General features: G+C 32.9%; 119 protein-coding genes (2 of these 119 cut by a window edge). 48 read left to right on the top strand and 71 right to left on the bottom strand.

All coding sequences use genetic code 11. The annotated features are described in order from the left end of the window. From AC1EUU_RS04410 to AC1EUU_RS04350, 13 genes are all read left to right on the top strand, one after another. Positions 1 to 287 carry the 3' portion of an IPT/TIG domain-containing protein gene (locus AC1EUU_RS04410; RefSeq protein WP_480200165.1) on the top strand. 928 nt of this gene lie to the left of the window's left edge, so the window shows 287 of its 1,215 coding nt (coding positions 929-1,215); its start codon lies beyond the left edge, outside the window; the stop codon is at positions 285 to 287. A gap of 133 nt (positions 288 to 420) precedes the next feature. Continuing rightward, the gene (locus AC1EUU_RS04405) at positions 421 to 1,662 is read left to right on the top strand and encodes an IPT/TIG domain-containing protein (protein ID WP_480200164.1); all 1,242 of its coding nucleotides are present in this window, start codon (positions 421 to 423) and stop codon (positions 1,660 to 1,662) included. Positions 1,663 to 1,707: 45 nt separating this feature from the next. Further along, the gene (locus tag AC1EUU_RS04400) at positions 1,708 to 2,901 is read left to right on the top strand and encodes a metallophosphoesterase (RefSeq protein WP_480200163.1); all 1,194 of its coding nucleotides are present in this window, start codon (positions 1,708 to 1,710) and stop codon (positions 2,899 to 2,901) included. Positions 2,902 to 3,076: 175 nt separating this feature from the next. After that, complete coding sequence (locus AC1EUU_RS04395) at positions 3,077 to 3,904, top strand: helix-turn-helix domain-containing protein (RefSeq protein ID WP_480200162.1); 828 nt, start codon at positions 3,077 to 3,079, stop codon at positions 3,902 to 3,904. A 94-nt stretch (positions 3,905 to 3,998) separates the two neighbouring features. Further along, the gene (locus AC1EUU_RS04390; RefSeq protein WP_480200161.1) at positions 3,999 to 4,538 is read left to right on the top strand and encodes a YbhB/YbcL family Raf kinase inhibitor-like protein; all 540 of its coding nucleotides are present in this window, start codon (positions 3,999 to 4,001) and stop codon (positions 4,536 to 4,538) included. Then, positions 4,528 to 4,929 (top strand): VOC family protein, encoded by a 402-nt coding sequence (locus AC1EUU_RS04385; RefSeq protein ID WP_480200160.1) that lies wholly within the window; start codon positions 4,528 to 4,530, stop codon positions 4,927 to 4,929. The genes AC1EUU_RS04390 and AC1EUU_RS04385 overlap by 11 nt, the downstream gene beginning before the upstream one ends. 682 nt (positions 4,930 to 5,611) lie before the next feature. After that, entirely contained in the window at positions 5,612 to 6,043 is a 432-nt protein-coding gene (locus AC1EUU_RS04380) for a MarR family winged helix-turn-helix transcriptional regulator (RefSeq protein WP_480200159.1), read from the top strand. Positions 6,044 to 6,119: 76 nt separating this feature from the next. Then, positions 6,120 to 6,887, top strand: coding sequence for a hypothetical protein (locus AC1EUU_RS04375; RefSeq protein ID WP_480200158.1), 768 nt, complete (start codon positions 6,120 to 6,122; stop codon positions 6,885 to 6,887). 20 nt (positions 6,888 to 6,907) lie between these two features. Further along, positions 6,908 to 7,426 (top strand): cytochrome b, encoded by a 519-nt coding sequence (locus AC1EUU_RS04370; RefSeq protein ID WP_480200157.1) that lies wholly within the window; start codon positions 6,908 to 6,910, stop codon positions 7,424 to 7,426. Positions 7,427 to 7,436: 10 nt separating this feature from the next. Further along, complete coding sequence (locus AC1EUU_RS04365; protein ID WP_480200156.1) at positions 7,437 to 7,868, top strand: antibiotic biosynthesis monooxygenase family protein; 432 nt, start codon at positions 7,437 to 7,439, stop codon at positions 7,866 to 7,868. Between the two features lie 149 nt (positions 7,869 to 8,017). Continuing rightward, positions 8,018 to 8,806 (top strand): UbiA prenyltransferase family protein, encoded by a 789-nt coding sequence (locus AC1EUU_RS04360; protein WP_480200155.1) that lies wholly within the window; start codon positions 8,018 to 8,020, stop codon positions 8,804 to 8,806. Positions 8,807 to 9,167: 361 nt separating this feature from the next. Then, complete coding sequence (locus AC1EUU_RS04355) at positions 9,168 to 10,088, top strand: helix-turn-helix domain-containing protein (RefSeq protein WP_480200154.1); 921 nt, start codon at positions 9,168 to 9,170, stop codon at positions 10,086 to 10,088. A 125-nt stretch (positions 10,089 to 10,213) separates the two neighbouring features. Continuing rightward, the gene (locus tag AC1EUU_RS04350; RefSeq protein ID WP_480200153.1) at positions 10,214 to 10,654 is read left to right on the top strand and encodes a nuclear transport factor 2 family protein; all 441 of its coding nucleotides are present in this window, start codon (positions 10,214 to 10,216) and stop codon (positions 10,652 to 10,654) included. 108 nt (positions 10,655 to 10,762) lie between these two features. Here AC1EUU_RS04350 and AC1EUU_RS04345 read toward each other — a convergent pair whose 3' ends face one another. Then, entirely contained in the window at positions 10,763 to 11,074 is a 312-nt protein-coding gene (locus AC1EUU_RS04345; RefSeq protein WP_480200152.1) for a winged helix-turn-helix transcriptional regulator, read from the bottom strand. Between the two features lie 114 nt (positions 11,075 to 11,188). On the opposite strand from AC1EUU_RS04345, the gene AC1EUU_RS04340 reads away from it, so the two are divergent. Next, positions 11,189 to 12,133: an MBL fold metallo-hydrolase gene (locus tag AC1EUU_RS04340; RefSeq protein ID WP_480200151.1), complete on the top strand. Its 945-nt coding sequence runs from the start codon at positions 11,189 to 11,191 to the stop codon at positions 12,131 to 12,133. Between the two features lie 314 nt (positions 12,134 to 12,447). Here AC1EUU_RS04340 and AC1EUU_RS04335 read toward each other — a convergent pair whose 3' ends face one another. Genes AC1EUU_RS04335 through AC1EUU_RS04310 form a run of 6 tightly spaced genes read right to left on the bottom strand, consistent with a single transcriptional unit; the run spans position 12,448 to position 19,406 of the window. Continuing rightward, the gene (locus AC1EUU_RS04335) at positions 12,448 to 13,818 is read right to left on the bottom strand and encodes an MptA/MptB family glycosyltransferase (RefSeq protein WP_480200150.1); all 1,371 of its coding nucleotides are present in this window, start codon (positions 13,816 to 13,818) and stop codon (positions 12,448 to 12,450) included. Positions 13,819 to 13,830: 12 nt separating this feature from the next. Next, positions 13,831 to 15,321: a cellulose synthase family protein gene (locus AC1EUU_RS04330; RefSeq protein ID WP_480200149.1), complete on the bottom strand. Its 1,491-nt coding sequence runs from the start codon at positions 15,319 to 15,321 to the stop codon at positions 13,831 to 13,833. Continuing rightward, entirely contained in the window at positions 15,321 to 16,013 is a 693-nt protein-coding gene (locus AC1EUU_RS04325) for a glycosyltransferase family 2 protein (protein ID WP_480200148.1), read from the bottom strand. Before AC1EUU_RS04325 ends, AC1EUU_RS04330 begins: the two co-directional genes overlap by 1 nt. Beyond that, positions 16,013 to 16,492, bottom strand: coding sequence for a toxin-antitoxin system YwqK family antitoxin (locus AC1EUU_RS04320; RefSeq protein WP_480200147.1), 480 nt, complete (start codon positions 16,490 to 16,492; stop codon positions 16,013 to 16,015). The genes AC1EUU_RS04325 and AC1EUU_RS04320 overlap by 1 nt, the downstream gene beginning before the upstream one ends. Next, entirely contained in the window at positions 16,482 to 18,062 is a 1,581-nt protein-coding gene (locus AC1EUU_RS04315; RefSeq protein ID WP_480200146.1) for a 4Fe-4S binding protein, read from the bottom strand. The genes AC1EUU_RS04320 and AC1EUU_RS04315 overlap by 11 nt, the downstream gene beginning before the upstream one ends. Positions 18,063 to 18,065: 3 nt before the next feature. Beyond that, positions 18,066 to 19,406: an NAD(P)/FAD-dependent oxidoreductase gene (locus AC1EUU_RS04310; RefSeq protein ID WP_480200145.1), complete on the bottom strand. Its 1,341-nt coding sequence runs from the start codon at positions 19,404 to 19,406 to the stop codon at positions 18,066 to 18,068. 168 nt (positions 19,407 to 19,574) lie between these two features. Between AC1EUU_RS04310 and AC1EUU_RS04305 the strand changes: the two genes are divergently transcribed. The 4 genes from AC1EUU_RS04305 to AC1EUU_RS04290 all read left to right on the top strand — a co-directional run bounded on the left by AC1EUU_RS04305 (position 19,575) and on the right by AC1EUU_RS04290 (position 23,393). Then, entirely contained in the window at positions 19,575 to 20,288 is a 714-nt protein-coding gene (locus AC1EUU_RS04305) for a DUF547 domain-containing protein (protein WP_480200144.1), read from the top strand. Between the two features lie 25 nt (positions 20,289 to 20,313). After that, positions 20,314 to 21,195 carry a hypothetical protein gene (locus tag AC1EUU_RS04300; RefSeq protein WP_480200143.1) on the top strand — a complete coding sequence of 294 codons (882 nt, stop codon included), beginning with the start codon at positions 20,314 to 20,316 and terminating at the stop codon, positions 21,193 to 21,195. Between the two features lie 201 nt (positions 21,196 to 21,396). After that, positions 21,397 to 22,128, top strand: a complete 732-nt coding sequence (locus AC1EUU_RS04295) for a hypothetical protein (RefSeq protein ID WP_480200142.1) — start codon at positions 21,397 to 21,399, stop codon at positions 22,126 to 22,128. After that, the gene (locus AC1EUU_RS04290) at positions 22,128 to 23,393 is read left to right on the top strand and encodes a BamA/TamA family outer membrane protein (RefSeq protein WP_480200141.1); all 1,266 of its coding nucleotides are present in this window, start codon (positions 22,128 to 22,130) and stop codon (positions 23,391 to 23,393) included. The genes AC1EUU_RS04295 and AC1EUU_RS04290 overlap by 1 nt, the downstream gene beginning before the upstream one ends. Before the next feature lie 138 nt (positions 23,394 to 23,531). Here AC1EUU_RS04290 and arsM read toward each other — a convergent pair whose 3' ends face one another. The 11 genes from arsM to AC1EUU_RS04235 form a co-directional block, all read right to left on the bottom strand. Further along, complete coding sequence (arsM, locus tag AC1EUU_RS04285) at positions 23,532 to 24,500, bottom strand: arsenosugar biosynthesis arsenite methyltransferase ArsM (RefSeq protein ID WP_480200140.1); 969 nt, start codon at positions 24,498 to 24,500, stop codon at positions 23,532 to 23,534. Then, complete coding sequence (locus tag AC1EUU_RS04280) at positions 24,500 to 25,315, bottom strand: purine-nucleoside phosphorylase (protein ID WP_480200139.1); 816 nt, start codon at positions 25,313 to 25,315, stop codon at positions 24,500 to 24,502. The genes arsM and AC1EUU_RS04280 overlap by 1 nt, the downstream gene beginning before the upstream one ends. After that, entirely contained in the window at positions 25,312 to 25,923 is a 612-nt protein-coding gene (locus AC1EUU_RS04275; protein WP_480200138.1) for a TIGR04282 family arsenosugar biosynthesis glycosyltransferase, read from the bottom strand. Before AC1EUU_RS04275 ends, AC1EUU_RS04280 begins: the two co-directional genes overlap by 4 nt. Before the next feature lie 2 nt (positions 25,924 to 25,925). Beyond that, complete coding sequence (arsS, locus tag AC1EUU_RS04270) at positions 25,926 to 26,978, bottom strand: arsenosugar biosynthesis radical SAM (seleno)protein ArsS (protein WP_480200137.1); 1,053 nt, start codon at positions 26,976 to 26,978, stop codon at positions 25,926 to 25,928. 17 nt (positions 26,979 to 26,995) lie between these two features. Further along, positions 26,996 to 27,331 carry an arsenosugar biosynthesis-associated peroxidase-like protein gene (locus AC1EUU_RS04265; RefSeq protein WP_480200136.1) on the bottom strand — a complete coding sequence of 112 codons (336 nt, stop codon included), beginning with the start codon at positions 27,329 to 27,331 and terminating at the stop codon, positions 26,996 to 26,998. 269 nt (positions 27,332 to 27,600) lie between these two features. After that, positions 27,601 to 28,818: a sulfate reduction electron transfer complex DsrMKJOP subunit DsrP gene (dsrP, locus tag AC1EUU_RS04260; RefSeq protein ID WP_480200135.1), complete on the bottom strand. Its 1,218-nt coding sequence runs from the start codon at positions 28,816 to 28,818 to the stop codon at positions 27,601 to 27,603. Positions 28,819 to 28,828: 10 nt separating this feature from the next. Beyond that, positions 28,829 to 29,953, bottom strand: a complete 1,125-nt coding sequence (locus AC1EUU_RS04255) for a 4Fe-4S dicluster domain-containing protein (protein WP_480200134.1) — start codon at positions 29,951 to 29,953, stop codon at positions 28,829 to 28,831. 6 nt (positions 29,954 to 29,959) lie between these two features. After that, positions 29,960 to 30,580, bottom strand: coding sequence for a cytochrome c3 family protein (locus AC1EUU_RS04250; RefSeq protein WP_480200133.1), 621 nt, complete (start codon positions 30,578 to 30,580; stop codon positions 29,960 to 29,962). Next, a complete protein-coding gene (locus AC1EUU_RS04245; protein WP_480200132.1) occupies positions 30,573 to 31,265 on the bottom strand; it encodes a nitrate reductase cytochrome c-type subunit in 693 nt (230 codons plus the stop codon). The genes AC1EUU_RS04250 and AC1EUU_RS04245 overlap by 8 nt, the downstream gene beginning before the upstream one ends. A 2-nt stretch (positions 31,266 to 31,267) precedes the next feature. After that, complete coding sequence (locus AC1EUU_RS04240) at positions 31,268 to 33,595, bottom strand: molybdopterin-dependent oxidoreductase (protein WP_480200131.1); 2,328 nt, start codon at positions 33,593 to 33,595, stop codon at positions 31,268 to 31,270. 3 nt (positions 33,596 to 33,598) lie between these two features. Next, complete coding sequence (locus AC1EUU_RS04235; protein WP_480200130.1) at positions 33,599 to 33,838, bottom strand: hypothetical protein; 240 nt, start codon at positions 33,836 to 33,838, stop codon at positions 33,599 to 33,601. Positions 33,839 to 34,120: 282 nt separating this feature from the next. Between AC1EUU_RS04235 and AC1EUU_RS04230 the strand changes: the two genes are divergently transcribed. Together AC1EUU_RS04230 and AC1EUU_RS04225 are read left to right on the top strand one after the other, a co-directional pair. Beyond that, complete coding sequence (locus AC1EUU_RS04230) at positions 34,121 to 34,459, top strand: winged helix-turn-helix domain-containing protein (protein WP_480200129.1); 339 nt, start codon at positions 34,121 to 34,123, stop codon at positions 34,457 to 34,459. Positions 34,460 to 34,475: 16 nt separating this feature from the next. Further along, the gene (locus AC1EUU_RS04225) at positions 34,476 to 35,087 is read left to right on the top strand and encodes a thioredoxin family protein (protein ID WP_480200128.1); all 612 of its coding nucleotides are present in this window, start codon (positions 34,476 to 34,478) and stop codon (positions 35,085 to 35,087) included. On the opposite strand, the gene AC1EUU_RS04220 is transcribed toward AC1EUU_RS04225, so the two are convergent. From AC1EUU_RS04220 to AC1EUU_RS04210, 3 genes are all read right to left on the bottom strand, one after another. Continuing rightward, positions 35,077 to 36,282 carry a hypothetical protein gene (locus AC1EUU_RS04220; protein ID WP_480200127.1) on the bottom strand — a complete coding sequence of 402 codons (1,206 nt, stop codon included), beginning with the start codon at positions 36,280 to 36,282 and terminating at the stop codon, positions 35,077 to 35,079. The two genes, AC1EUU_RS04225 and AC1EUU_RS04220, sit on opposite strands and share 11 nt — an antisense overlap. A 120-nt stretch (positions 36,283 to 36,402) precedes the next feature. Then, complete coding sequence (ric, locus tag AC1EUU_RS04215; protein ID WP_480200126.1) at positions 36,403 to 37,125, bottom strand: iron-sulfur cluster repair di-iron protein; 723 nt, start codon at positions 37,123 to 37,125, stop codon at positions 36,403 to 36,405. A 5-nt stretch (positions 37,126 to 37,130) separates the two neighbouring features. Beyond that, entirely contained in the window at positions 37,131 to 38,390 is a 1,260-nt protein-coding gene (locus tag AC1EUU_RS04210) for an alginate export family protein (RefSeq protein ID WP_480200125.1), read from the bottom strand. A 104-nt stretch (positions 38,391 to 38,494) separates the two neighbouring features. Here AC1EUU_RS04210 and AC1EUU_RS04205 point away from each other — a divergent pair, with 104 nt between their 5' ends. Continuing rightward, positions 38,495 to 38,878 (top strand): LytR/AlgR family response regulator transcription factor, encoded by a 384-nt coding sequence (locus tag AC1EUU_RS04205; protein ID WP_480200124.1) that lies wholly within the window; start codon positions 38,495 to 38,497, stop codon positions 38,876 to 38,878. Positions 38,879 to 38,907: 29 nt separating this feature from the next. Here AC1EUU_RS04205 and AC1EUU_RS04200 read toward each other — a convergent pair whose 3' ends face one another. From AC1EUU_RS04200 to AC1EUU_RS04185, 4 genes are all read right to left on the bottom strand, one after another. Beyond that, the gene (locus AC1EUU_RS04200) at positions 38,908 to 40,437 is read right to left on the bottom strand and encodes a serine hydrolase domain-containing protein (RefSeq protein WP_480200123.1); all 1,530 of its coding nucleotides are present in this window, start codon (positions 40,435 to 40,437) and stop codon (positions 38,908 to 38,910) included. A 71-nt stretch (positions 40,438 to 40,508) separates the two neighbouring features. Further along, positions 40,509 to 41,366, bottom strand: coding sequence for a helix-turn-helix domain-containing protein (locus AC1EUU_RS04195; protein ID WP_480200122.1), 858 nt, complete (start codon positions 41,364 to 41,366; stop codon positions 40,509 to 40,511). 129 nt (positions 41,367 to 41,495) lie between these two features. Beyond that, the gene (locus tag AC1EUU_RS04190; RefSeq protein WP_480200121.1) at positions 41,496 to 42,257 is read right to left on the bottom strand and encodes a LytR/AlgR family response regulator transcription factor; all 762 of its coding nucleotides are present in this window, start codon (positions 42,255 to 42,257) and stop codon (positions 41,496 to 41,498) included. A gap of 2 nt (positions 42,258 to 42,259) precedes the next feature. Next, positions 42,260 to 43,357 carry a sensor histidine kinase gene (locus AC1EUU_RS04185; RefSeq protein WP_480200120.1) on the bottom strand — a complete coding sequence of 366 codons (1,098 nt, stop codon included), beginning with the start codon at positions 43,355 to 43,357 and terminating at the stop codon, positions 42,260 to 42,262. A gap of 82 nt (positions 43,358 to 43,439) precedes the next feature. On the opposite strand from AC1EUU_RS04185, the gene AC1EUU_RS04180 reads away from it, so the two are divergent. Beyond that, complete coding sequence (locus AC1EUU_RS04180) at positions 43,440 to 43,892, top strand: hypothetical protein (RefSeq protein WP_480200119.1); 453 nt, start codon at positions 43,440 to 43,442, stop codon at positions 43,890 to 43,892. Positions 43,893 to 43,908: 16 nt separating this feature from the next. Here the strand turns inward: AC1EUU_RS04180 and AC1EUU_RS04175 are convergent, their stop codons facing one another. Beyond that, on the bottom strand, positions 43,909 to 45,009 hold the full coding sequence (locus tag AC1EUU_RS04175; protein WP_480200118.1) for a DUF2911 domain-containing protein: 1,101 nt from the start codon (positions 45,007 to 45,009) through the stop codon (positions 43,909 to 43,911). A 222-nt stretch (positions 45,010 to 45,231) separates the two neighbouring features. Here AC1EUU_RS04175 and AC1EUU_RS04170 point away from each other — a divergent pair, with 222 nt between their 5' ends. From AC1EUU_RS04170 to AC1EUU_RS04150, 5 genes are all read left to right on the top strand, one after another. Next, complete coding sequence (locus AC1EUU_RS04170) at positions 45,232 to 45,903, top strand: hypothetical protein (protein WP_480200117.1); 672 nt, start codon at positions 45,232 to 45,234, stop codon at positions 45,901 to 45,903. A gap of 152 nt (positions 45,904 to 46,055) precedes the next feature. Beyond that, on the top strand, positions 46,056 to 47,030 hold the full coding sequence (locus AC1EUU_RS04165) for a DUF4347 domain-containing protein (protein WP_480200116.1): 975 nt from the start codon (positions 46,056 to 46,058) through the stop codon (positions 47,028 to 47,030). A gap of 142 nt (positions 47,031 to 47,172) precedes the next feature. Further along, entirely contained in the window at positions 47,173 to 48,066 is an 894-nt protein-coding gene (locus tag AC1EUU_RS04160; protein ID WP_480200115.1) for a TolB family protein, read from the top strand. A gap of 17 nt (positions 48,067 to 48,083) precedes the next feature. Beyond that, complete coding sequence (locus AC1EUU_RS04155) at positions 48,084 to 48,806, top strand: carbon-nitrogen hydrolase family protein (RefSeq protein WP_480200114.1); 723 nt, start codon at positions 48,084 to 48,086, stop codon at positions 48,804 to 48,806. Between the two features lie 29 nt (positions 48,807 to 48,835). After that, a complete protein-coding gene (locus AC1EUU_RS04150; RefSeq protein ID WP_480200762.1) occupies positions 48,836 to 50,197 on the top strand; it encodes a Gfo/Idh/MocA family protein in 1,362 nt (453 codons plus the stop codon). Between the two features lie 398 nt (positions 50,198 to 50,595). Here AC1EUU_RS04150 and fdhD read toward each other — a convergent pair whose 3' ends face one another. Genes fdhD through AC1EUU_RS04125 form a run of 5 tightly spaced genes read right to left on the bottom strand, consistent with a single transcriptional unit; the run spans position 50,596 to position 58,116 of the window. Continuing rightward, the gene (gene fdhD / locus AC1EUU_RS04145) at positions 50,596 to 51,390 is read right to left on the bottom strand and encodes a formate dehydrogenase accessory sulfurtransferase FdhD (RefSeq protein ID WP_480200113.1); all 795 of its coding nucleotides are present in this window, start codon (positions 51,388 to 51,390) and stop codon (positions 50,596 to 50,598) included. Positions 51,391 to 51,402: 12 nt separating this feature from the next. Then, a complete protein-coding gene (gene fdhF / locus AC1EUU_RS04140; RefSeq protein ID WP_480200112.1) occupies positions 51,403 to 54,168 on the bottom strand; it encodes a formate dehydrogenase subunit alpha in 2,766 nt (921 codons plus the stop codon). An 11-nt stretch (positions 54,169 to 54,179) separates the two neighbouring features. Beyond that, positions 54,180 to 55,799, bottom strand: coding sequence for an NADH-ubiquinone oxidoreductase-F iron-sulfur binding region domain-containing protein (locus AC1EUU_RS04135; protein WP_480200111.1), 1,620 nt, complete (start codon positions 55,797 to 55,799; stop codon positions 54,180 to 54,182). A gap of 59 nt (positions 55,800 to 55,858) precedes the next feature. Further along, a complete protein-coding gene (locus tag AC1EUU_RS04130; protein WP_480200110.1) occupies positions 55,859 to 57,031 on the bottom strand; it encodes a THUMP-like domain-containing protein in 1,173 nt (390 codons plus the stop codon). A 2-nt stretch (positions 57,032 to 57,033) separates the two neighbouring features. Beyond that, positions 57,034 to 58,116 (bottom strand): AI-2E family transporter, encoded by a 1,083-nt coding sequence (locus AC1EUU_RS04125; RefSeq protein WP_480200109.1) that lies wholly within the window; start codon positions 58,114 to 58,116, stop codon positions 57,034 to 57,036. A 55-nt stretch (positions 58,117 to 58,171) separates the two neighbouring features. Here AC1EUU_RS04125 and AC1EUU_RS04120 point away from each other — a divergent pair, with 55 nt between their 5' ends. From AC1EUU_RS04120 to AC1EUU_RS04110, 3 genes are all read left to right on the top strand, one after another. Next, positions 58,172 to 59,287: a hypothetical protein gene (locus tag AC1EUU_RS04120; protein ID WP_480200108.1), complete on the top strand. Its 1,116-nt coding sequence runs from the start codon at positions 58,172 to 58,174 to the stop codon at positions 59,285 to 59,287. A gap of 171 nt (positions 59,288 to 59,458) precedes the next feature. Beyond that, positions 59,459 to 61,078, top strand: coding sequence for an alanine/glycine:cation symporter family protein (locus AC1EUU_RS04115; RefSeq protein WP_480200107.1), 1,620 nt, complete (start codon positions 59,459 to 59,461; stop codon positions 61,076 to 61,078). Between the two features lie 66 nt (positions 61,079 to 61,144). After that, positions 61,145 to 63,184, top strand: coding sequence for a hypothetical protein (locus AC1EUU_RS04110; protein WP_480200106.1), 2,040 nt, complete (start codon positions 61,145 to 61,147; stop codon positions 63,182 to 63,184). Between the two features lie 33 nt (positions 63,185 to 63,217). Here the strand turns inward: AC1EUU_RS04110 and AC1EUU_RS04105 are convergent, their stop codons facing one another. The 6 genes from AC1EUU_RS04105 to AC1EUU_RS04080 form a co-directional block, all read right to left on the bottom strand. After that, positions 63,218 to 63,448 (bottom strand): hypothetical protein, encoded by a 231-nt coding sequence (locus AC1EUU_RS04105; protein ID WP_480200105.1) that lies wholly within the window; start codon positions 63,446 to 63,448, stop codon positions 63,218 to 63,220. A 113-nt stretch (positions 63,449 to 63,561) separates the two neighbouring features. Further along, a complete protein-coding gene (locus AC1EUU_RS04100; RefSeq protein ID WP_480200104.1) occupies positions 63,562 to 64,113 on the bottom strand; it encodes a CIA30 family protein in 552 nt (183 codons plus the stop codon). A 5-nt stretch (positions 64,114 to 64,118) separates the two neighbouring features. Then, complete coding sequence (locus AC1EUU_RS04095) at positions 64,119 to 64,583, bottom strand: TspO/MBR family protein (RefSeq protein WP_480200103.1); 465 nt, start codon at positions 64,581 to 64,583, stop codon at positions 64,119 to 64,121. Further along, positions 64,583 to 64,744: a Lacal_2735 family protein gene (locus tag AC1EUU_RS04090; protein ID WP_480200102.1), complete on the bottom strand. Its 162-nt coding sequence runs from the start codon at positions 64,742 to 64,744 to the stop codon at positions 64,583 to 64,585. The genes AC1EUU_RS04095 and AC1EUU_RS04090 overlap by 1 nt, the downstream gene beginning before the upstream one ends. Before the next feature lie 241 nt (positions 64,745 to 64,985). After that, positions 64,986 to 66,575, bottom strand: coding sequence for a peptide chain release factor 3 (locus AC1EUU_RS04085; RefSeq protein ID WP_480200101.1), 1,590 nt, complete (start codon positions 66,573 to 66,575; stop codon positions 64,986 to 64,988). 74 nt (positions 66,576 to 66,649) lie between these two features. Next, positions 66,650 to 67,354 carry a peptidylprolyl isomerase gene (locus AC1EUU_RS04080; protein WP_480200100.1) on the bottom strand — a complete coding sequence of 235 codons (705 nt, stop codon included), beginning with the start codon at positions 67,352 to 67,354 and terminating at the stop codon, positions 66,650 to 66,652. Positions 67,355 to 67,422: 68 nt separating this feature from the next. On the opposite strand from AC1EUU_RS04080, the gene AC1EUU_RS04075 reads away from it, so the two are divergent. The 7 genes from AC1EUU_RS04075 to AC1EUU_RS04045 all read left to right on the top strand — a co-directional run bounded on the left by AC1EUU_RS04075 (position 67,423) and on the right by AC1EUU_RS04045 (position 71,569). Further along, positions 67,423 to 68,640, top strand: a complete 1,218-nt coding sequence (locus tag AC1EUU_RS04075) for a hypothetical protein (RefSeq protein WP_480200099.1) — start codon at positions 67,423 to 67,425, stop codon at positions 68,638 to 68,640. A gap of 19 nt (positions 68,641 to 68,659) precedes the next feature. Continuing rightward, positions 68,660 to 69,181 carry an isopentenyl-diphosphate Delta-isomerase gene (gene idi / locus AC1EUU_RS04070; protein ID WP_480200098.1) on the top strand — a complete coding sequence of 174 codons (522 nt, stop codon included), beginning with the start codon at positions 68,660 to 68,662 and terminating at the stop codon, positions 69,179 to 69,181. A gap of 2 nt (positions 69,182 to 69,183) precedes the next feature. Further along, positions 69,184 to 69,594 (top strand): 6-pyruvoyl trahydropterin synthase family protein, encoded by a 411-nt coding sequence (locus AC1EUU_RS04065; RefSeq protein ID WP_480200097.1) that lies wholly within the window; start codon positions 69,184 to 69,186, stop codon positions 69,592 to 69,594. 13 nt (positions 69,595 to 69,607) lie between these two features. Further along, positions 69,608 to 70,309, top strand: coding sequence for an HAD family hydrolase (locus tag AC1EUU_RS04060; RefSeq protein ID WP_480200096.1), 702 nt, complete (start codon positions 69,608 to 69,610; stop codon positions 70,307 to 70,309). Beyond that, positions 70,306 to 70,929: a CatA-like O-acetyltransferase gene (locus AC1EUU_RS04055; RefSeq protein WP_480200095.1), complete on the top strand. Its 624-nt coding sequence runs from the start codon at positions 70,306 to 70,308 to the stop codon at positions 70,927 to 70,929. The genes AC1EUU_RS04060 and AC1EUU_RS04055 overlap by 4 nt, the downstream gene beginning before the upstream one ends. A 52-nt stretch (positions 70,930 to 70,981) precedes the next feature. Then, complete coding sequence (locus tag AC1EUU_RS04050; RefSeq protein WP_480200094.1) at positions 70,982 to 71,251, top strand: hypothetical protein; 270 nt, start codon at positions 70,982 to 70,984, stop codon at positions 71,249 to 71,251. A gap of 123 nt (positions 71,252 to 71,374) precedes the next feature. Beyond that, positions 71,375 to 71,569, top strand: coding sequence for a hypothetical protein (locus AC1EUU_RS04045; RefSeq protein ID WP_480200093.1), 195 nt, complete (start codon positions 71,375 to 71,377; stop codon positions 71,567 to 71,569). Positions 71,570 to 71,586: 17 nt separating this feature from the next. Here the strand turns inward: AC1EUU_RS04045 and AC1EUU_RS04040 are convergent, their stop codons facing one another. Then, positions 71,587 to 72,543 carry a LysR substrate-binding domain-containing protein gene (locus AC1EUU_RS04040; RefSeq protein ID WP_480200092.1) on the bottom strand — a complete coding sequence of 319 codons (957 nt, stop codon included), beginning with the start codon at positions 72,541 to 72,543 and terminating at the stop codon, positions 71,587 to 71,589. Between the two features lie 105 nt (positions 72,544 to 72,648). Here AC1EUU_RS04040 and AC1EUU_RS04035 point away from each other — a divergent pair, with 105 nt between their 5' ends. Continuing rightward, positions 72,649 to 73,119 (top strand): Dps family protein, encoded by a 471-nt coding sequence (locus AC1EUU_RS04035; RefSeq protein WP_480200091.1) that lies wholly within the window; start codon positions 72,649 to 72,651, stop codon positions 73,117 to 73,119. Here AC1EUU_RS04035 and AC1EUU_RS04030 read toward each other — a convergent pair. Both AC1EUU_RS04030 and AC1EUU_RS04025 read right to left on the bottom strand, forming a co-directional pair. Continuing rightward, positions 73,116 to 73,928, bottom strand: coding sequence for a lysophospholipid acyltransferase family protein (locus AC1EUU_RS04030; protein WP_480200090.1), 813 nt, complete (start codon positions 73,926 to 73,928; stop codon positions 73,116 to 73,118). The two genes, AC1EUU_RS04035 and AC1EUU_RS04030, sit on opposite strands and share 4 nt — an antisense overlap. Before the next feature lie 47 nt (positions 73,929 to 73,975). Beyond that, entirely contained in the window at positions 73,976 to 74,608 is a 633-nt protein-coding gene (locus AC1EUU_RS04025; RefSeq protein ID WP_480200089.1) for an NUDIX hydrolase, read from the bottom strand. Positions 74,609 to 74,728: 120 nt separating this feature from the next. Between AC1EUU_RS04025 and bshA the strand changes: the two genes are divergently transcribed. Then, on the top strand, positions 74,729 to 75,862 hold the full coding sequence (bshA, locus tag AC1EUU_RS04020) for an N-acetyl-alpha-D-glucosaminyl L-malate synthase BshA (protein WP_480200088.1): 1,134 nt from the start codon (positions 74,729 to 74,731) through the stop codon (positions 75,860 to 75,862). A 29-nt stretch (positions 75,863 to 75,891) separates the two neighbouring features. On the opposite strand, the gene aroB is transcribed toward bshA, so the two are convergent. Next, positions 75,892 to 76,959: a 3-dehydroquinate synthase gene (gene aroB / locus AC1EUU_RS04015; protein ID WP_480200087.1), complete on the bottom strand. Its 1,068-nt coding sequence runs from the start codon at positions 76,957 to 76,959 to the stop codon at positions 75,892 to 75,894. 87 nt (positions 76,960 to 77,046) lie between these two features. Between aroB and AC1EUU_RS04010 the strand changes: the two genes are divergently transcribed. Both AC1EUU_RS04010 and AC1EUU_RS04005 read left to right on the top strand, forming a co-directional pair. Further along, entirely contained in the window at positions 77,047 to 78,210 is a 1,164-nt protein-coding gene (locus AC1EUU_RS04010; protein WP_480200086.1) for a proline dehydrogenase family protein, read from the top strand. Beyond that, positions 78,210 to 78,494 carry an LETM1 domain-containing protein gene (locus AC1EUU_RS04005; RefSeq protein WP_480200085.1) on the top strand — a complete coding sequence of 95 codons (285 nt, stop codon included), beginning with the start codon at positions 78,210 to 78,212 and terminating at the stop codon, positions 78,492 to 78,494. The genes AC1EUU_RS04010 and AC1EUU_RS04005 overlap by 1 nt, the downstream gene beginning before the upstream one ends. Positions 78,495 to 78,496: 2 nt before the next feature. On the opposite strand, the gene AC1EUU_RS04000 is transcribed toward AC1EUU_RS04005, so the two are convergent. The 4 genes from AC1EUU_RS04000 to AC1EUU_RS03985 form a co-directional block, all read right to left on the bottom strand. Further along, on the bottom strand, positions 78,497 to 79,339 hold the full coding sequence (locus AC1EUU_RS04000; protein WP_480200084.1) for an alpha/beta fold hydrolase: 843 nt from the start codon (positions 79,337 to 79,339) through the stop codon (positions 78,497 to 78,499). A 28-nt stretch (positions 79,340 to 79,367) separates the two neighbouring features. Then, a complete protein-coding gene (locus AC1EUU_RS03995; RefSeq protein ID WP_480200083.1) occupies positions 79,368 to 81,014 on the bottom strand; it encodes an AMP-binding protein in 1,647 nt (548 codons plus the stop codon). A gap of 77 nt (positions 81,015 to 81,091) precedes the next feature. Continuing rightward, positions 81,092 to 81,847, bottom strand: a complete 756-nt coding sequence (locus AC1EUU_RS03990; protein WP_480200082.1) for a hypothetical protein — start codon at positions 81,845 to 81,847, stop codon at positions 81,092 to 81,094. Positions 81,848 to 82,171: 324 nt separating this feature from the next. After that, complete coding sequence (locus tag AC1EUU_RS03985; RefSeq protein ID WP_480200081.1) at positions 82,172 to 82,828, bottom strand: TonB-dependent receptor plug domain-containing protein; 657 nt, start codon at positions 82,826 to 82,828, stop codon at positions 82,172 to 82,174. A 149-nt stretch (positions 82,829 to 82,977) separates the two neighbouring features. Here AC1EUU_RS03985 and typA point away from each other — a divergent pair, with 149 nt between their 5' ends. Then, positions 82,978 to 84,747 carry a translational GTPase TypA gene (gene typA, locus AC1EUU_RS03980; protein ID WP_480200080.1) on the top strand — a complete coding sequence of 590 codons (1,770 nt, stop codon included), beginning with the start codon at positions 82,978 to 82,980 and terminating at the stop codon, positions 84,745 to 84,747. A 72-nt stretch (positions 84,748 to 84,819) separates the two neighbouring features. Next, positions 84,820 to 85,767 carry an FKBP-type peptidyl-prolyl cis-trans isomerase gene (locus AC1EUU_RS03975; RefSeq protein ID WP_480200079.1) on the top strand — a complete coding sequence of 316 codons (948 nt, stop codon included), beginning with the start codon at positions 84,820 to 84,822 and terminating at the stop codon, positions 85,765 to 85,767. 85 nt (positions 85,768 to 85,852) lie between these two features. On the opposite strand, the gene AC1EUU_RS03970 is transcribed toward AC1EUU_RS03975, so the two are convergent. The 7 genes from AC1EUU_RS03970 to AC1EUU_RS03940 form a co-directional block, all read right to left on the bottom strand. After that, the gene (locus tag AC1EUU_RS03970) at positions 85,853 to 86,485 is read right to left on the bottom strand and encodes an outer membrane beta-barrel protein (protein WP_480200078.1); all 633 of its coding nucleotides are present in this window, start codon (positions 86,483 to 86,485) and stop codon (positions 85,853 to 85,855) included. 65 nt (positions 86,486 to 86,550) lie between these two features. Continuing rightward, on the bottom strand, positions 86,551 to 87,192 hold the full coding sequence (locus tag AC1EUU_RS03965; protein ID WP_480200077.1) for an outer membrane beta-barrel protein: 642 nt from the start codon (positions 87,190 to 87,192) through the stop codon (positions 86,551 to 86,553). Between the two features lie 58 nt (positions 87,193 to 87,250). Beyond that, positions 87,251 to 88,204, bottom strand: a complete 954-nt coding sequence (locus AC1EUU_RS03960) for a transketolase family protein (protein WP_480200076.1) — start codon at positions 88,202 to 88,204, stop codon at positions 87,251 to 87,253. Between the two features lie 51 nt (positions 88,205 to 88,255). Continuing rightward, positions 88,256 to 88,837, bottom strand: coding sequence for a Maf-like protein (locus AC1EUU_RS03955; RefSeq protein WP_480200075.1), 582 nt, complete (start codon positions 88,835 to 88,837; stop codon positions 88,256 to 88,258). Then, complete coding sequence (locus AC1EUU_RS03950; protein WP_480200074.1) at positions 88,827 to 89,756, bottom strand: geranylgeranylglycerol-phosphate geranylgeranyltransferase; 930 nt, start codon at positions 89,754 to 89,756, stop codon at positions 88,827 to 88,829. The genes AC1EUU_RS03955 and AC1EUU_RS03950 overlap by 11 nt, the downstream gene beginning before the upstream one ends. Next, positions 89,753 to 90,211, bottom strand: coding sequence for an SsrA-binding protein SmpB (gene smpB / locus AC1EUU_RS03945; protein ID WP_480200073.1), 459 nt, complete (start codon positions 90,209 to 90,211; stop codon positions 89,753 to 89,755). Before smpB ends, AC1EUU_RS03950 begins: the two co-directional genes overlap by 4 nt. A 36-nt stretch (positions 90,212 to 90,247) precedes the next feature. Then, entirely contained in the window at positions 90,248 to 90,751 is a 504-nt protein-coding gene (locus AC1EUU_RS03940) for a SixA phosphatase family protein (RefSeq protein WP_480200072.1), read from the bottom strand. An 86-nt stretch (positions 90,752 to 90,837) separates the two neighbouring features. Between AC1EUU_RS03940 and AC1EUU_RS03935 the strand changes: the two genes are divergently transcribed. After that, positions 90,838 to 91,764: an alpha/beta fold hydrolase gene (locus tag AC1EUU_RS03935; protein ID WP_480200071.1), complete on the top strand. Its 927-nt coding sequence runs from the start codon at positions 90,838 to 90,840 to the stop codon at positions 91,762 to 91,764. 2 nt (positions 91,765 to 91,766) lie between these two features. On the opposite strand, the gene AC1EUU_RS03930 is transcribed toward AC1EUU_RS03935, so the two are convergent. The 5 genes from AC1EUU_RS03930 to clpB all read right to left on the bottom strand — a co-directional run bounded on the left by AC1EUU_RS03930 (position 91,767) and on the right by clpB (position 98,154). Further along, positions 91,767 to 92,138 carry a PDZ domain-containing protein gene (locus tag AC1EUU_RS03930; protein ID WP_480200070.1) on the bottom strand — a complete coding sequence of 124 codons (372 nt, stop codon included), beginning with the start codon at positions 92,136 to 92,138 and terminating at the stop codon, positions 91,767 to 91,769. Positions 92,139 to 92,218: 80 nt separating this feature from the next. Continuing rightward, positions 92,219 to 92,602, bottom strand: a complete 384-nt coding sequence (locus AC1EUU_RS03925) for a PDZ domain-containing protein (RefSeq protein ID WP_480200069.1) — start codon at positions 92,600 to 92,602, stop codon at positions 92,219 to 92,221. Positions 92,603 to 92,674: 72 nt separating this feature from the next. Beyond that, the gene (locus AC1EUU_RS03920) at positions 92,675 to 94,756 is read right to left on the bottom strand and encodes a vWA domain-containing protein (RefSeq protein WP_480200068.1); all 2,082 of its coding nucleotides are present in this window, start codon (positions 94,754 to 94,756) and stop codon (positions 92,675 to 92,677) included. A gap of 165 nt (positions 94,757 to 94,921) precedes the next feature. Beyond that, entirely contained in the window at positions 94,922 to 95,332 is a 411-nt protein-coding gene (locus AC1EUU_RS03915) for an Hsp20/alpha crystallin family protein (RefSeq protein ID WP_480200067.1), read from the bottom strand. A 233-nt stretch (positions 95,333 to 95,565) separates the two neighbouring features. Beyond that, complete coding sequence (gene clpB, locus AC1EUU_RS03910) at positions 95,566 to 98,154, bottom strand: ATP-dependent chaperone ClpB (protein WP_480200066.1); 2,589 nt, start codon at positions 98,152 to 98,154, stop codon at positions 95,566 to 95,568. Positions 98,155 to 98,270: 116 nt separating this feature from the next. On the opposite strand from clpB, the gene ytxJ reads away from it, so the two are divergent. Next, positions 98,271 to 98,645 (top strand): bacillithiol system redox-active protein YtxJ, encoded by a 375-nt coding sequence (gene ytxJ, locus AC1EUU_RS03905; protein WP_480200065.1) that lies wholly within the window; start codon positions 98,271 to 98,273, stop codon positions 98,643 to 98,645. A gap of 43 nt (positions 98,646 to 98,688) precedes the next feature. Here ytxJ and AC1EUU_RS03900 read toward each other — a convergent pair whose 3' ends face one another. The 6 genes from AC1EUU_RS03900 to AC1EUU_RS03875 are packed head-to-tail and all read right to left on the bottom strand — an operon-like array spanning position 98,689 to position 104,399. Next, positions 98,689 to 99,090 (bottom strand): DUF805 domain-containing protein, encoded by a 402-nt coding sequence (locus AC1EUU_RS03900; RefSeq protein ID WP_480200064.1) that lies wholly within the window; start codon positions 99,088 to 99,090, stop codon positions 98,689 to 98,691. Between the two features lie 44 nt (positions 99,091 to 99,134). Further along, positions 99,135 to 100,469 carry a DUF58 domain-containing protein gene (locus AC1EUU_RS03895; protein WP_480200063.1) on the bottom strand — a complete coding sequence of 445 codons (1,335 nt, stop codon included), beginning with the start codon at positions 100,467 to 100,469 and terminating at the stop codon, positions 99,135 to 99,137. A 5-nt stretch (positions 100,470 to 100,474) separates the two neighbouring features. Next, complete coding sequence (locus AC1EUU_RS03890) at positions 100,475 to 101,473, bottom strand: AAA family ATPase (RefSeq protein WP_480200062.1); 999 nt, start codon at positions 101,471 to 101,473, stop codon at positions 100,475 to 100,477. Beyond that, positions 101,457 to 102,683: a DUF4350 domain-containing protein gene (locus tag AC1EUU_RS03885; RefSeq protein WP_480200061.1), complete on the bottom strand. Its 1,227-nt coding sequence runs from the start codon at positions 102,681 to 102,683 to the stop codon at positions 101,457 to 101,459. Before AC1EUU_RS03885 ends, AC1EUU_RS03890 begins: the two co-directional genes overlap by 17 nt. After that, on the bottom strand, positions 102,670 to 103,434 hold the full coding sequence (locus tag AC1EUU_RS03880; RefSeq protein WP_480200060.1) for a DUF4129 domain-containing protein: 765 nt from the start codon (positions 103,432 to 103,434) through the stop codon (positions 102,670 to 102,672). The genes AC1EUU_RS03885 and AC1EUU_RS03880 overlap by 14 nt, the downstream gene beginning before the upstream one ends. Further along, the gene (locus AC1EUU_RS03875) at positions 103,434 to 104,399 is read right to left on the bottom strand and encodes a stage II sporulation protein M (RefSeq protein ID WP_480200059.1); all 966 of its coding nucleotides are present in this window, start codon (positions 104,397 to 104,399) and stop codon (positions 103,434 to 103,436) included. The genes AC1EUU_RS03880 and AC1EUU_RS03875 overlap by 1 nt, the downstream gene beginning before the upstream one ends. Before the next feature lie 21 nt (positions 104,400 to 104,420). Between AC1EUU_RS03875 and AC1EUU_RS03870 the strand changes: the two genes are divergently transcribed. Next, positions 104,421 to 105,233, top strand: coding sequence for an RDD family protein (locus AC1EUU_RS03870; RefSeq protein WP_480200058.1), 813 nt, complete (start codon positions 104,421 to 104,423; stop codon positions 105,231 to 105,233). Positions 105,234 to 105,242: 9 nt separating this feature from the next. Here AC1EUU_RS03870 and AC1EUU_RS03865 read toward each other — a convergent pair whose 3' ends face one another. The 3 genes from AC1EUU_RS03865 to fahA form a co-directional block, all read right to left on the bottom strand. Then, a complete protein-coding gene (locus tag AC1EUU_RS03865; protein ID WP_480200057.1) occupies positions 105,243 to 106,427 on the bottom strand; it encodes a hypothetical protein in 1,185 nt (394 codons plus the stop codon). Positions 106,428 to 106,509: 82 nt separating this feature from the next. Beyond that, positions 106,510 to 107,682, bottom strand: a complete 1,173-nt coding sequence (locus AC1EUU_RS03860) for a hypothetical protein (protein WP_480200056.1) — start codon at positions 107,680 to 107,682, stop codon at positions 106,510 to 106,512. Between the two features lie 115 nt (positions 107,683 to 107,797). Beyond that, positions 107,798 to 109,078, bottom strand: a complete 1,281-nt coding sequence (gene fahA / locus AC1EUU_RS03855; RefSeq protein WP_480200055.1) for a fumarylacetoacetase — start codon at positions 109,076 to 109,078, stop codon at positions 107,798 to 107,800. A 113-nt stretch (positions 109,079 to 109,191) separates the two neighbouring features. On the opposite strand from fahA, the gene glyA reads away from it, so the two are divergent. After that, positions 109,192 to 110,478 (top strand): serine hydroxymethyltransferase, encoded by a 1,287-nt coding sequence (gene glyA / locus AC1EUU_RS03850; protein WP_480200054.1) that lies wholly within the window; start codon positions 109,192 to 109,194, stop codon positions 110,476 to 110,478. A 184-nt stretch (positions 110,479 to 110,662) separates the two neighbouring features. Here the strand turns inward: glyA and AC1EUU_RS03845 are convergent, their stop codons facing one another. Then, positions 110,663 to 111,985 (bottom strand): DNA recombination protein RmuC, encoded by a 1,323-nt coding sequence (locus AC1EUU_RS03845; protein ID WP_480200053.1) that lies wholly within the window; start codon positions 111,983 to 111,985, stop codon positions 110,663 to 110,665. Next, a complete protein-coding gene (locus tag AC1EUU_RS03840; protein ID WP_480200052.1) occupies positions 111,985 to 112,527 on the bottom strand; it encodes a DsrE family protein in 543 nt (180 codons plus the stop codon). The genes AC1EUU_RS03845 and AC1EUU_RS03840 overlap by 1 nt, the downstream gene beginning before the upstream one ends. A 90-nt stretch (positions 112,528 to 112,617) precedes the next feature. On the opposite strand from AC1EUU_RS03840, the gene AC1EUU_RS03835 reads away from it, so the two are divergent. After that, positions 112,618 to 113,157: a 1-acyl-sn-glycerol-3-phosphate acyltransferase gene (locus tag AC1EUU_RS03835; protein ID WP_480200051.1), complete on the top strand. Its 540-nt coding sequence runs from the start codon at positions 112,618 to 112,620 to the stop codon at positions 113,155 to 113,157. 9 nt (positions 113,158 to 113,166) lie between these two features. Here the strand turns inward: AC1EUU_RS03835 and AC1EUU_RS03830 are convergent, their stop codons facing one another. The 3 genes in view from AC1EUU_RS03830 to AC1EUU_RS03820 are tightly spaced (at most 52 nt apart) and all read right to left on the bottom strand, a layout consistent with a single transcriptional unit that may run on beyond the window. Beyond that, on the bottom strand, positions 113,167 to 114,054 hold the full coding sequence (locus AC1EUU_RS03830) for an MBL fold metallo-hydrolase (protein WP_480200050.1): 888 nt from the start codon (positions 114,052 to 114,054) through the stop codon (positions 113,167 to 113,169). A gap of 52 nt (positions 114,055 to 114,106) precedes the next feature. Further along, complete coding sequence (locus AC1EUU_RS03825; RefSeq protein ID WP_480200049.1) at positions 114,107 to 114,625, bottom strand: GNAT family N-acetyltransferase; 519 nt, start codon at positions 114,623 to 114,625, stop codon at positions 114,107 to 114,109. A 23-nt stretch (positions 114,626 to 114,648) separates the two neighbouring features. Next, a protein-coding gene (locus AC1EUU_RS03820) for a lactonase family protein (protein WP_480200048.1) crosses the window boundary here: on the bottom strand, positions 114,649 to 115,343 show its 3' portion. The gene runs 430 nt beyond the window's last position; the window shows 695 of its 1,125 coding nt (coding positions 431-1,125); its start codon lies off the right edge, out of view; its stop codon occupies positions 114,649 to 114,651.

Raw genomic sequence — 115,343 nt, 5'->3', positions numbered from 1 at the left:
GTGATTTAAGTGCAAGAACATTAACTACTGCAAGCGAAGTTTGGAGCATAGCTCCTTGGATTAATACAGGTGACAGAGGAGAAGCTCAAAGAACAGTAAACATAGCAAGTATTATTCAAGAAATTGTAAATAGAGCAGATTGGACGTCTGGTAATAGCATAAATATCATTATGAAACATACCGGAGTAAGTATCGGCGTTACCAGTTCTAGTGGAGGAAGAGAAGCAGAAAACTACTCGTCATCTACTCCCGAACACGGCGCTGAACTAACCATCATTTATCAATAAGGGGTAATAGCAATTTTGTTTGATTCGAATATTAATTATTTGATTTAGTAGTGAACGGCGTTGATAAATTTTTATTGACGCTGTTTTAATCTAAGTTCTAAAGTTTGAGTTTTTTAAAATGAATATAGATAATATGAACAAAAGAAATTTAATCGCAAGCCTATTCTTCTCATTAATGATTTTAAGTTGCGCCAGTAGTGAAGTAACTCATAAAAATTCTAATGAGATTCAGAGACCAAAGATTTCATCAATAGCTCCAGCATCTGGATTAACAGGTAGTACGATGACTATTAAAGGAAACAATTTTGGTAATAACACAAAAGATCTTACTGTAGCATTTAATGGTATAAAGGCTGAAAAAATAATAGCAGTTTCCGATATCGAAATTTCTGTGAAAGTACCAGCAGGTGCAATGAGCGGGTCTATTTCTGTAAAGTTAACTTCTCAAGTTGCGAATGGACCTGATTTTACTATTGAAACACCTGTAAACTTTACAATTGCATTTATAGGAGATTCACATATAGGTAAAGATGCTGATGCTGTTTTAAGACTTATCAAAAACGAAGGGGCAAATGCGATTGTTCATCCAGGGGATCTTAATTACTCAGAAGTTCCAGAAGATTTTGACAACAATATTAAGCAATTTTTAGGAGTTGATTTTCCATATTTTTATTCCGTCGGTAACCATGATGATAAAGTATGGAACGGGACTAATGGTTATCAATCACTTTTAGAAGCTAGGTTTAACAATTTAGGAATTCAGTGGCAAGGTAGACTAGGTGTTCAAAGCTCTTTTTCATATCAGGGAATTTTCTTTGTATGCTCAGCTCCTGATGAATTAGGAATCAGCACGACGAATGCCGGTAATGATATTAAAGAACGATTAAACAAAAGTAACGCCATTTGGAATATTGCCTTTTGGCATAAAAATCAACGTTTAATGCAAATTGGAGGAAAAAGCGATGAAGCCGGTTGGAGTGTTTATGAGAATTCTCGAAAGGGAGGAGCTATTATCGCCACAGCACATGAGCATTCGTATTGCAGAACGTATGAAATGAGTAATTTTGAAACTCAAAGTATTTCGAGTAACAAAAAAACTATAGGTTTATATAAAGATAATCCATCTACACCTATGGATGAGGGAAGGTCGTTTGCTTTCGTTTCTGGTCTTGGAGGGAAAAGCATTCGTGATGCAGAAGATGATTTGGATAAAAAACCGTGGTGGGCTAGTACTTATTCTCGTAATAATGGAGCACAACATGGTGCTTTATTTGGAGTATTTAATTATAACGGAGATGCTACACTAGCACATTTTTATTTTAAGGATATCGATGGAATAATAGTAGATGATTTTTTTGTGAAATCTTATAATTGAATGCCGTCGTAGAAAGATTTTTTGAACTTAATATTTATAGCTATCATGACGAATAAGAGCCATTTTATTTTATTATCAACGATGATTTTTGGTATTATGCTCGGATGTGAAAATCATAAAAACACATCAGATCATTCATCAAGAACTTATACGAAAGTATTGGATGAAATAGATGGCCCTTATATTTATGATAGAAATGACAGTTTATCGGTTGTTACCGTTGAAAAAGACATTGACTCCTCTTTTTATATCCTCAATAGATCATTTAAAAAATCAGTCGGACAAAAGTTTGTCTGTTATGTTAACAATTCTGATAAGGACAGTTTTTCATTTACGTTGAAAGATACTTACGAAATACCAAAAGCTATCTATAGTGCTCCTGAAAAGCTATTTGTTACTTCAGATATTGAAGGTAATTTTAATGCTTTTTATAGCATGTTGGTGGGTGGTAAGATCATGGATAAGAACTATAACTGGATTTTTGGAAAGGGACATTTAGTTATAGCTGGAGATATGGTTGATAGAGGAAATAATGCATGGCCCTGCCTTTGGTTACTTTACAGATTAGAACAAGAAGCAGCAAAGGCCGGGGGTAGAGTGCATTATATTCTCGGAAATCATGATATAATGAATATGCATGCAAATTTGAGATATGTGAAACGTAGATATATTGAGTTGGCAAAAATAGTATCAGGTAAAGAAGATGAAAAAGAAGCTTATTTGCATTTGTTGTCAAATACGAATGAAATTGCCAAATGGATCGCATCAAAAAACACCATTGAAAAGATCGGTAATGCAATTTATCTTCACGGAGGTATAAGTGAGGACGTTGTTGATGCTAATTTAACCATTGAAAAGATTAACAATATTGTTCGAAGGAACATTCGAAAGAATCTAACCAACCATCCTGGTGAAAATGAATACGAAAACCTTGTATTTGGAAGATTAGGTCCACTATGGTATAGAGGTCTAGTAAAAGATTATAACTCTCACTATAACAAAATTAATCCAAATAGTTTAGATCAGATTTTAAAATTTTACGATGTAGATCAGATCATTATCGGCCATACCATAATTGACAATGAAATATCAAGTGATTTCGGAGGAAAGGTAATACGTGTAGATATTAAGCATATTGAAGATGAAAAATTCACAGGGAAATCGCAAGGGCTTTTAATAGAAAAAGATAATTACTTTAAGGTAAATGATCGTGGACAAAAGTTCAAATTAAAGTTCTAAAAGTGCACAAAATTTTCTAGAAACTACCACTAAATAGCGAAGCACTTTAACCAAATTTCTATTGCTTTTATGCTTTTTCTTGATATTAAATAAATTAGTATCACAACTTTTATCTAATAATTTAGGATGACTATCTTATATTCGTCAATTTTGTATTTCTATTTGAGAAAATAAAATGAGCACTGTAAAGATTCCAGAAGATTTATTAGATAATCAGATTGAGCAAGATGCTTATATTATTAATTACACTCACCACAAAAAATTAAACAGGCAAAAAATTTCATTTAAATATTATACTATTAGCCTTTTGGTAGAAGGAATGAAGGAAATTCATACTTCATTTAAAAATCAAAAGATCGATCCTGATAATTTTTTGGTAGTAAAAAAAGGTAATTGTCTGATGACCGAAACACTATCAGAAAACACTACCTACCGCAGTAAATTAATTTTATTTTCAAGTGAATTTTTACAGGGTTTTATTCGGAAATATAATATAATACCCAATGCTGGTAAGAAAACAACAGACTTGTTTCGTGTCTTACCTTTTGATAGCTATATTAAATTATTTGTCTCCTCTATTAGCAGCATTGAACTCTCTTACAGAATGCAACGAACCAAAGTGGAAGAACTACTATTGTACTGCCATGAAAAATTTGGAAGCGAGTTATTTTCCTTCTTAAGGGAAGAATCCTCGTATCCTAATCTGCAGTACGTTATTGAAGAGCACATTACGGAAAGCCTTACCATAGAAGAGTTGGCTTTTCTTTGCAACATGAGTATTTCTACATTTAAAAGGGCATTTTACAAAATTTATAAATCCACACCCTCAAAATGGATCAAGCTTAGACGGTTGGAGTTATCAAAAAATGAACTTAAAGATATTGATATAAGAGCGTCAGACATTTATTTGAAATACGGATTTGGAAGTCTGTCGCGCTTTATTAGCGCATTCAAGGAAACCTACGGAATCACACCTAAGCAATTTCAGCAATCTTTAAAATGAACGTTTTCGTATATTTTTTGAACAAAATGAGCTAACTATTATATACATTTCCTTCTGACATTTGTAGCGTAATAACACTAAAAAATGTAAGCAAATGAAACGATTATTAATTTTATCAGCAGTATTAATTCCAAGTCTGTTTTGGGCGCAGACATTTACATTATCGAGCGAAAGCATAGGCGGTCAGGCAACAAATAAAGAAGTTTTTAACGGTTTTGGTTGCACGGGTGATAATGTTTCGCCACAACTTAGCTGGAAGAATGCGCCTAAAGGCACAAAAAGTTTCGCCATTACCATGTTTGATCCAGATGCTCCTACTGGCAGTGGGTGGTGGCATTGGCTTGTTTTTGACATTCCGGCAAATGTAAATCATATCGAAGCGGGAGCAGGAAACACTTCAAAACATGTACTACCAAAAGAAGCAATTCAAAGTCTTACAGATTTTGGAACGGGTGGTTATGGTGGCCCTTGCCCTCCGCAGAATGATGCTGCTCATCAGTATATTATAACTGTGTATGCATTAAAAGCAGATAAATTAGGCTTGGATCAAACTGCTAATCCGGCTTTAGTCGGGTTTTATTTGAATAACAACGCTTTAGCAAAGGCTTCATTGATAATGTACTATGGCAGATAGAAGTATTTCTATTCAAAGGCTAGATCACTTTGTTCTAACTGTAAGAAACATTCCTGAAACCATAGCCTTTTATACGCAGGTTTTGGGTCTTGAAGAAATTACTTTTGGAGATGCGCGTAAAGCGTTAAAATTTGGAAATCAAAAAATCAATCTTCATCAGGTCGGTAATGAATTCAACCCAAAGGCAACTGCTGCTCAATCGGGTAGTGCTGACCTGTGCTTTATTGTTTCGAACCCTATAGAGGAGGTAGAACAAATTTTAAATGATAAGTCTATATCGATTATTAATAGTATCGTAAATAGAACGGGCGCACTTGGTGCCGTTCGTTCTATTTATATACGAGATATTGATGGTAACTTGATTGAATTATCTCGTTATATGAATTGTTGATATATTAAACTAAAACATTTTTTCTTAATCAATCTTATTTCTAGCTACTGATTTTGTGATAGCCATGTGGAATTTCAACACCTTTGAATCCATTTGTCAGTCCATAAAAAATCAAAATAGAAATGATTCATCCAACTGTAGTTCTTAATAGTATAACTGCATGATGGCGGTATTTTTTCTGACAATCAATTACAGCTGCTAGTAATGGTAGTAAGGTGGCACCAAATGCAGAACATTATTTTACTAGTTTGAAATGATTTGATACTGAGTATTAAATAGCAACAAATAGGACTAAATAAAAGGTGCGTGATTCGGTGAGTAGGATAAAGAAGTGCTTGTAATTGTTTGTTTATCAGAAATGTACAAACAAGGTTCTGTTCCCTTTTTCTCCGCTAAAACGGCACAAATGCCCACAAATAAAATGATTTGTGGGCATTTTCATTTTATTTAGTTCCATTTAAACTCAAATGACATCAATAAAAAGGTGACCTATTCGGTGACCTTTTTTCATTTTTTGATAGGTCACCGAATTAGCAATAAGATTTTCAATATTAACGTAGTATATTATATATCTAATTAAAGCCTTGCTCCAAACTGAAAGATTGGATATAGTCCTATAAATAAGGCTTAAGGATAAAGAAAAGTATATATTTGTTATGTGAATTAATAATATGACAATTAAATGAAATCTTTTTTAGATCAATCTGCAGGTTATTTAATCAATATGACGGCACTATTATTAAAAAGAGAGTTGAGTTCTGCGATTAAAAATCATAATATCGATGTAACGCCTGAACAATGGGCTGTACTTAATAGGTTAAATGAAAAATCTGGTTTAACCCAAAAAGAAGTGGCTAAACTAACTTTTAAAGACAATGCGAATATAACAAGGATGGTCGATAAGCTTGAAAAGAAGGGATTGGTAATTAGACAAGCAGATTCCAATGATCGTCGAAGTTGGAAGTTGTCTATTACGAAAGAAGGAACTGAGGTGCGTGATTTAGTTGAACCTTTAGCTGTAAATATTTTAGAAAAGATATCTAAAGGAATTAGTAGAAAAGAGATGAAAATGTATAACGAAATATCCAAAAAAATTATTGTTAACCTAACGTAGTAATTTTTTATTTATATATTTGTTATGGCAAATATTGTTATAGCAAATTTAAATAATTATCTACAAATTCGATAAAATGAAAAAGTCACTGATTATCCTATCTTTTTTACTCATGATACTAGCCTGTAAACAAAATGAATCTAAGGTAGAAGAGAAACAATCAAAACAAGTGGAACAAAATAAATCCGATAAGCAGGATGATTCCAAGATCGGAAGGAATAACTATGTTGTTGTTTGGAAATGGATGACCACAGATGTTCAATTGGTTGAAAGTAACCTGATAAAAATTTCAAATGAAGTAAATAATATATGGAAGGATGATATCATCACAGATGCTTATTATAATTCAAATTCAAAAATTGACAAACTAGCTTACTTTCCTAATATTTCTTTTGTTTTAAAGGCTAAATCTTATCAAGATGCTGAAGAAGAACTGAACAAGTTAACATTGGTAACAGAAGGAATAGCAAATTATTCAATTTACCCAGTTGGAACAAAATGGTTAAGTAGAGACTTGGATAAAATAAATGACAAAGGAATTACTTCTTCGTACATATCTGTTTGGACAACTAAGGATTTAAAAAAGGCATCAGATGATTTAATTAAATCTCAAGCGGATACTATTTTAAAATTATGGAATGAAGGTACAATTGAAAATGTATATTTTGATATTGAAGGAACGCAGAAATCTAATAATGTTACTGATTTTGTATTCTTTATCAATGCAAATACAATGGAAGAAGCTAATAAAATATGTAACGCATTGCCTTTTACTAAAGAAGATATAGCGTCGTTCAAATTGTATTCAGTTGGTGTCTTTTGGTTAGGAGAGAGTTACAAATAAAATATTATGATAAAACAGAGATGAAGAACGATTTAACAAAAAAGTACAGTAAAGGAAATATTATCATTCATTGGTTAACAGCAATCCTAATTTTAGCATTATTTCCTATGGGAAAATACATGGAAGATGTTTCAATTTCAGAAAAGTTAGGTATCATAAAGATTCATGCAGTACTTGGTATCTTTGTTTTTATATTAACCATCATCAGAAGCTATTTGTTTTTCAAGTCTGAACGTCCTGACGACATAAAAACGGGTTCTAAATTCAATGATAAACTTGCTGTATGGATTCACAATGCTTTCTATTTTTTATTAATTGCTATTTCAATAGCAGGATTAGCTACTTTGTTTAGTGGTGGTTATGTTGATGCATTAAAATCTGGTAATTCAGATTCAATACTTCCTAAAGAAAATATTGCGTCATTAAAGGCACATGGTTTGTTAGCAACAATTATGATTTTATTATTGGTTCTACATGTAGTAGGTGTTCTAAAACATTATATACTCACTAAAGAAAATACTCTAAAAAGAATGTCTTAAAAAATAAATTATGAATGTGTCAAAACCGTTAATAGGAATTGTATTGAAAATTTCAAGAATAACTTTAACAATAGCATTATTCGCAAGTGTAATTTCATGTAATAATGCAGAAAAATCTAATAATAAATCCAATATGGAAACTAGTAACTCAGAACATATTATCCTTATAAACCCATTTGAAGTCCCAGAAGGAAAATTAGAAGAATCAATTGTCTATTGGGAAGCCTGTAGAGACTTTCTTAAAAAAGAGCCAGGCTATATTTCTACGAAACTGCACAAATCGATAAAAGATGGAGCAAAATTTCAACTCATAAATGTAGCTGTTTGGGAAAGCCCAAAAGCATTTACAGATGCCAGTAAGAAAATGGCAAAGGAACTAGGAGTTCCTCCCACAGAAGGGCTTAAAGCCAATCCATCACTTTACACATTAATTAGGGAATGAAAAAATCTGAAGGTTATAAATGAGCATGAACGCATGTGGGTCTTAGTGTAACAAGTCTCTGAATTCTCTTTCGCTCATATGATCAATATTTGAATGACCCGATCTCGCATATTTAATTATTCAAGGAGGTGCTAAAATATATTATCCATTTGAATCTTGTTATATCGAGTTCAGCTGGGTTGCTATCAGCCGGAATCGCTAGTACTTTTAATCTTAACAACTATTTGAATTATGGGTTATTCGCCTTTTTCTCTACACTTTGTGTTTATAATGGCCAAAGAGTAATAAAAGCAAAGTTGAAAGCAGAGACGCCTTGGTTAAATTGGGTCGATAACCATAAAATACTGACTATAGTTGTAAGTATTGTTAGTGGATTCCTTGGAGGATATATTTTAACTCAATTGATTAATACTTTAACACCCACAGTTCTTGCATTAGTGAGCGTATCACTAATGATTTCGTATTGTTATGTTGTTAAAATAGGTAAAAGGAGCTTACGTGAATTACCTCATCTTAAAATTCATTTAATTGCCTTAACATGGACTGGAATAATTGTAGCATTTCCAATAGTGAATGAAAATATATTTAAATGGGAAGTTTTCTTGATTTTTATTCCAATGCATTATCTGTATTTTATTGCAGTAGCGATTCCTTTTGACATTAGAGACATTAGATATGATTTACCATCACATCGAACTGTTCCACAGGTATTAGGCATTAAAAAGGCTAAAAGAACTTCGATCTCTCTCTTGATTCTTGTATTTATATATTTAGGAATTATTTCACCTTATATTTTATCGAAATCATTATTTACGTTTACCATTGCTATTCAAATGCTTTTGATCTCTTACTCTACGGAAAGGCGCCCTGAATTCTATTACTCAGTTCTTATTGATGGTACAATCGGGTTATTGGGAATTAGTTACTTAATTAGTTAACTAAAATTAAATTTCTAAGATTTTTAATGTTATTCGATCTATTTAATCGCATATTTTAGTTTCCCAAAATATAAACTAATAAAAGGAAGTAAATAGGGTTAAATAAAAGGTGAGTAATTCGGTGAGTAGGAGAGAAGTATGTTTATAAATATATAGTTCAACTGAAAACAAAAAGCATAAGGTTATACTGTTATTTTAGCATTTATATATTATTTTCTATTGGTAACAAATTTTGAGAATCGTCGTCATATGTTTAATTAAAATATATAATTCTTATAATATTCTCACCACCGGACTCATATTAATTTTTGCCTCACTTGGTCTTGCACAAGGTCTTTTTTTAAGCTTCTACCTTTTAACATTGAAAAAAGGAAACAGAAATTCTAACATCTTTCTTGGTCTTTTGTTATTAGGCCTAACAATAAGAATTGGGAAATCAGTACTAAACTATTATATACCCCTAGAGAATTGGCAAAATAATATTGGTGTTTCGGGTATTCTGTTTGCTGCACCTTCTTTATGGCTTTATGGAATTACTCTTTTTGAAAAAAATAAAGAGATAACATTAAAACATTACATCCATTTTGCACCATTTGTTTTTTTTCTTTTATTGACCCCGTTTATTCCAAGAAATGGGAATTTTGAATCTTTTTGGAATTACGGAATTGTAGTTTTTCACTTATTTTTTTACTTGATACTATCGTGGTTGTATTTGAGAAAAAACTATTCAAAGGGATCCGTTAGTATTGCACATTGGTATCGTAATATATTGATTGGTACTACACTTATTTGGCTTCATTATGTTGGAAATCTTTTTGATTTTAAGACGTACTACATAAGAGGGCCAATCTTTTACTCTCTTTTAATTTATGCGTTTAGCTATCTTTTTTTAAATAGGCATAAATTTATATTACAGAAATATAGTAGTTCAAGATTAGATAAAATGGATTCGGAGGAACTGTTCTCGAAAATTAAAGAACTTTTTAAAAATGAAGATATTTATTTAGACAACAGCGTCACTTTAAAAAGTATTTCTGAGAAATTAAGTGTAAAACCGCGAGAAATCTCACAAGCTATAAACGAAAACGCTCAACAAAATTTTTACGACTTCGTAAATAAATACCGTATTAATAAAGCGGAAGTTCTGTTAAACGACACTAAATATTCAAAAGAGAAAATTGCAACTATAGCGTATGAATCAGGTTTTGGAAATGTGACCTCTTTTAACATAGCGTTTAAAAAAAATACAGGATCCACTCCTTCTACATATAGAAAAAGATAAATAAACTAGGTTTTTCGTTAAAGGATACATGTTTTTTAAAGATTTCTACCATTATATTATTGAATATTGTCTCATGTAATACTGACACAAACCTACTGTGTCTATAAACTAAAACCCAAATAATAATGAAAAAGACAGTGATAATATTTATTGGTTTGACGGTATTTCTTGTTATAGGATGCCAAAAAAATGCACAAAATAATCATTATGGGAGCTTAAAAGTTTCTAAAGAGAATGCAAATTTAACGCCGTTGGAAATTGTAAATAAAAGAATGTCTCTCTATAATGAGCACAATTTTGATGCTTTTATTAAGCTATACCATAAAGATTTTAAAGTATATAACTATCCTAACAAATTAATCGGTTCTGGGGCAGATAGATTAGTATCAATATTTAAATCTAATTTTGAAGAAAAATCATTAAGCGTTGAGGTTGTTGATCAAATTAGTAATGGGAGATACGTCATCAATAGTGAAATAGTAACAGAAAAGGATAAAAAGATAAAATACGTTTCGATTTATGAGGTCAAAAATGGGTTAATTATCAATGTAAGATTTGTAAGATAAATTGGTAAAAATAAATTTTTGTAGTGCACTACAAATAGCTAACGATAAAAAGTAAAACGTGTGTAATTTGATGAATAGGAGAGAAGCGATATGTAATTATTGATTATATTATTTCTCCCACTGTACTAATAGCTCAATAACAGGAATTAGTTCTTTCCCTTTATCTGTTAAGCTATATTCAACATTAACAGGAATGCGGTCAGTTAAAACTTTTCTGTTAATAATAGTATCTTCTTGTAATTCTTTAAGTTGTTCTGTTAATACTTTATTACTAATACTTGGAATAAAGCTATTTATTTGACCAAACCTTCTAGGTCCTTTGACAAGTATATAGAGAATAATTAATTTCCACTTGCCGCCTAACGAAAACATCACATTGGTCATTGGGCAATTATCTGGGTTTTTATAAGTATATCTCATTTTCTGGTTACTTAAAGGTTACTACTAAATGTAATGGCATGTAGAATTACATCATTTTCATTGTAAATTTGCATACAATATTACAAAATTAAACTAAGTTACAAAATGAAACTAATGAAATTTATAACCGTTTTAGGATTAATTTTTCTAATGTCATGCAATACGGCCAAGAAAAATAATCAGCAGAAGATCGTAGAAACTCAAGAGACCAAAGAGCAGAACAAATTAACTTTAGACATATTTAAAGGAGAGACAGCTCATGTTAATACCTACCTTTTTAGCAATGGCACATCTATTATTGCAATGGATGTTCAACGAAGTAGTGAAGAGGCTGAGAAATTAGCTAAAGTGATTAAATCAAAAGGATTACCATTAACTCACATTTTTGTTTCTCATGGTCACCCAGATCATTACACAGGAATGTATGTGCTTAAAAAAGAATTTCCGAATGCTAAAATTATCGTAGCTACCGATAACATAAAAAAAGACATTTTAGGATTTAGTACTTGGATGGAAAGTGTAGGTTGGTTAGATGCAGAACCAAATTTAAAGCCAAAAACAGACAAAAACCCTGACGGTTTTGATTATGATGAACAAATAAATGCATTAAATAAATCTTCTTTTACGCTAAATGGAGGCGGAACATTAGAAATTAATACAGATTTTCCTGCCGCCGAAGCCAATCACCTTACAACTTTATATTCTAAAGAGTTAAATGGTTTATTTACTGCTGATTGGTGCTATAATGGAGTACATCTTTGGTTCGGGCAAGGTGTAGATACTGAGCACGTTGCTAATTGGAGAAAACAACTGGTTAAATTTAAAGAAAAATATGGTGATTCTAATATTACAATTTACCCTGGTCATGGTGATGAAACGGATGTTAGAATATTTGACACATTGATACAATATATCGATGATTTTAATACTACAATTGCAGCATCAAAAACAGAAGAAGAGGCGATGAATAAAATGAAGGCTTTATACCCAACATATAAAGAAGCTGATTTTCTTTTACTAAACAGTGTTAAATACCACATGGAACTTAAGAACAAATAAAACAGTTTTTTGTTAACGAAAAGAGGGTGTTTGCATAACTGTGATCGCCCTCTTTTTTAAGTAATTATATTTTTAATCTTGTCATTTTAAATTACAATGCGAAAATATCTTTACAAAATTCATAAAATACATCCCTTTTGGCCTATGGCTCTAAAACAGTATTAAGAGGTCAGATAAGGGAATGATTTAATTAAAACAAGTAAGCCCAAATAATGAATCATGAGTGAGAAAATTATTCTTAAAGAAACAGCGTCAATTCGAATTGGAGGTATGGTGGGAGGAGGTATTTTTGCTTCGATTGGTTTGTACGGCTGTTAAGTGTAAAATAGCTGTTGCTTTCTATTAGTAAATACTTCATAAAACAAAACAGTATAAACGATTAGATATTCAAGACCAACGATCCATAAATTTTCAGTATTATTTGAATTCGCATAAGCTAAATAGCTTAATATAATGGTAAAACTCCATACTAATGGAAACTTATAATTTGTGAAAATTGATATAGCCAAAATGGTGGCAATATACCATGGATGCACGGTAGTTGAGGTGAAATAATAGAAGCTTAATGCTAGTAACATGGCCGTTAATAGCTCTTGAAGAGTCTCGTTCTTCCTAAAGAAAGTTAGAATAATAACAAAAAGAAGTACCAGTACAGGAAGTATTTTACCAATAATTGCTATTTCATTCCAACCTCTAAATTGATAACCTATTTCTCTAAAAATATAGTAAATACTGGCATTAAACTCAAAATTCTGAAACCATAACCCTACAGAATTAAAATAATTAGTTACAAGTTGTATATTATAAAAGGGAAGAAATAATAGCACATTAGCCGCTAAGATCAATATATAAAACATTGAGAGCCTTTTTAAGCCTTTTAAAAACGACATATCCTTTTTTGTAAACCATTGGTAAAATAGTGGTAAAAATAATAATGGAATCAGTTTTACCGAAACAGAAAGTGAGAATACCAGGGCGGCGGTTTTCCATTTATCGATGCTTAATAAATAGAAACTCCAAATAAGGAAAAAGATCATTATAGCCTCAAAATGAAGATTACCTGTTAATTCTATTACAATAAATGGATTTAGTAGATACCAAAATATATTACTGATGGGCAGTTTCAGTTTTACTAATAACTTTTTTCCAAAATATAAAATACCAAGATCGGCAACTATAATTAATACCCGCATCACAATCACCGACCCTAAAATACTCTTACTTGAAAACAGTGCTGCAATAAAAAAGCACAATTGATTTATTGGAGGATAATTGGTGTAATGGCTCCCATTTAAGGTGCCCATTCCTTCATAAAGCTCAACCGTTTGGCTAATGGGAAAGCTTTGCAGTTTTATGAACGTCTCAGGTAATGATAAATAAGGATTCATACCTTCTAAAATGAGCCGCCCATCCCATATAAAACGATAAAAGTCTTGTGACAGGTTAGGAATAGAAAATAAAAAAATAACCCTGAAGCTAAAAGCTATAATTACTAGAACATTAAAACTAATAGTCTTCGAAGCTATCAACCCATAAAATAAAATGAACAGACATGTATACAGCGTAACCAGTACAACATAATCAGTTCTCACTAAGAAATAAGCAAAATAGCTATAGCATAAAGCGCTGATAAATGTAAGTAGGAGTGGAGTTCTATATGCACGAATATTTAAGTGAGATGCCATGCCTGATTGTCGCTATGCTCTTGAAAAAACAGATTTAAAGAATACATATCCAAAACCAACAAATAACATCAAATGAAATGGAAATAATCCGAAATCTCCGCCTTGATCTCCAACAACGAACGCACTATACATACCAAAGGCAAAATAGATGGTCAATAAGCCTTCTATTATTGTATTTAAAGAGATTTTTTTATTAATGTACTTGTTATTTTTCCAATTGTCGGCCAACGATTTAATGTTAAATTTTGGAGTTCTTATAAATTCACTTTTTTTACCAAAATGGCCTTCTAACACCGCTATCGTATTATGTAAAGAAAACCCCATCGCTATAGAAAAAAAAGTAAAAAAAGCGACTATATATTTTATGAAAGCTTTAATGCCGTTACCGTATGTCTTTCGGTACATAAACCAATAGCATATAAAGAAAATCAACGTACTAATAACGAAAAAGCTCATTAAAAAGAAATATACTTTTAAATGAGCATACTCATTTTTTATATAGAGAATAGGAATACTTAACACTGCAACCAATAATATGCAGGTAAACATTGAACTGTTTAAAAGATGTAGTATACCATGTATTTTAGTTTTAAATGAAATATTTTCATTTACAATTATTTTTTTCAGCATTTTCTGAAAATTTTCTGCCCCTCCTTTATTCCATCTAAATTGCTGAGATCTAGCTGCGCTTATAATAACCGGAAGCTCTGCAGGAGTTTCTACATCTTCTAAATATTTAAACTTCCACGCGTTTAACTGCGCTCTGTAACTAAGGTCAAGGTCTTCTGTTAAAGTATCGCCCTGCCAGTTTCCTGCATTATAAATACATTCTTTGCGCCAAATTCCGGCAGTACCGTTAAAATTAATGAAATGCCCTTTACTGTTTCTACCTACTTGCTCCAGGGTAAAATGAGCATCCAGCGCAAATGCCTGAATCTTGGTTAATACTGAATAGTTTCTGTTTATATGTCCCCACCGTGTTTGCACAACTCCAATGTTAGGATCTTTAAAATAAGGAACAGTTTTTTCTAACCAGCAAGGCTTGGGCAAAAAATCGGCATCAAAAATGGCGATGAATTCCCCTTTGGCTATTTTTAAGCCTTCTTTAAGAGCACCTGCTTTAAACCCATCACGGTTTTTCCTGCGTATATGCTCAATATCTAAACCTGTTTTTTGTAGCTCTTTTATTTGTCTAGCAGTAGATTCTATAGATTCATCTGTAGAATCATCTAGTACCTGTATTTCAAATTTATCTTTAGGATATTCAATTTTTGCAATGTTATTTAAAAGACGTTCCATTACATACAGCTCATTATAAACAGGTAATTGAATTGTTACCAATGGGATTTCTTCGGGTTTCGAGAGGTCAAATTTTAAACTGTCATCGACGTGCTTTTTAGCCCGTAAATAATTAAACAGCAAGTTTAATTGCGCCAATGCATACATAAAGATAAGTATGAGTGCTACTGCGTAAACTATGATAATAATGTATTCAACGACCATTATTTAAAACTGTATTTAAATATCCAACCTAAAATTTTTATACCCGCCATAATACTTCCCTTTACCGTGCCCGAAACTTTTGATGTGCCTATTCTATTTCTATACTTTACAGGAATTTCTGTATAAGATAAGTGTTGCTTTAATGCTTTTAATTGCATTTCTACAGTCCAACCATATGTTTTGTCCTCCATATTGAGTTCAAGCAGCTTACCATATTTAATGGCTCTAAATGGACCTAAATCCGTGAACTTAGCACCAAAGAATAACTTCATTAAAAAAGTTGCCAACCAATTGCCAAAAATCTGTTGCGGAGTCATTGATCTTGGCTCTCGCAGCTCTTTTACCCTTGCACCAATTACCAGATCCTTATCATCAATAAGAATTGGATTTACGATCTGAGTTAATTCTTCTGGATAATCGCTGTAATCTCCATCAAGAAAAACAATGATATTGGGTTTGCTTTCTTGGTTGGCTATATAATCCATTGCTTTCAAGCATGCATAACCATAACCTTTTCTGTTTTCATTTAAAACAGTGGCTCCAGCACTTCTAGCATTCTTTTCGGTGTTATCGGTTGAATTATTGCTTACAACAATAATTTCGTTAACAATACCGGGAATATCCTTTACAACATGTGCAATTGAATTTTCCTCATTGTATGCTGGTATGATGACTTTGATCATAGAGTTCATTACCTTAAATCGTTCAGGTTATTTTCTTTTTTAAATGAAGAAAAATCTGCCCATTCCTTTACTTTTCCTCCCTTTTCAAACTTTACTGCTTTGATAATTCTCTTGTTCTTATAGTTCAGACAGTATCCATCCCTAATACCATTCTTCAGTTGACATTTTTGTGATACGTTGCCCTCTTGATCATAAAAAACCCACCAATAATTTTTTTTACCATCTTCATAATGTCCTTCTTTCTCTATTTTTTTATTTTTTTGATAATAATACCAGTATTTAGTTGGTTGATTGTTTATATAGCGTCCTTCTTTACGTTTTTGTCCGTTTCTATAATAAAACTTCCAATACCCATTTTTTTGCTTGCTTATTAACCATCCTTCTTCTTTTAACCCACCATTTTCGTAATACGTTTTATGATATTTTTCTTGGGCCGTGCCCATCGCATAATTAAGAATAATGATTAGGATGAAAATTCTATTTTTCATTTACTAGTTTCATTAAGTCGAAATCATTTCCTAGTAATATCTCTGTAGGATTTATACGTCCTTTTTCTGGGCCATTTTCTAATTTTAATACTCCTCTCGGGCAAACGGCTGAGCAAATACCGCATCCTACGCAACTGGCTCTAATAATATTTTCTCCTTTTTGAGCATAGGCTCTAACATCAATACCTTGTTCACAGTAAGTTGAGCAGTTACCACAAGAAATACATTGCCCGCCATTTGTAGTAATTCTAAAACGTGATTTAAAGCGTTGTACAATGCCCATATATGCAGCAAGAGGGCAACCAAAGCGACACCAAACCCGATTTCCGAAAATGGGATAAAAACCTGTGCCAATAACTCCTGCGAAAATCGACCCTATTAGAAAACCATAAATGTCTTGTATCATTTGTGTTTTTATGCCAAGCACTTCATAAGCTCCAGAGAAATATGAATATAAGGTAAAGCCGGTCATGATTAGCGCAAAAACCAATACACCATGTACCAACCAACGTTCTATTTTCCAGGCTTTCATGGATTTATCTGATAACTGTCTATATGGATCGCCTAATGTTTCTGCTAGCCCACCGCATCCACATACCCATGAACAGTACCATCTTTTGCCAAAGAAATAAACCATAACGGGAACGATGATTAAGGTTAAAATAATCCCCCAGATTAGAATAAACAATCCAAACCCTCCGCTAGAAATCAACTGGTCTAAATTCCAGCTATAGAAAAAATCATAATCAAGAGGGAACGCATTCTTAAAATCATACCAAGGTTTCTCAAAGCGTACTAAAATTTCAGGAATTAAAAAAGCGAATACAATTTGAAAGAACAATACTGAAGTTGTTCGTAAGGTTTGATATTTATTATGGCGGTATTTAATATACATTCTGATACCCATAACAACCATAACAACGCAATATAAGAAGCCATATAAAAACCATTGGCTTGCTAAATTGCCGCTTAGAGCTTGGCTAACAGGATCAACTATGTACGTCCAGTTTACAATATAGTCTGGATAAAAATATAGAAGAATATAGAATCCAACGAGAAAAATAAATACTGACCAACCTATTAAACCTCTATTTGTAGCTGAATTTAACCAGACACCGTTGTTTTTAATTCCTGGAGGGCCTAAGGTTATTACGTTAGGTACAATAAATAACAACGAGCCAATGATGCCTAAACCAAAAGTTAGAAGCCAAAATAGGCCTTTATTTTCTTTTACGATTCCAATACCTGCACTTTTAGCCATTTCATAAGAAAAGCTATGAGGTTTGCTCCAAATCACTTTATCCCATTCATTATTCCTTTTATGGGTTTCATTTGCTGTATTAAGTGCTTCGGTTATTTTAGAAGAAAATAGAAATGGGTTTGTAAATTCCTTTCCCACAACGGTAGCATTTACTTCTTCAATAAATAACTCACTTTTTATGCCTTTATTAGTAATAACCTCTTCAAATAATCTTGGCGTAACTTGATATTTACCAATAAATATGAGTGAAGTAAATATGCTTAACCCAATCAAAAATAATCCGAGTCCTATTTTTTGTATTGTTTTCATAGTTTAGATACTAAAAATGCGTTTCCAGCTTTTCTTTTTTAATTGAATATTAGTAGTGTTTTCTTTATTGAATTTAGCTACGATCTCGGGTTCATGAAGTTTATAGAATTCAGGATCGAAATTGGCATCTGCTAAATGTTCGATTACATATTCAACAGAACGCTCTTCAGTAAGAACTTTATCAAAAAACTGATGACGCATTCGAATTCCGAAAGTGTTGATACCCAAAAACTGTAAGGTGTTTTTATGATAATTTATTCGGATGCATTTTTTTCCACTTTCATGCTCCCAATAAAAATGAGCTTCATCATTTTTTGGTTGAGGCCAAACCCATCCATAAGTTTGGTACTCGATGTCAATAAATTTGGCAGAGTTAAACCAATGGCCTGGTTTATATTCAATTCTATTATCACATATTGTTTGTGCAACAGTTTCTCCCATCATTCTGCCTGTATACCAAACAGCTTCAATAGGTCTACGTAGCCCAATGGCTTCATGTTGTTCGGCACAATCGCCAATGGCGTAAATATTAGGTATATTAGTTTCTAAAAAACGATTTACTTTAATTCCTCTCGAAATCTCTATGTTTGAATTTCTTAAGAAATCTACATTGGGAGAAACACCTGCGGTTAACCCAACAACATCACATTCAATTTCTTCGCCGGTTTCTGCAATGATTACCGACCGCACTTTTCCATTTTTATGAGCTTTGATCTCTTTTAGATTCACATTTAAGCGTAAGTCAATATGGTTGTCTAGAATCTCACGATTTACCATTTCAGATTCTTCAGCTGGTAAAACGGTATTCCAAAAACTACTTTCACGAACCAAGAAAGTAACCGGAATATTTCTACTATGTAGCATTTCTGCCAGTTCAATTCCAATGAGCCCACCACCTACAATGACAGCATGTTTACATACATTATTATTAGGAGCATATTTTTCTAAATTTTCTAAATCTTGTTTGTGGTACATTCCCAGTACACCGTTTAAGTCTTGCCCGGGCCAACCGAACTTATTTGGTTTTGATCCTGTAGCAATAATTAGTTTGTCATATGCAATTTTTTCATTGTTACTTAGTACTACTTCTTTGGTGCCGGTGTTCACATTTGTTACATACCCCTTCTTTAGATGAATTCTATTCTTTTTCCAAAACCATGGTTCGTAAGGTTGGGTATGTTCAAATTTCATATGTCCCATATAGACATACATTAGAGCCGTTCTTGAAAAGAAAAATTCTGATTCTGAAGAAATGATGGTTATTTTTTTATCTGAATGTTTACGAATATGTCGGGCTGCAGTAACTCCTGATATTCCATTTCCAATGATAACAATATGCTCCATAATGCTGATTATTGGCTATTATGTCGCAGTATTTTCTTAGAACTTAAAAAGAAGTCTATAATTTAGAATGATTATAAATAATTTTCTAAAATAATTGATTTGATGTAAGGTAGCTAACATTTTGTTCGACTTAGTTGAAGTTATTTTGCAATTAATAAAATTCTCAATATGAAAAAAAGTATAATAGTTATAGTTTTTCTTTTAGCAACTACTACATTGCTTTCTCAAAACCTTAATGATTTCTTTTCAAAGTCTGACGCATTCTTCAAAGTGTATGTTTCAAATGGAAAAGTAGCATATGACAAACTTCATAAAGATCAAGGCAGCTTAAAAGAACTTTTGAACTTAGCTAAAGAGGCTAATGCCCCTGTAAGTAATCCTAATACCTATCAGGCATTTTGGATCAATGCATATAATCTCTCGGTTATTAAAGGCATATTAGATAATTATCCGATTAAATCACCTTTAGACAAACCGGGATTTTTTGATAAAACTACCTATAGATTAGCAGGCAAAAGCATAACACTTAACGACATAGAGCATAAGCTTCTTAGAGCAAAGTTCAAAGACCCTCGTTTTCATTTTGTATTGGTTTGCGGTGCTATAGGTTGCCCTCCTCTTATTAGCAAAGCTTATTTACCTGGTACATTAAATGCCCAATTAGAAAAACAAACCAAATTGTCTTTAAATGGAAATTTCTTACAAGTAAATACGAAGAAGAAAAGAGTGCTTGGATCAGAAATTTTGAAATGGTATAAAGAAGATTTTACTATGAATGGAAGCAGTGAAATAGATTTTATCAATAAGTACAGAATCAATAAAATACCCGATAATTTTAAGTTGGGATACTTTACATATAACTGGAATTTAAATAAACAATAAAACAAACATTTTATAGATCATAGAAATGAAAAAAGTAATTATAACATTAGTTTTTATATTATCAGCTTTTCTTGGGTTTTCGCAAAACGAAGACAAAGATGATTCGCAAAAAAGTGTAATTCAAGAATACACACCTTCAAAATTATTGGATAAAGGCCAATGGGACGTTAAATGGTTTAATAACTTATATACTCAAACCAGAAGTACATTTAATCCACCAGGTAGAGAACCTAGACAAACTTTTTTCACTTCAACTATCGATGTTTTTACCGGAATATCAAATAGTAACAGGTTTAATATTGGGTTACTTTTAGAATTTAGATCTAATGTTATAGGTAATAGAGATGCTTTTGATGTATTTCAATTTGATGGTGAGCGAACAACGGCTCGCTCAGGATTTACATCATTTGCGCCGGCAATTAAATTTAACCCAATTAAAAATGTAGGGAATTTTACGATTCAAACAGCATTTCATATACCATTAATTGATAATGAAACCGAGAATGGTGTATTTCTTGATCAAAAAGGCTTCATTTTTCAAAATAGATTCTTTTATGATTACACGTTCCCTAGTGGCGATTGGCAGATATTTACCGAACTGAATACCGAATTAAATTTTGGAAAAGAAGAAGACAGCTTTGCCAATAATAGTTTGAATTTAACACCAGGGGTGTTTTTAAGTTATTTCCCAAATCAGAAGTTCACCATTTTAGCATTGGTACAACATTCTCAACGTATAGATTTAGGGAATGACTTTACACAAGATTTTACTGCTATTGGAGGAGGAGCTAAATATCAATTGAGTAAAGTGCTTAACATTGAAGCACTGTATACAAATTTTGTAAGAGGAAGCGATACGGGTTTAGGCCAAACATTTAATATTGGATTAAGAGCATTGTTTAAATAAACTAAAAAAACAAAATCTTTTTCGATTTATGCGCGATTCTTGTAAGTCTAAGCTTTACATGTCGACCCAAAAAAAGGAATGAGCTTTGTCTTCCTTATGGAAAATTGTACGACGAAATAGTATCTAACAGAAAAGGTATCAGCTAAATATGTATTACTGATGCCTTTTGATTTTATTTAAAGATTCTAATTAAAGAAATTTATGCGTATTAAATTACTAATACTTTTTTTACTCTTACTTTCTTGCTCTAATGACAATGAAGTTTTGGTATTAGAAAATTTACAAGATCAGATTAATAGTCGTTCTTCTTTAATTTTAGATGAAGTAATTGCTTGTGCAGCAAGTAAAGAAGGAGAAAATAACGTGTCGCATATTTATTACTACCCGTTACCCGAAGCCACACATATTCAATACTTCGAAACAACTTCTGTCGATGTTGATCCTAATAATTATGCAAACTATACTTTAAAACAATTGCCTAGTGAAGATATTTTCGGAGGGTATTTACAACGATTTGTCCGTGCCGGTTTAGATGAAGTGTACGCTATAGTTACTTTTGAGACCAATGGTAAATTTCATAAATCAAACCCAATTAGATTAAAAAATACTACAAAGCCAACAGAATATAATGATGCGCTATCAATTGATTATTCAGAACCTTTAATGCCATCTTTTAGTTGGAGTGATGGCAGTATTAAAGAAAACGTTATCTATTTTCAAGTTCTTTCTGATGCAAATACTAATTTTATTTCAGGTACCTATACACAAGATAAAATGTTTCAATATTACAATTTATCGAATGTGGTTTTACATATAAATAGAGCTGCTCCAGATGAGCTAAAATTAAATGAACCCTATAATTTCTCAATGTTAGGAGTAAGCTTAGATAATTGGGTTAACTTGATTATTGATAAAAAGTTTACCGCCAAATAATGAGGATTCTCTTTTATATTGTTGCTTATTTTTATCTCTTTATTGGATGCCTTTTTGGGCAAGAAGAGGTCATTTATGATATAAAAATAAGAGGTGTAGAAAAAACAAAGCCTACTTTCATTAAGAAAGTCATTACATCCAGATCGGGTAGGAAGCTAGATTCTATAACCTTAGAAATGGACATGGCAAAACTTAAGAGGTTGCCTGCCATTTCACATGCATATTTCCAAGTGTTTTATTCGCACGACAACTTATATAATGTTTTTATACATATAGAAGAAAATTTCACTATTATTCCATTTGCAAATGTTTATACAACAAATAATGGTGAGTTTGCCTATCGAGTTGGTGTAAATGAATTTAATTTTTTGGGTAGAGGTGTAAACCTAGGAGGTTTTTTTCAAAGAGATATTTATAACTCATATGCATTGAGCTTTAGAGCTCCATTTCTTTTTAATAATAAGTTCGGACTGGCATTTAATTACCAAAACTTGACCACTCAAGAACCGGTATTTTTTAATAATACCACAGCCGATTATAAATATAATAATAAGTCTTATGAGCTATTGGCGCTGTACCAGTTTAACTTTAAGAATAGGGTAGAGTTAGGGCTAAATCTTTTTACGGAAGATTACAAATACAAATCTGGTGCAACAAGCCCTGATGTTCCTCGAAGTTTAGTGATTAATAAGTCATTATTTAAGTTAATCTATGAATTTAACGCATTAGATTATTATTATGAAAGCGTTTCTGGATTTAGAAGTGTTTTCAATTTTCAATATGTGAACGCTCGGGGTCAAGAACTGCCTGATTTTTCTATTTGGTGGAATGATTTTTTCTACTACAAACGGATTGGTAAAAATGGGAATTGGGCCAATAGACTACGTATTGGCTTTGCTAGCAATGAAGACTCTCCTTTTGCTCCATTTTCAGTGGACAATAACCTAAATGTTCGAGGAGTAGGTAATACCATAGACCGAGGGACAGGTGTGGTTGTTTTAAATAGTGAATACAGGCATATATTATATAAGAAAAAGAATATCCTTTTACAGGGAAATGCTTTTGTTGATGCGGGTTCCTGGAGAAATCCAGGTGGCGATTTTAGTGATTTTAGCAAACAAGAAAACATTCGTATTTACCCCGGGATAGGATTGCGCTTTATACATAAAAAAATATACAATGCAGTTTTTCGAATAGATTATGGCCATGGAATTACTCCTAATTCATCTTATGGTTTTGTGTTTGGAATCGGGCAATATTTTTAATATTCATAGAATGAAGGCCCTGAGATTGAAACATATAACGCAATCGTATTCCTTTTAGAAATCTTATCTGGTTTAACAAAAAAACCTTTCTAGAAACAGAAAGGTATATTCGTTATTTAAAACAAAATCTTTTATTGTTTAGCAACCACCACCACCATCATAATGATATGTTGATTTAGAAATATAGATATCGTCTCTTTTTAAATCAGCCAGTGCTTTAGCAGTTTTATCGCAAACTGCTAATGGTTGATTTTGTAGTAAGACATGCCCTTTATGATCATCAAAATACGCTTCCTTCCCATAATAGATCGCTGCTTTTCCTGTAAACACACAGGGTCCGTCCTCTGGCATCGGATCTTTAATTGCTGCAACCTCAATAGATTCTATATAGATTAACTCGTCAGTATCATAATTTTTGGTGTCTAAAATTCGATAGGGCTTGCGAGCTCGAATTTCGATAGTTCCAAAGCCGGCATCTGTTAACATTTTCACATATTCCTTAATTGGTAAACTTCCACTCAAACACAGTGCACGTAAGCGTTCATCATTACGTAAATTATCATTCATAGGTTGCTCGCAGGTAGGATCACTCATTACTAGCCTGCCATGTGGTTTTAAAACACGATACATCTCATCAATTGCCCTTCTTAAATCTTCTTCTTTAAAGATATTAAATAAGCAGTTCTGTGCGGCAACATCAATTGTGTTATCTTCTAATGGTAGATTTAAGGCATCACCTTTATAGAGTTCTACAAAACTAGCATCGAACCAGTCATTTTGAGCCTCAGCTTCCTTAAAATTTTTGCGAGAAGCTTCTAGCATTTCATCTACAATATCAACGCCTATAACTCCTCCTTTTTGTCGAGAAAAATAAGAAAACTGTAATAGTTCCATTCCACCGCCAACGCCTACATATAATATTTTCGGATTATTGGTAAGATCACGTGCATGAACTGTGCTTCCACAGCCATAATTCATTTCTTGCATGATTAAGGGAATCTTTAGGCCTGGTAATTCCCAGATTGGATTCGTAGTACAGCATAACCCAACATCTGGAGTTAACGCCGCTTCTTTATATACATCTTTTGTAGTTTCTAAATAACTCATTATAATTTTTCAATTAGTTCTTTAAATAATAAAATCATTTTTGGCTCTGCTTCTCCAGCAATTTGAATGATTTCTTGAATATTTACCGGAGCCAAATTTTTTGGATCACATTCGTCTGTTAAAACCGAAATGGCAGCACAAGGTAATTGTATGTGCTTAGCAACTATTACTTCCGGAATGGTACTCATTCCTACAGCATCAGCTTCTAGTATTTGAAGCATTCTATATTCAGCTCGAGTCTCCAATTGTGGACCGAAAACACCAGCATAAACGCCCTCATGTAACTTTATCTTGTTTTTTTGAGCAATAGCTTTCAATAAGGTATTAATCTTCTTAGAATAGGGTTCTAGCATATCGGCAAAACGATCACCAAATTCTCCTACTTCAGCAAAAGCCAATGGAGACCCACCTTGTAAGTTTATATGATCATTTAACAACATCAAATCTCCTTTTTTATACGAAAGATTAACTGCACCAGCGGCATTCGAGATCAATAGATTTTTAATTCCTAATTGATGCATAACGCGAACTCCATAGGTAACTTCCCATTGCGAATAACCTTCGTATAAATGAAATCTACCAGACATTACTATTACTTTTTTTCCGGAAAGCACTCCATAGATCAATTTTCCAGAATGAAATTCTACTGTTGACTCCGGGAAATACGGAATTTCTGAATACTGAATTTCTTTTTCAATTTTAATCTCATTAATCAATTGCCCTAAACCAGTACCTAGTACAATACCTATTTGAGGATTTAGAATGCCTGAAGATTTTATAAAATCTGTTGTTTCCTTGAGCTGTTGTTTTTTCATGAGAGTTTTAAGAATCTTGTAAAGTCAGGATGGTTTTCAATATCTTCAATCACATCAATATCATTTAGAGATTTTAGTAAATGAACGCTTTCTTTATTTAAATCATCTAAAGTGTCTTTTAGAACTGTTGAAGTACCCCATTTTTTATTTTTAAAAATAGATGAAATCATTTTTGATAAACCTAATAAGTAATATCCACCATCTAGGGCAGGGCCAAGTACAGCTTTATTTGTGTCTAATTCTTTAAATGCTTCATTAATAGAATCTGGTTCTAAATCATATAAATCACTTCCAATGATTACTACTTTCTTATATTGATTCTCAAACGCTTCTTTAAAAGCATTTAGCATTCTAAGTCCCAAATCAGTTCCTAACTGTTTTTTTTTTGAATAGATATTACTATCCCAAATATCATCTTTCACAACATCATCAGAATAATAGATTATTTTATCACAGTTCAAATGTTGTGTTACTTCCTTCGTTTTCTGAAGTAACATTTTATAAATTTCAAGTGCGGTTTCGTTACTAGTTGATTTCGCAAGGCGTGTTTTTACCTTTCCTATTTCTGGGTTTCTAACAAAAACAATAAGTAAGTTCTGCGTATTCATAATTATGCAACTACACCTTGACAACTACTTCCAGCACCTGCTGTACATCCGTAGCAATGTTGATTAATAATGATATTTCTATTTTGTAATATTTCTTCGTTATATTGTGATATGTGTTTCACTTTACTTGCTACTTTCAAGTTTAGCATTTGATTGAAGTCACAATCGTACAACCAACCATCCCAGCTCACAGATAAGGTGTTGGTACACATTACATTCTGTACAGCTGCTGGGTTATAAGCTTCAACCAAAGCATACATATAATCTTCATAGTTGTCTGAAGCGATTAAATAATCTAAAAATCGACTAATAGGAAGGTTAGTAATTGCAAAGAGACTATTGAATTGAATACCAAAATCTTCTAACAATGCATTTTTAAAATCATTTTCTAAAGCCATTTGATCTCCGGGCAAGAATGCTCCAGAAGGATTATACACTAGGTCTAGCGTTAGATTACTCCCAGGAATACCATACCCTACTGCATTTAGGTCTTTTAATGCCTGTATAGATTTATCAAAAACGCCATTTCCTCTTTGCTTATCTGTTTTACCTCGAGTCCAATGCGGCATAGAACTTACAACATGCACATTGTGTTTTTTGAAAAATTCAGGGAGATCATGGTACTTTTTATTAGCACGTATGATTGTTAAATTTGATCTTACAATAAAATCTTTTACTCCAATTTTAGCGGCTTCTTCAACAAACCATCTAAAATTCGGATTCATCTCAGGTGCTCCGCCGGTTAAATCTAATGTATGTGCTTCGGTTTTTTTAATTACATCTAAACATTGCTGCATCGTCTCTTTGGTCATGATTTCTTTACGATCTGGCCCGGCATCAACATGGCAATGTGCACAAACTTGATTACACATATAGCCAACATTAATTTGTAGAATTTCTAATTTTTTTGGGCGTAACGGAAATTGTTGAGATTCTTTGATTTTTTCTGCAAATGATAGTAGTTCACCATTAGCAAAAATCCCATTCGATAGAATTTCCAATTGGCGTTTGGTATTGGCCAAATCATTATTTCGGGCAAGCAGTGATTTCTTCATTTTAATTGGCATCGGAGCTACATCTCTAGTTTATTTACCTTATTCATCATTTGTACTCCATGAACCAGTGTTGCTCCGCTTTTAATTGCTGCTCCAACATGAACAGCTTCCATCATTTCTTCTTTGGTAATGCCGCGTTGCAAGCCATCTTTTGTGTAGGCATCAATACAATAAGGACATTGTTCTGTATGTGCAACTGCCAAAGCAATCAATGATTTTTCTCGAGCCGTTAGAGCACCTTCTTCAAACACCTTACCGTAATAATCAAAGAATTTTGTACCAAGCTCTTCACTCCATTCTGTTATGTTTCCGAACTTACGCAAATCACTAGGATCATAATATGTTTTTGACATGATATTTTAATTGAATTGTTTAAGATTATAAGTTTAGTACGTAAAAAAATTGATTCCTAACTTTAAATCTATTTTTATATTGCTTTTAATGCAATTTTGGTATTCTTTAACTAATTATAATTTGTTAAATCTAAGTTTTAAAGAAGACGAGATTGCATTAACTGTTGGAAGTATAATTTGAATAGTAGGAGATGAAAGTGTTTTTGAATACTTCAAAACAATACTCATTATGATAGAAGGTAAAAGACTAAATGTTATTTTATATAGTATTACTTCTTATACCTTAATTCACCAGTTTCGATCTTGATGGCAGTTCTAGCTAGAATAGTAAATACAAAAGCTCCCAATGCCCAAATACCCAAGGTCACACCTATCTCTATACCAGTAGGGGTATATTCTGCAATTTTTCCATAAGGTCCTGGTATAAAACCAGGTACGATTAGACCAAATCCTTTTTCTATCCAAATGGCAACAAATAAAATGAAACAAGCAAAAAACAGTATTTTAAAATTGTTACGGAGCTTGTGGAAGGTTAATATTACAGTAGCCAGTACATTTAATGAAATTGATGTCCATATCCATGGTAATAAAGCAGTTTTACCATCTAAACCAAAGAATAAATAATAAGCACTTTCGCTATGATGTGTTGGTGCATAAAATTCCTTGAATAATTCAGAGATTAACATTATTAAGTTTATTTGGGCCGCAACAGTTACCACCATCGCTAACTTTTTTAAGGTCTTATCTTCTATCTTAAATTTTGTATAGGTTCGAATAATGGCCAAGACGATAATGATAAGTGCAGGACCAGCAGCAAAAGCTGATGCCAAAAATCTAGGGCCTAATAGTGCATTATTCCAAAATGGTCGCGACTGTAATCCTTGGTACAAAAATGCAGTTACTAAGTGAATGGCAACTGCCCAGAAAACAGAAATTAAAGCACCAGGTACATATACACTTTGTTTTGACTTTTTACCTTGATAATGTCTAAATAAGATATAAAAGGGTATCGTAATATTTAAAAAGAGATAGCCGTTTAGTACAATTACATCCCAGGTAAGCATAGAATTGGGGAAATTAAATACTCCAATGCCCGGTAGCATATGCCATAAAACAGATGGGCCACCCATATCTGCAACTACAAACGCTAAACACATAATCAATGCGGCCACAGCAACGCCTTCACCAATTAAAACTGCTTGTTTAAAATCAACATCTTTAAGTACATATGTGGGCATTACAAGCATAACCGCGGCAGCGGCAACACCAACTAGGAATGTGAAATTTGAGATATATAAACCCCAACTCACCCGGTCTGTCATACCTGTAACGCTTAGACCTTTATCAAGCTGAATAGAATAACAATACATACCAATAAGCATGACAAAGGTTAAAAATGCCATCCACAAATGGTACTTTTTAGAACCTTTTGTGATAACGTCTAAACTATCTTTAATTAAACTCCAAAAAACTTTAAGTCTCCTCATGCCATATATTTTAATCCATGAAATACCAGAATTTCGGTTCGGTACCAAGATCTTCTTTTAGTCTAAACACTTTTTTATTTGCTAATACCCAACGAATGGTACTATTAGGGTCTAATAAATTTCCAAAAATACGAGCACCTGTCGGGCAGGCCTCTACACAAGCTGGATTTTGACCATTACGAGAGCGCTGTACACAAAATGTACATTTTTCCATTACACCTTTTTTACGAAGTCTATTACCCAAATAATGTTGATTTTTGTTTACTTCATTTTCAGGAACTTCAGGCTTACTCCAGTTAAAACGACGGCCATCATATGGACATGCAGCCATACAGTATCTACAACCTACACACCAATCATAATCTACAACGACAAGTCCATCTTCTTCACGCCATGTTGCCTGAACTGGGCATACCTCCACACAGGGAGGATTATCACAATGAAAACATTGCGTACCCATGTAAAAATGACCTTCTGCCGGAACTTCATGGTAATAATTATCATCAGCTTCATTAAAATTAAAACCTTTACCATCTTTCATTTCATGAATACGTATGTATTGCATTTGTGAATTTCTGTCTTGATTATTTTCTTCTACACAGGCATTTACGCAATCCATATACCCTTGACATTTTGAAATGTTAAAAGCATAACCAAATAAAACGCCTTCTTCAGCATTTTTAGAAGACATATTAACGGTTTTACCAGTACGCAATTGATATGAACGCACAAGGCGATTTACAGTAGCCTCCTTTTCTTCATCGGTCATTAACTTATAATTCCCTTTAAATTGCTCTTCCCAGTCTATTTGAGCTTTTTCTTTGGCATTATCATCTGCGGTAATACTGCATGAAGTACTCACAGCACCGGCACCAATCAATAAACTAGCTGTTAATTTCTTAAATGCAGACCTTCTACTCATTTGAACGTCAAAAACCTGATCGAAACCATCTTTATTTCGCTCTTCACCAATAGAAGCATCCAGCGCCGCTTCAAAAAATTCTTGATCATTCAGACTCTTCGAAGAATTACATGTACCACTAGTATTGCCACAACCGCATGCGTGCTCGGTACGTTTTTGCTTTTTTCTACTATTTAAGTTTAGAGAAAACCATTTTTTATTTTGAGTACTCATACCTTATTATTTACGTTCTTCGACTTTTTGAGTATTATACCTTTCTGGCCACTTAGATTCAAAATGTGGTTTATGTGGATCGTGACAATTTACACAGGTCATCGATGCTCTTGGAGGTACCCAACCACCTATTCGTTTACCATGAGCTCCGCCTGTCCAATCATTGAATTGTTTGGTGTGGCATTGACTACACAACTGATAACTTTTATTAAAATCTATTTTGGCCTCAGTTAGGCTTTTAAGATTGTCCATATCATTCCCATTATGACAGGTTACGCAATTCATAGTGTTTAAATTGGCATGATTAAGTTTGATATTCCAATGCGCTTTTTTTAAGTCTTCACTTTGCATTTTTGCCAATGGTTTGGAATGACATTCTGTACATGCATACGCCTTTAAATGTCCCTTTCTATCCGGTATTAAAAATGTCTGTCCGTTTTCTGTTATTTCTAATGTTTCTATATCTTCAAGAAACTGCCCTGAAGACATAGATGTACCGTGATAATTTTTGCTTTCGGCTTCAATCTTATCTGTAATACTATGATATTCTTCTTCATGATTTTTACATGAAGTAAATAGTATTATTAAAAATAAAATACACCCTATTTTACGAAACCTATTATTCATTTTTAAAGACTCTTTTAAAGATTCCTATATCTGTTTCCTCTTTATTATTTGGTACATGGCATTGGCGGCAATTAATACGTTCAGGATGTGTTACTCTAATTTCTTTGGGAGCACTTGGCCCAGCATGACAAGATAAACAACTCTCACGCATTTGAAGCTGATGTGGAATCACCGGAGGGCTTCCATCCAGTGCATTATTATTGCCAACGGTTGGAATTGTTCCTTTCTTAAAGTTAGAAATTTTAAACAATGATTGTGTTTGCTGAGGTACATGGCATTGCTTGCAATTAATCATTTCTGGATGTGGTGTAACGGGTGTGTAAGCATTAAATTTTTCTGCAAACCCACCGTTTTCATGGCATTTTAAACAACTATTTCCTCCCATTGTCAATACATCAGAAACGGGATGGGGAATGCTTGGAGGTGCACCATGATACGCTCTATTATTGTAATAAGTGCTCATAGAGCGCTGGTGGTTTTCATCAACAGGCATGTTTAAATAATCAAGGGCATATTCAGAGCGCTGAAATACTCCAATTTCTGATGGAATTATTGGTAATTCCTTTTCCTTAGTTATTGGTACATAAGCTTCTTCTAATCCGGTATAATAGCTATAATTCCAGATTATAATAAAAGTAGCAAATAGTAGTATGAATAATGATATGATCCCTAGTCGTTTTCTCATGATTAGGCCTTTTCAACTTTTACAGCACACTTTTTATAATCGGGCTCTTTTGATATTGGACAAAAAGAATCTAATGTAATATCATTGATCAGCATATTTTCATCAAAAAAAGGAACAAAAACTTGCATAGGAGCTGGAACCCCACGCTGGTTTACTGAAGCCGGTAATGTAATAGTACCGCGCCTTGTAGTTAGTTTTACACTATCTCCTGTTTTTATCTGCATACGTTTGGCATCAACCGGATTCAACTCAACATACGCCTCTGGCATCGCTTTATGAAGTACCGGAATACGTCTGGTCATTGAACCAGTATGCCAATGTTCTACTACGCGGCCTGTATTTAGCCAATATGGATATTCTACATCGGGTTCCTCGGCTGCAGGTTCATAGGGGCGTTGCCAAATAATTGCTTTTCCATCTGGTTTTCCATAAAAGTGAAAATCTTCACCATTACTACATGCCGGATCATATTTTGAATTGAATCGCCATTTTGTTGGTTTACCATCTACATAGGGCCATTGCATTCCAGAGTTTTCTTTGAGCACCTTTAATGGAGCCATATTATGCTTTTTATTATCGTGATGCTTACGATATTCTGCATAAATCTCTTCGATATGTGTATCCTCATTATAGTAGAATTGTTTTTCATATCCGAGTCGCTTTGCTACTTCAATGAGTTGCCAAGTATCACTCATGGCTTCACCCGGTGGTTCTACCATTTGTTCAAAATATTGTGTTCTTCGCTCAGAATTGCCATACATACCTTCTCGTTCCACCCACATGGCTGATGGTAGAATAACATCAGCAATGTCCGTAGTAGGAGTGGGATAAATATCTGAAACAACAATGAAACGACCTTCTTTTTTGGTGGCATCCCTATATCGTTTTAATTTCGGCATTGTTACCATTGGATTTGTAACTTGAATCCACATAAAGCGAATATCACCTCTATCTAGGGCTCTAAACATTTCTACGGTGTGATAACTTGGTTTAGAAGGAATATTCTCTACAGGAACATCCCATATTTTGGCAGCAAATTCGCGGTGTTTCTTATTCATAACAACACCATGTGGTAACTTATGGGTTAAAGTACCCACTTCTCTAACCGTACCACAGGCAGAAGGTTGTCCGGTTAAGGAGAATGGACTGTTACCAGGAGTAGAAATTTTTCCTGTTAAAAGATGAATGTTATAGATTAAATTGTTCATCCAGGTTCCTCTACTATGCTGATTAGGTCCCATACACCATAAAGACATTATTTTTTTATTAGGATCGCCATAGTAGGCAGCCATATACTTAATGTCTTTTGCTGAAACACCAGATATCTTCTCAACTTTTTCTGGAGTATACTCTTCTAAGAATTCTTTATAATCTTCAAAGCTTATTTTTTCTGGTTTATCGGTAAATTTATATTTATCTTCTAAACCATAACCCATATTGGTAAGGCCTTTACTGAAATTGCAATGCTTTTCTATAAACGATTTATTGACCCAACCGTTTTTAATTATTTCATAACAAATAGCGTTTGCTACTGCCAAATCTGTTTGAGGTAAGAATAGTATTGATTTATCAGCTGCCATGCTGGTACGTGTAGTACGTGTTGCAAAATCAATGATTTTTACGCCTCTTTTTAAGCGTTGATCTAAGAGCCTTGAGAACAAAACAGGATGCATTTCGGCCATATTATTTCCCCAGAGCACAAATACATCGGCATGGTCTATATCTTCATAACAACCCATGGGTTCATCAAGCCCAAAAGAAGTTAAGAAGCCGGTTACTGCACTGGCCATACATAGCCGTGCATTGGCCTCTACATTATTAGTGCCGATGCAACCTTTAAACAATTTTGAAGCTACATAACCATCTGGTATTGTCCACTGACCGGAGCCATAAATAGAAACAGCATCTTTTCCATGATCTTTGATTGTTTCTTTCATTTTAGAGGCGATCAAATCTAAAGCTTCCTGCATGCTAGTTTCAACATACGCACCATTCTTTTTTACCAGTGGTTTCGTTAGTCTGTCTTGTCCGTACATGGCAATAACTGAATGATATCCCTTTACACAACATAATCCTTTGTTAACTGCCGATTTCGGATCACCTTTTACAGCTACAGCCTTTCCGTCCTCAACGCCAATTAGAACACCACATCCCACACCACAAAAACGGCAAGGTGCTTTTTTCCAATCTAAGTTTCCTCCTTTAGGAAGTCCTCTTAGTTGTTCTTCAGCAAATAGTATTCCTGGAAACATGGTAGTGGCCGCGGTCATAGCAGACATCACAGCCATTTTTTTTATAAAACTTCGTCTATTTGATTTGGAAGTATACATATATTATTGTTTTTGAGGTGTATTAAACCCTGAAACCATAGCCAATAATTTCAAACTATTGATGGCTTCTAATTGTATTTTTAATTTTTTTTCTTCTTCCTTATTTTCGGTTTCGGTAACCACGATAAGCACATTTTTATTTTGAGCAGGTATTACATCACATTGTTCAATGGAAGAAATAGCATTGATGAGTTCTTCTTTTTTACCATCATAAGGATGCGCCAAATAACTTTTTATAGGCATAGAATTATTCAAATTTTGTGTAAACAAATTACGAAAAAAAGAGATGCTATAAACATGATATTTATCATAAATAGCAGATGGTCAATCCGTTATATTTTTAAAGAAATAGCGCTCAAAATCATATTATGCTGGTATTCAATTAAATATTGATCAATGTTTTATTGCTTAAATCTCGCAAAGTGTTGCAATTTATTTTGATTATAAATAAGAGATTTTGATATGATAATTATCATATTTTTCTCTTCAAAACACGCTTAATTTTGAAGCATAAATAAACTAATCATGCGGTATAAGATTAAGAGTAGGATTTGGATTGAAGTTGATAATAAAATGTTTCTAGGTGAAGGTCGTGTGAAACTTTTGCAAGCGATTGATATGACGGGCTCACTATCCAAAGCATCAAAAGATTTGGGTATGTCTTATAAAAAAGCATGGAATTTAGTTGATTCAGTAAATAAAAGTGCTGAAAAACCAATCGTTATGAAAAACATTGGCGGTAATGGGGGTGGAGGAACCATATTAACTCCTTATGGAAAACGACTTGTTGATGTTTTTAAAGAAGTTAATAAGAGTTGTTGGAAGCACCTTGACAAGCAAATGCATAAAATTTCAAATATTTAGCCCATATAATTAACAAATGAAGGATTTAATAGCTAGTAGTATCTTAAAGAGCATGTCTTACCAGCAATATATTGCACTTGTAAATGATTGTGTTAAAAATCAAAGCACAACGGGTAATGAACAGACTAAAGAGCGAATTGATTTTACCAAGTTGAATGCCGGTAGAATGAAACGTCTTGATAAAACTATTAAACTTACAGACGAAGCAATTGTCTCGTTTAATACTATTCAGCAACAAACCTGGTTAGTACTTACTGAAAGCTGGTGTGGCGATGCGGCCCAGACCTTACCCATTTTGAATAAGATAGCCGAAACATCAACCTCTATTGATTTTAAAATTGTCCTTCGTGATGCTAATTTAGAATTGATGAATGTTTTTTTAACAAATGGAGCGCAGGCCATACCCAAACTAATTATTTTGGATGAAAATTATACTGTTTTAGACACTTGGGGTGCACGCTCCAAAAAGGCAACTCAGTTGGTTATTGATTATAAGAAGCTGTTTGGAAACATTGATTCAGAGTTTAAGAAAAACCTTCAGGTTTGGTACAATAAAGATAAAGGAATTTCCATCATCAATGACTTATTAGAACTAACTGAAAAGTCAAAAATTTCTGCTAAAGTTTAGGCTTTAGAAACTGAATTATATAGATACTACTAATAGCCATTAGTAGTACAATACTTGCACTAATTAAATAAGTGAAATAGTTATTGATTAAAGACAATTTTTGCCATACAACAACTCCTTTGTAAAAAATAAGCCCTTCGGTTGCAATAAATCCTATTAGGTAAAATAGCATTGTGATTTTCATAAGCTTTATGAGTTTGAAATAATATAAAAATCCAAGTATAGCCATACTTACAACCCCCAAAAAAGTCCAATGTAAATAGCCAATTATGAAATCAATGTTATTAGTAATAATAGTAGCGAAATATGGAATTGTGGCTAGTAATTGTAATACTAATTTTAAAAGAAATAAAGCGGCAACAACTTGTGATAACCATGGAGCCAATGTTTGATTTTCTATAATACTTTTTTTCTCAAAAGAGTAAATAACTTTAACTAAAAAAGTGAATGCTATGAGTTGAAGTATTGCACCTACGCCTGCTATTAAATTAACCGTAAATTGTGGTTTCATCCAGAGTAAGGAAATTGCAAATGTTGTTAATATACCCACATTCATTAACCAATAAAATAAACTAAAAACCTTTTGAGGAAATAAAATCTTTTGTTCAATAACATAGAATAAGATTCCCAAAAGAGTCATAATAAACCAGCCATTATATTGGAAATGTAAGTAGAAATAAATTGCATTTTTGTATAAAATTGATTCACTTCCTAAAACGCTCATGATATATCCCAAGGCCCATGGTCCAATACTGGAAATAATCAAATACCATAAAGCAATACGTATACATTTATAAGAATAGGTATTCTTTAATTTTTTAGGTACGTGCTTAAAGAATAACCAAACGAAAAGGTAAGAAGCTACTAAAAACAGCGTTGAAAATAGAATCGAAAAAAAGGCATATCCCGTAAAGGGAAATGTAAGTAACATTCCAATAATTGTAACTTGTGTAAACCAAAATAATCGAACATATTTCCTTTTGATTTCCTTTTGATTTAGGTATAATTTATAAAGTAACGTGGTTAAAGCTGCATATACCCATCCAAGTAAAGCAATATGTGAATGTGTATGTACAATGAATTTGTAGTTAAAAAAAATATCGGTTAGAGGTACTAATCTTAGTAAAACCCCTAAAATGGCAATAAAAATAAAATAGGAGAGTGCTATTGTACTATGTTTTCTTAAAAACTCCATTGTTTAAAGTGACATTAAAAATAACTCTTTTCGACTCCATATTCATCTATGAAGACTAAAAATGGAGTACTCATAAATTATAGTACTCCATTTTTTTTGTTAACTAATAAAACTACTATTTCAACGAATTAGCTTTTGTTCTAAAGCAATTGCCTTAGGGTGCAGAATATTATTTTCTAAATGTATATGATGATGTAAATCTTGCTCAAACTCTTCTAGTTTAGCATAGAGAGCTCTAAAGGTATTGCAAGCCTCTGCCGGGGGAACATAATTATTGGTCAATTTGGCGATTTCCTTAAAAATGGCCCCTGCATTTTCGTGTTCATGTTCCATCATCCTAATTGGATTATTTATGGTGCCAAATGGAGGCTTATTTTTGATGTTGTGTTCTCTTTCCGAAGCTACCAGTTGTTTGATAACTGGAAATAGAATTTGTTCTTCTTTTTCAAGATGAGCGAGTAGTTCGTTCGCCACTTCATGGAACAGTTCATTAATTCTCACCACCTCTTTGTAATGATTTCCGTGCACTTGAGCTACTCTATTGGCATATTGAGAAAGTATAGGAAGACTTTCAAGTACATATTTATGATGTACCTCAATAATGTGATCTATCAAGAGAGGTAGACTCCATTGATTATAATTATGAGCGCGATTTAAAGGGGCATCAACTTCTAAAAGTTCTTTTTCTAAAATCTCTTGATCTATACTATGCTTGACACAAGCTTTTTCTAAAGTAATTCCTCCACCGCAACAGAAATCGATGCCATATTTTTTAAATATGTGTGCTGTCTTTATATTTTCTGTTACAAAATCGGCAACAGTTTTATCATTAGTTATTTCCATATTTTTTAAAGTTTATCGTTTTTACTCTTGAAAAGTGTGGGTTTTACTATTAACATTATCCAACCCCAGTTATTCGTATTACCATCGAAGTTATTTTTCAATAATTCCATACCATCGCCGGCAAATAGGTGCGAATAACCTGCTTTAACAGCCACATACTTTTGAACTTTATGTGTGTATACTATATCTAACTCATTTCCAAATTGCTTTTTGTCGAAATCTGCAGCCGACGAAAAATTGTGCAGTGCAATATTTAAGATGGACTTTGAACTAAACTTAAAGTTTGCATTGGCATGAATGTCTAGTAGACCAACATTATTAATATGATTACCTACATAGAAATAATCCATTAATCCGTTGAATTTATGATTCGTACCATAAAATGGAGTAAAGGCCTTATTATTACCATTTGAAGGAGCTCCATTATCATTACCGCTTTGTAATTCAAAACCAATACCAATTTTTGTATTATCTGACGCTTGGAACGCGGTCTCAATTCCTAATAGGTATGCGCTTAGATCGTTATTCATTCGGTCATTTCCAAATTGGTAGTAGATATTTCCTGTTACTGCAATTTTTCCTTTACCATATTTTAAATGAGTACCAATAGTTTGACTATACCTGGTTTCATTATTATTTGAATCAAGAGCATCTATGTATTGTAAACCATTGTTCAGGAATAGAAAACTCCCTGAAAAATTATTCCAATCTTTATGTAACCATGCATATTGAAATGCTTTATAAGTGTTTGTTGTTAATATAGTTCCGGTTAATGATTCACCATCTTGATTAAAGGCAAATCCAAAATCCATTTTAAAAGCATCATTGGTATATTTAAGTAAAGCTACATCATGACTTCTTGCTTGTTGTGCCCAGCCAACGTTACCGAAAAAACGGCTATCGTCATATATAATTTCTTGTCGCCCTGCCTTAACGGAAAATTGGCTGTTTAAATAGATTTTCGCCCAAGCCTGATGAATGGCTGTACCATTATTATCTGAAGTATTTAATTGAGGAACATCTCCCCAAACGCGAACATCTTGTATGCTTAGATAAAAATCCAATTTTTTCATTTTATAACCTGCATTCAATCGAGTTCGTTGCGATACAAATGCAGCCGGATCAGCATTATCTGGGAACAAGGTTTTAAAACCATGCCTGTATTCAAAACGGGGTCTTAGTTCTGCATCAATTGTTAATTGAGCATAAGAATTTGAAAATAGTAATGCCATTAATAAAAAGGTACATCTTCTAAATAGTTTCATAATGATTATTTTTAAGAATATAAATAGCGTATACTATTTATAGCACAAATGTAGAGTCATGTTATTCATAAAATCATGACTTTTATCAGCTTAATTAATCTTTTTTGGATATTAGCCAAATAGCATATAAGTACTCAAAAAATAAAGTCAATAATTCAACGTATCTGGTTCAAAAAAGAGATGAATTAATTCTGATAAAGACAGAAAATATTGCCTATTTTCTCATTGAAACTAGCATTGTTAAGAGTGTCACTTTTGATAACGAAGCATTCATAATTGATAAGAAGTTAGAGGATATTGAAGATGAATTAAACTCAAACGATTTTTTTAGGATAAATAGACAATTTATCATGAACAGAAATGCTATTAATAATATAAAATACTATTTTAACGGTAAACTAATTGTTAATTCTAATCCAAAATTTAGTGAACGAATTGTAATTAGCAAGGCAAAAGCAAAGGAATTCAAAAAATGGGTAGATAGATAACAATTTTTTAGCCTTTAATTTAAACAAGGCTATTTTATATGTATGGACGATTTTGTAAATTCATATGTATTTCCTTCTATATTTTCCAATAACAAATTGAATCTAACCGTTCCTTTTTTTTTAATCCTAAATCGTATAACCGTAGTTCCGAATTCATATTGAGAGAAAGTACATAAATATTTATTATTACCTAGATACTTCAACAGGCCAATAATATCTCTGTGATTCATTAAAATCAGCTTTAAATTACCATCTTCCTTGATAATTCTAACTGTACCATATGATTCATTAGTATAATCTCCAATTAAAGCTGAAAATGGTGTTTTAGGTTTGATTTCTTGCAGCGCTAATAATCTTAAAGAGTCTAAGTTTTGCTTGTTTTGCCAATTATCTTTTTTGTAACGCTCTAAAGATTTAGAAGAATAATCTTCGAATGGTAATTCTAAAAATGAATCTATAATTACATTGGTTAAATCTAAAAAGAAATTATTATTATCATTATTCGTTAATATCACAATACCCAAGTCATTTTCAGGTATAATCACATGATTCGTAGAGAATCCAGTAATTCCACCACTATGTTGATATGTAAGTACACCGTTAATGTCTCTAATAAAATAACCAAGCCCATAAGTATAAAAGTGAGTTTTTGCCTTTTTAGATTGATTAAAACCTTGAACAGATTGTGGCCTTCTTGTTATGCGTATTGCCCTTTCTGAGATACGTTGTGAGTCGTTAAGTTTACCATTATTTAGTTGGCATAACAACCATTGACTCATATCTTTAACAGACGATAACATGGCGCCGGCCGGGGCTATGTTATATATGGGGCTATAATCAACGGTTACCAGCTTATTATCAATGATGGTATGAGGTTTAGAAATGTTCTTTAAATCTAGACCTTTATCATAAACCATTACTGTTCTTTTCATTTCAAGCGGGTCTAAAATTTTTTCACGAATGGTTTCTTCCCAAGTCTTACCATAAGCGTTTCCAAGTATTTCACCAGCTACTAAAAAAGCAGTATTTGAATAGCCATAGCTAGCCCTAAATTTTTTGGTAATAGCTACTGAGCTCATTTTTTTTATCACATCTTTACGATTAAGCTTAGATAAGTAATACACGAAATCTCCTGCATAATAATCAAACCCAATTTGGTGAGATAATAAATCCGTGAGGTCAACTTCCTTTGTTATAAATGAATCTTTTAATTTAAAATATGGTAACCATTTAACTACCTTATCATTAAGTGATAACCTTTTTTCTACATGAAGCATAGCAACCGCCGTTGAGGTAAAAGATTTAGTAATCGAACCAATTTGAAAAAGTGTATTTTCATCGACTTTTTTTCCAGTTTCAATTGATGAAACGCCATAGCCCTTTAGATGCACAATTTTTCCATCTTTAACAATACCTAATATCAGTCCTGGTATCTGCCAATCTTTAATTCCTTTTTCTATATAAGAATCTAAGCTATCGGTAATAAACGTTGGTAGATTTTTGTTCTGTGCAAACGAAATAGTCACAGAAAAGAGTAAAAGTAAAATTGAATGCCTCATTTTTTTTAATTAAAGCACAATTATATAGGAAAAGATAATTTTAAAATTGGATTATTGGGACATTAGACTCATTATTTGAACGTCCAATAGGTGCCCTGATTACTTATATTATTAAGCGTTGCAAAGAATGATTTTGGGTTGTAACCAGTAATTGATTTAAAATGATTAATAAAATCTGGCTGATCGTAGTATTGATTATTAATAGCTACTTCAGTTAATTTAGGCTTTTTCATTGCTTGTTCATAGTATGTTAAAGCCCGTCTAAATTTTACAACCGATTTAAATTCTTCTACGGTATAACACAAATGTTTTTTAAAAAGACGTAATAAAGTTTTTCGGTTGATATTAAGTTCTTTAGCTATTTCGATAGTTTTGGGAATTTCTTCTGAATTCAAAATTATATCTACAGCTCGTATGGTTCGATCATCTTTAAATTGAACATAATTAGCTCCGAAAAAAGCATCCAGCAACGCCCTTTTCTTTTCAATATCACTTTCTCGAAAAATAGCATTCGCTAAGTCAATAAATGATTCACCAAAATGATTGAAATATGAAATTCTATGATGATTGACTATTTCACTTAAAGGTTTTCTAATAAAATTATTGATTCCAAGAGGTTTAAAAATGATTCCAATCTTATCAAACTCACCTCTCAATTTTACTTCTTTGCTGGTTTTATTATTATTGGTTAGTACTACATCAATATTTCTTGATTTTTTCGGTTGATAGGTTCTACTAATATCATCCCAACTCACCTTTACATTTTTATAAATGTTTAATGGAACGAAATAATGCGGGTGATAGATAATATTTTTATTGAAATCTGGGCTTGAAGACTTATGAAAGTAATAATATTCGATATGATTAGCAACACTATTTTTCTTAGGTACTATCGTTATGAAATGTTCATTATTCCCTTGATTGCTCATTTCATTTTTTCTTTGTCTAAGTTATCTTTTTAATTTAAATAATAATAACCTTTTAATTAAGCCATTAATGTCATCAAGAAATAAACTAATTGTAAGCAGCTTATAATAAATATAAAACAATTCTTACCCTTATTGATAACTTAAATATTCTGAAATATTGTTACTAAATGATCTCGATGAATTTAACACTTCACCATTCTTTAAATAAAATTTATACTCATTATTTGTAGCGTATTTACATTTTTTAACATAGAATTTGTTGAGCGTAATAGACCTATGAATTCGTAAGAATTGATCTTTACCTAATTTATTATATAGTTCATTCATTGTGATTCTATAGAGGTAGGTCTTATGTTCTGTTATTAATTGTACATAGTTACCGCTACTTTTAAAATAGATAATATCATCAATCAAAATATCGTATTGTCTACCACGTTCTTTAATATTTATTTTTTGAAGATGAGTATTAAAATCGCTTTGATAATCGTTAATTAAAGCCTTAATTTTATGTTCCAACATCGAAGCATCTGTGCTCTTTTTTAAGCTTAAAATGCGTTTTAGTGCTTCTTGTAAACGGTCTTCATCAAACGGCTTTAGTAAATAATCTACAGCATTTATTTCAAATGCTTTTAAGGCATATTGATCATAGGCAGTAGTGAAAATAACATGTGGTTTTTTCTGTAATTTAGATACTACTTCAAACCCATTAAGATCAGGCATTTGAATATCTAAAAAAATTAGGTCGGGTTCTTTTATGGGGATTTTTTCTAATGCTTCATTACCGTTTCTGCATTCACCAACTAAGACCATAGCATCTTTTTCTTCTAATAATTTTAGTAATCGTTGGCGAGCAAGATACTCATCATCAATAATCATGTAACGTAGCTTCATTTTTAACTATTCAATGGGATTCCTATTTTGGCGACATATAAATTATCTGATTCAAAATGCGATTGAAATATGAATCGATCTTGGTAAAAATTTTGAAGTCTTTCTTTAATATTTTTAAGACCAAGTCCGGTACTACTTATCTTCTTCACCTTTTTGCTATTATAAGTATTCGATATTTTCATAGTTAATAATTCTTCCTGTAATTGAGTGTCAAATTCTTGATTGATTTGAATGGCAATTTTTCCATACTCGGTCATAGTAACCGCCCCATGTTTTATGGCATTTTCAACCAATGGTTGAAAAATCATTGTAGGTACTTTTACTGAAAGTAGTTGATTAGATATTGAGAATTCAATCTTTAGACGATCTTGATAGCGTATTTGCTCTAAGTCTAAATAATCTTTTATAAAGTTCAGTTCGTCTGCAACCGTAACCAATTGCTCAGAGTCATATTCTAAAACTTTGCGCAATAAAGCTCCTAATTTGGTGAGCATTTTTTGAGCATTTTTAGTATCTATATCAATCATTGAAGCAATAGAATGTAGCGTGTTGAATAAAAAATGAGGTTGTAATTGCATTCTTAATGCATTCAATTGGGCAGCGATTAATGCTTTTTGATTTTTTAAATACCGCTTTTGATAGTCAGAAGCTAAAAAAATGGCCCAGATAACCAACAATTCTATTAAACTTGAAAAACCACCAATAACAAGCACGGTAATATTGTTTTTCCCAAAGAAATTTTTGAGATAACCATTGTTTAAATAATTTACTATGTCATTAATACGATTGCTAACAATAGTATGCAAAATAGCAATGGCAATACATCCAAAAACTACTTGTATAAAACGCTGTCGAAGTTTAATATTCTTATTTTGAACTAATTTGGTGATCATATGGATTAATGGAGCAAGTACTACCCATAATAAATAACCAATAAGAATTTCTATAGATACTGAAAACCAGCTAAAAGGAAAATTATATTCATTGATTAGATGATTAGTAAATGCTTTTAAAATAAAAAACAAGCTAACAATTAATGCAGCTACAACCATTTTACCTATTGGTACTGGTAAGTTTTTATATGTAATGGCAAACGACATTGTATACGCTGTAAAATTACCTTAAAAGTAATTATATTTATTGTATACATTTGTGTGCAGAAAAGTAGAAATCATTTTTATTATGAATATAAAATACATTTTAGTTTTTAGTTTACTTATCGGGTCATTAATAGGGTGTAAAAGCGACAAAAATGAATCTAAAGATGTGTCGTTAAAAAATGTTAGTGAATTAACTTATATAGAAATTTATAGGCTTTTATATACCAATGATAATGGTGGTTTTGATGCACATGGAGACCTATATGGGCAAGATGCAACAGAATTTTTAGAGATTGATGAAAGCCCGAATAGTTGTGGTAAAGAACTTTTGATTCATAATGCATCCAATAAAACCATTGAATTAGCGGTAAAAGCTTCTTTTAGTTTACCCGGAAATAAGGTTAACGAAATGGTAAGAGCTTATAGAATAAAACCAGCAGAAAAAATCTCGATTGGAAATTCAAAATTATGTTATAACAATAAAGAATATGCAATCAAAAAAGATATAATTTCTGCCGGTTTCAAAACCAACTAATTACTTCACCGCCAATTTAGTTCCCCTGCAATTCTTTAATGTGTTGATCGTTACTATCTTTTACAAATTTTGGAGGGTTTAAAGTATTTGACTTTTTAAATAACTTTAAAGCATCTTTGTTTTTACCTTTGGCCTTATAGGCTTCTCCTAGACTGTTGTGTACATTGGCGTCGGTAGGATTTCTTTTGACATTCTCTTTAAAATATTCAATTGCTTTATCTAGTTGCTTATTACCCATTAATAAATAGCCAATTTGATTTAGCTGATTAGTATTAGCCATCGCTGCTGCTTCGTCTAAAACAGGCATTGCTTCTTTTATTTTACCATCTGTGAAAAGTATATTGGCTTTTAATGCCATGTTTTGAAATGTTTTCTTTGAAGAAATAGATTCATTTAGCCATGTTAAAGCTAGTTCCGGTTCATGCTTTACTTGAGTTAAATAGCGAGCCGCCTGAAATTTTCCTTGCCAGCCAAAACCGAATTGACCTCTTAATTCTTCTTTTAAATTATTAGCTACCAGTTGAGGGGTATTAGCTGTAACCATAAATGGAATTTGTTTGTTTTCCCAACTTAAAGAAATCTCTGCTGCAGAAGTATCAAGCGCTGTACAGCTATAATTTAATACATTATGAAAACTCACATCTCTTATTTTAGCATCTACTCGTAAGGCATCTTCGGCTGATGTATACCAAAAACTACCCCATGAACTACTATTTTTTGAAAAAATTACGGTTGCATTATTTTCATCTTTAATAATCATATGTAAACCATAGGTTCCAGCATTTAAATCTTTGCCGTTAATTTTTACATTGGTACTAAAAGTAATAGTGGTATTCTCATCCGCTCCTGCGCGCCATGGGATTTCTCCTTTCCCTGCAAAATTGATTTTTTGTAATCCAAAAGGAATTTGTTGCCCCCATATTTTACCAGTACGATCCCCTCTGACGGTAATTACTTTTGGGGCACCATAATTTACGGTCACTTTGGTGATTCCAAAAGTCTGGCTAAATTCAGCTCTAGGGCTCCTTTTAGGCGTGGTTACTACTTGCTGAGCAAAACTATAGGTTGTAATTAAGAGTAAAACAAGTAATAAAGCATTCGTTCTAATTAATTTCATGTCAAAAAATTTTAATTGTAATTTATTTATTTGAGCAAAGCTATCGCCTTATAGAGACCCTTGAAAGAAGATTGTTATAGCTGGTGAATTTTGTGATAAATGGATGGTTTTAATTTTAATTAAACGGTTTAACACATAATAAACCATTTACCACAAATTAGTTTTATGATGTATGAGTTGACAATAATTTTGTAGTTGTTAAATCATTAAAACTTCATTAGTATGAAAATAACTCAGCATCTAATCGCAATAATTTCACTATTCTTTTTCTACGCTTTGCCAGTTGTAGGTCAAAAGAAAGTAGAAACTTTTAAGTATAAAGGAAAAGCACTTAGTTATACAGTTCAGTTACCGCAAGAATTCGATAGCGCTAAGACATATCCAATAATCATTGGACCATCAGATGGGCGTTCACCAAGTGATGAGAGTTATTATTGGCAAGGAACCAAAGACACCTATGGATGGATTCTTGTGGGTTATAGAATTTATAACGCAGTCAGTAGAAAAAATGAAATAAAGGCCTTACTAGAGCATTTAAAAAACACTTATAATGTTGAAGGTAACAAATTTCACGCGGTATGCTTTAGCGCTAATAGTGCCAGCATTTTTGATCTCGTGATGGAGTTGCCTGAATATTTTGAAGGTATTAATGGGGTAGCGGGGAATCCTAATAATCGCAATAAAGAAAAGCTTAAAAAGTTAAGAGGTGTTAAGGTACAATTTATAGTTGGTGATAGAGATGCCTATTGGATGCGTTCTGCACAAGAAAGCCATCGTCTTTTACAAGAAGCTGGGGTTAAAAGTAATATAGAAATTATTGCAAATGGCAAGCATGTATTAAAGCAATTAATTGGAAAAGGGTTTTTAGAAAGAGCGAAGCGATTAAGAAGATAATGCGAAAAATCGAAACACAATAACTTTTCTCAATGGCAATTTTTATAGCATCCTTTTTAGGCTTAAAAAACAGGAAATACCCTTGGTCGAATTAGGGTTTTTCCTGTTGATTTACTGTGAATTAGGTTTTAATTTTGATAAAATTATTTCTTATGAAGCGGCGAACATTTTTTAAGTTAGGTATTTTAGTAATTGCAACATTTACTTTTTTTCTTTATGTAGGATGTAAAAGCTGTAAAGGGAGAAAAGCATGTGTTATTAAGGTAATTGATTGGCCTGAGGTAAATAATGATAATCAAGATTTTGCCGAAAAACACCCAGATGCCTTAAAGGCCAATGGAAAAGAGGATATGGTTGCTAAGATTAAGCAGAAAATGAAGAAAGATAAATGTAAATGTATCAAGAAGTTAGTGCTTCTAGGACACGGAGGGCCCGGTGTAATTTCTGTTGGTGCTGGAAGAGAGGCTGTTGAATGTAAAGAAATTGATGGGCACAAAGAAGAATGGGAAAATATTTTAGAGCCTTTAAAAAAGAAATTCTGTAAAAAAGGAGCCGAAATTATTCTTTTTGGATGTGAAGTTGGAAAAGGAGAAGAGGGAAGTGATAAATTAGTTGAAATTGCTGATTTTTTTGGCGTAAAAGTAAAAGCTCCTACAAGAGAAGTGTATGCAGACGAAGATCCTGATGCTAATAGCGATCAAGAAGCTACACCTAATAAGAGACCAAAACCAAAGGGTTCGGATACTCTTGGTGAAAAATTGCGAAAAAAATCTAGAACGCAAGTCAATTTAGTTCATCCAGATAGTGTTGAAGCAATGTCCATTTATAGATCAACCAGAGAGTTTTGGTCTAATCCGCCAAACCCTATTGATTATTTTATTAAAGATAGTATCACAATTCATAATCTCTTAAATGGTATAGATTATCAAAATGAATATGAGGGTAACGGACTAAAATCAAGATATAGTGCAAAGGTATTTATAAAGACCAAAGCTAAAGAAGAATTGTTTTTTCACCTCATTTTAAACTGGAATGCTGTACTTTTAGATGATAAAGAATCTGATGATAAGTCGGTTTTCTTATTGAAACCAGAAACTTCTAATCTCTATAAGGAACTTGCGAAATAACGTTCATGTAACTATAAATCATTCTACTACTCTACGAATAAATAGTTGCCTTAAAATTTCCTTCTACAAATTCACTTGAATTAATTAACTTCGTTCGATGAGGGAAAATTAGTTGTAATTCCCTTAGCAATTTTTTTATTGAATGAAAAAACTAGGCACGCTACTTGTTGCAATTCTCATTTTTTCTTGTAAAAATAATATTGAGAATAATGAAATAAATTACTTAACTGAGATAATTCCTTATGAAACTCCTATAACATTCAAAGAAAATCATATTCCGGAAGATGAAATTATTCATAAGGGAGTGTTCAGTCCAGATCTAGAACAATATTTTTATGTTCTTTCTGACAAAAACTTCAAACGCTTCGATGTTTATGAAATGAAAAAAATCAATGGAAAATGGTCTAGTCCTCAAAAGGCATTCTTTAATAGTGATTACAGCGATCATGGGATGAGTTTTTCTCCAGATGGTAATACCATTTATTTTAGTTCAACCAGACCAACAAATATGAATAATATTCCACAAACTTGGCATATTTGGAAATCAGAAAGAGTTAATGGAAAATGGAATGAACCTACATATCTTGATATTCCAAACTTAAGAGATAAACTTGTTTCTCATCCCATTGTCACTAATTCAGGAACACTATATTTTCATTCAAGTAATTTAGATTATAGCGAAATGGACTTATTTTACTCAAGAAACTTAGACGGTAAATTTGTAGATGCAAAAAAAGTTATTATCGAAAAAGCTTTACAAAAAGCGAAATGTACTCCTTATGTTTCTCCTAATGAAGATTACTTAGTGTTTGCGTCGATTGAGAGCCAACTTGACTTAATGATTAGTTTTAATGATGGCTCAGGTAATTGGGTAAGAACACGAAAATTGAATAGTAAAATAAATAATAAAGGACAAGGAAATCCATTCATAACACCCGATAATAAATTTCTGTTCTTTACTACTGGTGAACATCAGAGCACCAATTGGAAGGTGAAATGGGTGAATATTGAATCAGAACTAAACATTAATAAATAGTATTTTCGATTAACTCGATGAAAATAAGTGTAGCTCAAATCAAGCCACAAAGCGGAAATATTTATGAAAATATTGAAATTCATAAGAAATGGATTGAAGTTGCCATTTCACAAGACATTGATTTTATTGGATTTCCTGAGCTTTCACTAACAGGTTATGCACCCAAAGATGCAGAAAAACTGGCTATTAATGAGAATGACTTACGATTAAATGAATTTCAAAGAATTAGCGATTTAAAAAAGATCTCAATAGGCGTTGGAATACCAATTAAAGCAGCATTAGGAATATATATAGGTATGGTGTTTTTTCAACCGAATCAAAATAAAAGAGTGTATTTAAAACAAAAATTACATTCTGATGAGCTACCATATTTTATAGAAGGTACTAACCAATTAATAGTGCAAGTAGAAAATAAGAAAATGGCTCCTGCTATTTGCTATGAATCACTACAAGAAGAGCATGCAGAACATGCAAAAGAACTTGGAGCCAATATATATATGGCGAGCGTTGCTAAACCTCAAAAGGGAATTGAAAAAGCGTTTAAGCACTTTCCAAAAGTTGCGAGGAAGTATTCGATGCTAGTATTAATGTCTAATAGTATTGGAGTTTGTGATGATTTTATGTGTGTAGGTCAGAGCGCTATCTGGAATAAAAATGGCGAACTCTTGGGGAAATTAGAACCTAACAGTGAAGGACTGTTAATCTTAGACACGAAAAATGATACAGTTGTTAAAATATAACAACTCATAATAATTTATACGTAAATATGATGAAAAGCAGAAGGAATTTTGTAAAAGAAACAGCCCTGGCAAGTGTTGGCATAACAACCTTACCAATGATGTCATTTGGAATGAATTTAAAGGCAAATCAAAAATTAAAGCTCGCATTTATTGGTGTTGGACTTAGAGGTACGAATCATTTAAATAATGCCTTACTGAGAAAAGATATTGAGGTAACCGCTATATGCGATATTGACCCTAAGCGTATTGAAATAGCACGCACAGCTATTAAAAAAGCCGGTTTTAAAATACCTAAGATTTTTGGCAAAAATGATTATGATTATAGAAACTTATTAGAGCAACAAGATGTTGATGCTGTAATTATATCAACACCATGGTTATGGCATACCAAAATGGCTGTAGATGCAATGAAGGCGGGCAAATATACTGGTCTGGAAGTTTCGGCTGCTAACACTTTAGAAGAATGTTGGGATCTAGTAAATACGCATGAAAATACGGGGTCTCATCTCATGATTTTAGAAAATGTTAATTACCGTAGAGATGTGATGGCGGTGTTAAATATGGTAAAACAAAATGTGTTTGGTGAGCTATTACACTTTAGATGTGGATATCAACATGATCTGCGCCATGTAAAATTTAATAATGGTAAGCAACCTTATGGAGGAGGGGTTGAATTTGGTGAAAAAGGAATATCTGAGGCAAGATGGAGAACGCAACATTCATTACTCAGAAATGCAGATGTATATCCTACGCATGGTTTGGGACCTGTTGCAACCATGGCCGATATTAATAGAGGGAATAGATTCTTATCATTAACTTCTCATGCTACCAAACCTGTAGGGTTGAATAAATACATTACCGAGAAAGGAGGAAAAGATCACCCAAATGCCAAACTAAAATGGAAGCAAGGAGATGTAATTACTTCTACAATAGCAACTTCAAATGGAGAAACAATTATTGTTACACACGATGTGAACTCACCAAGACCATATTCATTAGGGTTTCGAATTCAAGGTGCCCAGGGCATTACAGAATTTGATTACCATACTCGTCGGATTCATATTGAGGGTGTTTCTAAGGATCATCGTTGGGAGGAAATGGACGAATGGTTAAAGAAATATGATCATCCATTATGGAAAAAATATGGCGAATATGCAGCTGGCTCGGGACATGGAGGCATGGATTTCTTTGTGCTCAATGCATTTGTTGAATCTGCAAAAGAAAACATAGCACCACCATTAGATGTTTATGATGCTGCTGCCTGGAGCGCCGTTACACCCCTTTCAGAGGTTTCTATAGAAAATAATGGAGAACCACAGGACTTTCCTGATTTTACCAGAGGGTTATGGGTAAAACGTAAGCCGTATAATTGGATGAAAGACTCCTATTAATTATGATTTTTTCAGTATTAGCTAGTAATTTGTTGTAGCATAATGGTGCACTCAAGATAATTGGTTCTTCTTCGGTAATCTCTCTTTTTAATGTAGTGAATAGAAATTACCTTTCCTAATTTAAACTGTTGCTCCAATTGATAAATGAGCTGTGTTATTTGGCCAAACTGCCCCCTTAAAGTAAAAGAATAGGTATGTATTTACCAAGGTTAGTTTAGGGTAAGAGATTTTAGATATTTGTCGAGATAGTGAAGATTCAAAATATAAACAAGAAGGCAGCTACATTGCTAGTTCTTCTAAAAGCTCGTTAGAACTTTATGAGGAGAATAGTGCATTTAATTCCCACCAATATGGCTAAAGACTTACGTCAAGAATATTTTATGTTTACTGCCTTCATACTATACTTTTATATAACCTGGGTTTGCATAAATGGTAGCCTTATCTTTTCTACTAAAACCAATCACACAAATTCCTAATTCTTTGGCATAATCAATAGCTAAAGATGAACATGCCGATACCGCAACTATTACAGGTATTTGTGCTATAAAAGCTTTTGATACTATTTCATAAGAAACGCGGCCACTTACCAGTATACAAGCAGCTTGCTTCAATTTGTTCGTATCTAATAAATGCCCAACAACTTTATCTAATGCATTGTGCCTACCTATATCTTCTTTTAAACTCAACATTTTACCTTCTGTGTTAAAAGCAGCGGTTGCATGAGAACCTCCTGTCTTTTCAAAAAGGGTCTGAGCAGATTTCATCACCAGATACATTTTTTTAATTAAAACAAGACTTAATTGTTTATCCTGTTGGATCGTTGCGCCTGAGATTTCAATATCCGAAAGTTCTTGTTTACCACAAATTCCGCAAGAAGAAACGGATAGTAGAGTACGCTTATTCATATACCCTTTACCAATTTTTGCCTTGGGTACTTTTGCATTGATTATAGAGAATCCATTTTCTTTTTCCTCAACGAACTCTAAAGGCAAACTCTCGGTTCTCTTATAGATATCTTCTGCATATAACAAGCCACGTACCAAATGTTTGTCGTCACCAGGTGTACGCATTACAACGGTATAAGATGCATCATTTATATTTATTTGAAGTCCCGCTTCAATGACTACGGTGTCATTTATTTTTTTGGTAACTCCATTACTATATTTAAGAGCATCATAATTATACGATTGCATATATGAATGTAATTAAATTTTTTCAAAATCAACCGCAACCACTTTATATTCTGGAGTAAGTGTTTCTTTATCACCTACGCTTCCGGTAATAATATTAATAAATACTTCTGGTTGATGAAAGGTAGTTCTTAAAATCCCTCTTTTTACATTTTTTGACACTTTTATCGGAATATTTACACTACCACGATCAGAAAAAATGCGAACCATATCGTCATTAGATACGCCTTTGTCTTTTGCATCTCTAGGATGTACCTCTAAATAATCTTTACCTAAAATTTCTTGATTATCGGTTCGACGTGTCATGGTGCCGGAATTGTAATGCTCTAACTCACGTCCTGTAGTAAGAATAAAAGGATATATTGCTCCATGTTCCACTATTTCAGGTGTTTCTTCAAAATCAAAATGATGAAATTTTCCTTTTCCTTTTTTGAAGGCACCATTTATATGAAGCATTTTAGTATCTGTACCATCTTCTTTAACTGGCCATTGTAATCCATTTTTCCCTAAACGTTCCCAACTTAGTCCTTTCATAAAAGGAATTACATCTGCAATTTCTTCAATTACTTTGGCTGCTTCATATTTAAGTCCTGTTGGTTGGTCATACCCCAAGCGATGCATCATATCGATTATAATTTGTCCATCAGGTTTGGTATTACCAATAGGCTCGACTACCTTATTTACACGTTGTACACGACGCTCTCCATTGGTAAAAGTTCCGTCCTTTTCAAAATAAGAAGAAGCAGGTAAAACTACATCCGCCAATTCTGCAGTGGCAGTCATGAATAATTCTTGTACAACAATTAAATCAAGATTTTCAAAAGCTTTTATACTATGATTTGAATTAGGATCCGTCATTATCGTATCTTCCCCCATAATATAGAGCGCTTTAATTTTTCCTTCTATGGCCGCATCTAGCATATGTGGTATTTTCAAACCCTCTTTTTCTGGCATTTTCGCTATACCATACTTTTCGGCATAATATCGTTGAATTTCAGGATCATTAACGTTTAAGTATCCAGCACCTTGATGAGGCTGCACACCCATGTCGGCCGCTCCTTGTACATTATTTTGCCCGCGTAACGGATTTAATCCTACGCCTTTTCTACCCACATTGCCGGTCATCATAGCTATATTCGATAGCAGCATTACAGTTTTACTTCCTTGAAAGTGCTCGGTAACTCCTAATCCATGAAACTCCATAGCTCTTTCGGCAGATGCGTAGGCAATTGCAGCTTTTCTAACGAGTTCTTTAGCAACACCTGTAAGCTCAGAAAGCTCATTCATATCTAAACCAATCACATGGTCTCTAAATTCATCATACATCTCGGTATAAGAATCAATAAAATCTTGCTTTACCAAACCTTCTTTGATGATATAATGCGCAATCATATTCAAAATAGCCACATTTGTACCGGGTCTTATCTGTAAATGATAAGTAGCAAGATCGGCCAATTTGGTTTTAATTGGATCTACAACGATAGAAGTTACCCCTTTCATAAATGCCTGTTTGAACTTAGCCCCTGTTACTGGATGTCCTTTAACAGGATTTGCACCAAACAAGAATAAAGCATCGGCTTCTTTTATATCTTCTACAGAATTGGTTGCCGCGCCGGTACCAAAAGCTTGCTGCATACCATAGGCGGTAGGAGCATGGCATACACGTGCGCAACCATCAATATTATTAGTGCCTACTGCTACTCGAATCATTTTTTGCATTAAATAATTCTCTTCATTCGTAGCACGAGAAGATGAGATGCCGGCAATAGCATCGGGACCATGTTTATCTCTTATTTGAAGTAATTTATCTGTTATAAAGTCATAAGCTTCATCCCAAGAAACGACTTCGAACTTTCCATTCTTCTTTATCATTGGCTCTCGTAAACGATCGGGATGATCATAGAACTGAAAAGCAAAACGTCCTTTTAAACACGTATGCCCTTCATTCACTTCAGCAGTCTCAGGCGCCTGTATACCTCGTATTTTTCCATCTATAACGGCTACATCTAATTGACAGCCTACACCACAATATGTACAAGTGGTTCTAACAGTTTTATCGGCTAATAATGTTTTAGTCTCAAATTTATCTGTTAATGCTTCCGTAGGACATGTTTGAACGCAAGCACCACAAGAAACACAAGCTGACTCATCAAATGTGGTATCAAAACCTTTAATAATATTAGTTGCAAAACCACGCCCTGACATATTTAATATCATTTCACCTTGAATTTCTTCACAGGCACGAACGCAACGATAGCAATTAATACATTGAGATAAATCTGATTTTATATAGGGATGTGCTCTATCAGGTTCTATATCTAAATGATGATCTCCCTTTGGATAGCGTACATTCGGAATTCCTATTTGAGCAATAGTCTTTTGAAATTCGGTAGGTTTTTTGTCTGCAGGAGGAAAAACTTTATCAGAAGGATAGTCAGATAAAACTAATTCCACAATATTCTTGCGTAGACGCTTCATTTTATCAGTATTATGATAGATATACTGCCCTTCACCGACTGGTGTATGGCATGAAGCTACGGTTCTTGATACCCCATCTTTTTCTCGTGCCACTTCTACAGAACATACCCTACATGATCCAAAGTTGTCTAATCGATCATCTTGGCACATTGTTGGTATGGCATCTCTATCTTCGATCCGCCTAACGAACTCGAGAATGGTCTCACCAGGCATAATTGTATATGCTTGGTTATTAATGTAAGCCTTTGGAGTACCATTTTTTAATTTTTCTACCTGTATACTTTTTGTTGCTTTATCTTCCATAATTCTTTTGATTAAGCGAAATATAACTTCAATTCATCTTGAAAATAGTGCAATGCATTTTTAATTGGTAGCGGAATGCCGCCACCTAAAGCACATAAAGAACCTATTTCTAAGGTCTCAACTAGATCATCGAATAATTGTCTATCGATCTTATAATTTCCATTTTGAGCTTTTTTGAGCATTTCATAACCTCTGTGCGACCCTATTCTACAAGGATAGCATTTTCCACAAGATTCGTCTGCTGTAAACTCAAGTAAATGTTCTAAAAACTTTACCATTGGAAAATCTGTTGGTATGGATACTACACTAGCATGTCCTAACAAAAAGTTTTGAGAAGCAAATGACTCAAAATCTAAGGTCAATTCATCAAGTTTATGTATAGGAATAATACCTCCCAATGGTCCCCCAATTTGCACGGCTTTAACATCTGATTTGAAACCTTTACCGTATTTTTCGAATACGGTTGTTAAAGGTGTGCCCATTTCAATTTCATACATGCCGGGTCTATTGAAGAAACTATCTAAGGATACCAATTTAGTACCGGTAGATTTGCCTTTGCCCAAATTAGCATAAGCTGCGCCTCCGTTTGCTAAGATCCAATGTACATTGGCAAAAGTTTCAACATTAGAAAGCACTGTGGGTTTACCATATAAGCCATATTGAGCAGGGTAGGGAGGACGAACACGAACTTCAGGTCTTAAGCCTTCTATAGAGCTTAATAATGCGGTCTCTTCACCACAAATGTATGATCCTTGCCCTCTAATGATCTTGAATCTAAAATCTTGTGCTAACCCTAATTCTTTTAACTCATCTATTGCTGCTCTTACTTTTCGAATAGAATCGGGGTATTCACCACGAATATATAATACACCTGTATCTGCCCCAACAATAAGCCCCGCCATATACATGCCAAAGAGCACTTTATGAGGTTGATGCTCCATTAAATACATATCTGAATATGCCCCGGGGTCTCCTTCATCGGCATTACAGACTATATATTTTTGTTCAGCTACTTCTTTTATTACTGCATCAAGCTTAAAATAAAACGGAAACCCTGCACCGCCACGACCTCTTAGGTTGGAAGTTTTGAGTTCATTAATCGCTTCATAAGGCTTGTTTTTAAGTGCATCAGTTAGTTTGTAAAAACCGACTATGTCGTTAACTTTTGAAGTAAGTATTGGGGTAGAATTGCAATCTACATGATATGTATTCTCCTTATAATTCTTTGTATTTATAATCTCTTTTAACGCTTCTACTGAATTCGAAGAATAGGTTTTATCGTCATATAAAAATGCATGATTTTGGTGACAATGACCTAAGCAAGGAGCATGCCCAATCTTATCTTTATTAACGATACCTTCTAGATTATCGACTAATTTTTCTTGGGTACCGGCTACCATACACGCTGTACCATTACATACATGCACAGTTTTGCCTTGATTTTCTGGTCGTAAAAAATCATAAAATGAAGCGGTGCCAAAAAGCACAGAGTCATCAACCATAAATTGCTCAGCCAATTCATGATATTCCTCTTGAGACGCCGATTGATTAGCTAATTGCGCAACTTTCTCAAAAAGATTGTCATCTAGCTCTTTTCTATACGATAATGAACGGATATTCTTATTTGCCATTTCAACTAATTAGTTGCACTAAATTAGTAAAATAAAGAACGATATGAAAAGAGCTGTTGTTAAACTTTCTCGCTTACGATAACAATATGTTTTCCAAGTATATTTGTTGTAAAGAATAGATATTGATTTCCTCCATCTTTAATTCCTGTTTTTTTTCGAATTTGCGCGACCGTTTCAGGAAAATTCCGTGTGGTGATATTGGCTTTTTTAGATGAAATTATTCGTCTTAACTGCTTTTTATCATAGGGTAATACATGGTTAATTTTAAATTGTCTCCCTGGAAATTCGATTAAATCATTAGATGTATATAAGTGGCTATTAACGTGTAGTTTAAACACCTCTAATTGATTTGAAATTTCACTAAATAGGCCTGCTTTTAAAATAGCTGAATTAGGCTCGTACAAATAGGTGAGAGGATCAGAATAGACCACTTCCTCAGCAGCGTTGAAATTGGATTCGAAAACATCGACGCCACTCTTTTTTATATTGATTGTTTTAATAACTTCAGTACTTGAATGATCTTTTTTAAGAAGGAATAGCAATTCTTTCACTTCATTATTAACTGCTACAACATGTACTTCCTTTACAAAACGCAATTCTTTAATAGCACTTTTTAGATCAAGTATCGGAGAGACTTTAATCAATATATTTTCTGAATATCTAAATAAAAGGTCTAAGTTTTCAGGTACATTTGGTAGGCAATCTTTTAAAAGGAAAACCTTACCTTTTATATCATTTCTGCGCGATGGATCGAGATATATCCAACTAAATTGTTGATGTTCGTTTTTCAAGAAGCTTAAACCATCTTCAGAAATAGTTTTAACATTAGCTTTTAACGCATTATAATTGTGGTTTACTATAACTGAAAGTTCCTTATTAATCTCACAGTGAATGGTTTTCTTAAATTGTTTTGAAAAGAAAAAACTATCAACCCCAAAACCTCCGGTAAGGTCAACTATTGACGTGCCAGAAATTAATTTCGATTTATAATTGGCAGTTACTTCAGAAGATGTTTGCTCAATGTTTAATTTGTTAGGGTAATAAATATTTTGTGTTTGAAACCAAGTTGGTAGCTTTTTCTCACAACGCTTTTTAGCTTCAATTTGAATTACTAAATCTTGAATGGATACATTTTCAAAAGGACTTCCTTTAAAAAGAAGTTTAGAGATATCTGCTTTAAGATTTTTATTTATAAAATCTTGAACTTCCCTATGTAGAATTTTCGGATTCAACTTTATAAATCCTTTGTCAGCGACTTAACAATCTTATTTTCTGCTAAGAACTCCTTTAAAATTACCTTTAACGCGGTATACATTGGTACGGCGACGATCATCCCGGTAACTCCAAATAAAAGCCCTCCAATGATGATCACTAAAAATATTTCTAAAGGATGTGCCTTTGTGGCTTGAGAGAAGATTCGTGGCTGACTTATAAAATTATCAATTAACTGAGCAATACCATATCCAATTAAAACATAGATGGTAGTAGGTAAAATTTGAGTTTTAAAGTCTTCGTCAATATGACTTGTCATCGTTAGAATTGCCATTAAAGCTCCACCAATTAACGGCCCAACATAAGGAATTAAGTTTAACAGTGCACATAAAAATGCGATAACAACGGCATTGTCTACTCCAAAAATGAGTAAGATAATAGTGTAAAGCACAAATAGAATAGTAATCTGTGTTACCAATCCGATAAAATAGCGAGATAAAAGATTCTCTATTTTTTCAATGGAAGCAGCAAAACGACTTTCGGTTTTGTCTGGAACAATTACCATTAGAGCATTATGGAGTAGCTGGCTATCTTTCATAAAGAAAAACACAATAAACAATACAGAAAACAAGCCAATACTTAAGCTGCCAATAGTGCCAATTATATTATTTAAAAAATTAGGAATTGCTTTTACATTAGAAAATATGTCGACACTTTGTAGTTGATCTAATACATTAATTCCGTGAGACGTAAAATAATCATTGGCTTGCACTAATAAATCTTCAATCCGCTTTTCCAATTGATTAATATCCAACAAAGAAAGGTTTTGCCCTTGCTTAATAATTAATGGAATGAACATTGAAATGAGTCCGAATAACATAGCTAAAAATAGTCCCATGGTACTAACCACCGCTAATGTATTTGGAAACTTTAATTTTCTTTTTAAAAAACGAATAATTGGCCTGGCTATAAGTGATAATACCGCTGCTATAACAATATAGATGATTACCGATCTGATTTGGTATAGAAAATACAAGAGCAGTGAGATTCCTAAAATAATGCTTAGCGCTCTTAAAATTCCGTTGCTGATTGTTTTTGAGTTCATAAGCGTAAATATAGCTTAATTTCTAATTATCCAGCTAGTTTGTTTTTAGCTATATTTGAAACAGAAATTCTATTTTTTGAGCGGAGCAAGTGAAATATTAACCTTCTACGGATGGTGGCAATTTACAGTATGTTTATTTGCATTTATTGCGTTATTAGCTATTTGGTGGCACATAGGAAAACGACAAAATGATTTTGGACAAGTTTGGTTAGCACTCTCTATCTTATGTTGGAGTATTTCTGGAATTATTGAAGTCTATTTTTCAAATAAATCTTTGGAACATAGTTTTATCCTTGACGGATGGCGAAGCATATTGTCTTTATTCAATAGCCTTTTTATTTTATTGGCGCTGCCGTGGTTTCGATACTTGCCCATACCCATTGAGCATATTATAAAATCAAAGTATTGGATTTATATTATTGGTTTGCCATTCCTATTTTCGCTCCTGCCTACCATTAGTAAAATGATTTCTGGTAAAACCTTAAGCTTAATTAGTGAATTAGATGTGTATTACGCATTTTTAACCTTAGGCTTTTTAGGGCTTGTTTTATGGGAATCTTTCGCCAAGCGTAGATTAAAAATATTGGCTTGGCTATCACTAGCAACCATACTCATTACCTTAGTTGCACAATTATATAAATTAACAGATTCATCTATTAATCTCACCTTGTTTTCAGCAATTTTTAAAACTTCATTGATCATGTTATTTTTTGCGCTAGCCTTAAGCTGGGTAAAAGAATTGGCAGAAAATGTAATACCAGCTTCTGAACACTTTTATATTAAATTTGGCAAAACGCGAACTAGTAAAGACAAGATAACACAGTTTGTGCTGTTAAAAGGATTGCCAGGCGGTGATGAACGCAAGGTACAGTTAACCCCGGCATTATTTGCACTTTTTTTAAAATTTGCTGAGCGTAAAAAAGAGCAGAATGATGATTGGCTTGAGATTAAACCTAAGAATTTTGACAGTTCAAAGACCTATGATATTAATGATCATAATGAAATTAAACGACTACTTGTTGCATTGCTAGATGGGGTTTTCGGCAAAGAAAATTGGACACGCGATCATCATTTAAACCCACTAAAAAATACACTTTTCGAAATGTCGGAAAAACGTGAGCGCAGAATTCGATTAGCCATACCTCCAGAGAATATAAATCTTCTGTCTTGAACTTTATTTAACACTGTATTGGTGGTTATAATTGATTTTAAGAACTCCACATAACTATAAATAATTTGACTTTGTCAGTAACGCTACTACTGACAAATATATCTTTTTTCAGACTTTTTTCGTTTTAAAATAATTCATGATACAAATTGCGCCGAATTAAAAATTATTGTCATGAATTTGAAACATAAACACTTAGTATTCACATTATTACTTTTAACTCCATTTTTTACCTCAGCGCAGTCAAAAGGATTGGATGAGCGCGTAAACGAGGCATTTATGCCCATAGCAGTATGGTGGGAAAATTTAATTTTTACTCAAATTACGATTGCCGGATTTGGAATTCCGATAGTGCTGATATTGCTACTTTCTGGAGCTCTATTTTTTACTATTTATTTTGGTTTTATCAATATCCGTCACTTTCCAACGGCAATTCAAGTTGTTAGAGGTAAATATGATGAGCTCGAACAATTAGAAATTGAGTCAGCACCAAATGTGCATGAAGTAGATGGAGATATTATTGATACTATTAAAGATGAAAGCCATCATGGGGAAGTAAATCATTTTCAAGCGCTGGCAACCGCCGTTTCTGGTACAGTTGGGCTAGGAAACATTGCTATGGTAGCCGTAGCAATATCAATTGGAGGGCCAGGAGCTACTTTTTGGATGATTTTAGCTGGCATATTGGGGATGTCATCAAAATTTGTAGAATGTACCTTAGGAGTGCGTTATAGAGATATAGACGAAAAGGGTAGTGTTTATGGCGGCCCTATGTACTATCTTTCAAGAGGGTTGCAAGAAAAAGGATACAAACACTTTGGTAAATTTTTAGGAGGCTTATTCGCAATTCTTTGTGTTGGAGCTTCTTTTGGAGGAGGAAATGCATTTCAAACGAACCAAGCAGCTGCACAAATAATATCAAGATTTGGTGTTGAAGGTTCGGCTTCTGGAAGTATTATTGGCCTTATTTTCGCCATTTTTGTTGGAATTGTAATTATTGGAGGTATTAAACGCATTGCAAAGGTTACCGAAAAAGTAGTGCCGTTTATGGCAGTATTATATGTTGCTGCTGCTTTGTTCATTATTCTTTCAAACTTTAGCTATGTAGATGATGCTTTTGGCTTAATATTTAGAGAGGCATTTACGCCAAGAGCTACTATCACCGGAGGATTCATTGGCGTAATGATACAAGGATTTCGTCGTGCCGCTTTTTCAAATGAAGCCGGAGCAGGGTCGGCAGCGATTGCTCATTCTGCTGTAAATACAAAGTTTGCTGCCTCAGAAGGACTTGTAGGTCTGCTAGAACCATTTATTGATACTGTAGTGATTTGTACCATGACAGCAATTGTTATTATTATGTTTAATGTAGATGGTGCATTTGTTTACGGAGATGTGATAAATAATCAAGCATTATTGGCAGATGGAACTAGGGCAGGAGGCGTAAACCTTACTTCGATGGCATTTGATAGCGCCATACCAGGCTCGTCATATGTTTTAGTTATTGCTGTTGTGTTATTTGCATTTTCTACAATACTTTCTTGGTCATATTACGGTTTACAGTCTTGGAAATACTTATTTGGAAGAAGTAAGTGGACAGATCTTGCATATAAAATCATCTTTTTAATATTCACCATTTTAGGAGCTGCAGTTACACTCGATGCAGTAATTAAATTTTCAGATGCTATGATCTTAGCGTTGGTTTTTCCGAATATGATAGGTTTACTCCTGTTATTCCCTAAAGTAAGAGAAGAGTTAAACAAATATTTCAGTGCCATTAAAGCAAAATTTGGTTAGAGAGGAATTGACTTTCGAATAGAAGGAGATTTTTGGTTATATTTATAACAACTAATCTCCTTCATTATGAAACAGTTAACCATTTTTTTATTTGCATTGTCATTCTTTGTTTCAACAGCTCAAACCGAAACAAGAAATAATGGGTTAATTACCTTGAAAACAAAAACTCCTTATGGATCAATCTATACGTACTTACCAGAAAATTATGTAGCCGGAAAGTCAGTATCGGGCTCACATTTTCTTGAGGCCGTAGGAAGCTCAGCTAGAGATATTCAAAAAAACACTAAAAAATTGCTTGAATATAGTTTGAAATTAGGAGATGCAAAGTTCAATATTAGGGATAAAGTATTTTCAACTATTCTTACCACCGATCGAATGAACATTTCAATTCTAGATACAAAAGGAAAAATGATTCAATCATTTAGTCCGAAGTTATTGAGTAAAAACCTACCAAATGGTTTTAGCTTTCCTAAAGGTATAAAAAGTGAAGATCGATCTCAGGTGATTGGGAATTTTGATGGAGATATTAAAACTACAACTTTATCAATAGGCGGGCAAACCGCTAATGTTTTGGCAGAATCACCGGTGCAAACACTTTTTAAAGCTCCAAAATTGAGTACTGCAATACACAATTTTAGCGTAAAGGAAAATAATAAGGAAGTTGCCTCAGAAAAAGTACAATTGGTTAATTATGAACTTACAGCGGGTCGGTTAAATTTAAAAAGGGGGCAAAGTACTCATATACAAGCTACTATTACCGGGCTCAATTTTTTAGAAAAACCAATTCCACTTACAGTTACCAATTTAACACCGGCAGTGGTTGCATTACAAGGAGGAAACTCGCAAACAATTATGGTTGCAAAACAGGAGGGAGCTTTTGTTAAGAGATGGAATGTAAGAAGCATTAAAACAGGATCATTCTCTATTTCTACCGAATTAAAACTACCAGACACCAAATTTCCAAACGAGGGAGTAGCAATAAATTCTGATTTTGAAGAAAAAGATCCATGCAAAGAACTGAAGAAATCATGCGATGAGTTATTAGCAGACTTAAATGCTAAAAAAGCAGCAGCTAAACCAGCAAAAGATAAATATGATGCCGATAAAAAAGAAGCAGATAGATTAAAAAAGATTGCAGATGACCTAGAGAAAAAAGCTAAAAAAGCCGAAAATGATGCTATTCCACCTGATGAAGGAGCAACCATTACCTATGAAGGATATACGTATAAAATGATTGATCATAAGCTATTAAACGTTTTAAGAGATGAAGCTTACACCGACTATAAAGATGGAAATACCAATGTAAATGAGTATCAGGACAGGTTGAAAGAATTAAGTGGCCCCGAAGCACTTAAAGAAATGGAAAAGAAACGGAAAGAACTGGAGGAAAAATTAAAAAAGAAAGCTAAAGAAGCTCGAGAAGCGGCAGATAAGGCAAAAGAACCATATAACAAAGCGAAAGCAAAGGCTGCGGCTTCTAAAAAAATTGCAGATGAAAAACAAGCTGAAGTAGACGCTGCTCAAAAGGCTTATGATGAATGCATGAGAAAAGTAAAAGAGAAGTGCGACAAAATAAAAGCTGATATTGCTAAGGCAGAGGCCGATAGAATTAAAAAAGAAGAAGAAGCCAAAGCAGCGGCAGCGGCAGTAGAAAAATTAAGAATTGCCGAAGAGAAAAAGAAAGCAGATGCTGAAAAAAGAAAAAAAGAAGCTTTAGAATACCGTAAATACCTGCTTGATAATATTAAAGAACTAGGTTTAATCGGCAGTGCGGGTATTAAAGATGTACCGGGCTTGTGGGATTGGCTGCCCGACTTTTTAGAAAATCCAGTCGGTAATTATGTGGAAGATCTTGGTAAAACTCCCATTCCTACAGATGTATTAAAAGCAATTGGAGGTCTTTATAAAGTAGTACTTATATACTATGATCCTTGCCAACCTAGAGGACATTTTCAAACTGTAGAACGTCTACAAAAAATGACAAATCCCAAAACTAATAGAAAATACACAGAGAAAGAAGCAGATAGAAAAACTACTGATATGTGTAAGTTATTGAGGAAAATTAAAGCTAAGTCATTACAGCTTAAAAAAGCAAGAGGAGGCTAATTTGAAGTTTGATAAAGGTTAATTGTGAATTTATCAAACTCGCATAATCAAACGTTTTTCAGCTCTTTGCTTAATAGCAGTTAAACGTTTCATAATGTCCATGATTTCCTGATCTTTCGTCTCTTTATAGATTTGATTTAAAGCTAATATATGCTCTTTAGCCTTTTTAGATACTATTATACGCTCTGAAGTACTAGTAATCGGGTTTTTAGCATTTTCAAACTCTAATGCTTTATTTATTATATTTTCTCTATTTAATTCCATACTTTTTCCTTATTAACCTTAAATATATGAAAGTTTAGATTAATTCCAAATAAAGCTAAATATTTTATGCTTATTGATAAATAACAAAAATCTATTATTCATTATTATTTAGGCTATTCAAAACTTATATAATCAATTTCTAAGCCAAAGTCTCCTTGTTTTTTATCATTTAACATTATTCCAATCCGAATAACATTTTTTAACTGTTCATTTGATATCGTTTTTCCGGTTTCACTACCCAAAACAGTTTCTTTAAAAGTATTTAATTTAAATTCTAACGTTTCCCAATCATTAGATCTACCACTAAATTTTTTATTAAAACTAGGTTTGTAGTACAAATTATTTGTGTTTAGTCGAATTGCAAAAACCCTAGCCGGCGTGTTGGTTCTAAATTTAATCTTAACACTGGTGTATTCAGCAAGATTAACTTTGTTTTTTCTGCTACGCATTGATGCGAAACCGCCATTATTTTCAAGAGATGTGGTTCCCTTAAATAGTAGACTACTAGTAGTATAGTGAATTGAAGATGAAGATAAACCGCCCATAACACCATCATTAACAACATACCAATTTTGCTTGTTAGTTGATTTTCCAAAGTCAATAAGGAGTTTTTCATTCATCGCTAATAAGGTAAGAAGTATAAGCATAGCGGCTACAATTTTCATAATAACTAATTATATACGTAGATATAATAGTTAAGAGATGTTGCAATACACAGCCATATCAAATATGGAGTTAGCAAAAATCGCCAGCGTTTGGTGTCTTTTTGAAATGATAGGAAATAATGAAAAATGAGCACTGTAAGTAATAGAATTATTACTAAACCAATGAAGACCAAGTGCTGATTAAAAAAGACAAAGTTCCAACTTACATTTAAAATGAATTGTATGGCGAATAACCCCCATAATGGTAGGGATTGTCTCTTTTGAAATAGTTTCGCTAAGTAAATAGAAAAACAAATCATAATGGTGGTCCAGGCTACACCAAATAACCATCCAGGTGGTGTCCATGGAGCTTTATTTAAATTTAAATACCATTCGGTCATCGGACCGTCGTTCATTAACCAACTCCCAAAGGCTAAACCTCCAAAATTTATTAGAAGAAAAACAATTAACAACTGCCAAAACTTCATCATTATAGAGATTCCATTTTATTAAGTATTTCTTCAGCTTTACTGTAAATTGCATCCCTTTCTGACTTACTTTTCGTTGAATTTTCACGCAATTGCTTGATCAATTGCTCATAACTTCTCTGTAGTTGATTAAACTCTGAATTTTTTCTAAATAATCCGAACATAATGCATCTATTTTTGATTGAACCATTTGTTGTGTATCAAGGCGTAAATCATCCTATTAAAAAGAACGCTAGAAATTGTAAAATAAGGTAGCAATATAAACGCCTACAAATTTTATATAATCTAATGAACCAAATATAATAAATATTTTAATTTGTTTAATTTTTTTAACAAAAGTTTAAACAAATTAAATATTTCAGTAATTAATCTAAAAGTGGGATACTTAAATTTGGTCTTAAAGAGTTAATTAAATTCGCTTGTGTAGTGCAATTTTACTGTGGGATATTTTTGTTGCGTCATTTGAATGGTGAAAGCAGAATCAGCTAAAAAAACAAGTTGTTCTTGTTTGTCTTTCGCTAGGTAACGTTGTTTAACCCGCTTAAATTCAATAAACTCTTCGTTTTTATCATCTTCAGGTTCAACCCAGCAAGCTTTGTGTACATTGAGGTTTTCATAAGAGCATTTTGCTCCATATTCATGCTCTAAACGATATTGAATAACTTCATATTGAAGTGCTCCAACCGTTCCAATTACTTTTCTGCCATTTAATTCTAAGGTAAACAACTGCGCAACGCCCTCATCCATTAATTGATCTAAGCCTTTATATAATTGCTTCGCTTTCATTGGGTCGGCATTATTTACATACCTAAAATGTTCTGGTGAAAAACTTGGAATTCCTTTAAAATTGAGGTTTTCACCTTCTGTTAAGGTATCACCAATTTTAAAGTTACCGGTATCATGTAATCCAACAATGTCACCAGGAAAGGATTCATCGACTATTTCCTTTTTTTCGGCAAAAAAAGCATTAGGACTCGAAAATTTTAGTTTTTTATTATGTCGAACATGTAAATAAGGAACATTTCGCTTAAAAGTACCCGAAACGATCTTTATAAAAGCCAATCGGTCTCTATGCTTTGGATCCATATTGGCATGAATTTTAAATACAAACCCAGATAATTTGTCTTCAGCAGCTTTCACCAAGCGTTCTTCTGCCATTTTTGGTTGAGGTGGTGGAGCAATGTCTATAAAACAATCTAATAGCTCTTTTACACCAAAGTTGTTTAGTGCTGAACCAAAAAATACAGGTTGAAGCTTTCCGCCTAAATATGCATCTCTATCAAATTGAGGATATACTTCATAGACTAATTCTAATTCTTCACGTAGTTGATTTGCTGCATCCTCACCTATGTAGTTGTCTAATTCAGGATTTGAAACATCATCGAATTTCACTCCTTCAGATACGGTTTGTTTGTTTTCATCTGAGAATAAATTTAACCTCTTTTCCCAAATGTTGTAAATGCCTTTAAAGTCATAACCCATTCCTATAGGAAAACTCAAAGGTGTAACTGTTAATCCTAGCTTCTGCTCAACCTCATCTAACAGATCGAAAGCATCCTTACCTTCACGATCTAATTTATTAATAAATACAATTATAGGTATGTTACGCATCCTACAAACTTCAACAAGTTTTTCAGTTTGTTCCTCAACACCTTTAGCCACATCAATTACTACAATTACGCTGTCAACAGCTGTTAAAGTTCGAAACGTATCTTCAGCAAAATCTTTGTGCCCAGGAGTGTCTAGAATATTAATTTTCTTGTCTTTATAAATGAAAGCTAAGACAGAGGTTGCTACAGAAATACCACGTTGACGCTCAATTTCCATAAAATCGGAAGTTGCACCTTTCTTGATCTTATTATTTTTTACGGCACCGGCCTCTTGAATGGCACCACCAAAGAGTAAAAGCTTTTCTGTTAAAGTAGTTTTACCGGCATCTGGGTGAGAAATTATACCAAAAGTTCGCCTGCGTTGTATTTCTTCTAAAAAACTCATGTATTAAAATTGGGAGCGCAAAGATAGAATTTTAGAAAACAATTCCTTAGCGATGCTTCAATGAAATTTTAAAGTTATTTTAAGACTTCAACTTCAAAGAAAATATCATTTTTGGGCCATTCTTGAGTATCTACAGGCTCTTTACTCATCTTATCTAAAATCGAAAATCCATTAATCACTTCACCATACACTGTGTGCTCGCCATCTAAATGAAATGCTCCTTTTTTATCAACTACAAAATAGAACTCAAATGGAGTAGAACGTTTGTTCGGATTGTTCTCCCAATTTCTTGCAGCAGCTAAAGCCCCATATTTATGCTTTCTATTATCTCTAAATTCTGCCGGTAGGTTATAGGAATCAAACTTCTTTCGCATTCTTCTTGTCAAGGGGTTTTCTGAATTACCACCTTGTACAACAAAATCTTCTACAATTCTATGTACCGTAACTGTATTAAAGTATCCTTGCTTTGCTAAGAAAATAAAGCTAGCTCGATGAAGTGGCGTATCTTCATATAAGCTAACCCTTAAATTACCCAAGCGTGTTTTGAAAATTACCTGTGTTTCTGGATTCTCTTTACCAAAAGCTTCTAAAAATTCAATGGTATTTTTTCTACTAATAGTTTCTTCTTCTTTTTTCTCTTTTGTGAAGGTGCTATTTTTCTTTTTAACAGTATAACTTTTCTTCACAGGTGCTTTTGCTTTTTGAGATTGTTTATTCTCTTCTTTTTTACAAGAAATCGCAATAGAGGTAAGTAGTAAAACAAATATTATAATTCGCATAGTAGAAATATGATTGCAAATATAATTATTACTTTAAATCTTTGTATTTTCACGCTTTCTTAATCACGATGCGCTACTTAGCTTTTTCAATTTTTGTTTTCATTCTCTTATCTTGCTCTAAAGTCAAAAATTCAAAAGATCAAGAATTAAGTTTATATAATCTTGATGCGCCGAGTACAACGAACTGTGCACAGCCGTTTTTATTTGCGAGCAACGATGCATTGTTACTGTCTTGGACAAAGAAAATAAATGATTCTGTTGCTAGTTTACGATTCTCTAAACTGATTGATACGAGCTGGTCTAAACCCAAAGAGATCATGGCGGGAGATGATTGGTTTGTAAATTGGGCTGATTTCCCTGCTATAGCAGAAAATAATGGAAATCTTTTAAGTCATTTTTTACAAAAATCTGCCAATGGCACCTACACTTACGATGTTCATATAAAATTATTCAATAAAGATTCTGCAAATTGGAATAATGATTTCATTTTGCATTCAGACGGTACAGAATCTGAGCACGGATTTGTAACAATGCTTCCGTACAAAGATGATTCTTTCTTTGTGACCTGGTTAGATGGTAGAAACACAAGTGGTGGACATGATCATCATGGAGCAGGAGCCATGACTATACGATCAGCTACTATTTTAGCTAATGGAACAAAAGAGAATGAATTTGAATTAGATACTAAAACATGCGATTGCTGCCAAACCAGTGCGGCCATAACCGAAAATGGCCCTATAGTTGTTTATCGAGATAGGAGTGACATCGAGGTTAGAGATATAAGTATATGCCGATTTATTGATGGTAGTTGGACCCAGCCAGAGTCAATTCATAATGATAACTGGAAAATAGAAGGATGTCCGGTAAATGGCCCTAAAACGGCCTCATTAAAAAATAATTTGGTAGTTGCCTGGTATACGGCTGCTGATGAAATCCCGAAGGTGAAATTGATCTTTTCTCAAGACAATGGTGTCAGTTTTGATGAGCCAATAATTGTTGATGAAATTGAAACTATTGGAAGAGTTGATGTTGATTTTATAGATGTTAACCATGCTTTAATTTCTTGGGTTGCTTCAGAGAACAATGAAACCGTTATAAAGGCAGTTAAAGTTCATAAAAATGGTAGAATGGGCCACTCTTTTAAGGTTGCGGTATTCGATCCTTCTCGCTCAAGCGGATTTCCACAAATGGAAATTTTTAAGGATAAAGCTTACTTTGCATGGACAGATGTTTCAGAAAAAAACAGCGTAATTAAAACTACCTATATTAACTTAGAGAATTTGTAGTTTTGTTGAAATTAGTAGAATGAAGGAAGAACAGGTAATATTAGTAAACGAAAATGATGAAAAAATTGGCTTAATGGCTAAGATGGAGGCTCACGAAAAAGCCTTATTGCATCGCGCGTTTTCCGTTTTTGTGTTTAACAACAAAGGTGAATTATTATTGCAGCAACGAGCAGCAGATAAATACCACTCTCCGTTGTTGTGGACCAATACATGTTGCAGTCATCAACGAGACGGTGAGACAAGTATTGAAGCTGGTAAACGACGTTTGCAAGAAGAAATGGGATTTACATGTGAATTAAAAGAAGTATTTTCATTTATTTATAAAGCTCCCTTTGATAATGGTCTTACCGAACATGAGTTAGATCATGTTATGATTGGAATATTTAACAATGAGCCAAAAATTAACACTGAAGAGGTTGAAAGTTATAAATGGATGGATTTAGAGTTGGTAAAAGAAGACATGCAAAAACAACCAGATGTTTATACAGAATGGTTTAAGATTATTTTCAATGAATATTATCTACGATTGGTAGAAGCATAATTATGAAAGTAACAGTTAACAGAAAAGCGCATTTCAATGCTGCGCATCGTTTATTTAGAGCCGATTGGTCGGACGAAAAAAATAGGCAGGTATTCGGAAAGTGTAGCAATCCAAAATATCATGGTCATAATTACGAATTAATTGTTTCAGTAACCGGTGAGATTGATATAGAAACTGGTTTTGTGATCGACATGAAAGATCTAAAACAACTAATAAAAATTGAAATCGAAGATGCTTTTGATCATAAAAACTTAAATGAAGAAGTGCCTGAGTTTAAAAAACTAAATCCAACAGCCGAAAATATTGCCGTTGTAACATATCAAAAGCTTAGAAAGCATATTAGTGCAAAGCATGAGTTATCAGTTACCTTGTATGAAACTCCAAGAAACTTTGTTATCTACAATGGCGATTAATAATGAACTATAAATGATAGACTATTCAAAAATAAAAGTAATTGCCTTTGATGCCGACGATACACTATGGGTAAATGAAACCTATTTTAGAGAGGTTGAACATGAATTTGCAAAATTACTGTCAGAGTTTGAGACCGAAAATAAAATAGGGCAAGAACTTTTTAAAGTTGAAATGGATAACTTAGAATTGTATGGCTATGGAGTTAAAGGATTTGTTCTTTCAATGATTGAATCGGCCTTAGAATTATCCAATAATACTATAGATCAAGAGTCACTTCAAAAAATAATAGATTTAGGGAAGCAAATGTTAATGAAACCTATTGAATTATTAGATGGAGTTGAGGCAACATTAAATGCGCTACAACCAAGCTATAAACTCATTGTAGCAACAAAAGGAGATCTATTAGATCAAGAACGAAAACTAGAAAAATCAAATATTCTAAAATATTTTCATCATACTGAAGTATTAAGTGAAAAAAAGGAAGAGAACTATAGAAAATTACTTTCAAATTTAGATATCCATTCCTCAGAGTTTTTGATGATAGGTAACTCCTTAAAATCTGATATTTTACCATTATTGTCAATCGGCGCGAAAGCGATTCATGTTCCGTTTCATACAACCTGGGCGCATGAAGAAATAGAAGAAAAAGAGAATAACCAAAACTATCATACGGTCTCAAGCCTCAAAGAGGTATTAAAGCTATTGCACAAATGAAGGAATTAGATATCGCGTCATGGAATAGAAAGCGACATTTTGAACATTATATGACACTTGTTGATCCTTTTTTTGCAATAACAGTAGAGGTAGATGTAACAAATACCTATGAATTAGCAAAAAAAACGAATACTTCTTTTTTCTCTAGATACCTGCATGCTGCTATTAAAGCAATCAACAGCATTGAAAATTTTAAGTATCGAATAATAGAAGATAAAATCATAATTTTTGATGAAATAGCGGCTTCGGCAACTATAGCTAGACCTGATAATACTTATGGGTTTTCGTTTATTCATTATGCTGAAAATTTTGAGACTTTTAATGCTAATTTTTTAGAAGAAAAAGAGCGCATTTTAAATTCTGAAGACTTGTTTCCACCTACAAATTCAACTGACTGTATTTATTGTTCTGCCATTCCTTGGGTAAATTTTACAGGCCATAAAGAGACTTTTGCAGGTAATAATAAAGATAGTGTACCTAGATTAGCTTTTGGAAAAGCTTTTGAAAAGCAAGGAAGCCTTAAAATGTCGGTTGCTATTGCAGTTAATCATGCTTTGGTAGATGGATACCATGTTGGTCTATTTGTTGAAGAATTTCAGAAAAACTTATCAAATATTTAAATAATTAATTTCTTGATTTAGTGTAAATTTGCAAGAATTTTAAAATGAAATCATGGCAAGTGTAAGAAATTTAAAGAAAGACATAAATTACGTTTTATCTGATATTATAGAAGAATGTTATATGTGGCAAATGCTACAAGAAGATGACAAGAAAGCGAATAAAGCCGAAAAAATAATTGATGAAGCTATTGAAACCTTTGATGCATTGATTGAAAAAATCCATGAAAAGGATGTAGAAAATAAAAGAGAGCACTTTAAAGCTATAAGTAAGGAATTAGAAGATAAGGCTAACGGGCTTCTTGGAAAAATTCAGAAATTATAGTAATTTAGAAGCATTAACCGATTTAGTTTTAACGTTAATATTTATTTAACATTTTAGATTGTAATAAGTTATATTACCTAGCGTTCTAATTAAATAGCCTAACTTAAATACCTGCAAAAACATATGGCAAGAGCAATGTTTGAGTATACAAAAACAGTTCTTAAAAAAGTTAGCTTTAACGTAGAATTGTTTTGTAAAGAATTAGAAAAGGCCATAGACAGATTACTCCCTCATGAGGTTGAGGAACTGCGAATATGGCTTGGTGAATTTACCGCTAACAAACCTGAACTTTATGTTTGCATGGCAGTAATTAAATAAACCACAAAAAAGGAACTTTAAAAAAGTTCCTTTTTTGTTTTATACAACGGACTAATAATTTTCACATCACTAAAAGAAATTACCCCTCGAATCACGCCATCAATTGTAGCTTTTAAGGCTTCAATAAGTTGCATTTTTAATTGCGATTTATGATAGATCAATGATATCTCTCTTGCAGGAGCAGGTTTTTCAAATTCTTTTAAGTATTTTTTATCTTTTTCTTGAATATCTTGGGTATGTAAATAAGGTAATAAGGTCATTCCTAACCCCTCCTTTGATAATTTAAGCAAAGTATTGAAACTACCACTTTCTAGCCTAAAATGATCATCATTGCTATTTTTTAAAGTAGTACATAAATTAATGACACTATCTTTAAAGCAATGACCGTCTTCTAAAAGTAAGATGTCATTAATTTCTAAATCTTCAACAGCTAATAGATCTTTCTTAAATAATCGATGATTCTCATCCATAAAGCCTACAAAAGGCTCATAGTAAAGAACACGTTCTTTAATATTGCTATTTTCAAGTGGTGTGGCAGCAATACCGGCATCTAAATGACCATCTTTTAATTTTGTAAGTATGGTATCAGTATTGAGTTCTTCAATTTTTAGATGTACTTTAGGATATTTATTGACAAAAGCTTTTAAGAAGAGCGGTAAAAGAGTAGGAGTAACCGTAGGAATAATGCCCAATCTAAATTCGCCACCAATGTATCCTTTTTGTTGGTCAACAATATCGTTTATTCGATTACTCTCATCAACAATAACTTTTGCTTGCTCGATAATTTTTTCTCCAATTGGTGTGAGTTCAATAGGTTTCTTTTTTCGATTAAATATCGTTACACTTAATTCTTCTTCTAACTTTTGTATTTGCATACTTAATGTAGGCTGTGTAACAAAACATTTTTCTGAAGCAGTAGTAAAATTTTGATGTTCTGCTACTGCTAAAACATATTTTAATTGTGTTATCGTCATTAATTATAAATTTTGACGATAAATATATAAAAACTATCAATTAAATTTATAGTTGCAAGGATTGAATTTTCAAGAAATTTGTGTTGTAATTAAAAGAAATTAAAGATGAGCACAAATAGTATAGGATTGGATAGCCAAGGAGCGGCGACTTTAGTGAAAGATTTAAACGGATTATTAGCCAATTTTCAGGTCTATTATCAAAACTTAAGAGGTTTGCATTGGAATATTAAAGGAAAGTCTTTTTTTGAGCTACACACCAAATTTGAAGAATTGTATACGGACGCTCAAGAAAAAGTAGATATGATTGCCGAACGTATTTTAACTCTAGAGGGAACTCCGCTACACACTTTCAATGATTATATTGATAATGCGAAAGTACCTGTTGGAAAAGCTATTTCAAAAGATACTGATGCTGTTAATTTAATCGCGACATCATTGTCAAAACTTTTACAAATTGAGCGTACCATTTTAGAAACATCTGATAATGCCAATGATGAAGGAACCAACGCAATGATGAGCGATTTTATATCTGAGCAAGAAAAGACAGTTTGGATGCTTAAAGCTTGGTTAGCTTAATTAAAGTTCCAGAACTCTCGTTTTTTATTAAGCTCTGCTTCTTGTTTCGCATATTCTTCAGGAGAAATAACTTTAAGAAGTGAAGGATGTTGCTCGATGGCAAATTGGAGTTTCTCTACAATTTCTGGCACCGTGTCATTTTCATAATCTAGATCAAGGGGTTCTTTGACCACCATTGATTGTAGAACATTACGTTTTTTGATCATTAAACCTTTTTTATCATAAGCTCGTCTAAAACCATCGATCACAATGGGTATTACAATGGGTTTATTTTGCTTAATAATATGTGCTGTACCACGTCTTATTGGCTTAAAAGGGGTTGTAGTACCTTGTGGGAAGGTAATTACCCAACCATCGTTTAAGGCTTTAGTTATATTACTAACATCAGACATTTTTACTTGTCTATTAATCTGTTGACCTTTACTTCGCCAGGTGCGTTCAATGGAAATTGAGCCGGTGTAAGCAAATATTTTTGGTAATATACCTGCTTTCATGGTTTCTAATGCCGCAACATAATAAATGTTCAATTTTGGTTGCCATAAATACCCCACATTTTTTATAGAATCATCTCGTCCGCTTAAGGCAGCATTAAAAACATGCATCATAGCAGCCACATCGGCAAAATACGTTTGATGATTAGAAACAAAAAGCACATTATTTTCGGGTAAGTTTCTCAAAATCTCTGAGCCTTCAATATGAAGTTTATTAAAACCTCTAAATCGTTGGTGGGAAATAAGACCAATAAATCTGATCAAAAATTTTTTAAGAAATAAAGCATTCCCAAAGGGGTCTTGTTTGAATAGCTTCATATAATTTTAGTGCATTTCTAGTTGCAAACTTACAAAAAGAAACAGTTTTAGGTATTTTTTATAAGATCTTTAAGTTCACTTAGTATCATTGCGGTAGCTCCCCATACAATATGACCATTAAGAAAAAAACAAGGTACTTCGATATTTTCCATATATGAAGTTGTTAAATTCTTTTGAGTCAAAGATTTATCATCTAGCAGATCTTTTAGAGAAACTTCAATTATTTTAGCAACTTCATCATTTATCGTAAAAGAAGGTTGCTCGTTTATAAATCCGATAAACGGTGTTACCCAAAAATTACTTGGTGGAATATAGGTTTTTGATAACTCCCGATAAATAGTTATTTGCTCCTTTTGAAGTCCAATTTCTTCCTCAACTTCGCGCAAAGCGGTCTGTTGAAGTGTACCGTCAACTTCATCTTTTTTACCTCCCGGAAAACTTATTTGGGCTGAATGCGTTCCATTGTAACTTGCTCGTAAGGTTAAGACAAATCTTGTATTTTGCTCTTTATCAGGATAAAAAAGTGCAAGTACTGCCGACTCCTTTGGGTTATTCTTAGCAATACTTTCTTCTGTAAACTTTAAACGTAGGGCAGGAGCCATTTTAAATTGAGAAGTAAGTCCGCCAAGAGGAACTTCTTTTATTTGTGAAAGATGTGTTAAAAACGAATTGAAATCCATTTATTAGCTTAATTTTACACTGAAATGTATAACGGGGGCAAATTTACTATTAATTATTTTGCTCATTGCTAACATTATGAAAGTTTACGTTTTTCGAACGACTATTATTAAAAAAATTACATGAAAATAGGTATTGTTTGTTATCCTACTTTTGGCGGTAGTGGCGTGGTTGCTACCGAACTCGGCATTGCTTTAGCAAGTAAAGGACACGAAATTCATTTTATTACGTACCGACAGCCTGTACGTTTAAATGCACTTTCCAGAAATATTTACTTTCATGAGGTTTTTGTTGAAGAATATCCTTTATTTAAATTTCAACCTTATGAATTGGCTTTATCAAGTAAGCTGGTTGCTGTAGTAAAACAATACGATATTGAAGTTCTACATGTACATTATGCCATACCACATGCTTATGCCGCTTACATGGCTAAACAAATGCTTAAGGAAGACGGTATTGACGTTCCCATTATTACTACATTGCACGGTACCGACATCACTTTAGTGGGGAGCCACCCCAACTACAAAACTGCTGTTGAGTTTAGCATTAATAATTCTGATGTGGTTACGGCAGTATCTAGAAGCTTAAGAGATGATACTTTACGCCTATTTAATGTTCAAAATGACATAGAAGTGATTTATAATTTTATCGATTTTGAAAAATATGCGGTAAAAAAGATTTCAGATTGTGATAGAGGTTCTTTGGCTAGTGAAGATGAAAAAATTATAACTCATGTGAGTAATTTTAGACCGGTAAAACGTATTCACGATGTCATTGATGTATTTTATAAGGTACAGCAACAGATTCCTTCACGATTATTAATGGTGGGCGATGGACCAGAAAGCGAAAATGCCGAAAAACAGGTATGTGATTTGGGCATTGAAGACCGCGTCTTATTTTTAGGAAATAGCAATGAAATCAATAAAATTTTATGCTTTTCTGATTTATTTTTATTACCATCTATAACCGAGAGTTTTGGCTTAGCGGCATTAGAGGCTATGGCAGCAAGCACGCCTGTAATATCAACTAATACGGGTGGCTTACCAGAAGTAAATATACAAGGTGAAACGGGCTTCTTGAGCAATGTGGGTGATGTAAATGATATGGCTCAAAATGCAATTAAAATACTAGAAAGCGAAGAGCAATTAAATCGATTTAAAACAAATGCTCAAAATTTTGCTCAAAAGTTCTCTATCGATAGGGTGTTGCCAATTTATGAAGACATGTATAAAGATGTAAAGGCAAAATGTTGTTAGTGAAATTCTAAGTAAAAAATTTGAAATTACTATGCGTTGTAATAGTTCAGTGCTTCTATCAGAAGGTTTTGAGGAACTTCACAATCAATTTTAAATTTGGCTAAATCTTCTATTAAAACAAAGTTTATACTACTACCAACATTCTTTTTATCATGCTTCATTAAATCTAAGATAGGAGTATAGTCACTTTCAAGAATAATAGTTTTTCCATAAAGATCAATTATTTTGGCTTTAATAATTTCTAATTCATTCTTTGGAAAACCAAATAATTTCGTGGAAACATAGGTTTCTATAATCATTCCAATAGCTATAGCCTCACCATGTGTTAGTGACTGTTTGCTCTTGGTCTCTAAAAAATAAGATTCAATAGCATGACCAACGGTGTGTCCAAAATTTAAGATCTTACGAAGATCATTTTCTTTGAGGTCTTGAAGTACAATTTCGTTCTTTATTTCTATAGAACGAAGTATAATGGCTTCAAGTTTATCTTCTGTAAAATCATTGGTTTCCTTTAGGGTCTTCCATAGGTTTTTATCATAGCTTAATCCATATTTAATGATTTCCGCAATGCCAGAATTAAGATCACGAGCATTCATGGTATCTAAGTATGAAACGTCAATTAAAACCATCTCTGGATCACTAAAAAGTCCAATTAAATTTTTAAGACTACCGAGATCAACACCTGTTTTACTTCCAACAGAAGCATCCACCATACTTAATAGCGTGGTAGGTATATTAATAAATTTAATACCGCGTTTAAATGTAGAAGCTACGAAACCGCCTAAGTCTGTTACCATTCCACCGCCAAGATTTATAAGTAGACTTTTACGATCAGCGTGTAGGTCTGTGAGTTTTTGCCACACATAAGTACAGGTATCAATGTTCTTATGTTCTTCACCGGCTTTAATGGTAATTACGTCATGAGCTATGTCATTCTGTAATTGTTGCAAGAATTTTGGCAAACAATGGTTAGCAGTATTTTCGTCTACAAGGATAAATACTTTTGAAAACCCATTATTTTTTAAATAATTGTTTAATTGAGTATAAGCATACTCTTGAAAATGAATAAGATATCCTGTAGATTGTATAGCTTTCACCGTGCACTCTTTGTTGATAATAAAAATGCGAATTTATTGAAAAAAAATGTGGTGAGTAGCTATATTTGTGAAAAGATTACGGTACTCATGGAAAAATTTTTTGAAGACACTAAAACAGCTTTTGCATTAAAATCTGATACTGAATTAGATCGTGCTTACTTTTTATTTAAAATGATACAAAGTGAACCTTTGGTAAGAATTGGTACAGCTATTACCAATTTTGCCTTAAAAGCACATATGCCGGTTGAGCATTTAATACGTGCTTCAGTCTTTGATCATTTCTGTGGTGGCATTAATGAAGAAGATTGCTTGCCTGTAATAAAAAATATGTATTCTAAAAATGTTCATGCCGTACTGGATTATTCAGTGGAAGGAAAACAAGAAGAATCACAATTTGAAAAGGCTTTAGAAAAAACCTTAGTGAGCATTGACTTTGCTCAAGAAAAAGATAGTATTCCATTTGCAGTATTTAAGCCCACCGGTTTTGGGCGGTTTGCACTTTACCAAAAATTAACGGAAGGTGAACGTTTAACCTCTGAAGAACAAGAGGAGTGGGGAAAGGTTGTTAAAAGGTTTAAAACCGTCTGTAAGGCGGCCTATGAAAAAGATGTTCCATTATTAATTGATGCTGAAGAAAGTTGGATGCAAGATGCGGCGGACGACCTGATTGAAGAAATGATGGAAAAATATAATAAAGAAAAGGCCATTGTTTTTAATACACTGCAAATGTATCGTTGGGATAGAATGGATTATATGAAAGATTTATATAAAAGAGCACAACAAAAAGGCTACTTTATCGGTATGAAAGTGGTAAGAGGAGCTTATATGGAAAAGGAACGAGATAGAGCTGAAGAAAAAGGTTATAAATCGCCAATTTGTAAGGATAAACAGGCAACCGATGATAATTATAACGAGGCTATTAAGTTCTTTATGGAAAATGATAAGTTGGCTTTGTTTGCAGGAACGCACAATGAAGAAAGCTCGTATAAATTAATGCAGTTAGCAAAAGAAAAGAGTATTCTAAAGAATGATAGACGCTTATGGTTCGGACAGCTATATGGTATGAGTGATCATATTAGCTTTAACCTATCTGCTCAAGGCTATAACGTTGCAAAATATTTACCTTTTGGGCCGGTTAGAGATGTAATGCCTTATTTAATTAGACGAGCGGAGGAAAACACTTCTGTAGCCGGGCAAACAAGCAGAGAGTTGAGTTTATTAAAGAAAGAGCGTAAGCGCAGAAAACTGTAATGACTACTCAAGAAGAAATAAAAGAGCTATTGCAAAAGAATAAGAAGCGCTTATTGAAAGAGCTCGAACAAAGTAAAGAAGCTGTAGCATTAATAAAGAAATCAACTACTACTTCATTATCTGAAGAAGAAAAGGAAAAGATAAAAATTCAGCTATTAGACATTTGTAAAGCAATTCCGGCCTTTGCAATATTTATGTTACCCGGAGGGGCACTGCTCTTACCATTGCTTATAAAATTGATTCCAGATATATTACCAAGTGCTTTTCGTGATGATGTAGATTAAAATCACTTTTTGAATTTAAAAAGGTGCTCAAGAATTTCATTTCTAATTTCTTGATATTTTGTTTGAATTAACCAATGCCCTGAATTCAATTTCACAAATTTATAATACCCTTTTACATATGCATGGCTATTTTCAACAGAAGTTTTTCCAATGGCAACATCATGTTCACCCCAAATAAAAAGAGTGGGCACCATTATATCACCTAAAGAAGAAACTAAGAATATTTTATAGTTGGAGCGATAATAATTAAGTGCAGCAGTAAGAGATTTTTTATTTCTAAAAACAGATAAATAATCTTCAATGGCTTCTGGGCTACTACTTTTCCAAAGTTTTCTAAACAATTTAAAATCGTCTTTTCTTATACGTATTTCTGGTAAAAATGGAATTTGAAATCTCCTAATATATTGACTCTTTTTGATTTGGTCTGGATCCGTAGTAATTGCTTTTGCAAATGCTGAAATATGTGGAACAGATAATGCTGACCAGCTTAACAGTTTATCTGACTGCTCATGAGCAATATACCATCCTATTGCTGCACCCCAATCATGACCAATTAAATGAAATACTTCTTTATTTAGATGTTTAGCAATTTGCAATACATCGCCTGCAAGTTTAGTGATGGTATAATTTTTTTTACCTCTAGGAATGGCATTCTTACTATATCCTCTAAGATTTGGTGCAACGCAATAAAAACCTTTACTTGAAATCTCTTTCATTAAGGCGATCCACATAAACGAAGTTTCAGGAAAACCATGAAGAAATAGAACCAATTCATCATCTCTATTACCAATTACTCTGCAATCAAAGATTAAGTCTTCAATAGGTATTTGCTCTATTTTTATCATCTCTAAACTTAGTGTTGCTTAATATTTTTTATGATTCAAAAATTACCTTTTCTTTCATTTCAAACCATTGCTTATAATAGGGTTGATGAATTTTCTCGATACTGTTTCTTTTTACTTTTAAGGTTGGAGTAGTGAGCCCGTTATCGACATTCCAATCTTCTTTCATGATAACAACTTTCTCGATTTTTTCATGCTTTTCGAACAATGTATTAACTTGGCTAGCAGTATCAATAAGGCTATCACTGAGCTGTGCTTTTGGTTTGTTCTTACCTAATTCTGATAAAGTAATTAATGCTATGGGTTGAGGAATACCAGTTCCAACAACGCATATTTGCTCTATATCTGTATTTTTTTGCATTTCTAGTTCAATTGGTGCTGGAGAAATATATTTACCCTTATCTGTCTTGAACTGATCTTTTATTCTACCTGTTATTGTTAAGAAACCATCATGACCATACTCGCCAATATCCCCCGTTTTCAAATAACCATCGGTTGTAAAAGAATTCTTGGTTAATTCGGGTTCTTTAAAATAGCCTTTCATTAGGCAGTTATTTTTAATTAAAATTTCTCCTTCTTCAGATAATTTAGCACTAATAGATTGATATGGTTTTCCTACGGTACCAATTTTATTGTTACTTGGATGATTGCCATGTGAAATAACACAATCTTCAGTCATTCCATATACTTGTAATATAGTAATACCGATTTTTTTATACCATTTAATAAGACTAACTGGCAACGGGGCTGCAGCAGATACTATTAAGCTTGCACTTTTTAAACCCAATTTTTGTTTCAATTTATTTTTCAAAAATGAATTTAAAAGAGGAATTGATAGTAAAACTCTTAATTTACTTTGCGGAATGGTTTCTAAGATCTTTTCCTGAAATTTCGTCCAGATTCTTGGTACTGCAAAAAAGATATTTGGCTGGGTGTCTTCCAAATTTTTAGCAAAGGTTTCTAATGATTGCGCAAACGATATTTGAGCCCCCAGAATAAGCCCTAGTGTTGTAATGCCAACGCGTTCAGCAACATGAGCCAAAGGTAAATATGAAAATAATCTTGGATGTTCTTTAACCGAAAATTCATTGATCAATGTATACGAGCTCTCCATAAAGTTACCAACCGTGTGCATTACGCCCTTTGGTGTTCCAGTAGTTCCTGAGGTATAGATTATTGTTATTAGATCATCCTTTTCTTGCTGATGAATTTTATTAACTGGTTGATTTTTCTCAATTAGATCACTCCATAGAGCACCATCTTTCTCACCATAAAGGTCAATACTTATCTTATGAATATCAGATATACCAGATTTTTGCGATTCAAAATCATCTAACTTACCAATGATTATTGCCTTTGACTCACTATGAGTAATTATCTGTTTTATTGATGTTGCATTTAAGGTTGGGTAAATAGGTATTGTAATATACCCAGCCATCATAATTGCTATATCTGCTATAACCCAATGTGCGCAATTTTTTGAAAATAATGCAACATGACTCCCTTTTGGTAAATTATATGCCTGTAAAGCTGAAGCCATTTTACGCGCTTGATAACCAGCTTCTATATAGGTATAGTTGATGGTCTCATTGTTAATTGGTTGTTTTAGAAATATAGAATTGGGTATTCTTTCTTCCCAATATAAGAAAGCTTGAAGTGGTGAATTGTGTAATTTCATTAATTAAATAAGTCTAAGGATAAATATAAAATAAAACTCCTATTTAGTACCATTACTAAATAGGAGTTTTAAACTATTTATTTACTTGGTGCATATGATAAATCGGGCCTAATATTACCTAACACTTGATCATACTTAGAAGTTAATTTAATTACATTAAAAAATACTGCTTTTCGCTCATCGCCTAAGAGTTCGTCATTTTCCATTCCGTTTTTTGCAACTTCCATTTGGTTTTTTCCAGAAATTGACACTAAATAATAACTTTCAGGACTACCGAATCCGCTTCTAAATACGCTATAAGCTGCTTTAGAGCCCTTATCCTTAAACATTTTCTTAACTGCTGCCATTGCTTCTTTCATTTTTTTAGCATTTTTTGGAGGGAAATATAAAAAATGATATTCTCTAAAATTGTCACCTTCATTCGAAACACCTTCTGGTAAATATGACAATTCCGGAACAAAATGAGTTATTGAGTTACTATGAGAGTCATAACATTGGTCGTATTTTTCCCATAGCTTCCCCATAACTTCTTTTCCTTCTTTTTCAGAAAGAGCAGCCATTGGGTTTTTATCAAGTTCGGCCATATTCTTTATTGGAGATACATGAACATATCTACCATCTTCTATTGCAATAGAGGTCCAGGGTGCTTGTATATTATGCTTTTTACACAATTCCACAAGTTCTTTTGCAGCGGCCTCATATTGAGGCATCATTTCAAATTTTACATTGTCTTGATGCACCACATACATGGTTGGTTGTTCTTCTTGTCCTATAATACTTGAAACAAGAAATAGTGTTAATGTCAAAGACATTAATGCTTTAAATTTTTTCATAATGGTTTAATTAGTTTAATTAATACATGTTGATTTTGAATAATTGCAAGGGGTTTGATCCTTCCAGTAGGGTGGTAGAAGTTGAGGGTCGTTGGTTGTCTAACCAAATTTTACGCGAAGAAATTACAAGAATGAAGGGGAACATCTTGTTGGTTTAGTTTAGTTCGTTGATTATAAAGTTACTAAATAATTTTAACAAATGTTAAAATTTACAATAGATACTATTCAAAGCATTAAACAATTTGGTTTCAATTCAGAAATTTTGTGATAAAAAAACCTGATTTATTTCAAACCAGGTTTATATTATAAGGTAGATATTTATTTTTACTTGAGCTTGATTTTTATCACCCCACCAGCTCCTCGAGTTCCATAAAGACTTGTGTTCGCTCTTTCAACAGTTATAGTCTTAATATCAGATGGTGATATTGCACTAATATTACTAACTTGAGTTCCATTCACAATAAATAGGGGTGCATATGTTCCACCACTTTGAGATACAGAAGCACCAGTTCCTCTAATTCTAATTGTTTCTCCTGTCACCTGTACATTTTGAAATTTGGCTCTTAGCAGTTGAAAGATATCTGTATAGTTCGAATAGTCTGGTCCGTCACTACCATAAGTAGATGCTCCATAACCTAAATCTGTAAAATCTCTTTTAGAAATGATCTCATTATTTTCTGGAAAAATAAAGTTTATTTTATTCTGACCAGTATACTCTATATCAATAACTCCATGTTTGGCAGAAAAAACGGTTATTAACTTGTTTTTAGGTGATATCATTATTTTATAATACCCTTTTTTATTTGTTTTAACCTTTGTTTTAAGGGAATCGATAAAAATTCTTGCGCCTTTAATTGGTTTATTGTCATAGTCTGTAACAATTCCAGAAAGTTGAACTTTTTTCGCAGTAGCTTCTTGAGATGATAAAGTAGATAGGCTAGCTAATGTAAATAGTACTGTCAATAAAAGAATACGTTTCATATTTTAAAGTTTGTATTTGAATAACTCAAAATTAACAATAATTATACCAATTTCACTTATTTGTTAGAATTTTAATAAATAACTTAAAATGGGTTTTATAGTTCAATTAAAATCTAAAGAACTATTTTTGCAGCTTCAAAATTAAAAGGATGCAATCTATAAGAAATATCGCGATTATTGCCCATGTTGATCATGGTAAAACAACCTTGGTTGATAAGATTATTGATCAGGCAAAAATATTAGATGACCGAAAAGAACGTAAAGACCTATTGCTTGATAATAATGATCTTGAACGTGAACGTGGTATTACTATTTTATCTAAAAATGTTTCAGTTACTTATAAAGGGGTAAAAATTAATGTAATTGATACTCCTGGGCACGCTGACTTTGGTGGAGAAGTAGAACGTGTTTTAAAAATGGCTGATGGCGTATTGTTATTAGTAGATGCTTTTGAAGGGCCAATGCCCCAAACACGTTTTGTATTAGGTAAGGCATTAGAATTAGGCTTGACACCAATAGTTGTGGTTAATAAAGTTGATAAGGAAAATTGTACGCCAGACTTGGTACATGAGAAGGTGTTTGACCTGATGTTTGCTTTAGATGCTACCGAAGAACAGTTGGACTTTGTTACTATTTATGGATCTGCAAAAAACGGATGGATGAGTACTGACTGGCAAAAGCCAACAGAAAATATTATTCCGTTATTAGATGCAGTAGTTGCTTCAATTCCTGAGGCACCTTATAGAGATGGTAGTCCTCAAATGCAGATTACATCACTCGATTATTCATCGTTTACAGGAAGAATCGCAATCGGACGTATTTTTAGAGGCGATCTAGAGGAAAATAAAGATTATATGCTTTGCAAAGCAGATGGCTCTACAAAGAAGGTAAGAATCAAAGAATTACATGTTTTTGAAGGAATGGGTAAGGCTAAAACCTCAAAAGTGAGAAGCGGTGATATCTGTGCCATTACAGGAATAGAAGGATTTGAAATAGGTGATACTATTTCTGATGTAGAAAACCCAGAACCATTACCACGAATTAAAGTAGATCAACCTACAATGAGTATGTTGTTTACAATTAATAACTCTCCATTTTTTGGTAAAGAAGGGAAATTTGTAACTTCTCGTCATTTACGTGACCGTTTATATAAAGAAACTGAGAAGAATCTAGCCTTGAAGGTTGAAGATACCGATACCGAAGATAAGTTTAATGTATTTGGACGAGGTATTTTACATTTATCGGTGCTTATAGAAACAATGCGTCGAGAAGGATATGAATTGCAAGTTGGACGCCCACAAGTTATTATTAAAGAAATCGATGGGATTAAATCCGAGCCATATGAAACTCTCGTAATTGATGTTCCAGAAGAATTAGCCAGTAAAGCCATTAATCTGGTTACCTTACGTAAAGGTGATCTTTTAGTGATGGAACCCAAAGGCGATTTACAGCACTTAGAGTTTGATATTCCATCTCGAGGATTGATCGGTTTACGTAATAAATTGTTAACTGCTACGCAGGGTGAGGCAATTATTAATCATCGATTACGTGGTTATGATGTGCATAAAGGTGAATTTAGTGATATTATGAACGGCGCTATTGTAAGTTCTGAGGCTGGAAAAGCAACCGCATACGCAATCGACCGTCTACAAGATAGAGGTAAGTTCTTTATAGACCCAAATGAAGAAATTTATAAAGGACAAGTAGTAGGAGAGAATAGCCGTCAAGAAGATATGGGTGTGAACCTTATAAAAGGTAAGAAATTAACCAATGTACGTGCTGCAGGAAGTGATGATGGTCTAAAGATAGCTCCTAAAATAAAGTTTTCACTAGAAGAATGTATGGAGTATATAAAAGATGATGAATACTTAGAAGTAACACCAAAGAGTTTACGAATGCGTAAGATCAACTTTAGGTAAATTTTTAACAGAAGATTAGCTCTTGATAAAGAATATAAAATTGTAAATTGCGACGCAAAATTTAGAAGATACATGAAAGTTAAGGATTTAGTAATTGTTTTAGTAGCACTGTTTTTTGTAGTTGTTTCTTGTAACAATGATGATGATGGAGGAGAGGCATTTGACCCTGTTGCTCAAGCACTGATTGATGATGAAAATTTAATAGATTATTTAAAAACACATCATTATTTAGAGCCAGAAGATGGCGATGTATTTGGTGTTATAGATACAATTCTTGCAGGAGAAACATTTACACCATTGTATGATAATGTTCTTACTAAAGAAGTTACAGAGAATGATATTGACTATAAATTATATTATTTAGTTAATAATGAAGGTCAGAATGTGAACCCTAATATAACGGATTCTGTACTTGTTAACTATAGAGGTTTTTTACTTGATAGTACGAGGTTTGATGAACGATTGAGTTATACATGGCTTCCATTAACTAATGTTATTAGAGGTTGGCAATTTGGATTTCCACTTTTTAAGGATGGAGTTAGTAGCACACAGCCGAATGAGCCAATTAGTTTTGAAAATACTGGAAACGGAATACTTTTCATACCATCTGGATTAGCTTATGCAAATTTAGGTACCATTACTATAGGACCAAATGAACCTCTTGTATTCTTTATTAATCTTGGCTTGGTAGAAAGAGCAGATCATGATGGTGATACACTTCTATCAATTTATGAGGATCTTAATAGTAATGATAATGTAAATGATGACGATACAGATTCTAATCAAGTAGCTAATTATTTGGATGCTGACGATGATGGCGATGGAATACTTACTAGGGCTGAATTAGAGCAAAAAACCTACGTTATTAGCTTTGGTGAAGATGAGCCGATTCTTGCGGCTAATGAGTTCGAATATGACAGAGTTGTAGATAATAATGAGGAAACCATAACAATTTATACAAGTGTAATTTTAGATTCTGATGGAGATGGTACACCAGATTATCTTGATCCGAACAACTAAAAAAAAGACAAAATAAAAAAAAGGCTTCGTAATTACGAAGCCTTTTTTTATTGGTTAACGTTTGCTAGAATGATTAGCAAAGCTATTAATCTCTTTTTTCATTGAATCTATAGGATAAACCAAAGATTATTTGATTTGGTCTATTATCTACATTAAAATTAGTATTTAAGAATCTACCATCTGCATCATTAGAAAAACCTTTTTCCCAACGTACATCAAAACCTAATCTACCAAGTTCAACTCCTGCTCCTAAGTGCAGCCCAACGCTAAAGTCATTCGTTTCAATATCGCCAACAGTGTTTACATCAAAGTCAGAATCTAAAATATATTGAAATGAAGGTCCGCCATAAATATGCAATGGGCCTATTACTTTTGTTCCAACAAGTATAGGAATGTCTAACTTTTGGGTTTTATAATCGGCTTCGTTTCTACTATTCTCTGTATTGGCGCTATACGAATTGTTTAGTTTAGTATAAACTAATTCTGGCCTTATGTATAAACCCAATACATGTAGTTTTGCCCATAACCCAAGATGAAAACCAGCCTTATCATCTGCACCGGTTACCACATTTTGAAAGTTATTTCCTGTTTCTTCAATAACCTCGGACAGATCGCCTCCAAAGTTATAATTAAGTCCTGCTTTAGCACCCCAGTCTAGCTGAGCGAATGAAAAATTTAGAAAGGTTAAGGTCAGTATTGTTAAAAATACTTTTCTCATGATAAATGATTTTTTGTTAATTACCTTTCAAACGCAAAAGTGGTGCCAATATTCTTTTTAAAATGTTAATTTAATTGGTAGCTAATGCTAATACTAAACATGTTTGTCTTCGTGTCAAGTGTATAGCTTGGTCCATCAGCCACGACAGCTTCGAAGTTAATTCCTAAATTTTCTGATATACCACCCGTATATCTTAAATCTATTCCGAATTTAGATAATTGAGCTGAAAAGCCCAGGTTGTATAATAAAGTTACTGTTTTATCTATAGTAAGTTCATCATTTGTTGTAAAAAACTCTAAAGTTGGAAATTCATTATTTAAAATAATTGAAGCAGACGGTCCAACATATATGTTTATGAATTTGAAAAGTTTTGTTCCAACCAAAACAGGAACTTCGAGTGCTTGTAATTTAAAATCTAAAGTATTTGTTGAGTTATTTGGTTTATACTCACTTTTTGAGTTAGTATAGATTACTTCGGGTCTAATATATATTCGAGAGAATTGAATTGTAGCATAACCTCCAAATAAATAACCTATATTATTGGTACTATTAACGTTTTCTATGAGTCCAGTAAATCCTCCACCAATTTTTAGGTCATCAATTTTATTGACTCCTACGCCTAATTTAAGACCATAGTCAAAATCAATTTGAGCTTTGCCAATAAAGAAACTTGAAAAAATAATCGTAAAGAGAAGAATCTTTTTCATCGTATAAATAAATTTTTAGTTAGATGAAAAAGATTCGAAAAGTTGCGTTAGTAAAAAACTATTTTCTTTTAATAACTTTTTCTACTGCTTTTACAACAGCATCAGCGTTTAAACCATATTTGTCCATTAGTTGGGCAGGAGTTCCAGATTCACCAAAAGTATCATTAGTGGCAATAAATTCTTGTGGTGCAGGATTATTTTGAGCCAAAACTCTTGCTACACTTTCTCCTAAACCACCATAATAATTATGTTCTTCAGCAGTAACTACACATTTCGTTTTTGCCACTGAGTTTAATATGGCTTCTTCATCTAGTGGTTTGATAGTGTGTATGTTTATTACCTCTGCAGAAATACCCTTTTCTTCAAGTTTCTCAGAAGCCTGAAGCGCTTCCCAAACTAAGTGACCTGTTGCAACGATGGTTACATCAGTGCCTTCTGTAAATTGAACGGCTTTACCGATTTCAAATTTTTGATCTGGCGCTGTAAAAATAGGAACAGAAGGTCTGCCAAAACGTAAATAAACAGGCCCTTGATGCTCAGCAATAGCAATTGTTGCCGCTTTCGTTTGATTATAATCACATGGATTGATTACGGTCATGCCTGGTAGCATTTTCATCAAACCAATATCTTCTAAAATTTGATGTGTTGCACCGTCTTCACCTAAAGTAAGCCCAGCATGACTAGCACATATTTTTACATTTTTATCAGAATAGGCAATTGACTGACGTATCTGATCATACACTCTACCGGTTGAAAAGTTCGCGAAAGTTCCGGTAAAAGGAATTTTTCCGCCTACCGTTAAACCAGCAGCGATACCCATCATATTAGCCTCAGCAATACCAATTTGAAAAAAACGATCAGGATTCTCTTTAATAAATTCATTCATTTTTAATGAACCAACCAAATCAGCACATAATGCAACTACATTTGGATTTGTTCTTCCTAATTCGGCTAAACCAGCACCAAAGCCAGAACGCGTATCTTTTTTTTCGGTAAAAGTGTATTTTTTCATTTGTGTTGTTTCAATGATGGGCAAAAATATAAATTGTAAAAAAGTTTATGACTAAAAATTAATGATTTCTTTGTAGAACTTATGAACAGGGAATCCCATTACATTAAAATAACTTCCTTCTAGTTTTTCAACGGCGATATACCCAAGCCATTCTTGTATACCATAGCTGCCAGCTTTGTCAAATGGTTTAAAGTTTTCTAAATAGTATTCAATTTCTTCTGTTGATATTTCTTTAAAGTGTACAAGTGTTGTATCGCTAAAAGTTACCTGTTTGTTAACAGTAGTTAGAGAAATAGACGATATTACTTCATGCACCTGCCCAGAGAGTTCTTGAAGCATTTTTTTCGCATCGTTGGCATCCTTAGGTTTTCCAAGTACTTTTCCGCTAAAGCGTACAATAGTATCTGCTGTGATTAACAAATCATTCTTTTCTAATTCTCCTTCGAAAGCCGCAGCTTTTAGTTCGGCTAGGTAGTTGGTAATTTCACTTCCGTGTAAATATTTTGGATATACTTCTTCAGTATCTTTAGTCTTTATAATAAAATCTAAACCTAAGTCTTTTAAAAATTGTTGCCTTCGTGGCGACCCGGAAGCCAAGACAATAGTATACGGTGCTAATTTTTTATTCAGCATAGTTGATAGAAATTGAAATAATGATAATTGATAATATACCTAACAGCATTATGAACTTTAACAAGCGGCTTAGATATCGGTATCCCGATTTATTCTTTGTATAGAGCAACTTACTCATAAAATAAAGAAAAGGCAACATTACTACTATAAGCATGTAGGCTAAAACCAATGGTAGTCTTGAAAAGTTATCAAATGAATATAAGGTTACAAGAATGAGTGGAACAAAGGAAATTGCAAAAACTAAATTACGCGTTCTCTTTCTACCTAATAAAATGGGTAATGTACTCATATTTAAAGAAATATCACCATTTACATCTTCTATATCTTTAATAATTTCTCTTAAAAAATTAAACATGAAAGCGAAAATAGCGTAATCAATTAAAACATAAAATCCATGATATTGTCGTACTCCATTTTCTTCATTAATAGCAGGAATAATATCAAATAAGCCAACAATCAATATACTTAAAGAGACTAGAATAGACACGGTTAAATTACCTATTATGGGCTTCTTCTTTAAATACGACGAATACCATTTAAGTAATAAAGCAGTAAGAATAAAAATTCCTACAAAGGAAGAGTTTCCTATTTTAATAGAGAGATATAAGCCAATTGAAAAGGCTACTACATTTATAACTACATATAAGTTGTTAGCAAGTTTCTTTTGTTGTGGATTTGTTATTAAAAGCTTGGTGGGTTTATTAATAATATCTGCTTTAATATCATAAATATCATTAATAATATTCCCGGCAGCGGCAATACATACAGTGGTTAAGACTAAGAGGATAAAGTGAACATTGTCTAAAGTAGTATCAATTGAAAACGCAGGAAAGTAAACATAGCGAAACAGTAATTGTATAAATGCAATCATTAATAGGTTTTTCCATCGAATTAATTGCATGAAATTGCCTACGCTCATGAAAAATTCTTTTTAATACGATCTAGTGTACGTTTATTATCTCTGTCTTTTATAGTTTCTCGTTTATCGTGTAATTTTTTTCCTTTACAAAGTGCAATTTCGAGCTTGGCCCAACCTTTTTCTGTTAAAAACAAGCGCATTGGAATTATGGTTAAACCAACATTCTGTACTTCTTTTTGCAGCTTTTTTAATTCACGTTTGTTAAGTAATAACTTACGCTCACTTTTAGGTTTGTGATTATACACATTTCCATTTATGTATTCTTCAATGTACATATTAATGGCAAAAAGCTCACCCTTCTCATTGAACTCACAAAAACTCTCTGTAATTCTAGCTTTACTGGCACGAATTGATTTTATTTCAGTTCCTGTTAAAACAATCCCTGCGATATATTTATCGAGAATCTCGTATTGAAAACGTGCTTTTTTGTTTTGTATGTTAATAGTAGGCTGCATGAGCGCAAAACTAGCAAAAAAAGAGAATGAAACTTACTAGTTTTTGGTTTTAATCACTAAGTGAGCCGTATGATCTTCTTCAAGAGTAACAATAAATAAACTTGCATTATCATTATCTTCCATTTGTTGATATTTATCAGAACCAACTAGCTTATTTGCAAAAAAAGGAATAGTATTACTATGCCCAACAACTAAAACTGTTTTTCCTTTGGTATCTTTTAAGAATTTTTCAAAATCAATTTTAAAAGGATGATACGTTTTTATTTCTAATCCTAATTTAGTTGCTGTAGGCTTTGCTGTTTGCATGGTGCGGTTGTATTCTGTTGAATAGACAGCGTTTATTCCATAATCGGAAAGGAGCTCGCTCCATTTTATAGCTCTTTGTTGCCCTTTTTCTGTAAGTGATGGGTTTTTATTCTCGGCATCTGACCTATCTTTTTCTGCATGACGAACTAAAAAATAAGTAGTTTTTTCGACACTCTGAGCAATTCCTGAAAAGGAAATAACAACAAATACAATTAATAAAAATAACTTTTTCATAATTTAATTATTTCATCAAAAATAAAGAAATACAGGTAGTTATAGTAATGATTCTTTAAATTTATAGACCAAACGTTAAAACCAAGATGAAATACATATATCTCTTTCTAACTTTAATGGTAATTAGCTCTTGTAAATCTAAAAAGAATATGATCGATACCTCCAAGCTTACTTATACAGAATTCAGATCTCAACAACAATCATTTAAATCAAAAAATGGAACTATAAAATATATTGATAGAGGAGAAGGTGAAGTAATTGTTTTGTTGCACGGTGTTCCAACTTCTGGATGGTTATATAGAAAGATGATAGATAGTTTAGTCCATAAAAACTACCGTGTAATAGTACCTGATATGCTTGGTTTTGGTTCTAGTGACTCTCCAAAAGGTTATGATCTATATAGCCCAGAGGCCCATGGAAAGCGATTGTTGGGTTTAATGGAACATTTAGGTGTGCAGCATTGGACACATGTTTTTCACGATGCAGGTGGCTTATGGACTTGGGAATTATTTAAGCAGGCTCCAGATAGAATTAAAAAGTTGGTGATTTTAAATTCTATCATCTATGAAGCTGGGTTTAACCCACCAATGCGCTTCGAAAGAGGTGTTTTCACTAAATTATCTATGAGTTTCTATAGTAATAAATTAACAAATAAAACCATCATGAAAAAGCTCTTTAAAAATGCATTGATGGAGAATAATTTAAATGCTAATGAGGTAGAAGGATATAGAAAACCTTTATTGGAAGGAAAAACGAATTCACTTTATACATTCTTTTCAAGTACCTGTAATGCATTACCAGATTATAAGGAAACGCTGCAGAAGATTAATATTCCTGTCATGGTTATTTGGGGTAAACATGATGAAATGTTACGCTGGAATCCTATTGAATCTGAAGTGGTTAAAGACTTAGAAATAGAACCGAAAAATATTCATGTAATAGATGCGAAACACTATATACAAGAGGAAAGCACCGACGAAATTTTAGGATTTATCTTAGATTTTGTAAAATAGCTTTATTCTTTGAACTTTACTTTTAGATCCAATTTTACACCGTTACGAATAATTTTTAATACTGCAGAGCCTTTAGAAGTGTCAAAATCACGCATTACAGCTACGCAATGATCTTGATCTTTAATAGAAATGCTGTCAATATGTGTTAATATATCACCAACTTGAACACCTGCAGCTTCACCTGGATGGTCTTTTGAAATTCGATTAATAACAACGCCGTTGGTTTCGGCATTAAACCCTTTCTGATCTGCACTTAAATTATCAAAGTGAAGCCCGAATTTCCATCTTTTCTTTTCTTTTACTTTAGCGTCTTGTGCCATTGCCAAATTAGATGCAATAACTGTTAATAAGATGGTTAAAACTATTTTTCTCATGCTATTAATTTATTTTTTAGTTGATCAGATGAAACCATTTAATACTTATTTCTATCAAATTGGCTTCATAGAATTTGATTTTAATCTAAATATACCTTAATTTTTTGTAATTCATTATTTCTCGAGATCCCTAAAGTTACCTGGCCGTAGATATATTTATAATTTTTAAGAATCTTATTGAATTCTTCTAATGATAAAATAGTATGCTTATCTAAATTTAAAATAATGTCTCCTTTTTGTATACCTGCTTTACTTGCAGGATAAAATGAATAAACATTCGTGATTAAAATACCATGACTTAAGCCAGATTGCTCTTTGACCTCTTTACTTAGATTAGCAACTTCAATGCCAAATTTTTCTCTAGCTAAGCCTTCTTCTTTGGGTGATTGTTTTGAAACTTTAGGCGATGAGCCACAAGCGGCGATAAATAATATGACCAAAGTTGAAGTAATTATTTTTTTCATTAGGTAAAATTGAGTTTTAAATATAGTAAACCTACACAAAATAAAATCGCCCCTATTATGGGGCGATAGTAATTAATTGGAGATTTCAGCCATTTCTAATAGTCTTAAAAACTCTGATCGATAACCAAACTTGTCATTTCCCTTCGAATTTGATGCTATTGAGTGAATGTCATCATATGTGAATTTTTCTAAAAATTTTGAATTTCTGAGCTTCATTCCAAAGAGAGCAACAGCAGTTGCGAACCTTAAATCTGAACTTGATTTAGAGAATTCTGTTTGACCATTTTCAATAATATGAGACAATTCAATACTTTTTTCTTCTTTTGGTTTTTTATATCTAAATTTTACCGTGGCCAATTCGTTCTCATATATCATGGCCGAAGTTAATTTGGTATATTTTAAATTATCAAATTGTTTTAAAAATTTACTTGTCTTACCTTTAGGAATAACCTCATATAAAGCTGTAACGGTATGATTGCTGCCTAATTCACCGGCATCCGTAGTGTCATCTACAAAATCTTTGTCCTTTAACATTCTATTTTCGTAGCCGATTAATCGATACGCTTCCACTAAATTAGGATTAAACTCTATTTGAATTTTAACATCTTTAGCTATTGTATGTAAAGTTCCACCAAACTCTTGCCCCAAAATTCGATTGGCTTCTTGCATAGTGTCAATGTAGGCATGATTACCATTACCTTTATCAGCCAAAATTTCTAATTTTGAATCTTTATAATTACCCATTCCAAAACCTAAAGCAGTTAAGAATATACCTGATTTTCTCTTTTCAATGATTAGCTTTTCCATTGCATTATCACTCGATAGCCCTACATTGAAGTCACCATCGGTAGCCAAAATAATTCTGTTATTTCCATTTCTTTTGAAGTTTTTTTCTGCAATTTTATATGCCAGTTTTAAACCCGCTCCACCAGCAGTTGAACCACCGGCATTTAAACTCTCTAATGCATCAATAATCTTATTTTTATTTTTTCCTGATGTTGGTTTCAGTACAACACCGGCGGCACCTGCATAAACTACAATGGAAACTTTGTCTTCTTCTCTTAACTGATTTATTAATGGTTTAAAAGCAGATTTTAATAAAGGCAGCTTATTATAATCGCTCATTGATCCTGAAACATCAATTAAGAACACTAAGTTTGAGGAAGGAATATTTTTGTTATTAATTTTTTTTCCTTGAAGTCCTATTTTTAGAATTTTTGACTCTGTATCCCAAGGTGTAGTAGCCAATTCAGTTTGAATAGAAAATGGGTGTTCATCTTTTGGTTGTTCATAATCATAATGAAAGTAATTGATCATTTCTTCGATTTTTACAGCATCAGTAGGAACGCTTTCTCCATTATTAATAAATCTTCTAACATTGCTGTATCCTGCTTTATCTACATCTATAGAAAAAGTTGATAACGGCGAAAATGCGACATGTTCAAATTCATTTTCTTTTATTGTTTTATAGGCTTCACTATGGTATTGACCATCAGTTGTATTAATTATAACAACTCCATTTATCGCTCTATTTCCATAAATACTAGAGGCAGCAGCGTTTTTTAATACCTTAACATCTTTAATTTTGCTTGACTTTAGTTGCTTTATTTTTTTTGAGTTAGAGCCAACTGGGTTACCATCAATAATGTATAATGGCTGTTGTTTTGAGCTGATTGGCGATGCTCCTCTAATAATGATTGACTTATTCTTATTAATGCCCGATTGATGTATAATTTTTACTCCAGCTGCACTTCCCGCTAGTCCATTTGAATAATTCAACTGATCTGGTTCTATAGTTCTCACTTTATTCCCAATAGATGTTTTTACTTTTCTCGTTGCCAATGCAGTTACGATAACTTCATCTAGAATGGCGTCGGTTTTAAGTTTTACATTGATTGTTGACGATTCACCCACTGTTTTTTCTTCAGTTTTCATTCCAACAAAAGAAAATACCAAAATGTCTCCATTCTTCGCTTTGATACTGTATTTTCCATCAAAGTCGGTCGTTGTTCCCATTGTTGCCCCTTTAATTAGCACGGATACTCCTGGCAATGGGCCTGTCTCATCCGTCACAATTCCGGTAATTATTTTTTTTTGAGCAGTAGTACCCGCTAATACTAAAAAATAGGCTAGTGCTATAATTACATTTTTCATAGTGATTGGTTTTAATGTTCAGGTAAACCTACCTCTAATCCTATGTCAAAAAAATCATTACTGAGTTAATTACCATTCTAAATGAGTAAAAGGTTGTTTTTAATTAGTAAAACACAAACCGCCCCAAATTTGGGGCGGTTCATCTTAACTAACTTAAAAAATCACTTATTTAATCTCAATCATTTTAGCTTTAGGCTCTACCTTTTCAACTTTTGGTACCGTTATAATTAACTCGCCATTTTTATAGTTAGCAGCTATAGCATCACTATCTACAATGTCTTTAGGTAGATTAAAACTTCTTTTAAATGATTGATAGCTATACTCTTTACGGGTATAGTTTTCTTTAGTCTCTTCGCTTTCAGATTTCTTCTCTGAAGAAATGGTTAATACATTCTTTTCAACATTAATCTTAATGTCTTCCTTATCTAAACCAGGAACGGCAACTTCAACAGAAAATGAAGATTCATCTTCTTTAATATTAACTGCTGGAAGCGTACTATCTGATTTTGAAAAGTCTCTAAATATATCATCAACCAATGTTGGGAAAAACGGAAAATCTGATCTTTTTACTAACATAACTTTTATACTTTAAATTGATATTTACTTATTAAATTCAAAAAGTGTATTGCAAACAAAATACCATTTGTGTTTTGATGTCATATTAACAGAATAAAACTTTAAATAAAGACATTTTGTCACTTGATTGTCAGATTTTTAAAAGAAAAACTCCGCAATACATTGCGGAGTTAAATATATAGATGTTCTTACACAATTTCGATTGTTGAAATTATTGATAGAACAGGTTGTCTTTATTTATTTCTAAATACTAGTTGATCATCAAATGCATCAAGTAGAATATTGCTATCTGAAGTAACCTTACCAGATAGAATTTCTTTCGATAATTCATTCAAAACTTTACGCTGAATTACCCGTTTAATGGGTCTTGCTCCAAACTGAGGATCATATCCTTGTCTTGATAAACTTTCAATAGCTTCATCCGTCCAAGTCATTGTAATTCCCTTATCGGCGAGCATATGTACTAATGCACTTAATTGCAATTCAACAATTCTGGTAACTTCCTCTCTGTTTAAAGGAGTGAACATAATTACTTCATCGATTCTATTTAAGAACTCTGGACGTACCGTCTGTTTAAGCAATCCAACAACATCTACCTTTGTTTTTTCAGTAATTTGCTCGCGCTTACTCATGTCTAGCGCGTTAAAATTCTCTTGAATAATATGAGCTCCAATATTAGAAGTCATAATAATGATCGTATTTCTGAAATCTGCAACACGCCCTTTATTATCTGTCAATCTACCTTCATCTAATACTTGCAATAAAATATTGAAAGTGTCTGGATGTGCTTTCTCAATTTCATCAAGTAAGACCACTGAATATGGTTTTCTACGCACTGCTTCTGTTAATTGCCCGCCTTCATCATATCCTATGTATCCAGGAGGCGCTCCTACCAATCTACTTACAGCATGGCGTTCTTGATATTCGCTCATATCTATACGAGTCATGGCCGATTCATCATCAAATAGATAATTAGCTAAAGCCTTTGCCAATTCTGTTTTACCAACTCCGGTTGTTCCCAAGAATAAGAAAGAACCAATAGGCTTTTTATCGTCTTGCAATCCGGCTCTAGATCTTCTCACGGCATCTGCTACTGCTTGAATAGCTTCATCTTGCCCGATGACGCGTTTATGCAATTCATCTTCTAACTTTAATAGTTTTTCACGCTCACTTTGTAACATTTTTTGAACCGGAATTCCTGTCCATTTCGCTACAACTTCAGCAATATCCTCGCTGGTTACTTCTTCTTTGATAAGGGCATTTTCTTGATTTGCTATTAATTCTTTTTGCAAATCTTCTAAAGTTTCTTCTTCTTGCTTTATTTTTCCGTAACGTATTTCGGCAACTTTTCCATAATCACCTTCACGTTCTGCTTTCTCTGCCTCGAGCTTAAAATTCTCTATATTCTTTTTAGTGGTTTGTACTTTATCTACAATTTCTTTTTCGCTTTTCCATTTCGCATAGATAGACTCACGATCATCTTTAAGATTAGCTAGCTCTTTTTGAAGGTTTTGTAATTTCTCTTTGTCATCTTCTCTTTTAATTGCTTCAATTTCAATCTCTAGTTGCATGATCTTTCTATCTAGTGCGTCTAGCTCTTCTGGTTTTGAGTTAATTTCCATTCTGAGCTTCGCTGCCGATTCATCCATAAGATCAATGGCTTTATCTGGTAAGAATCTATCTGTTATATAACGCTGTGATAGCTCTACAGCTGCAATTATAGCATCATCTTTAATACGAACTTTATGGTGTGTTTCATATTTATCTTTAATACCTCTTAAAATTGAAATAGCGCTTTCAATATCTGGTTCATCTACTACAACTTTCTGGAATCGGCGCTCTAGCGCTTTGTCTTTTTCAAAATGTTTTTGATATTCGTCGAGGGTTGTAGCCCCAATGGCACGCAATTCTCCGCGCGCAAGTGCAGGTTTTAAAATGTTCGCAGCATCCATTGCCCCTTGGCCACCACCAGCACCCACAAGCGTATGTATTTCGTCAATAAACAATACTATTTGCCCATCTGAAGAAATAACTTCTTTAACAACAGACTTTAATCGTTCTTCAAACTCGCCTTTATATTTAGCTCCGGCAATTAATGCGCCCATATCGAGTGAATAAATCACTTTTTCTTGCAAATTTTCTGGAACATCACCTTTAACAATTCGATGCGCTAAACCTTCTGCTATAGCAGTTTTTCCAACACCTGGTTCACCGATTAAAATGGGATTGTTTTTTGTTCTTCGAGATAATATCTGTAAGATGCGACGTATTTCTTCATCTCGACCAATTACCGGATCCAATTTACCATCATTGGCAAGCTGATTTAAGTTTTTGGCATACTTATCTAGCGAATTATACGTGTTTTCTGCACCTTGAGATGTTACGCGACTCCCTTTGCGGAGTTCTTCAATGGCTTTCTTTAATTCTTTTTCGGTTACTCCATTGTCTTTTAATAGTTGCGCGGTATCATCTTTCCCCTTTAATTGGGCAAGCAATAAATGTTCAATTGATACATACTCATCATTCATTTTCTTTGCAATATTTGCGGCATCATTAAACATGGTTCCTGCATTACGAGAAAGCATTAATTCGCTCCCAGTTACTTTAGAGAAGCTTTGTAATATAGTATCAAGTGTTTGTTTAAAAATAGCGACGTTCACCCCAAGCTTGTTTAAAATAAAAGGGGTAACGTTTTCATCAACTTCAAAAATACCCTTCAAAATGTGCGCATTTTCTATTTGTTGATGCCCTAAGCCTTGTGCAATTTGCTGTGCTTGTTGCACGGCTTCCTGTGACTTTATGGTATAATTATTAAAATTCATATTTAACTTTGCTCAAAAGCCAAGCCAACGTAAGAAAGTGCTTTTTTGAACGACAAAATGACCGAAAAAATGATTTTTTTAAGACAATTTGTCTATTTTAACTAAAATTTTGAAAAATGGGATTATTAAAAAGCTTGTTTGGAGGGGAGCGAAAAGAACGACCAAAACCGACAATTAATTGGATTGCCTTAACGGATGAAAATCAATTAGATAAGATAATTGATGATTCAAGAGCGAAATATCAGGCAATTTTTAAACATAGTACTAGATGTGGAATTAGTAGTGGGGTTTTAAGGCAATTTGAACGGCAAGATAATACAGATGAAATAGATTTTTATTATTTGGACTTGTTGCGTTTTAGAAAAATTTCTGATGAGATATCGAATAGATTTGGAGTAATTCACCAATCGCCTCAACTAATTGTCTTAAAAGACAGTGAAGTGATTGCTCATGCCTCTCATTATGATATAATGAGTGTAGAATTAACATAGAAAAACCTTGCTTTTGCAAGGTTTTTCTATAAGTTTCTAGTTATTATTCTACGCCTATTTGGTCGATTGCGCGATTGTTTCCGATTCCTTTAGGGTTTTCACCCCATTGATTTTCGCCGTGTTCACTGTCCATAGCCGCAAAAATTATAAAAATAACACCACCAACATAGGGAATAAAATTTATTAAATACCACCATCCACTTTTACCGGTATCATGCAATCTTCTTACACCAACGGCAATCGATGGAATTAAAATGGCAAAAGCATAGATATATACTAAGAATACTAGAAAAGGAGAATCAACGGAGTATCCAATCAAACCAAAAATGGCAGCTAATATAATTATGATTATAAGATTGACTAATGTAAACATCCAATACTCTTTTCTTCGAGCTCTTCCGCTAAAATCTGCGTATTGTCTTAATACTTTTAAATACCAGTTCATAAGTTGATCGTTTTTGGTTAATTGTGGCTTGTATATTTGTGGGATTAGATCAATCCTCTAGCTTTTAACGTTAAATACTTATTAATCGTATCGCCTGTTAAATTTTTAGGTTTGGTTAAAATTGATTGAATACCATATTTCTTTAATTCATTAACTATTTGTCTTTTTTCATACATAAACTTTTCAGCAACAACTTTGTCGTAAACATCTTGAATTGATGAAGTTTTTTGATTTGTAATACGTTCTAACTCGGTATTCTTAAAAAACACCACCAATAATAAATGATTTTTCGCTAATGCTCTAAGGTAGGGTAGTTGCCTGTTAAGTGCATCTATGGTTTCAAAATTGGTGTAAAGTATCAGCAAGCTGCGATGCGTAATTTTTCTTTTAATTGCGGCATACAATAGGCTAAAATCTGATTCTGAGAAATCAGTTTTAATATTATGCAAAGTTTCTGAAATCAGATTCATTTGCGAGTTTCGTTGTTCGGCAACGATTAAATCTTCTAGTTTGCTAGAAAATGTAAGCATTCCGGCTTTATCTTGTTTTTTAAGTACAATACTACTTATTGCTAAGGTGGCATTAATTGCATAATCCAAAAGAGTAAGCTGGTCAAAATTCATTTGCATTACGCGCCCTTTATCAATTATAGAATAGATGGGCTGTGAACGTTCTTCTATATATTGATTAACCATTAATTGATTATGCTTGGCAGTGGCTTTCCAATTTAATGTGCGAATATCATCACCCGAAACATATTCCTTTATTTGCTCAAACTCCAATGAATGACCAATACGTCTAATTTTTTTAGTACCAATAGTATTGACTTTATTTGAAAATGCCTTGATATTAAACTCTCGTAATTTTAAAAATGATGGATAACATTTTATTTCTTTTGTTTCTCCCAGCACATATTTTCTTGTAGCCAATTGTAAAGGAGAACTTAGATATATATTAATATTTCCAAAACTGTAAGTTCCTCTTTTCGTAGGTCTTAAGTTATAATTTATCATTCTTTCCTCTTCAGACTTTAGTTTTTGTTTAAATATAAAATCACGTTTTTGAAATTGGTAAGGTAATTCTTCGATTATCGAAGAGATTGTTGAAAACCTATAGTTATTTTTTAATGACAGGCTGATTTTATTGTCATCACCATTAGATAGTTTTTCTGGCAATTGACGCTCTATGCTAATTCCTTTCTTACTAGAATAAACTAAAAAAACATCAGCTATAGTTAGGAGTGCCAAAATGAATAATAGCACTTTTGATACCTCAAATAGTACTGGAATAAAAAATCCGATCACAAATAATACAGTGATAATGGCAAGACCAATAAACAGTCTATTATTCAAGTATAAATATTTATATAAGTTTTGCATTAAAACTATCTAGGGATTTCTACCGATTCTATAATTTGATTAATGATCTGTTTACTTGTTAGTCCTTCCATTTCACGTTCGGGAGTTACAATAATTCTATGCTGTAATACAGGTACAGCTACTTTCTTAATGTCTTCGGGAGTAATGAAATCACGCCCATTCATAGCTGCTAGTACTTTAGAAGCTTTTAATATGGCTATGGTGGCTCTGGGAGAAGCCCCTAAATACAATAGAGAGTTGGTTCTGGTGTTTATGACGATATCTGTTATATATTTTAACAAATGTTCTTCAACTTGCACATTGCTTATTAAATCACGATATTTTTTGATGTTAGCACCAGAGATAACTGCTTCTATTTTTTGCGTTTTTATTTGATTTTTAAGATTCTGTTCTCTTTTAATAATTTCTAATTCCTCTTCATCGGATGGGTAACTTACGTCAATCTTAAACAAAAACCGATCTAACTGTGCTTCGGGTAGACGATAAGTACCTTCCTGCTCAATAGGGTTCTGTGTGGCTAAAACAACAAATGGTTCCTCCATTTTATACGTATCTCCGTCAATGGTTATTTGTTTTTCTTCCATTACTTCAAATAAAGCTGCTTGTGTCTTTGCCGGAGCTCTGTTAATCTCATCAATTAAAATTACATTTGAAAAGATGGGGCCTTTTTTAAATTCGAAATCCGAGGTTTTTGCATTAAAAACAGAAGTCCCTAAGATATCTGAAGGCATAAGATCTGGAGTAAATTGTATTCTACTAAAACCTACAGACATAGTTTTAGCGATTAATTTTGCTGTCATGGTTTTTGCAACACCTGGTACGCCTTCAATTAAAGCATGACCATCAGATAAAATAGATACAATTAAAAGCTCTATCATATCGTTTTGACCAACAATTACTTTTTGCAACTCCTGTTTTACTAGATGTACATTTTGCTGTAATTCAGATAGGTCAATTCTATTCTCAAATTCTATATTTTTCTCTTCACTATTTGTTTCTTCCATTTTTGGTAGGATTGAAAAAGTTTTCTATTAAATTATTTAATCTATACAGCTCGTTTTGAGTGCATTCATATTTTTTATTTAAAGCAATAATTGTGTTAATTAAAAAGTTCGTTGAATTCAAACTATTGCCAGATTTTAAAGCTAAGCGCTCTACAAAAGTGTCGTTAAGATTATTGGTGTCAATTAAATATTTGCGACGTACCTTTTCTAAAAAGTGCTGTATTTTTTTATCAATTAGGTTTTTATGATCATTTTCTTTTAGGTACAAATTAGCAATAGTATGTGTAAATTCAACAGTTGAATTCTTTAATGGTGAAATAATGGGAATTGGGCGTTGTTTTCTTCTCGCATTAAATAGCATAAAGAGTAATAAGCTAAAAAAGAAAACATATAAAGACCACTTTAAAGGCGGGTTCTGCCAAAAGAATTTAAAAACAGATTCACGATCTTCCGAACTGTTTTCTGAGTAATGGCTTGATTTTATTTGTGGATCCCATAATACTTTGTTATCTGGTAAGTAAGAAAAAACATTCTCAGCATATTGATAATTATCTTTCAGCAAATAATAATTTGTAAAAGCTATTGGTTGCGTATGAAGATAAAATGCGCCTTTTCCATGATATATTTTAATAAAAACCGGTTGCTCTTTATTAGTAACTTTTTGTGTACCTAGAACTATGGCTTTGTCCTTATTGTAAGAAGAAAAATAATGCCTTCTTAAGTTTCTATCATAATGGAAATTCTGTTTGTTGAACTTTTCATTTTTTAGCTGTAACTCACCCTTTAATTCTTTCAAATTAATTGGCCCAAAAACATTTTCATCAGTATTGATCGTTTCAAAATCTAGTAACTCTTTAAATTCTTCACTGAAATAATTTAGAGCTACAAAAGCCGTATTACCATCATAAACATATCGAATGAGATCATTAATACTCTGTTCGTTTAATTTAGAGGCATTTCGTTTTATAACGACATAATTGACAAGTGTATCTTCCCCAAAAGGATGTTTATCAATTAAATAATCATAAATGTGTTCTTTTAAATAAACAACCTCACTGTTGTTAAATAATTCTTCAGCCTCATTAAATAAAATGTAAGTACCAAAAGGGCTTTTTTCTTTTTCGCGATAGTTTTCATACCAGTTTGTTTGCCGGCATTGCACAAACAAAACTGGAATTAATAAAAGCCCTATTAATTTAATTTTTCTCAAGGTTACTCTGCAAAAAAGATTTATAATTTGATTCAATACCCTTAAATTTAAGCTCATCGACTGGGAATTCACCATACCAGACATAATCATAAATATAAGCTAGATATGAAAATTTTGAACGCAATTGTTCATTCTTTAATTCAAATAAGTATTCTGTATTTGTTTTATCACGATGGTAGCTAATTAACTCTTCTTGAGACAGCTTTTTTAGTAAAGCCAAATAATAATAACGAGTGGCCAATCGATACTCTTTATTTTTAATAGCGATTTTAAGAAGAGCTTCATAATCATTTGCATCAATATTCTCATCATCAACATGAATCAGCTTTTCTTTTTCCTTTTTGGTTGATTTTCCAAACTTCCAAAAAGACGATTTGGTATCTATAAAGCTCCGCAAAACAATAAAAACCACTAAAATACCTAGTGCATAAGGAAAAATATTCGTCATGAAGCTAATGAATAGTGCCAATAGTTGTGCATCAAATTCATTATTAGCTTTTTTCTCTGGTTCTGGTTCTTTCTTTTTTAGCTTGTCAATATATTCAAATTCTTTGCCCGAATATTTATTCTTTAAATCACCATCAAAATTTCTTTGTGTATTATAATTCTGAGTTTTATTATAAGTGAGTGTATCTCCGTAAACGGTTGGGTATACTTCGGTAAAATCATCGTCAACATAAGTCTCTTCTACCACTTGAGCAAACATTATATGGGCAATGAATAGAAAAAATATTAAACAGACTCTATACATTAGCGAAGGTTATGTTTATTAGCTACTTTAAATGGTAATATTAGATAATAGTAGCTAATAGTGATTAGGCAAAAAAGAATAATGGCAAAGCACAAGACTGTTGGTATAACATTATAATACCTTGTAACGTACCCTTCTAAGAAAGCCGCAATAATGGTGAATGGTATCGTGCTTAAAAAGATCATAAATGCTTCACGAAGCCCTATTTTAAACGATTGAAAACGCTTTAATGATCCCGGAAACAAAATACTTGCTCCAATAATATACCCAGCAGCAGCTTCTATGATCATCGCAAAAATTTCATAAGTGCCATGTATCCAAATACCCTTTAAACTATCAATAAAAGTGTTGTGTTGGTAGAAAAAAGCCTGAAATACTGCTACCATAACGCCATTGTATACGATATAAAATCCGGTACCAATTCCAAGGAAAAGCCCTGATAAAAACATATTTAAGCCAACGCGCATGTTATTATCCAAAATTCCAATAAAAATACCCCAATTACTACCACTTTTGTAGATCGCTAATGCATCTCCACTCTCAATGTTTTCAAGAGTTTGGTCAATATAATTACTTCCTAAAATTTGCCTTGCAAAAGATTCATCGTTAAAAGTTGAGATTAAACCAACAAAAAAACAAAGGAAGAAAAAAATGAAAGAAACATAAATGAACTTTCTGTGTTTATATGCCAATAACGGTACGCTATCAAAAAAGAAATATAAAATAGAATTTTTTTGCTCTCGCTTGGTATGATATACTTTACTGAAACTGGTTTTGGCCAATTTGTTTAAGTATTTAACTACTTTACTTTTAGGGTAAAATGATTGCGCGTATGCTAAATCATTCATTATTTTTATATGGAGGTCAGCCAGCTCATCAGGAGACCTTTTTTCTTTGTTGATAATAACTTTCTCAAATTCGAGCCATTTTTCTTTATTTTGCTTGATAAAAGCGACTTCCCTCATACGAGCGAAAATATAGAATGTATGAAAACACTCCAAATAAATACCACACAAAATGTAAACGTAAATTTTGAGCTTGCAAATGTAGGGCAGCGCTTATTAGCTTTTATTATTGACAATGTTATTAAGTTTGCATACATATATTTAATTGTTAGATTTTTTGACTTTACACTCTTTAATGAAGCATATAGTGAAGATTATTGGTCATTAAGAGCTTTGGATGTTATTTTATTGATACCCTTGACCTTTTATTCGTTATATCTTGAAATTTTTATGAATGGTCAAACCATTGGCAAAAAATTAATGAAGATTCGTGTAATAAATTCTGAAGGATTTAAACCATCTATTGTAGATTATATTATAAGATGGTTTTTAAGAATTGTAGACTTTAATTTATTTACTTTATTGCTGGTTTACGTTATTTCGCTAAATATTTCAAGTAGCATAGGGCTTATTTATGCACTTTTTATTTTTGGAAAGGCAGTAGGTTTTACGGCTATATTATTAACTAAAAACAATCAGCGATTAGGTGATATATCTGCAAATACAGTTGTTGTTTATTTACAAGATAATACGAAGTTTTCACACACTATCTTAGAAGAATTATCTGATGCTTATAAACCAACATATCCTAGTGTGATAAAGCTTTCAGATAACGATGCTAGAATCATTAAAGAAACCTTTAAACTGGCAAAGAAAAACGGTAATTATAAAACGCTTATTAAACTACGCTCAAAAATTGAAGAAGTTACTGGAATAAAATCTAAAGAAAGTAGTGATACAGCTTTCATAGATAAAGTTTTAAAAGATTATAACTATTACACTCAGAATATGTAAGAGAAAAGTTTAATTAAAACCTTGTTTCCTAATAATATTTTTAATTCTATTCTTTAAATCTTCACCGCTATCGTATACCATTTGTTCATTGCTAGGGAAGGGTATAGGCTCTTTTGAAGCTAATTTTAGTAAATCATTATCTAAAGCCCTTTTATCTCCTTTATAATTTGCATATACATACTCAAAAACAAATCCTGAAGTTAATGGGTATGAATTTAATTGCTGTTGCGTGTCTAAATCGTAATAGCTTACATTTCCGGTAATCTCTACTTCTTTTTGTTGAATGTGCTCATAAAAGTTACACACGATAGTTTTAAATTTATCTATTTTAATATCATTTCCCAGGCTATCTTTTTTAACATTTCCATTTTCATCTAGTACATATTCCCAGCCATCTTTAATACGCTTCTCTTTAACAGAATGTTTTGTATGTAATTGCTCAGGACTTACATTAATCGCATTGAATTTTAATTGCATTTCGAAATCGTAATTAACATTTTGTTGCGGATTTGTATGAAATCGAGTCCAGTGATTATTTAGACCATAAGTATTAAAGTTTAAAAGATCATCTTCTAAACGTTGTGGTATTACAATCTCAGAATCATTATAAACTTGAACGTTTACGTAATCAAGTCCTTTTTGATAAGCCTCTTCTATTTTGGTTCGTGTGTCTTTATAGTTTGGGTTTATATTGTTCAAGTACTTAAAATCATCATATGCTTTTCTGTAATCATATTTATTCTGAGCATTTGAAATCAAGCTAGATGCATTCATGTATAAGTATTCAGAAAGCTTGTTCTTTGATGCAACTATATCTTTTGTGTAATTTTTAATTTTGAACGAAGCGTTTCTTCCTTCATCGTAGATACGCATTGGTAATAAGGGTTTAATTCGCTCTTGAATAGTATTTAAACCTAGATAAATATTATAGATTTTTTCGTAGTTGGCCGGATTACCATCTTTCTTTAAAAAATCAATATTTTCGAGTTCTCTTTTTGTATTTCTCTTAAAAGCTTCTTCTAATAGCAATACAATATCTTGATTTCCTTTTCTTGTCTTGTTTTGAGATAATTTGGCTATTGCTTTATTTATAGCACTCTTGTAGTTTCCTGTATTGATTGCCTCTTGAGTTTGACGTGCAGTACTACATGATACTAAAAATAGTAAAGCAATAAAATAGGTTGCTATTCTCATGGCTCGTTTAGTTAGGGTTTTATTCAACTAAAATAACGACCAATAGAAAAGCTTATTGTAGAAATCAATGCTTAATACTAATCTAGAACTTCTGTTGACCCAATAATGCAGTAACTTTCTGCTTGAAATTACTTATAGAATATTTTACGAATAGGTAATCTTTAGGATAAGCAACTTCTTTGGCCTGTAAGGCCTGATGATACTTTTGTTCTATTGCGCGCTGATCGCCACGATATTTACCAAAGGTATTTTGGAATTTTGCTTCACCAAACATCGGATTGCTAGATACAGTTTGTTTGTTTTTTAAGTTTTTGATGCTTACTACACCATCTAATTTTGACGTTTTATTTTGCTGATACAATACTACTTCGGCACGAACCACTTTATAATTGGCTACTTTTAAGTCGTTACCATTTTTATCTTTCATAACATTACCGTTACTATCTAACTGATAACGCCAACCATCCTGTATTTTTCGTTCTTGCGGAACTGTTTGGGTTTTAGTTTCTTCGGGGGTGAAAGACAGTTTATTTAGGTTAATGTCTACTTGGTAGTCATAACTTGTTTTGCGATCATACTTATTGTGAAAAACGACCCATGGATTATCGAAACCTCCTGAATTAATTCTGGTAAAACCTTCCAGGCTATCTTTATGAATGGTATTCACTGTGTTTTTTAATTTTACATAAACAAAGCTACTCCCTTGACTTTTAGCCTTTTGCACTAAGTTATCTAAATTAGATTTGTAAGTAGGGTTTACATAGGTTAATTCTTCTAAATGTTTATAGGCTTTACGAGCACCTTCGGTACCACCTTTTAATTCTTGCAAGGCGAGGTTATATAATGAAGCAGAATAAGCATCTTTAGACTTTTTGAGATCGGCTGAATAATCATTAAAGTCGAATTTCACTTCTTGTCCTTCATAATACAAGGGCTGCAAGACACGTACTTCATCTTGGCGTAAATCGAGATTCAAATATTTACCATATACTTTTTTCAAGGCTTCAGGCGAATTTTGACTTTGCAAAGATTTGATCTCGTTTAAATCCGTTAAAGCAGCGCTGTCGTATGCTTCTTTAAGTAAAGGAATATGTTTCTGTGAACCTTTGGCATTTTTATCTTTAGCTAATTGTGTAACCGAATTATTAAAAGCTTCAACATAATTGCCGGTTTGAAGATATGATGTTGTTTTTTGTGTTCCACCACAAGCCCATAAGAGTAACAAGGCTATGGCGTAAAAGGCCAGTTTTTTCATGAGAAATTTTGGTTTTGTTTGCTGTGTAAACGAAAATAACCTAATTTAAGCTAAAATCAAAGTTCAAGCTTAGATTAAGTTATTTTACTCGTAAATAATATGTTATAAACTTCTGTTATTCTTCTGCAGGTAAAACTTTTCCTGTACATTCACCAAACCCAATTCGAACTTGATCGTTCTCACAATGTGCATGCAGTATAACAGTATCATTATCATTAATAAATTTCCTTTCAGAACCATCGCTAAGCTTTACAGGATTTGCTCCACGCCAAGTTAATTCTAGCATGGAACCATAACTATCAGGAGTTGGGCCAGAAATGGTACCAGATCCCATCATATCGCCCGAACGAACATTACATCCATTTACCGTATGGTGAGCTAGTTGCTGAGCCATTGTCCAATACATATATTTAAAGTTAGACTTCGCGACAATAGTCTCGCTTTTATTTTCAGGCTGAATCCCAACTTGCAAATGAATATCAAAACTATGCTTCCCTTCATGCTGTAAATAGGGTAGTGGAATAGAGTCTTGCTTTGGATTGTCTACCCTAAATGGCTCTAAAGCATCAAGAGTCACAATCCATGGAGATATAGTTGATGCGAAGTTTTTTCCTAAAAACGGACCTAAAGGCTGATACTCCCAAGCTTGAATATCGCGTGCACTCCAGTCATTGAACAACACGAGTCCAAAAATATAGTCCTCTGCCTTTTCAATAGGGATTCTACTTCCCAATCTGTTTGATGCTGTCGTAATGAATGCCATTTCCAACTCGAAATCCAATAATTTCGATGGGCCAAAACCTGGTGTGTTTGTTCCTTCAGCAGGACGAGATTGTCCAATAGGTCTGCGTACAGGAGTCCCTGAAGGAATGATAGATGAACTTCTTCCATGATAACCAATAGGTACATGTAACCAGTTTGGCATTAATGCATTTTTTGGGTCACGAAAGATACTTCCAACATTGGTCGCGTGCTCTTTACTTGCATAGAAATCAGTATAATCTCCTACATCAACAGGTAACTGCATTTCTATTTCATCCATTCTAAAGATGATCTTATCTTTATGTTCTGGATTATCGCGCAATTCACCACTGGTTGTATCAAATATTTCAGCAATCCTATTTCTAACGAGCCTCCAAGTTTTACGCCCGTCAGCAATAAAATCATTTAAAGTATCTTGTAAAAAGATATCATCTGTTAATGGAATATCTTTAAAGTAACCAAGTTGATGCAATGCTCCAAGATCTATGGCATAATCACCAATACGTGTGCCAATTGTTATGATATCTTCACGTGTAATAAAGACACCAAATGGAATGTTTTGTATTGGAAAATCAGAGTTATCGGCAACATTTAACCATGATTTTCTATTAGGGTCATTTGCTGTAATTAACATTTTAATGTTTTTTGTTCAAATATAGATGTTTCTGCTGTTTTGCAAAATGAAATTAGTACTTTTGGCTACTTATTTAACAAATCATTTTTCTGCTATAACAAATCATAAGTAAAATGCAACGCGATCAACAAATTTTTGACCTTATTCAAGACGAAAAAGAACGACAATTACATGGATTAGAGCTCATCGCATCAGAAAACTTCGTTAGTGAACAAGTACTTGAGGCGGCAGGTTCTGTATTAACCAATAAATATGCTGAGGGATATCCTGGTAAACGGTATTATGGAGGATGTGAAGTAGTTGATAAAGTTGAACAACTAGCCATTGATCGTGCAAAGGCATTATTTGGAGCTGAATATGTAAATGTGCAACCGCATTCTGGTTCTCAAGCCAATTCTGCAGCTTATTATGCTCTATTAAAACCGGGTGATAAAATTTTGGGTTTCGACCTATCTCATGGAGGTCATTTAACACATGGTTCACCTGTTAATTTCTCAGGAAACTTATATAAAACAGCTTTTTATGGCGTTGAGAGAGAAACAGGCACATTAAACTATGATAAGATTCAGAAGATTGCTGAAGAAGAAAGACCCCAATTAATTGTAGCGGGTGCTTCTGCATATTCTCGAGATATAAATTTTGAGCGTTTCCGTGCTATTGCCGATAGCGTAGGTGCTCTATTAATGGCAGATATTTCACACCCTGCCGGATTAATTGCTAAAGGAATATTAAGTGACCCAATACCACATTGTCATGTAGTAACGACTACCACACATAAAACATTACGTGGCCCGAGAGGAGGAATGATTATGATGGGTAAAGATTTTGAAAATCCTTGGGGTATTACTTTAAAAAGTGGAAAACCTAAAATGATGTCGGCTATATTCAATATGGCTGTTTTTCCAGGCAATCAAGGAGGACCTTTAGAACATATTATAGCTGCTAAGGCAATTGCATTTGGTGAAGCTTTAACCGATGATTTCTTACATTATCAGATTCAGGTAAAACGTAATGCTGCTGCTATGGCGGCTGCTTTTGTTGCTAAAGATTATCATTTAATCTCTGGTGGAACCGATAATCATATGATGTTAATTGATTTACGTAATAAAAATATTACAGGTAAGGAAGCGGAAAATGCTTTGGTTAAGGCAGAAATTACGGTAAATAAAAATATGGTGCCGTTTGACGATAAATCACCTTTTGTAACTTCAGGGATACGAATTGGTACCGCAGCTATTACCACAAGAGGATTAAAGGAGACTGATATGCATACCATAGTAGATTTAATTGATGAAGTAATTAATAACTATGAAAATGAAGCTGTTCTAGAAGCTGTAGCTGAAAAAGTGAATGCTCTGATGGCTGACAGACCTTTGTTCGCATCTGCGGTTAATGCATAGTGAATACAATAAATTAGACGATAAATTAAAACCCGGCTTTTGCCGGGTTTTAATGTTTTGCTTATTTGGAACGAATAAATGTAATCTTAAAATTTCACCTCAATGTTGAGCAATGTAATTAGGGTGTTAGCAATCGTAAAATAAATCAATTCTTCAATCACTTTATTCGAATAAAAAAGATCAATTAATCCTCTTCTTGAGCACGTTCAATAATATTTTCGGGTAAGGCCTTTTTGGCTTTTGCTCCTAACTTTTTAATTTTTTCTACACTAGTAATGAGATTCCCTTTTCCTTCGAAAAGCTTATTCATTGCAGCATTATAATCTGTTTTTGAAGCATCAATTTTTTTACCTACTCCAATAAGATCTTTCATTAAGCCATCAAATTTATCGTATAATGCACCCGCTTGACGTGCAATTTCAATTGCATTTCGTTGCTGCTTTTCATTATTCCACATAGTGTCGATAGTTCGTAACGTTGCCAATAGTGTAGATGGTGTAACAATTACTATGTTTTTTTCAAAGGCTTTATTATATAATTGGCCATCTTTATTAATTGCAATCGCAAAGGCAGGTTCTACGGGAACAAACAATAAGACGAAATCTGGAGATTCTATTTCATAAATATCTTCATATTTCTTTTCACTTAATTGTGTTACATGGCGATTTAAGGATGCAATATGTTCTTTTAACAATTGTTCTTTTACTTGCTCATCATCTTCATTTACATACTGCTCATAAGCAGTTAAAGAGACTTTAGAGTCGATAATCATCTTTTTATTATCTGGCAAACTGATAACTACATCGGGCATTACACGTTTACCATCTTCTGTTGCGAAACTTTGCTGAATAAAGTACTCTCGGTCTTTTTCTAGTCCTGATTTCTCTAAAACGCGTTCTAAAACCAATTCTCCCCAATTCCCTTGCGTTTTACTATCACCTTTTAAAGCTTTTGTAAGATTTAAGGCTTCTTTACTCATTTGCTCATTGAGTTCTTTTAATCCTAAAATTTGCTGACGTAGGGCGGCATGCCTATCTATACTTTCTTTATGTGTGTCTTCGACTTTCTTTTCGAAAGTTTTGATTTTTTCTTGTAGCGGATTTAAAATGGTTTTTAAATTTTCTTTGTTTTGTTCGGTTATTTTTGAAGAGTTTTTTTCTAAAATATTATTTGCTAATAGTTCAAAATCTTTGCGTAATTGCTCTTGTTGTTTTGCTAATTCTTTATCGCGCTGCAAGTTCTGTTGTTGTAAATTTTCATAATCGGCATTTTTTCTGGTAAGTTCGGTATTTAGAAAATCTTTTTCTCGGCGAATCTCCTCACGTTCTTTTTCGGTTTTATCTACTTTTTCTTCGAGCGCATTGATAGCATTTTGCAATTGTGTATCACGCTCTTCTAAGGCACTAAGCTTGGCCTTTCCTCTAAGTGCATTGATATAGATACCCAATAACGCTCCTAAAGCACCGGCAATAATAAATATGATTATATAAACTAAACTATCTTGCATTAATTAAAATTTATGACTTTATATCCTTTTTCTTGAAAGTCAACCAAGGTTGTCATGGCTGATAAAGCTATTTTTACATCTTTAGAGATGTCTTTTTGTTGAAAACCTCTTGCCAAAACAGATTGCCCACAGACATACATATCAACTCCTACCTTTTTAAGTGCTTTGATAAGAGCAATGTTCATGTTATCAATATCGTATTTTTCAAGATATACTTTATTCGACAAGGCATTTTTAACAGCTTTGCCATGTAATACAAAAGCTACTTTCATATTTTTAGCTGAAATGCCATTTTGCGCATGCATATTTAAAAAACGCGCAACGGTATTAATTAATGGATTGACACTGTGAGGCTTATCAGTATCAGAATAAATGTCAAAAATGACCTTATATTCTTTATTTTTTTCAAGAGTAAGATCAGGATTTTTAACTTTATATACCTTACCAAAATCTTTAACTATTGGGCCAGCTTTATTTTTTGTATTTTGAGCATAAGAAGCTGATAAACAGAAAATTATTATAAGTGTTGTAAAATATTTCATATACTGAATTTCAAACATTAATAATACAAAATATCTAAGAGCTATCCACGTGTATTTGACCTTTTGTTGATAAAATCGTATCATTGGATTATGAAGTTTTTAGCTCGACTCATTTTAATACACATTTGGGGTTGGAAATTTATTGGCGATTTTCCAAAACTAGATAAGTATGTAATTATAGCGGCGCCACATACCAGCTGGATTGATTTCCCGGTAGGTATCCTAGCGAAATATGCAAGAGGAGCAAAGATTAATTATGTTGGTAAGGCTTCACTTTTTAAACCTCCTCATGGCTTCATATTCCGGTTACTTGGAGGCGCACCTGTTGATCGTTCAAAGAACACGAATTTAGTACAATCAATCGTTGATATTTTTGATTCTAGAGAGCGATTTATTTTGGCATTAGCTCCAGAAGGCACTAGGAAAAAAGTAACCGAATTTAAAACAGGATTTTATTATATCGCTAAAGGTGCTAACGTACCAATAGTAATGGCCACATTAGATTTTGGTAATAAACAAATTAGAATTTCAGAACCCTATCATGTTACCGATAATAAAGAAGCCGACTTCGAACATTTTTATTCTTATTATAGAGGTGTAAGAGGATTTAGATCAGATTTAAGTTTTTAATAATCTCTATTAGTTCTTTAGGCTTCTATAGAAAGTCTTGCGCATTACATCAGGTTTTATAAACCAATCACCATACTTAAGATCATCATATTTCTTCGTTAAAGCGCCATTATTTGTTACTTCTTCTTCAGTTTTACCAGCGTTTATGTCTTTAAGAACAGCTTCTTTTATTTCTTGAAGCATTATTAAATATGTTTTTAGCTCTTTTTTATTTGAAATACCTCGGTGACCCGGAATAATTTTGGTGTCATCATCAATAAGATTTATCGCAAATTGGATGGCTTTAATATATCCATCTACAGATCCACCAGCATCTAAATCTATATAAGGATATTTCCCCTGAAAATAGGCATCACCTGTATGTAATACATTACTATCACTAAAATAGATCATTGAATCTCCATCTGTGTGTGCGTTATGTACGTGAAATACTAAGATATCTTCACCGTTTAAACGGAAACTTAAACTTTTTTCAAAGGTAACTACCGGTAATGCAGCTTTTGGAGATGGAGGTGTTTTCCGGTTCCATAAAGAATTGAATTGCTCTGTACTCATACGTTTTCTCACATTTTTATGAGCAACGATAACGGTACCATTGTTTTTCATGTTTTCATTACCACCGGTATGATCACCATGCCAATGCGTATTGATTAAGAATCTTACAGGTTTATCTGTTAACGTTTTTATTTCAGCAAGAATTTTTTCCGTTAAGGGTGCAAATTGGTCATCTATCATAAATACACCATCTTCACCAATAGAAATACCAATATTTCCTCCAGACCCGGTTAGCATGTATATACTATCAGAGACTTTATGGCTTTTAACTGTTATTTCTCGGTTTTGCGCAGTAATAGCAAATGATAGAAGTGCAATAAAAATTGTGAAGATTGTTTTCATGACATAGAGTTTGTGTCTAAGACGTTTTCGGTCAACTAAAATTACAAATTAACTAGGTATTTAATGCTATTTGAAAATAACAGATATCGGCATTATGATAGTGACTTGGCAATCCTTTAAAATTTTTAATCTTATGCATTCCTAAAAAATCAAAACCAGCATTCTTATAATGTTCAATTAGTTTTGTATTATTTCCACAAGTGTCTAGCCTTACAAATGATTTCTTATGTAACACTGCATATTCTTTAGCCCAGTCTACAATTATAGTTACAAAATTCTTCCCTCTAAATTTAGGGTTAGTTGCGATACGATGTATATAAATAGAAGGGTTTTTATCTTTTTCGCCCCAAATTTCACGGTCATTAAATGCAGTTGCCCAAACACAAGCTATATTACCATCAATGAGTAATTTCCATTGTCTATTCTCATTTATTTCTTTCTCAACCAATCCTCTTTCAAATTCTGGCCATACGTTACCCGAAAATTTCAGCTTTTGATATGCAGTGGCTATTGCATATAACTCAAAAATTTTATTAACATCATTAAGTTCACTATTTAATATTTCAAACATAAAACGAGATAATCACAATTAGATTAGAACAAAATACAAACTGGAGTAGGAGCTTCAATTTCGTCAACAAAAGTTAATAAGCCAGAGGCTACATTTCGTTTAAATGATATAAGCGAATCCGTATGCTGATTTGCTACAAGCAAGAAGTTCCCTTCAGGCGACAAAGAAAAATTTCTTGGGCCATCTCCTTTGGTACTTTCATGCGCTACCAGATTTAACAACCCATTATTATCATCAATTTTTAAAATTGCAATGCTATTATGGCCTCTGTTTGAAGCATATAAGAATTTTCCGTCTGGGGAAATATGAATATCAGCTCCCGTATTATAGTCTGTATATGATTCTGGCAGTATTGAAAAAGAATCCTTTGCAGTGAATTTTCCGCTTGCATCAATTTCAATAAGTTGGACTTCTGATACTAATTCATTTAAGACATATATCCATTGACCATTTGGGTGAAATGCAAAATGCCTTGGTCCGCCACCAATTTTTACTTTAAGTTTATTCTGTGCTGTTTTTACTAGTTTTTTATTTATAGTATCTAGTTGATAGAACCAAAGCTCATTGGTGCCTAAGTCTGATGCTATAATTGTTTTCATTTTTTTATTTAACAGTGAAGAATGCACATGAGGTGCTTGTTGTCTATCGGTGGTTCCTCTACCATTATGCTGCTGAACATCTAATAAATCAGACAAATTTCCTTTTTCACTTAGTTTTA

The organism is Maritimimonas sp. 2205BS37-2, from assembly GCF_056591755.1.
The sequence above is the reverse complement of the archived record's forward strand: the minus strand, read 5'-3'. Positions and strand labels throughout refer to the sequence as shown.

Excerpts from the sequence above, each read along its gene's own strand:
- AC1EUU_RS04405 (WP_480200164.1), top strand. The coding sequence starts at position 421 with ATGAACAAAAGAAATTTAATCGCAAGCCTATTCTTCTCATTAATGATT.
- AC1EUU_RS04400 (WP_480200163.1), top strand. The coding sequence starts at position 1,708 with ATGACGAATAAGAGCCATTTTATTTTATTATCAACGATGATTTTTGGT.
- AC1EUU_RS04395 (WP_480200162.1), top strand. The coding sequence starts at position 3,077 with ATGAGCACTGTAAAGATTCCAGAAGATTTATTAGATAATCAGATTGAG.
- AC1EUU_RS04390 (WP_480200161.1), top strand. The coding sequence starts at position 3,999 with ATGAAACGATTATTAATTTTATCAGCAGTATTAATTCCAAGTCTGTTT.
- AC1EUU_RS04385 (WP_480200160.1), top strand. The coding sequence starts at position 4,528 with ATGGCAGATAGAAGTATTTCTATTCAAAGGCTAGATCACTTTGTTCTA.
- AC1EUU_RS04380 (WP_480200159.1), top strand. The coding sequence starts at position 5,612 with ATGAAATCTTTTTTAGATCAATCTGCAGGTTATTTAATCAATATGACG.
- AC1EUU_RS04375 (WP_480200158.1), top strand. The coding sequence starts at position 6,120 with ATGAAAAAGTCACTGATTATCCTATCTTTTTTACTCATGATACTAGCC.
- AC1EUU_RS04370 (WP_480200157.1), top strand. The coding sequence starts at position 6,908 with ATGAAGAACGATTTAACAAAAAAGTACAGTAAAGGAAATATTATCATT.
- AC1EUU_RS04365 (WP_480200156.1), top strand. The coding sequence starts at position 7,437 with ATGAATGTGTCAAAACCGTTAATAGGAATTGTATTGAAAATTTCAAGA.
- AC1EUU_RS04350 (WP_480200153.1), top strand. The coding sequence starts at position 10,214 with ATGAAAAAGACAGTGATAATATTTATTGGTTTGACGGTATTTCTTGTT.
- AC1EUU_RS04345 (WP_480200152.1), bottom strand. The coding sequence starts at position 11,074 with ATGAGATATACTTATAAAAACCCAGATAATTGCCCAATGACCAATGTG.
- AC1EUU_RS04340 (WP_480200151.1), top strand. The coding sequence starts at position 11,189 with ATGAAATTTATAACCGTTTTAGGATTAATTTTTCTAATGTCATGCAAT.
- AC1EUU_RS04335 (WP_480200150.1), bottom strand. The coding sequence starts at position 13,818 with ATGGCATCTCACTTAAATATTCGTGCATATAGAACTCCACTCCTACTT.
- AC1EUU_RS04330 (WP_480200149.1), bottom strand. The coding sequence starts at position 15,321 with ATGGTCGTTGAATACATTATTATCATAGTTTACGCAGTAGCACTCATA.
- AC1EUU_RS04325 (WP_480200148.1), bottom strand. The coding sequence starts at position 16,013 with ATGAACTCTATGATCAAAGTCATCATACCAGCATACAATGAGGAAAAT.
- AC1EUU_RS04320 (WP_480200147.1), bottom strand. The coding sequence starts at position 16,492 with ATGAAAAATAGAATTTTCATCCTAATCATTATTCTTAATTATGCGATG.
- AC1EUU_RS04315 (WP_480200146.1), bottom strand. The coding sequence starts at position 18,062 with ATGAAAACAATACAAAAAATAGGACTCGGATTATTTTTGATTGGGTTA.
- AC1EUU_RS04310 (WP_480200145.1), bottom strand. The coding sequence starts at position 19,406 with ATGGAGCATATTGTTATCATTGGAAATGGAATATCAGGAGTTACTGCA.
- AC1EUU_RS04305 (WP_480200144.1), top strand. The coding sequence starts at position 19,575 with ATGAAAAAAAGTATAATAGTTATAGTTTTTCTTTTAGCAACTACTACA.
- AC1EUU_RS04300 (WP_480200143.1), top strand. The coding sequence starts at position 20,314 with ATGAAAAAAGTAATTATAACATTAGTTTTTATATTATCAGCTTTTCTT.
- AC1EUU_RS04295 (WP_480200142.1), top strand. The coding sequence starts at position 21,397 with ATGCGTATTAAATTACTAATACTTTTTTTACTCTTACTTTCTTGCTCT.
- AC1EUU_RS04290 (WP_480200141.1), top strand. The coding sequence starts at position 22,128 with ATGAGGATTCTCTTTTATATTGTTGCTTATTTTTATCTCTTTATTGGA.
- arsM (WP_480200140.1), bottom strand. The coding sequence starts at position 24,500 with ATGAGTTATTTAGAAACTACAAAAGATGTATATAAAGAAGCGGCGTTA.
- AC1EUU_RS04280 (WP_480200139.1), bottom strand. The coding sequence starts at position 25,315 with ATGAAAAAACAACAGCTCAAGGAAACAACAGATTTTATAAAATCTTCA.
- AC1EUU_RS04275 (WP_480200138.1), bottom strand. The coding sequence starts at position 25,923 with ATGAATACGCAGAACTTACTTATTGTTTTTGTTAGAAACCCAGAAATA.
- arsS (WP_480200137.1), bottom strand. The coding sequence starts at position 26,978 with ATGAAGAAATCACTGCTTGCCCGAAATAATGATTTGGCCAATACCAAA.
- AC1EUU_RS04265 (WP_480200136.1), bottom strand. The coding sequence starts at position 27,331 with ATGTCAAAAACATATTATGATCCTAGTGATTTGCGTAAGTTCGGAAAC.
- dsrP (WP_480200135.1), bottom strand. The coding sequence starts at position 28,818 with ATGAGGAGACTTAAAGTTTTTTGGAGTTTAATTAAAGATAGTTTAGAC.
- AC1EUU_RS04255 (WP_480200134.1), bottom strand. The coding sequence starts at position 29,953 with ATGAGTACTCAAAATAAAAAATGGTTTTCTCTAAACTTAAATAGTAGA.
- AC1EUU_RS04250 (WP_480200133.1), bottom strand. The coding sequence starts at position 30,580 with ATGAATAATAGGTTTCGTAAAATAGGGTGTATTTTATTTTTAATAATA.
- AC1EUU_RS04245 (WP_480200132.1), bottom strand. The coding sequence starts at position 31,265 with ATGAGAAAACGACTAGGGATCATATCATTATTCATACTACTATTTGCT.
- AC1EUU_RS04240 (WP_480200131.1), bottom strand. The coding sequence starts at position 33,595 with ATGTATACTTCCAAATCAAATAGACGAAGTTTTATAAAAAAAATGGCT.
- AC1EUU_RS04235 (WP_480200130.1), bottom strand. The coding sequence starts at position 33,838 with ATGCCTATAAAAAGTTATTTGGCGCATCCTTATGATGGTAAAAAAGAA.
- AC1EUU_RS04230 (WP_480200129.1), top strand. The coding sequence starts at position 34,121 with ATGCGGTATAAGATTAAGAGTAGGATTTGGATTGAAGTTGATAATAAA.
- AC1EUU_RS04225 (WP_480200128.1), top strand. The coding sequence starts at position 34,476 with ATGAAGGATTTAATAGCTAGTAGTATCTTAAAGAGCATGTCTTACCAG.
- AC1EUU_RS04220 (WP_480200127.1), bottom strand. The coding sequence starts at position 36,282 with ATGGAGTTTTTAAGAAAACATAGTACAATAGCACTCTCCTATTTTATT.
- ric (WP_480200126.1), bottom strand. The coding sequence starts at position 37,125 with ATGGAAATAACTAATGATAAAACTGTTGCCGATTTTGTAACAGAAAAT.
- AC1EUU_RS04210 (WP_480200125.1), bottom strand. The coding sequence starts at position 38,390 with ATGAAACTATTTAGAAGATGTACCTTTTTATTAATGGCATTACTATTT.
- AC1EUU_RS04200 (WP_480200123.1), bottom strand. The coding sequence starts at position 40,437 with ATGAGGCATTCAATTTTACTTTTACTCTTTTCTGTGACTATTTCGTTT.
- AC1EUU_RS04195 (WP_480200122.1), bottom strand. The coding sequence starts at position 41,366 with ATGAGCAATCAAGGGAATAATGAACATTTCATAACGATAGTACCTAAG.
- AC1EUU_RS04190 (WP_480200121.1), bottom strand. The coding sequence starts at position 42,257 with ATGAAGCTACGTTACATGATTATTGATGATGAGTATCTTGCTCGCCAA.
- AC1EUU_RS04185 (WP_480200120.1), bottom strand. The coding sequence starts at position 43,357 with ATGTCGTTTGCCATTACATATAAAAACTTACCAGTACCAATAGGTAAA.
- AC1EUU_RS04180 (WP_480200119.1), top strand. The coding sequence starts at position 43,440 with ATGAATATAAAATACATTTTAGTTTTTAGTTTACTTATCGGGTCATTA.
- AC1EUU_RS04175 (WP_480200118.1), bottom strand. The coding sequence starts at position 45,009 with ATGAAATTAATTAGAACGAATGCTTTATTACTTGTTTTACTCTTAATT.
- AC1EUU_RS04170 (WP_480200117.1), top strand. The coding sequence starts at position 45,232 with ATGAAAATAACTCAGCATCTAATCGCAATAATTTCACTATTCTTTTTC.
- AC1EUU_RS04165 (WP_480200116.1), top strand. The coding sequence starts at position 46,056 with ATGAAGCGGCGAACATTTTTTAAGTTAGGTATTTTAGTAATTGCAACA.
- AC1EUU_RS04160 (WP_480200115.1), top strand. The coding sequence starts at position 47,173 with ATGAAAAAACTAGGCACGCTACTTGTTGCAATTCTCATTTTTTCTTGT.
- AC1EUU_RS04155 (WP_480200114.1), top strand. The coding sequence starts at position 48,084 with ATGAAAATAAGTGTAGCTCAAATCAAGCCACAAAGCGGAAATATTTAT.
- AC1EUU_RS04150 (WP_480200762.1), top strand. The coding sequence starts at position 48,836 with ATGAAAAGCAGAAGGAATTTTGTAAAAGAAACAGCCCTGGCAAGTGTT.
- fdhD (WP_480200113.1), bottom strand. The coding sequence starts at position 51,390 with ATGCAATCGTATAATTATGATGCTCTTAAATATAGTAATGGAGTTACC.
- fdhF (WP_480200112.1), bottom strand. The coding sequence starts at position 54,168 with ATGGAAGATAAAGCAACAAAAAGTATACAGGTAGAAAAATTAAAAAAT.
- AC1EUU_RS04135 (WP_480200111.1), bottom strand. The coding sequence starts at position 55,799 with ATGGCAAATAAGAATATCCGTTCATTATCGTATAGAAAAGAGCTAGAT.
- AC1EUU_RS04125 (WP_480200109.1), bottom strand. The coding sequence starts at position 58,116 with ATGAACTCAAAAACAATCAGCAACGGAATTTTAAGAGCGCTAAGCATT.
- AC1EUU_RS04115 (WP_480200107.1), top strand. The coding sequence starts at position 59,459 with ATGAATTTGAAACATAAACACTTAGTATTCACATTATTACTTTTAACT.
- AC1EUU_RS04110 (WP_480200106.1), top strand. The coding sequence starts at position 61,145 with ATGAAACAGTTAACCATTTTTTTATTTGCATTGTCATTCTTTGTTTCA.
- AC1EUU_RS04105 (WP_480200105.1), bottom strand. The coding sequence starts at position 63,448 with ATGGAATTAAATAGAGAAAATATAATAAATAAAGCATTAGAGTTTGAA.
- AC1EUU_RS04100 (WP_480200104.1), bottom strand. The coding sequence starts at position 64,113 with ATGAAAATTGTAGCCGCTATGCTTATACTTCTTACCTTATTAGCGATG.
- AC1EUU_RS04095 (WP_480200103.1), bottom strand. The coding sequence starts at position 64,583 with ATGATGAAGTTTTGGCAGTTGTTAATTGTTTTTCTTCTAATAAATTTT.
- AC1EUU_RS04090 (WP_480200102.1), bottom strand. The coding sequence starts at position 64,744 with ATGTTCGGATTATTTAGAAAAAATTCAGAGTTTAATCAACTACAGAGA.
- AC1EUU_RS04085 (WP_480200101.1), bottom strand. The coding sequence starts at position 66,575 with ATGAGTTTTTTAGAAGAAATACAACGCAGGCGAACTTTTGGTATAATT.
- AC1EUU_RS04080 (WP_480200100.1), bottom strand. The coding sequence starts at position 67,354 with ATGCGAATTATAATATTTGTTTTACTACTTACCTCTATTGCGATTTCT.
- AC1EUU_RS04075 (WP_480200099.1), top strand. The coding sequence starts at position 67,423 with ATGCGCTACTTAGCTTTTTCAATTTTTGTTTTCATTCTCTTATCTTGC.
- idi (WP_480200098.1), top strand. The coding sequence starts at position 68,660 with ATGAAGGAAGAACAGGTAATATTAGTAAACGAAAATGATGAAAAAATT.
- AC1EUU_RS04065 (WP_480200097.1), top strand. The coding sequence starts at position 69,184 with ATGAAAGTAACAGTTAACAGAAAAGCGCATTTCAATGCTGCGCATCGT.
- AC1EUU_RS04060 (WP_480200096.1), top strand. The coding sequence starts at position 69,608 with ATGATAGACTATTCAAAAATAAAAGTAATTGCCTTTGATGCCGACGAT.
- AC1EUU_RS04055 (WP_480200095.1), top strand. The coding sequence starts at position 70,306 with ATGAAGGAATTAGATATCGCGTCATGGAATAGAAAGCGACATTTTGAA.
- AC1EUU_RS04050 (WP_480200094.1), top strand. The coding sequence starts at position 70,982 with ATGGCAAGTGTAAGAAATTTAAAGAAAGACATAAATTACGTTTTATCT.
- AC1EUU_RS04045 (WP_480200093.1), top strand. The coding sequence starts at position 71,375 with ATGGCAAGAGCAATGTTTGAGTATACAAAAACAGTTCTTAAAAAAGTT.
- AC1EUU_RS04040 (WP_480200092.1), bottom strand. The coding sequence starts at position 72,543 with ATGACGATAACACAATTAAAATATGTTTTAGCAGTAGCAGAACATCAA.
- AC1EUU_RS04035 (WP_480200091.1), top strand. The coding sequence starts at position 72,649 with ATGAGCACAAATAGTATAGGATTGGATAGCCAAGGAGCGGCGACTTTA.
- AC1EUU_RS04030 (WP_480200090.1), bottom strand. The coding sequence starts at position 73,928 with ATGAAGCTATTCAAACAAGACCCCTTTGGGAATGCTTTATTTCTTAAA.
- AC1EUU_RS04025 (WP_480200089.1), bottom strand. The coding sequence starts at position 74,608 with ATGGATTTCAATTCGTTTTTAACACATCTTTCACAAATAAAAGAAGTT.
- bshA (WP_480200088.1), top strand. The coding sequence starts at position 74,729 with ATGAAAATAGGTATTGTTTGTTATCCTACTTTTGGCGGTAGTGGCGTG.
- AC1EUU_RS04010 (WP_480200086.1), top strand. The coding sequence starts at position 77,047 with ATGGAAAAATTTTTTGAAGACACTAAAACAGCTTTTGCATTAAAATCT.
- AC1EUU_RS04005 (WP_480200085.1), top strand. The coding sequence starts at position 78,210 with ATGACTACTCAAGAAGAAATAAAAGAGCTATTGCAAAAGAATAAGAAG.
- AC1EUU_RS04000 (WP_480200084.1), bottom strand. The coding sequence starts at position 79,339 with ATGATAAAAATAGAGCAAATACCTATTGAAGACTTAATCTTTGATTGC.
- AC1EUU_RS03995 (WP_480200083.1), bottom strand. The coding sequence starts at position 81,014 with ATGAAATTACACAATTCACCACTTCAAGCTTTCTTATATTGGGAAGAA.
- AC1EUU_RS03990 (WP_480200082.1), bottom strand. The coding sequence starts at position 81,847 with ATGAAAAAATTTAAAGCATTAATGTCTTTGACATTAACACTATTTCTT.
- AC1EUU_RS03985 (WP_480200081.1), bottom strand. The coding sequence starts at position 82,828 with ATGAAACGTATTCTTTTATTGACAGTACTATTTACATTAGCTAGCCTA.
- typA (WP_480200080.1), top strand. The coding sequence starts at position 82,978 with ATGCAATCTATAAGAAATATCGCGATTATTGCCCATGTTGATCATGGT.
- AC1EUU_RS03975 (WP_480200079.1), top strand. The coding sequence starts at position 84,820 with ATGAAAGTTAAGGATTTAGTAATTGTTTTAGTAGCACTGTTTTTTGTA.
- AC1EUU_RS03970 (WP_480200078.1), bottom strand. The coding sequence starts at position 86,485 with ATGAGAAAAGTATTTTTAACAATACTGACCTTAACCTTTCTAAATTTT.
- AC1EUU_RS03965 (WP_480200077.1), bottom strand. The coding sequence starts at position 87,192 with ATGAAAAAGATTCTTCTCTTTACGATTATTTTTTCAAGTTTCTTTATT.
- AC1EUU_RS03960 (WP_480200076.1), bottom strand. The coding sequence starts at position 88,204 with ATGAAAAAATACACTTTTACCGAAAAAAAAGATACGCGTTCTGGCTTT.
- AC1EUU_RS03955 (WP_480200075.1), bottom strand. The coding sequence starts at position 88,837 with ATGCTGAATAAAAAATTAGCACCGTATACTATTGTCTTGGCTTCCGGG.
- AC1EUU_RS03950 (WP_480200074.1), bottom strand. The coding sequence starts at position 89,756 with ATGAGCGTAGGCAATTTCATGCAATTAATTCGATGGAAAAACCTATTA.
- smpB (WP_480200073.1), bottom strand. The coding sequence starts at position 90,211 with ATGCAGCCTACTATTAACATACAAAACAAAAAAGCACGTTTTCAATAC.
- AC1EUU_RS03940 (WP_480200072.1), bottom strand. The coding sequence starts at position 90,751 with ATGAAAAAGTTATTTTTATTAATTGTATTTGTTGTTATTTCCTTTTCA.
- AC1EUU_RS03935 (WP_480200071.1), top strand. The coding sequence starts at position 90,838 with ATGAAATACATATATCTCTTTCTAACTTTAATGGTAATTAGCTCTTGT.
- AC1EUU_RS03930 (WP_480200070.1), bottom strand. The coding sequence starts at position 92,138 with ATGAGAAAAATAGTTTTAACCATCTTATTAACAGTTATTGCATCTAAT.
- AC1EUU_RS03925 (WP_480200069.1), bottom strand. The coding sequence starts at position 92,602 with ATGAAAAAAATAATTACTTCAACTTTGGTCATATTATTTATCGCCGCT.
- AC1EUU_RS03920 (WP_480200068.1), bottom strand. The coding sequence starts at position 94,756 with ATGAAAAATGTAATTATAGCACTAGCCTATTTTTTAGTATTAGCGGGT.
- AC1EUU_RS03915 (WP_480200067.1), bottom strand. The coding sequence starts at position 95,332 with ATGTTAGTAAAAAGATCAGATTTTCCGTTTTTCCCAACATTGGTTGAT.
- clpB (WP_480200066.1), bottom strand. The coding sequence starts at position 98,154 with ATGAATTTTAATAATTATACCATAAAGTCACAGGAAGCCGTGCAACAA.
- ytxJ (WP_480200065.1), top strand. The coding sequence starts at position 98,271 with ATGGGATTATTAAAAAGCTTGTTTGGAGGGGAGCGAAAAGAACGACCA.
- AC1EUU_RS03900 (WP_480200064.1), bottom strand. The coding sequence starts at position 99,090 with ATGAACTGGTATTTAAAAGTATTAAGACAATACGCAGATTTTAGCGGA.
- AC1EUU_RS03895 (WP_480200063.1), bottom strand. The coding sequence starts at position 100,469 with ATGCAAAACTTATATAAATATTTATACTTGAATAATAGACTGTTTATT.
- AC1EUU_RS03890 (WP_480200062.1), bottom strand. The coding sequence starts at position 101,473 with ATGGAAGAAACAAATAGTGAAGAGAAAAATATAGAATTTGAGAATAGA.
- AC1EUU_RS03880 (WP_480200060.1), bottom strand. The coding sequence starts at position 103,434 with ATGTATAGAGTCTGTTTAATATTTTTTCTATTCATTGCCCATATAATG.
- AC1EUU_RS03875 (WP_480200059.1), bottom strand. The coding sequence starts at position 104,399 with ATGAGGGAAGTCGCTTTTATCAAGCAAAATAAAGAAAAATGGCTCGAA.
- AC1EUU_RS03870 (WP_480200058.1), top strand. The coding sequence starts at position 104,421 with ATGAAAACACTCCAAATAAATACCACACAAAATGTAAACGTAAATTTT.
- AC1EUU_RS03865 (WP_480200057.1), bottom strand. The coding sequence starts at position 106,427 with ATGAGAATAGCAACCTATTTTATTGCTTTACTATTTTTAGTATCATGT.
- AC1EUU_RS03860 (WP_480200056.1), bottom strand. The coding sequence starts at position 107,682 with ATGAAAAAACTGGCCTTTTACGCCATAGCCTTGTTACTCTTATGGGCT.
- fahA (WP_480200055.1), bottom strand. The coding sequence starts at position 109,078 with ATGTTAATTACAGCAAATGACCCTAATAGAAAATCATGGTTAAATGTT.
- glyA (WP_480200054.1), top strand. The coding sequence starts at position 109,192 with ATGCAACGCGATCAACAAATTTTTGACCTTATTCAAGACGAAAAAGAA.
- AC1EUU_RS03845 (WP_480200053.1), bottom strand. The coding sequence starts at position 111,985 with ATGCAAGATAGTTTAGTTTATATAATCATATTTATTATTGCCGGTGCT.
- AC1EUU_RS03840 (WP_480200052.1), bottom strand. The coding sequence starts at position 112,527 with ATGAAATATTTTACAACACTTATAATAATTTTCTGTTTATCAGCTTCT.
- AC1EUU_RS03835 (WP_480200051.1), top strand. The coding sequence starts at position 112,618 with ATGAAGTTTTTAGCTCGACTCATTTTAATACACATTTGGGGTTGGAAA.
- AC1EUU_RS03830 (WP_480200050.1), bottom strand. The coding sequence starts at position 114,054 with ATGAAAACAATCTTCACAATTTTTATTGCACTTCTATCATTTGCTATT.
- AC1EUU_RS03825 (WP_480200049.1), bottom strand. The coding sequence starts at position 114,625 with ATGTTTGAAATATTAAATAGTGAACTTAATGATGTTAATAAAATTTTT.